Origin of the sequence: Streptomyces olindensis (assembly GCF_040645895.1) — a bacterium.
In the GTDB taxonomy this organism is placed as follows: domain Bacteria; phylum Actinomycetota; class Actinomycetes; order Streptomycetales; family Streptomycetaceae; genus Streptomyces; species Streptomyces olindensis.
Map to the genome: position 1 here is coordinate 1 of NZ_JBEYZD010000032.1, position 96,413 is coordinate 96,413.

Genomic DNA, 96,413 nt, shown 5'->3' on the forward strand with positions numbered 1-96,413 from the left:
GCGTGCCGTACCTCGTGGACTCGCTCGGTCAGGTCGTCCAGCAGCCAGTCGAGCCCCTGGTTGTGCGCCATGATCCGATCTCCCCGTTTTCTCCCGGCGCGGACGTCTGGGAGTCCGAGGAGGACGTCTACTGGGGTCCCGAGACCACCTGGCTCGACGACAAGCGCTACACCGGCGACCGCGAGCTGGAGAACCCGCTCGGTGCGGTCCAGATGGGCCTCATCTACGTCAACCCCGAGGGCCCGAACGGCAACCCGGACCCGATCGCCGCGGCCCGCGACATCCGTGAAACGTTCCGCCGCATGGCGATGAACGACGAGGAGACCGTCGCCCTGATCGCCGGCGGCCACACCTTCGGCAAGACCCACGGCGCCGGCCCCGCCGACCACGTCGGCGCCGACCCCGAGGCCGCCTCCATGGAGGAGCAGGGCCTGGGCTGGAAGAGCACCTACGGCACGGGCAAGGGCGGCGACGCCATCACCTCCGGCCTGGAGGTCACCTGGACCGCCACGCCGACCCAGTGGAGCAACGGGTTCTTCAAGAACCTCTTCGAGTTCGAGTACGAGCTGGAGCAGAGCCCGGCCGGCGCCCACCAGTGGGTGGCGAAGGACGCCCCGGAGATCGTGCCGGACGCGCACGACTCCTCGAAGAAGCACCGCCCGAAGATGCTCACCACCGACCTGGCGCTGCGCTTCGACCCGATCTACGAGCCGATCTCCCGCCGGTTCTACGAGAACCCGCAGGAGTTCGCGGACGCCTTCGCCCGCGCCTGGTTCAAGCTGACCCACCGTGACATGGGCCCGAAGTCCCTGTACCTCGGCCCGGAGGTCCCGGAGGAGACGCTGATCTGGCAGGACCCGCTGCCGGAGCCCGAGGGCGAGCTCATCGACGCCGAGGACATCAAGACCCTCAAGACCAAGCTCCTGGAGTCGGGTCTGAGCGTCTCGCAGCTGGTGTCCACCGCGTGGGCCTCGGCCTCCACCTTCCGCGGCAGCGACAAGCGCGGCGGTGCCAACGGCGCCCGCATCCGCCTGGAGCCGCAGCGCGGCTGGGAGGTCAACGAGCCCGACGAGCTGGCCCAGGTCCTGCGCGTCCTGGAGGGCATCCAGCAGGACTTCAACTCCGGCGCCGGCGCCAAGAAGGTCTCCCTGGCCGACCTGATCGTCCTCGGTGGCTCCGCCGCCGTCGAGAAGGCCGCCAAGGAAGCCGGCTTCCAGGTGGAGGTCCCCTTCGCCGCGGGCCGTGTGGACGCGACGGAGGAGCACACCGACGCCGAGTCCTTCGAGGCGCTCGAGCCGACTTCCGACGGGTTCCGCAACTACCTGGGCAAGGGCAACCGCCTGCCGGCCGAGTACCTGCTGCTCGACAAGGCGAACCTGCTCACGCTGAGCGCCCCCGAGATGACCGTCCTGGTCGGCGGCCTGCGCGTGCTGGGCGCCAACTACCAGCAGTCCCAGCTCGGCGTGCTCACCACGACGCCCGGCTCGCTGACCAACGACTTCTTCGTGAACCTGCTCGACCTGGGCATCACGTGGAAGTCGACGTCCGAGGACCAGACCACGTTCGAGGGCCGCGACGCCGCCACCGGCGAGGTCAAGTGGGCCGGCTCCCGCGCCGACCTGGTCTTCGGCTCGAACTCCGAGCTGCGGGCCCTCGCCGAGGTCTACGCGAGCGACGACGCGAAGGAGAAGTTCGTCAAGGACTTCGTCGACGCGTGGGTCAAGGTCATGAACCTGGACCGGTTCGACCTGGTCTGATCACTCCCGCCTGACAGGACGCCCCGGGCCGGCCGGCCCGGGGCGTCCCGCGTCTCCTGAGGGATCGTCAAGTTCCGTTCAAGGTAAGAACATCACTTACCCAACTCTCACCATGAAACGGCAAGAACGGCGGCCGGGCCGGAAACCGGGCATACGTTCTGCTCGTGAACTCAGATTCCCCCTCCCACAGAGGCGCCGGCCGTGCACCGCACCCCTTCGCCGGTCCACGGCCGACCACCGGCGGCCCCGTCCGCCGCACCCTGCTGCGCACCGCGCTGACCGGGGCCGCAGCCCTCGGCGCGGGCGTCGGCACCGCCCGGCCGGCCACCGCCGCCCCCCACACCCCGGGCACCGCTGCTCCCCGGCCCGGCACCCCGGGCGAGGCCCTCGCGGAGCTGGCCGCGGGCAACCGCCGCTGGCGCGCCTACCGCGAACGCCACCCGCACGAAACCCCCGAGATCCGGCGGGCGTTGACGACGGCCCAGCACCCCTTCGCGGTCGTGCTCGGCTGCATCGACTCGCGCGTGCCCCCGGAGCTGGTCTTCGACCAGGGACTGGGCGACCTGATGACGGTCCGCACCGCCGGCGAGGTCCTCGACGAGGCCGTGCTCGGCAGCGTCGCCTACGGCGTCCTGGAGCTCGGCATACCCCTGGTCGTCGTCCTCGGGCACCAGTCGTGCGGCGCGGTCCGCGCCGCCGTCGAGGCCGAGGAGTCCGGCGGCCGTCTGCCCGCGCACATCCAGTACCTGGCCGACCAGATCAGCCCGGCCATCGACCACGGCAAGGAGGGGGACGCGCGGATCGACGCGACCGTGGACGCCAACGTCCGGCTCGTCCGCTCCCGGCTGGCCGCTGAGCCCGACCTCGCCGCCAAGGTCGACACCGGCCGGCTGGCGATCGTCGGTGCCCGCTACGAACTGACCAGCCAGGCCGTCCACCGCGTCGCCTGAGAACCCGCCCGGTCCGCCGCACACCACGGCGGACCGGGCCGACCCGTCACGCCTTGAGCGGGTTGTACCGCGCCACCGCCATCAGGTACCAGGCGGTCGCGCCCGTGTGCCGGTAGGGGTAGTAGCCGAAGCCGAACCCGGTGTCCAGCGGGCTGCTCGCGGACACCACGCCACAGCGCTCGGGCAGCGCCCCGCCGCCCACGGTCTGACCGGCGCCCAGCAGGTCCTGCGCCTTCTCGGCCGACGCGATCAGCCGCCGGGCGCGCGCCTCGTCCCCCGGCGCCCCGCGGTCCCGCAGGGCGAGCGCGAGGTGGGCCGTCCCCTCGAACCACACGCCGTTGCGGTCGGGCTTGGGCTGCCCCGCCGCGATCGGGGCGTCCTCGTCGGCGAGGAGGCTCGCCGAACTGAAGGTGACCCCCTCGTACGACTGCCCGGCGGGGACCGTGCTGTTCGTGCGGCCGGAGTGGTCCAGGACCGCCAGCTCGGCCGCGGCCCAGTCCAGCGAACGGGAGAAGCGGCGGGAGCCGAGCGCGAGATGGGTCCAGGTCTGGGCGTCCTCAGGAATCGGCGACTTGTTGACCGTCACACCGTCGTTGGTCCCGGTGTAGAAGAAGCCCCCGGACGGCTCCCACATGCGCCGCACGAACGCCTCGGCCCGCGCCCGCCGCTCCAGCCACACCCGGTCGCCGGTGAGCCGGGCGAGCCGGCCGAACAGGCAGACCAGGTCCGTGTTGTGCTCGGTCGAGGTGAACGGCAGCCGCTGGTTCGCCCCGTCCACCCCGAACTTGTAGCCGCCGAGCGGCTCGTCGGTCCGGCCGGTCCGCTCGATCCACTCGCCGATCCGCACGGCCCCCGTGAGGAAGCGGCGCGCTCCGGTGCGGCGGGCCAGGGCGCTCAGCGAGATACCCGCCCAGGCCATGTCGCCCACCGCCGTGCCGGTGAACCCGAACTGGGTACCGACGTTGACGGTGCCGTCCGGCCGTACGAAGCCGTCGGGCTGCGGCGAGCCGTCGTAGAAGGTGTACGGGCCGACGTTGTAGGCCTGCCGGAGCCTGCCGTCGTCGTACGCCGGGTCGTGGAGCTGGGCGTACAGCAGGGCGTCGCCCAGCGCCTCGGCCCTGGTCAGGCCGTTCGCGGTCCGGGCGGCGAGGTGCGCGAGGACGGCCAGGGCGTTGTCGTACGTGAACGCCGTGCTGAACAGTCCGGCCTGGTCGGTGTAGCTCTGGGTCAGACGGATGCCGCCCTGGTCGGGGTAGGCGTCCATGGCGGCGGCGAGGAAGGCGTGCCCCCGGTCCGGGGCCGAAGCGGGACGCGCCCCGGCCGGTCCGGCCGCCAGGGCCTGCCCCGAGCCGGCGGCGGTGAGCCCCGCGGCGCTGATGCCGAGTCCGGCCCCGATGAGCGAACGCCGGCTGAGCGCCGGGCCTTGTCTGCCAGTCATGGATCTCCCCTTGAGAGCGCTCTCAATCAGTGCGCGCTCATTGTGCTGGCGCCCCGATGCCGGGTCAACGCTCAGCTGGCAAAGGAGAGTTGCAGGGACAGGCGAACAGTGCGTGGCCTACTCGCACACGATCTCGTCACGCGGCGTGTAGTGCGTGCGGAACGGCTCCCGCTTCACTTCCCTGCCGTCGTTGTAGAAGACCCGCTCCACGGTGACGTCGAACCCTTCGAGCGGCGTCTGCGGCACGCACTCCTTGTCGTCGCTCACCTTCTTCTCGGGCTTCTTCACCTCGGTGCGGGGGCCCTTGACCGACTTGATCTCGTCGTACTTCCGGGTGCCGAGGAAGGAGACCGTCACGGAGGTGTCCGTGGACTCGGCCTGGATGTAGATCGCCTTGCCGGAGTCGTTGGTGAACCTCAGGTCCAGGCTGCCCCAGGCGACCGTCGCCTCGCGGCCCTCGGGGTACCGCTCGATGTAGAAGGAGTGCGCGCCGTGCTCCACGGGCTTGACCCCCGCGAAGAACAGCGCGTTGTACACCGTCGTCGCCACGGCCGAGACACCGCCGCCGGACGCCTTCTGGAACTTGTCGTCGAGGATGATGATGCCCTCGACGAAGCCGTTCTCCTCGGTGCGCTCCCCGACGGTCCGGTTGAAGCTCCACGTCTCGTCCGGCCTGACGAGGGAGCCGTTGATGAGTTCCACCGCCCGGCCGATGTTCCTGGTGCGGTACTCGGCGGGTTCGAAGTGGACGGTGAAGGAGGACATCTTCTCCGTCAGGCCCAGCTCCGCGGCGTTCTCGCGGGTCACCTCGGGCTGGATCGTGCGCACCTCCACCTCGCCGCGGCGGTCGGCACCCGACCGGGTGAGCAGCGGAAGCACCGCCTTGCCCAGCGCCTTGTCGGTGACCTCCCGGCCGGGTACGGCGTCCTCGGTGACCACGGCCCTGTCGCCGTCCGGCCGCAGCCTGGCGTTCTCGGCCGTGGTGGTCACCCCGTCCAGGGGGCCGGCGACGGCGGGGGCGGCGCGCAGCCCCTTCGCGTCGAGCTCCGGTCTCAGTGCGCCGTTGCCGTCCGGCCGCATGGCCAGGTGCTCGCCCAGCACCTTGGGGCCGACCGTGAACCGCTTGCCGGCCGCGGTGAGCGTGACGGGCGCCGACACGGCCGGCTCCGCGAACGTCCGCACCGCCCGCCGGACCTCGTCGGCCGTGACCTTCGGCCGCGTCTCGCGCGCGGGCAGGGGAGTGACCGCGTCGGCGTCACCGCGCAGGAAGGAGGCGCGCAGGGGAGCCACCGCGGCGTCCGCGTCGAGCGCGTGACCCGTGCGCGGCGCGACCTGCGTCACCCGCCCGTCCTCGAAGCCGACGGCGCCGTCCCGGACCTTCTGGTCGAGGTCCTTCGCCAGCCGCCCGAGAGCGGCCCGGGCCTTGCCCTCGTCGACGCGTACGACCGGCTCGACGGCGCCGCCCGAGCGGAAGAACCCCTCGAACACGCTGAGCGGGTCGTTGCCGGTGCGCGCCGCCCGGTCGACGGTCTCCCGGACGTCGTAGGAGAGCCCGGCGCGCCGCGGATCGACCGTGCCCGTCCGGTCGCCGACCTTCACCGTGAGCTCCCGGGAGGCGGCCGCGTCCAGCCGCCGCTCCAGCTTCCGCACCGCCTCCGCGCGGCTCAGCCCCCCGATCTCCACGCCGCGCACGGTCGTACCGGAGTCGATCTCCCCGCCCGTGAGCAGCAGCCCGGCCAGATACAGACCGCCGACCCCGACGGCGAGCGCGCCACCGGCCAGGGCGAGGGGCGGGAGGGACGTGATGCGCGGGACGGAGGCTATTCGGGGGCGCATGGGTCTCCTGGAGATCGAATACGAGGGTGCACCCGATGACGCGACGCTGCTGCGGGCAAACACATCAAGCTATGCACATCCGGGCGGCAAACCGGTATGTCCCAGACCACTTATGTCCGAGATCACGCCCGGACCGGCCGGACGGCCCGCCCTTCGTGGCACGGCCACAGAGTGGTAACGGCGAACAACTGTCCGGTGGTTGGCGCCGTCTAGGCCACCATGAAGATCTCTTTCCTGATCCACAACGCCTACGGAATCGGAGGCACCATCACCACCACGTTCAACCTGGCGGGAGCCCTCGCCGAACGGCACGACGTGGAGATCGTCTCCGCGTTGCGCCACCGGGAACACCCGACCCTGACCCCGGACCCCCGGGTGCGACTACGGGCCCTGGTGGACCTGCGCAAGGAGGCCGACCACCCGCTGCACGGCAGACCGGCGAAGATCTTCCCGCCCGCCGAGTACCGCCACCGCCAGTACAGCGAGCTGACCGACCAGCGCATCGGCGCGTGCCTGGAGGCGCTCGACGCCGACGTCGTCATCGGCACCCGCCCCGGGCTCAACGTGCACATCGCCCGCCAGGCCCCGCGTCACGTCCTGCGCGTCGGCCAGGAGCACCTCACGCTCGACAACCACCCGCCGCGGCTGCGCACCGCACTGCGCCGCGCTTACCGCGACCTCGACGTCGTCACCACCGTGACGGAGGCGGACGCCGCCGCCTACCGGCGCAAGATGTGGCTGCCCGGCGTCCACGTGGAGGCCCTCCCGAACAGCGTCCCCGACCCCGCCCTGCCCCCCGCGGACGGCGACGCCAGGATCGTCGTCGCCGCCGGCCGGCTGGTCCCCGTGAAGCGCTACGACCTGCTCATCGAGGCGTTCGCCCAGGTCGCCGCCGCGTTCCCGGACTGGCAGCTGCGCATCTACGGCAAGGGCGACGAGGAGCCCAGGCTGCGGCAGCTCGTCGAACGGCTCGGCCTGTGGAACAACGTCTTCCTCATGGGGGCCGCCACCCCCATGGAGGCGGAGTGGGCCAAGGCCTCGATCGGCGCGGCCGCGTCCGACTTCGAGCCGTTCGGCATGACGATCGTCGAGGCGATGCGCTGCGGACTGCCCGTCGTGAGCACCGACTGCCCGTACGGCCCCGGCGAGATCATCCAGGACGGAACCGACGGCCGGCTGGTGCCGGTCGGCGACCGCGACGCCCTCGCCTCGGCCCTGCTGGAGCTCGTCGGCGACGACGAACGCCGCCGCCGCATGGGCCGCGCGGCCCTGGAGAACGCGCGCCGCTACGCCCCCGGCCCCGTCGTCGCCCACGCCGAACGCATCCTCGACGAGGCCGCGACGGCCAGGACCACAGGCCGACGGCCCGCCCCTGCGCGGGAGAACCGGACCGGCGGCCCGCTGACCGGCCGAGGCCACGCCGCCCGCGACGCGGCCCACGCCCTGGCGAGCGGCGTACTGCGCCGGATCCGCGAGGCACGGCGATGAGCGCGCCGGAACGGACGACCATGACGACGACGAGCACGCCGGAAGGCACCACGATGGGCACGCCGCACGACACCCAGCCGCGCACCGACTGCGCGATCGACCCGGACGGCCGGATCACCTTCCGCCTCCCGCCGGTCCCCACCGCCCGCCCCCGGCTGCTCCTGCGGCTGCGCCCCAAGAAGGGCCGCCCCGAGACGCACCGCCACCTCCTCGACCTGGCGCCGGACCCCACCGGGACCCACCTGCACGCCGTACTGGAGCCGGACCCGGCCCTCGCCGAAGGCCGCTGGGACGTCTACCTCCTGCCGGAACCGGAAGCCGAACGCCGGCGGCTGCGCCCGGGCCTGCGGGACCTGCGCGCCCTCGTCGACGGGCACCTGCGCGACCGGTCCGCGCCGGTCGCCGTCCGGATCCCGTACGCCACGAAGGACGGCTTCCTCGCCCTGCGGGCCTGGCTGCGCACCGCCCACGCCGAGGCCCGCGCCATCGACGTCACGGACCGGGCGATGACGGTCACCGCCCGCCTGCACGGCGCCGGACTCCGCGAGGACGCCACCGTGCGCCTGCGCCTGCGCGGCACCGACACCGTACGGTGCCTCCGCCCGCGGATCGACGACGACGCCAAGGGCTTCTCCTTCACCGCCGGACCCGAGGACCTGGCGGCCGACGGCGAGGGTGCGGACCGGATCTGGGACGCCTTCGTCCGGCCCACCGCCGACGCCGCGCCGGTCAGGATCGGCCGCCTGCTCGACGACGTCGCGGACCGCAAGCACGTGTACGTCTACCCGGCGGTCACCCGGAACGGATCCTCCCTGCGCCCCTACTACACCGTCGACAACGACCTCGCGATCGAAGAGAAGAAGCCGCATTCCCCGAAATGCCCGAAATGAAAATCCATGGGGCTTCGGATGGTTATTTCGGTGGCGGGAAGCGACAGCCATGTGTGGATTCTGTGCAAAGCGGCGGCAAAAAGGTCAGGCGCTCGACTTCAACGGCCGCAAACCGGAAGGGGACTTGCGGCAATAACCAAACTCAAGTACTAGATGAATCATGAACCTGTTCAGCCGCGTCGTGCCGTCCCGCCGGCAGGCGCCGACCGTCCCCCCACAGCGCCCCGGCGGCGCACCGGCTTCCTCCACCGCCGTGCTGACGGACCCCAGCCTGGCGAATCTCACCGGTGAATGGGTCGTCGACCCCGCGCACAGCAGGATCGGCTTCTCCGTCCGGCACGCCATGGTGACCACCGTGCGCGGTTGTTTCCTGGAGTACGAAAGCCGGCTCTACTTCGACGCGTACGATCCCACCCGGTCGCGGGCCGACATCACCCTGTTCACCTCCAGCGTCGACACCGGAGTGGAACAGCGTGACGCCCATCTGGTCGGCCGCGACTTCCTCGACGCGGCCACCTATCCGCGGATGCGCTTCACCAGCACGGCGGTGGAACACACGGGCACCGACCTCTACCGCATGTCGGGGGAGCTCACCATCAAAGGAATATCCCGCCCCGTCGTACTGGACATGACCTACATCGGACACGTCACCGACCCCTTCGGCTACGACCGGGTCGGTTTCGACGGCACCACCACCATCAACCGCTCCGACTGGGGCCTGACCTACAACAGCAGGCTGGCCGAGGGAGGCGCGATGGTGAGCGAGAAGGTGCGCCTGCAGCTCGACATCGCCGCCATCCGCACGACACCGTCCTCCGGCTGACGGAGGCGCCTCAGGACACGGACCCGGCCCCGGCCACGACACGGAACGTCGCCGGGCCGACCGTGAGCACCCCGTCGCTCAGGGGCGTGCACCGCACACCGCCCCGGCCGCGCAGGGCCCGGTGGGCGCCCGGGCCGATGGTCACGTCCATCCAGGCGCAGGGCCGGGCGGGGCGGTTCACCGCGAACACCACGGGCCCGGTGCCGCAGTCGAGGGCGATCGTCGCGCCGACGTACGCGTCGATGTCGACACCCCTGAGCAGGACGTTCCGGCGGGTGTGCCGGAGGTCGGCGCCCGGGGGCAGGCCCTCCGAGGCCATCATGGTGACCGCCGCGTTCCGGTGGGCGGGCCGGGCGTAGTAGCGGTCGCCGACGAGTCCCAGGTCCCGGCGTACCTCCACCCGGGGGACACGCTCGTCGGACGGGCCGGGGGAGGGGCCGTCCGACGGCCGTCCGGCCAGCCGGTGCGCGGGCGACACCAGCAGTTCCAGCACCTCCACCTCGGTCATGGCGCCACCCTACGGCGCGGCGACCGCGCCGGGCCGTGCGCCCGTCGGCCCGGCCGGCGCGAGATGCCCCGGCCCGTCACTCGTCCCGCCTGCGCCCGACCCTCTCGTCCGCCGGCGGGGTCCGGCCGTCCGCCGCCTCGCCCGCGGTCAGGTGCTCCAGCACCTCCACCAGTTCCTGGCACGCCCGTTCCACGGAGCGCCGCGTGTTGATCTGCTCGGTGATCACGGCCGACAGGATCAGGGCGGTCAGGGCCATCGCCCCGTTGAAGGCCTGCAGCTTGATCATCACCTCCACCCTGGTCAGCCGTTCGAACGGCCCGGACCGGTCGGTCGCCGCCACCGTCGCCATGACCGAGGCGAACAGGGCGCACAGCATGCTGCCCGCCAGTTGGAAACGCAGCGCCGCCCAGATCAGCAGGGGATAGACGAGGAACAGCAGGCTGACCGAGCTGTGCGCGGCCAGCGGAACGACACAGCACGCGATCAGCGCCAGGCCCGACGCCTCCTTCCAGCGCGACAGCCGCAGCGGCAGGCGCACCCGGTACAGCAGGAGCATGACCGGCGTGACGATCAGGACGCCCATCGCGTCCCCCACCCACCAGGCCAGCCACACCGCCCAGAAGCTCGGCCAGTCGAGCCGGCCCGTGCCGATCAGGAGGCCGGCGCCCACGGTCGCGCTGATCAGCATGGCGGTGAACGCGCCGAGGAACACCAGGGCCAGACCGTCCCGCAGTCGCGCCAGGTCGGTGCGGAAACCGGCCCGGCGCAGCAGCAGGTACCCGACGATCGGCGCGGCCGTGTTGCCGGCCAGGACGCCGAACGCCGAGGGCCGCAGGGAGGTGAGGGACAGGATGACGAGGAAGGCGCCCAGGGCGATCCCCGGCCAGCAGCGCAGCCCGAAGATCAGCAGGAAGGCGACCGAGACGCCGGTGGGGGGCCAGACGGGCGTGACGACCGCGCCCTCGACGACCAGTTCCCGCAACAGGCCCAACTGCCCCGACACGTAATAGCAGGCCGCGACGGCCAGCGTCTGCAGAGCGAGGACGACCGGCGTGCGCAGATCCTGGCTACCCACCACAGCAGCCATGAGACACCGGGGCCGCCGCGTCGGCGAGGCGGGAGCGCGGCCCTGCGGCCCTATGGCTGAGCTTCGGGGCCGTCGAGTCCGACCACCAGGACGGCGGCGTCGTCCTCGTGCCCGACCCGCTCGGCGCCCTTGATGACGGCGGCCGCGAGCGCGTCCACGTCCATGCCCGCCACCGCCGCGATGCCCGCGAGCCGGGTCACCTGGTCCAGGCCCTCCTCGAGCCGCATCGACGGCCCCTCCACGACACCGTCCGTGAGCAGGACGAACACGCCGCCCGTGGTGAGCTCGTAACGGGTCACCGGGTACGGCGTCCCGGCCTGGATCCCCAGGGGCGGGCCGCCCTCGTCCTCGGTGACGCCGGACTTCCCGTCGGCGGTGGCCCAGACGCAGGGCAGATGCCCGGCCCGCGCGCTCTCCAGCACGCCGGCGCACGGGTCGAGCCGCATGTAGGTGCAGGTGGCGAACAGGTCGGAGCCCAGCGACAGCAGCAGGTCGTTGGTCCGGGCCAGGACCTCGCCCGGCTCGCTGGTGACGGAGGCCAGGGCCCGCAGCCCCGCCCGCACCTGCCCCATGAAGGCGGCCGCCTCGATGTTGTGGCCCTGGACGTCACCGATGGACAGCCCGATCCGGCCGTCGCCGAGCGTGAAGGCGTCGTACCAGTCGCCGCCCACGTTGAGGCCCTGGCACGCGGGCGTGTACCGCACGGCCAGATGCAGCCGCCGGGCGACGGGCAGGTCCCTCGGGAGCATGCCGCGCTGCAGCGCGATGGCCAGCTCGAGGCGGGACCGCTGCATCTCGGCCTGCGCGCGCGCCTGCGCCGTCAGGGCTCCGAGCCTGGTCAGCAGTTCGTCGCCGTCGTCCGTGGTGCCGGTGCGGAACATGGATCACTCCGGCGAGGATGGCCACGGTCGGTGACGATCCTCGAAGGCAAATCATCCAATTTACGTCCATAGGATGATACTCAGCGGAAGGGGTCGGCGACGACTCACGCGGTCCGGTCACACCGGACCTCCCGGGCCGCCACCCGCGTGCCCCCGCCCCGGGCGTCCGCCACGGCCTGCCGCAGCAGCCGGGTGAGCCGCTGATCGGCGTCGGGCGCGGCGCACAGCACCCGGAGCGCGTGCTCGAGGCAGCGCCGCCCGGGCCCGCGCCACCACAGCACATCGGCGACGCGTCCCGGCAGCCCGCCCGCCGGGGCCTGGGCGAGCCGCTCGGCCCGACGGCGGCACGCGCGGCTCTCCCGCGCCAGACGCCGGGAGGCGGGCCGCGTCGGACGGGCCGCGTCGACGACCGCGCCGACGAGCAGCGGCGCGTACGCCCGGCCCTCGGGGCGGGCATCGGCCAGGTCGGCGGCCAGCGGCCACAGGGCGAGCCGGGCGGCGTCCGACACGCTGTCGTTGACCGCCCGCGCCAGCGCCGCGAGCGCCGGGTGCGTACCGGCCGGGCTGTCGGTGAACCGGCCGGTGGCCAGCAGGGCGGCGGCCTCCATCAGACAGGCACCGTCGTCGGGGTGCAGATGGGCGAAGCGCCCGGGCATCGGAAGCCCGTCCGGAGCGACGGCACGGGACCGCTCGGGCGACGGGCGCGGAGGGAAGGCGATCATCGACGGCCTCCGGCTGGGTTCACAGGCCGGTGACGGCGTGCAGGAGCAGGTACATCGCGGCGGCGGGGATCCCCGCGCCGGGGAACGTGAGGATCCAGGCGGTCACGATGGAACGGGCCACCTGCCAGCGTACGGCCGAGGCGCGCTTCGTGGCACCGGCACCCAGGATGGCCGCGGTGATCGTCTGCGTGGTGGAGATGGGCGCCTTCACGAGGAACGCCGTGGTGTACAGGACGGCCGCGGCGGCGGTCTCCGCGGCGAACCCGCGCGGCGGGTCGAGGTGCACGATGCGCCGTCCGAGGGTGGTGATGATGCGGCGGCCTCCGCTGTAGGTCCCGGCGGCCATCGCGGCCGCCACCGCGACGATCACCCACACCGGGACGGAGAAGTCGTCCTGCCACCCCGCCGTGACCAGGGCGAGCACGATGACGCCCATGGTCTTCTGCGCGTCCTGCAGCCCGTGGCCCAGCCCCATGCCGGCGGCGGAGACCGTCTGCGCCATGCGGAACCGGCGCGTGGTGGCCCGGGGCGAGGCGCGGCGGAAGGTCCACAGGATGAGCGTGTGCAGCGTGTATCCGAGAGCCACGCCGACCAGCGGGGACAACAGCATCGGCAGCAGGACCTTGTCCACGATGCCGGACCAGTGCACCGTGGCGGAGGCGGCGAGCGCGGCGCCGACCAGCCCGCCGATCAGGGCGTGCGAGGACGAGGTCGGCAGCCCCCGCCACCAGGTGAAGACGTTCCACCCGATGGCGCCGATGAGCGCGCACAGGACCAGCAGCAGGCCCGACACCTCCTCGGGCGCGCCGATGATGCCGCTGCCCACGGTCTGGGCGACACCGGTCCCGAGGAAGGCGCCGCAGAAGTTCATCACCGCGGCCATCGCCAGAGCCACCCGCGGCGTCAGCGCCCGGGTGGAGATCGAGGTGGCGATCGCGTTCGCGGCGTCGTGGAAGCCGTTGGTGAAGTCGAACGTCAGCCCCACGATGATGATGAGCACCACCAGAGTGAGCTCCATGACCGGTCACCTTTCGCCGCGCGCCCGCACGGTTCCATCGTGCGCCCGGCAGCCGGACGGGGGCTGGGCGACTACGCCACGCGGGGCCAACCCGCGCCGGGAACCCGGCGACCGGCCCGCCCGCACGACCAGGAGCGAATGACCCGCTTTACGGTGTCCTGGTGCGATCTGTTCCCACCTGGGCCCTGGTGTCGTCGGGGTGTGCGCCTGTCGTCCTGATCATGGGCTGGCTGGTGGCCGCGTCCTTACAGGGCCCGGCCTACGACCCGGCCGCCCAGACGATCAGCGTCCTGGCGGCGCCCGGAGGCTCGGGCTACTGGGTGATGACAGCCGCGTTCATCGCCCTGGGCGTCTGCCACCTGCTCACCGCCTGGGGGCTGCGCCCGGCCGCGACCGCCGGACGGGTGGCCCTCGCGGCCGGCGGCGGCTCGGCACTGGCAGTGGCCCTGGTCCCGGCCCCGAGCAGCGGCGGCTCCCTCAGCCACGGCTCGGTGGCCGCCGTCGGCTTCGTCCTCCTGGCCGCCTGGCCCGTCCTGGCCGCCCGGACCAGCGGCACCGTGCCCTGGGCCCTGCGGCCCCTGCCCTCCCTCGGCGCGACCGCGGTGATGGCCCTCGGCGCGGCGTGGTTCCTGATCGAGCTGCACCAGCGGGGCGCCCCGGGGGCCGCCGAGCGCGCCGTGACGACGATCCAGTCGGTCTGGCCGTTCGTGGTCGTCCTCTCCTGCTTCCAGAGATCGGCCCCCGAGGGGAATCCGGCGTGATCGGTGCGGTGTAGGTGCGGTGTAGGGGCGTGTTTCGTACGCGATACGTGCGCTTCGCGATACGGTGCCGGGCAGGAGGTACTGCATGTCCGAGCTGTTCGACGCGGTCGACGCGCTGGTCGCTTCCCGTTCCCCCCTGCCGCCGCCGGCGGAGCGCAAGCGCCTGCGGCAGGCGCACGGGCTGACGCTCGACGAGGTGGCCACGGCCCTGCGGGTGCGGCGCGCGACACTCAGCGGCTGGGAAGCCGGCAAGACCGAACCGCGCCCGCCGGAGCGTGACGCGTACGCCCGCCTGCTGGAACAGCTGGGCCGGCTCTACCCCGCCGGCCCCGACACGGCCGCTCCCGGACCGGACGCGGCTGCTCCCGTACCGGACGCGGCTGCTCCCGCACCCGAGGCGGCCGCTCCCGCACCGGACACGGCCGCTCCTGCACCGGACACGGCCGGCACGCCCTCCGACGCGCAGGACGCCCCACCGGCACGGGAGCAGGCGGTGGTCCCCGGGGCACGCCCGTCCGTCCCGCCACCGGCGACGCGGCGCCGAGACGCCGAGCGGACGGCGCGGCCGAGCCCCCCGCAGCCCGGCACCGACCGGTTCGCGAACGGGCCGCTGCTGGTCCTGGACGCGGACTCCGAACGCCGGGTGACCGGCTACGGCGTCGGCGGCCTGATGCTGGACGTCCCCGCCAAGTCGCTGCCCGCCCTGGTGGAATGGACACTGACCGAAGCGCGCCTGGGTGCCCCGCGGCTGCACGGCAGCGGCAAGGACGCCGACCCGCTGCTGGTGCTTACCGAGTCCGCGTTGCGGCGCTACGGCCTGCCGGTGCGCCTGTCGGAGCAGGAGCGGCTCGCCGGGCGGCTCCCGGACGGCCACAAGGCCGTCAAGCAGCTCCACAAGGCCGACTGGCAGCTGACCCAGCGCGGCTTCGGCCCCTGGGCCCGGGTCTACCGCCCCGCGGAGGGCCGCCTGCGGCAGTGCGTGCAGGTGTGCGTCCCCTCCTGGAACGCGCTCGACCCCCGCACCTGGGGCGGGGCCGCACAGCTCGAACCGGCGGAACTGGCCCGCGTGCTGGGCGCCTACGCGGTGCGGGTGATGACCCCGCGGGGCTCGGCGGCCGTCACGGGCCTGGAGCTGATGACGGCGATGAACCCGCCGACACGCGCCGGCGAGCCGGACGAGTCCGGCCGGCGGCACAAGGAGCACCGCCCCGGCTCGCTGGGGGAGCGGCCGATCGACTGCGCCCCCTGCGAAGCCCCCGACGGCCATCCGCTGCTCGCGCACCTGCCCCGCTTCCACCAGCGCGGTCCGCGGGAGATGCTGCTGGAGGAGGCCTACGACTGGGCGCGGCAGCTGACCGACGACGAGTGCATGCGGCGCCACCTCGTCGGCATCGACGTCAACCTCGCGTTCGGGGCCGCCGCCAACGGCGCGGTGGTCGGCCTGGCCACCCCGCCCGTGCACGTCACCCGCCCCGCCTTCGACCCGACGCTGCCGGGCTCCTGGCTCGTCGACCTCTCCCACGTCGACCTCTCGCGGGTACAGGTGGGCAAGCGGTGGCAGCAGGTGCGCGGCGAGCTGCTGCCCAACCCGTTCACCCCGACGGGCGAACAGCCCTCGGGACCGGCCTGGTACGCGACGCCGACGGTCGCCTACGCGGTGGAACTGGGCTACGACGTCCAACCCGTCGAGGCCTGGGTCCGCGAGGAGAAGGGCAGGTTCCTCGACGGCTGGTACAAGCGGCTGCGCGACGCCTACGTCGAGACGATGAGCGACCTGGGCGTGGGCGAGAAACTGCCGCCCGCGGAGTTCCTGGAGGCCATGGACGGCCACCGGCAGCGCGATCCGGAGATGGCCATGGTCCTGGACGCGGTCAAGTCGACCGTGAAGGGCGGTATCGGCAAACTCCGGGAGAGGGCGCGCGGCGGCGGCTGGAAGCCGGGGCAGCCCTGGCCGGCCCTGTCCCGGCCGACGTGGCGCCCCGACATCCGCGCCACCGTCATCTCCCGGGCCCGCGTCAACATGCACCGCAAGATGCTCAACCTGGCCGCCGCCACCGGCCGTTACCCCGTGGCGGTACTCTCCGACTGCGCCGTCTACGCCGCCGACGGCCCGTCCCCGCTGGACGTGCTGCCCTACGGCGCCGACGGCAGGACGGTTCCCGGCTCCTTCCGGATCGGGGTGTCGCCCGGCATGGTCAAGCACGAGGGCACGCAGACCACGCTGTGGGCGGAGGAAGTGCGCGAGAAGTACGGCGAGGACCTCAACCTCGCGCGCTACATCAAGACGGGCGAGGTCGCCGCCGGGGACGACGGAGAGTAGAGGGGGAGGACCGGTGGACAGGGTCGGCGACGGTCTGGACGCCGCGCTGCGGAAGGCGTTCACACGCCCCGTCCCGCGCAGCGCGGGAGCGCGGATGCGGTTCCTGGTGCGGCAGTTGAAGGGCACCGGGCCCGTGGCGGAGCTGCTCGGCGTCACCCGGCGTACGGTCGAGCGGTACGTCCGGGACCAGATCAGACACCCCCGCCCCGAGCTGGCGCAGCGCCTGGAACGCGAGGTCGTCGCGCGGTGGCAGCCCAGGGTCAGGGCCCAGGCCAGACGGGCCGCCGCGACCACGGCCGGCATCGTCCTCGACACCCGGGCCCGCTTCGGCTACACCGCCGCCCCCGGCAGCACCGACGACGCCCGCCTGCGCCACCTCACCGTGGCCCTGCCCCCCGAGTACGCCGCCCGCCTGTTCGACACGCAGGAATCCGGCGGTACGGAACAGCAACTGCGGGACATCGCGGCGGAGGGCCTCCAGGAGATCTACTTCAAGGACCGCGGCCGCCGCGCCCAGGGCCTGCTGGTGGAGTTCACCGACGTGGAGCACCTCGAGTTCGACCTGTGAGTGCGTGTTTTCTGAACTCGGCAGTGCACCGCGACCTAGTGCGGGCGAAGAACCGCAGGCCACACTTGGGTGTCCCGTCCTCGGCATCGACCCGCGCATCGGCAGCGGCGCCGACCAGGCCGCCACCCTCCTGCGCGCCGCCGAGAAGATCAACGAGACCCGCACCGACGTCGCCCTGAACCTCATCACCCGCTCCCTGGGCGATCGCCCCATTCAGGGCGCCCGGGTCACCGTGGGGCGTCGTACGCCGCATCGAAGAACTGCGCCTAGCTGACGCGGGTAGTCGCTCACCTGTCGGCCCGGGCTATACCGCAATATCCTGTCGAGCAGGTCGTGCGCCGGCACAAGACCCTGGGCGTGTTCGTGCCCCTGTGGCGTCCCAGCCCGTGCAAGAACTCCGAGTGCCAGGCGTACGAGGCGGAAGAGGCCGAGTCGGAGCCTGTCCTCACGACGGAGAGCGGACCGGCGGTCGACAGGGCCAAGCAGCGGGACGCCTGACGATCTTCCCGCGAGCGTGAAAAATTTCCGCGAGCGTGTAGAGAAGCGCGGGCCGGCTCCGACGTCCCCTGTGAGAGCCGCCCACCACGGGCGGCCCGAGCCGAAGGAGCGGACTCATGAAGTACCTGGTGATGGTGCAGGGCACGCAGGCGGACTACGAGGCCCAGGCCGGCAAGCCCGCCGCCGGTCTCCCGGCCTGGAGCGACAAGGACATGGAGGCGATGTTCCAGCACATGGGGGCGATCAACGACGACCTCGCCGAGACAGGCGAGTTCATCGATGCCCAGGGGCTGGCCGAGCCTGCCAGGACCCGCCTCGTCAGCGCCGACGCGGACGGCAAGCCCGTGATCACCGACGGGCCGTACGGTGAGACCAAGGAAGTGATCGCCGGTTACTGGCTCCTGGAGTGCGAGAGCCTGGAGCGGGTCACGGAGATCGCCGCGCGGGTCACCCAGTGCCCCGTTCCCGAGGGAGCGAACACGTACCCCGTCGTCATCCGGCCGCTCGGCGAAGTGTGAGCAGGGGAGACGTTTGAGACGTACGAGCGAGGTCGAGGACCTGCTGCGCCTGCACGCGCCGCAGGTCCTCGGCGCGCTTGTACGCCGGTACGGGCACTTCGACGCCGCCGAGGACGCCGTACAGGAGGCGCTGCTGGCAGCGGCCGGGCAGTGGCCCGAGTCGGGGGTCCCGGACAATCCGCGGGGCTGGCTGATCAGGGTCGCCTCGCGGCGGCTCACGGACGCGCTGCGCAGTGATCAGGCGCGGCGGCTGCGTGAGGAGAAGGCGGCGGCGCTCACACCGCGCGACGCCTTCACCGCGCCGCCGCCCGGGCCCGATCGCGCGCCCTCCGAGGACGACACGCTGACCCTGCTCTTCCTCTGCTGCCACCCGGATCTGCCCCCGCCCGCCCAGATCGCGCTGACGCTGCGGGCCGTCGGCGGTCTGACGGCGGCCGAGATCGCCCGCGCGTATCTGGTGCCGGAGGCGACGATGGCTCAGCGGATCAGCCGGGCCAAGCAGCGGGTGAAGGGCACGCGTTTCAGCCGCCCCGATCACTGGGAGGAGCGGCTGCCCGCCGTCCTCCATACGCTCTACCTGATCTTCAACGAGGGCTACACGGCCACCTCCGGAGCCTTCCTGCAGCGGGCCGAACTCGCGGGCGAAGCCATCCGGCTGGCCCGTATGGTGCACCGCCTGCTGCCCGGCGACTGTGAGGTCACCGGCCTGCTCGCCCTGATGCTCCTCACCGACGCCCGCCGCGCCGCGCGGACCGGGGCGGGCGGCGAACTGATCCCCCTCGGCGAGCAGAACCGCGGGCTGTGGGACAAGGCGGCGATCGAGGAGGGCGTGGCCCTGGTGACCTGGGCTCTGTCCCAACGCCGCCCCGGCCCGTACCAGTTGAGGGCCGCGATCGCCGCCGTCCACGACGAGGCGGACTCGCCCGACAGCACCGACTGGCCCGAGATCCTCGGCCTCTACGACGTCCTCGTCCACCTTGTCCCCGGCCCTGTCGAACGCCTCAACCGTGCCGTGGCCATCGCCATGGTCCACGGGCCGAAGGCTGGCTTGGCCGAACTGGACGCGCTCGCACCGGAGTTGACCACAGGCCACCGCCTGGACTCGGTCCGCGCCCACCTCCTGGAACGCGCCGGCGACCCCGAGGCTGCCCGAGCCGCCTACGAGTCAGCCGCCGCCAAGACCCTGAGCCTCCCCGAACAGCGCTACCTCCGGGCCCGTGCGGCCCGCCTCGGCACCATCACTTGACGTGCCGCTCATGCCCGAGCTGACGCACATCACCGAACGCTCCCTCCGGGACGCGGCCCACGGGCACGGACGAGATGCCGACGCGTGGCCGCACTCTCCAGGAGGAGGGCTTCATCCATTGCTCCACCCGCGCCCGGCTCCCGCGCGTGGCGGCCTTCCTGGACGGCTCGTAAGAGAGCCCGGATGACCTCAGGGGCCTGGTCATCGCCCCGGAACGGCTCGGCGTGCCGGTGAGGTACGAGGCCCGGAGCCGGGCGGCGAGGAGTTGTATCTACGGGCCGATACCTAGGGCCCGGGCGGCGGCGTCCTGGATGTCGAGCGCGTCGAGCAGGGGCTGGACGTTCACTGTTCATCCAGCGCCCACAGCCCCCGCACGCGCCGTCGGGAACGACGCACGCCCGCCGACGCCCCGACCGCGATGCATCGCCGGTCCACACGGTCGCGTGCCGGCGACCGTCCCTGCTTCCCGCGCCCCTGGCGCGCGCCCCCGCGTTCCGCCGACTGTCGGTCCTGCCGTTCGGGCGCCGTGTGCGGGGACCGGCTCGGGCGAGCAGGACGCTGGGAGATCGCTGGAGGAACCGGCATGGGAACTGCCACCGCCGACCTTCGCCTGACCGAGCGGCTGGTCGACGAGTTGCGGACCTTGCCCGCCCTGGCCGGTGAGGCGCCGCGGATCGCCGAGGCCGCCGGGCACGCGCTGCTCCCGGCCGGGAAACTGCTGCGGCCACTGCTGCTGGTGCACAGCGCCGCCGTGGTGGGCGGCGACATCGCGCAGATCATGCCCGCCGCCGCGGGTCTCGAGTGCGCGCACGTGGGCAGCCTCGTGCACGACGACCTCGTCGACGGCGACGACCTCCGCCGCGGCCGTGCGGCCGTGCACGGCAAGTTCGGCTTCCCCACGGCGCTCGTGACCGGCAACGCCTTGTTCTTCGCCTGGTTCGAGGCGCTGGGCAGGTGCGTGGAGCGTGGCGTGCCGCACCGACGGGTCGTGACGGCGATGCGGATCCAGGCCGAGACGGGCCGGCAGGTCTGTGAGGGAGCCGCCCTGGAGGTCGCGATGGCCGGGAGCCTCGTCACGCCGGTGTCCGAGTACCTGGAGATGGTGCGGTTGAAGACGGCGGTCGTCACCGCGGCCGCCTGCCGAATCGGTGCCGTGCTCGCCGGCGCGACCCGGCCCCGGGCGGCGACGCTCGGCGCCTTCGGGGAGGCCGTCGGCCTGGCCTTCCAGATACGGGACGACCTCCTGCCCTACGCCGACGAGCGGGCGGCGGCCGGGAAACCGGCCGACAGCGATCTGCGCAACCTGCGGCCCACCCTGCCGGTCCTGCTGGCCCGCGACCGGGCGACGGCCGTCCAACGGGCCGCCCTGGCCGAGGCGTTCGCCGCGCTGCCGGACGCCGGCGCACGCCGGCGTGTCAGGACCCTGGTCGAGCGGACGGGCGCGCTCGCGGACGCCGACCGACATGCCCGCGAGTGGACGGCACAGGCCCTCGGCCACCTGCACCGGCTCCCCGCGACCCCGCACCGCCAGGCCCTGCGACAGCTCACCGAGGATGCCCTCAGGCCACCGGCCCGGCGCCGTCCCGCCGCCGGACGCACGGCCGCCCGGACATCTGCGCTCTCACCTCCACCACCGACTCAGGGAAGACCCATGCCGCACGCCCGGACCCCCGCCCCCGAACAGCACACCGCGACCAGCGCCCCCGAGCAGCACACCGCGACCAGCGCCCTGCCGACGGACGACCTCGCCCTGTTCTGCCCCGTACCGCTCGTCCGGCACGAGGCCCCCGGCGAGACCATCGACCGGGCCGGAGCGGAGTGGGCCGTCGGCCATGGCCTGTGCGCCGCCGACGCCACGGTGGTGCGCTCGGGCATCGGCGGGCTGCTGGCAGCGGGCATGCCCTTCGTGACGACACGAGCGGCAGGCGTGATGTCCCGCTACACCTACTGGGCGCTCCTTCTCGACGACCACCTCGACACCCTCACAGCCCACCCGGCGCAGGCGATCGCCCTCGTCGGCGAGGCCAACCGCGTCATGTACGAACCGGCCGCCGCCCCCGTGCCCGCCGACAACCCGTGGCTCACCTCACTGCGCGACCTGCGCGGCATGCTGGACGACTGCCTGGGACCCGAGGGCATGAACACCTTCCGCTCGGAGCACAGCCACTGGCTCGGCGGCCAGCTGTGGAAGCTGGCGGCGTGGCACCGCGCCGAACCGCCCGGCGTCGGCGAGTACCTGAGGCTGAGGTGGCAGAAGTCCGGCGCCGCGACGCTCGCCGCCTGCACCCCGCCGGGCTCCGGCTACTCCCTGTCCGCCGCCGACTTCTACGACCCCAAGGTGCGTGCCTTCACTTCCGCGCTCTTCCAGGCGTGCACGATCGTCAACGACCTGGTCGGCATGGCGAAGGAAGCCGCGACCGGCGAGCGCGGCATCAACATCTTCTCCACCCTCGCCGCCGAACACGGCCTCGATCCCCTCGCGGCCCTGCTGAAGGCCGGTGAGCTGTACGAGCGTGTCGTCCTGGTGATGCTCCGCCTCCAGCAGGAGCTGCTCGCCGACCCCCGCCCCTCCGTCGCCCGGTACGCCGCCGAACTCCCGCAGTGGCTGCCGGCCACCATCGACTTCACCGCCACCAGCGCCCGCTACCTCAGCGAGCACAAGCCCGGCCTCGCGGCGGTCCCGAAGGTGACCACCACCCCGAAGCCGGTCCTCTGGGACCCCGCGGACCTCACACCGCCTCCGTACCCGGACATCGCCTGGTGGTGGCGACTGCTCGACTGACGGAGTCGCACCGGCCGGTGGCCGGGAGGAACCCGGTGGTGGGGCGGCTCAGGCGAGGGGACCGAGGACGAGGTAGCCGTCCAGGCGGGACACCAGGCCGGTGTCCGGGTCGGGCGGGAGGGCGTGCCCGAGGCCGTTCGCGCGGACTGCGCCGATCCACTGGTCGTGCTGGTGCTCGTGGTTGAACAGGGCGACGAGCAGGTGGCGGGCGACGACGGTGAGCTGGTCCGGCGCGGCGACGCGGCCGCCGGCGATGTCGTCCGCACGCCCATCTACGAGGAGTTCTTCCCCAAGGCGGACATGGACTCCGCGCTCGACGGCTTCAACTCCTTCCACCCCCTCGGCCGGACGGGCACCCCCGACGACGTCGCCGCGACCGCGGCCCTCCTGCTGTCGGACCAGACGGACTGCGTCACCCGCGCCGTCTGGGACGCGACGTCGGCGTCATGGCCGGACGCGACTGACCGCCCACTCCCTCAAGGCACGGGCCGGCATGTCCGAGGAAGGGGACGACCGGCCGGGGCGCAGCGCGGTTCCGTGCCGGTTCGGCCGGCGGCGGTCGGCCGCATCCCGCAGTCGTCAGGTGCCTCGCAGGCCGTCGATCTCGGCGATCAGCGCCTCGACGCGGGCCTTGATCTCGTCGCGGATCGGACGGACGGCCTCCACGCCCTTGCCCGCCGGGTCCTCCAGGGCCCAGTCGAGGTACTTCCTGCCGGGGAAGACCGGGCAGGCGTCGCCGCAGCCCATGGTGATGACGTAGTCGGACGCCCGGACCGCCTCCGGGGTCAGGACCTTCGGCCTGGCCTCGGAGATGTCGATGCCGACCTCCTTCATGGCCTCCACGGCGGAAGGGTTGACCCGGTCACCCGGGACGGAACCGGCGGAGCGGACCTCGACCCGGTCGCCCGCGAGACGGTCGAGGAATCCGGCGGCCATCTGGGAGCGTCCGGCGTTGTGGACGCACACGAACAGCACCGAGGCGAGCGGGCTGGAGGAGGACATCGGTTCATCCTTCGTGACGGCGGTGCGAACAGGTCGACGATCAGATCAGCCCCGGCTGTTATCAGCCCTGGGTGATGTGAAACTATCAGCCCATGATGACGTCAGTCGACGCTGACCTGATCCGGGTACTGGCCGACCCGCTCAGGCTCCGGATCGTGACCCTGCTCGCCCAAGAGACGCTGTGCACCACCCACCTGGTGGAGGAGACCGGCTCGAAGCAGACCAACCTCTCCAACCACCTGAGAGTGCTGCGCGAGGCCGGGGTCGTCGAGACCGAGCCCTGCGGCCGCTACACGTACTACAAGCTGCGCCCGGACGTCATCGCCCGACTTGCCGGACAGCTCGGCGATTTGGCCGAGTCCGCCCGTGCCGCCGCCGACGCCAAGAGGGCCTGCCCGTGACCCGCGCCGAAGCCGCCGCGACCACGGACGAGCCCTCGATCGTCGCCAAGCTGTCGACCCTCGACCGCTTCCTCGCCGTCTGGATCCTCCTCGCCATGGTCCTGGGCCTGGGCCTCGGGCGTGCCGTGCCCGGCCTGGACGACGCCCTGGCCGCGGTCGAGGTCGGCGGCATCTCCCTCCCGATCGCCGTCGGCCTGCTGATCATGATGTACCCGGTCCTCGCCAAGGTCCGCTACGACAGACTCGACGCGGTCACCGGCGACCGGAAGCTGATGGTCTCGTCGCTGGTCGTCAACTGGCTGATCGGCCCGGCGGTGATGTTCGCGCTGGCGTGGATCTTCCTGCCGGACCTGCCCGAGTACCGCACCGGCCTGATCATCGTCGGCCTGGCCCGCTGCATCGCCATGGTCATCATCTGGAACAACCTGGCCTGCGGCGACCGAGAGGCCGCCGCCGTCCTGGTGGCGCTGAACTCGCTCTTCCAGGTCCTCGCGTTCGGCCTGCTCGGCTGGTTCTACCTGGACCTGCTGCCCGGCTGGCTGAACCTGGGCGGCGGCGAGCACCTCGACATCTCCACGGGGAAGATCGCCCTGAACGTCGCCGTCTTCCTCGGCGTCCCGCTGCTCGCCGGGTTCCTCACCCGCCGCGTCGGCGAGCGGAAGCTGGGCCGCGAGACGTACGAGACGCGCTTCCTGCCGACGATCGGCCCGTGGGCCCTGTACGGACTGCTGTTCACGATCGTCCTCCTCTTCGCCCTGCAAGGGCGGACGATCACCTCGCAGCCGCTGGACGTGGCCCGCATCGCCCTGCCCCTCCTGGTCTACTTCGCGCTGATGTGGTTCGGCACGTTCGCCCTCGGCAAGACCATCGGCCTGGCCTACGACCGCACCGCCACGCTCGCCTTCACGGCCGCGGGCAACAACTTCGAGCTGGCCATCGCGGTCGCCATCGCCACCTTCGGCGTCACCTCCGGCCAGGCACTCTCCGGAGTCGTCGGCCCGCTGATCGAGGTGCCGGTACTGGTGGCGCTGGTGTACGTGTCCCTGGCCTGGCGCCGGAAGTTCGCCCCCGTCTAGCCCGGGACGCGAGGACGTGCCCGTCCTCCGGACGCCCCGGCCGGGCTAGGATCGGTTCCCGATATCGGTTGCGTCACTGTCCGGCGGGCGCGGAGGTGGGTCGGGGTGCGGGAGTTCCAGCGGGGGGCGGTGCGGCTGCACATCCTCCACCACGCGGCCGAGGGGGAGATCCACGGAGCGTGGATGTCCGAGGAGTTGGCGTCGCACGGCTACCGGATCAGCCCGGGCACCCTCTACCCGACGCTGCACCGGCTGGAGGCGGACGGGCTGCTGGTCTCCGAGCAGCGGGTGGTCGACGGCCGTACCCGCCGCGTCTACAAGGCGACCGAAGCCGGGAGGCAGGCCCTGGCCGAGGATCGCCGGGCGCTCAGGGAACTCGCCCGCGAGGTCCTCGGCGAGGAAGCCCCGTAGCGGGCGGCGCCGAGGGAGAGGGCACCGCCCGCACGTGCCGGCGAAGCCGTGATCGATACGCCTAGGAGCTTCGGGCGGCCACCGTACGACGCACTCCGTACACGGCGGCGCCCAGCGCCAGCACCGCCGCCCCCGAGATCACCGAGGCCGACGGCAGGGCGAACGCCAGGACGAGGCAGCCGGCCAGGCCCACGACGGGAATGACCCGGGCCGGACGGCCCTCGTCCGGGGTCAGGGTCCAGGCGGAGGCGTTGGCGACGGCGTAGTAGGCCAGCACGCCGAAGGAGGAGAAGCCGATCGCCCCGCGCAGGTCCCCGGTGGCGGCGAGCACCGCCACCACCGCCCCGACCGCGAGTTCGGCGCGGTGCGGCACCTTGAACGTCGGGTGGACCGCCGCCAGGGCGTGCGGCAGGTGCCGGTCGCGGGCCATGGCGAGCGTGGTGCGGGAGACGCCCAGGATCAGCGCGAGCAGCGAACCGAGCGCCGCCACGGCCGCGCCGACGCGCACGACCGGCACGAGCCAGTCGGCCCCCGCCGCCCGGGCCGCGTCCGACAGGGGCGCCGTGGCCTTCGCCAGTCCGTCCGCGCCGAGGACCGTCAGCACGGCGACGGCGACGACGGCGTAGACGACCAGGGTGATGCCCAGCGCGACCGGGATCGCCCGGGGGATGGTGCGCGCCGGGTCACGGACCTCCTCGCCGAGCGTGGCGATCCGCGCGTATCCGGCGAAGGCGAAGAACAGCAGGCCCGCGGCCTGCAGCACTCCGCCCGCGGTCGCGTCGTCGCCGATGTCCAGCCGCGCCGCGTCCGAGGCGCCGGACGTCAGGGCGGCGACCACCACGGCGGCGAGCACCGCCACCACCACGGCCACGATCACCCGTGTCAGCACGGCGGACTTCTGCACCCCGGCATAGTTCACCGCGGTCAGCGCCACCACCGCCGCGACCGCCACCGCGTGGGCCTGGCCCGGCCACACGTACGAACCGACCGTGAGCGCCATCGCCGCGCAGGAGGCGGTCTTGCCGACGACGAACGCCCATCCGGCCAGGTAGCCCCAGAACTCCCCGAGCCGCTCCCGCCCGTAGACATAGGTGCCACCGGAGGCCGGGTAACGGGCGGCGAGCCGGGCGGAGGAGGTGGCGTTGCAGTACGCGACCACCGCCGCCAGCGCCAGACCGATCAGCAGACCCGAACCGGCCGCGTGCGCCGCCGGGGCGAGCGCGGCGAAGATGCCCGCCCCGATCATCGACCCCAGCCCGATCACGACCGCGTCCGGGACGCCCAGTCGCCGGCGCAACTCGTCCGGCAGTCCGGCGGCGGTGGACGGCTTGCCCATGACCTACTCCCTCAGCGGCCCGGCCGCACGTGACGGCTTCCGATATCGGCAGACGATACGTGACTCCGCCACGGCACAGGAGAGGCGAGGTGACCGGCAGATCGACAGCGGGTGAAGGGCCTGTGGTGGCGGGTGCCGCGCTGTGGGCGTCAGACGGCCGGTGAGGCGGCCAGCAGCCTGCCCATGGCGGCGAGAACCGAGGGCTCGACCCGGTAGTAGACCCAGGTCCCGCGGCGTTCGGAGGTCAGCAGGCCGGCCTCCTTGAGCTTCTTCAGGTGGTGGGAGACGGTCGGCTGGGAGACGCCCACGTCGGAGATGTCGCACACGCACGCCTCGCCGCCCTCGTGCGAGGCGATCGCCGAGAACAGCCGCAGCCGCACCGGATCGCCCAGCGCCTTGAACATCCGCGCGGCCGTCTCCGCCTCCTCGGCGTTCATCGGACGTTCCGTGAGCGGCGGGCAGCACGGCGCCGCACCTTGACCGTCCTGTCCGTCGGAGTCGAGCAGCGGCAGCGCCTTCGTATTCGACATCTGTCTATGTTGACGCATGTCGAAGCAGATGTCATCCTGGCCGCAGGATGCATCGACAGATGTCGAAACAAGCGAGGAGCCGTCGTGAACGCGCCCGCCACCACCGAGCTGCCCGTCGTCGTGATCGGAGCCGGACCCACCGGTCTGGCCGCCGCCGCGCACCTCGCCGAGCGGGGCATCGAACCCCTGGTCGTGGAGGCCGGGCCGGCCGCCGGCACCGCGGTGCGCGAGTGGGCGCACGTCCGGCTCTTCTCGACGTGGGGCAAACTGACCGACCCGGCCGCCGAGAAACTCCTCGCGGCCACCGGCTGGACGCGGCCCGACCCGTCGGCCTACCCCTCCGGCGGCGACTGGGCCGAGCAGTACCTCCAGCCCCTGGCGGACGCCCTCGGCGAGCGCGTCCGCACCGGCGCCCGCGTCACCGGTGTCTCCCGCGCGGGACGGGACCGGATCGTCGACGCCGACCGCGACACACAACCCTTCGTCGTCCACGTCACCCACACCGACGGAGCCGAGGAGCGGATCCTCGCCCGCGCCGTCATCGACGCCTCCGGCACCTGGACCACCCCCGGCCCGGCCGGCGGCAGCGGCCTGCCCGCCCTCGGCGAGCACGCGGCCGCCGACCGCGTCGCCTACCGCGTCCCGGACCTCGACGACCCGGCGGTCCGCGCCCGCTACGCGGGCCGGCGCACCGCCGTGATCGGCTCGGGCGCCTCCGCCTTCACCGCCCTGGCCGGCCTCGCTGCCCTGGCCGAGGCCGACGACGGGGCCGGGACGAAGGCCGTGTGGATCCTGCGCCGCGGCATCTCCGGCGCCACCTTCGGCGGCGGCACCGCCGACCGGCTCCCCGCGCGCGGCGCCCTCGGCCTCGCGGCCAAGGCCGCCGTCGACAAGGGACACGCGGACGCGGTCACCGGCTTCCGGACCGGCGCCATCGAGCGCGACGGCGACGGGCGCCTGGTCCTGGCGGGCGAGGACGGCCGCCGCCTGGAGCCGGTGGACGAGGTGCTCGTGCTGACCGGCTTCCGTCCCGACCTGTCCTTCCTCTCCGAGATCCGCCTCGGCCTGGACGAGCGCCTCCAGGCGCCGCTGCGACTCGCCCCGCTGATCGACCCCAACCAGCACTCCTGCGGCACCGTCCGCCCCCACGGCCACCGCGAGCTCTCCCACCCCGAACAGGGCGTCTACCTGGTCGGCATGAAGTCCTACGGCCGCGCGCCCACGTTTCTGGCCCTGACCGGCTACGAGCAGGTCCGCTCCGTCGCCGCGGCGATCGCCGGCGACCTGGAGGCCGCCGACCGCGCCGAACTCACCCTCCCCGAAACGGGCGTGTGCGGCGGCACCGGCCTCTTCGACGCCCCGGAAGCCGGCCGGGCCGACGGTGGCGGCTGCTGCGCCCCGACGCCCCGGCTCGTGCCGCTCGGCGCACCGGCCGCCACGACGGCGCCTGCCGGGCAGGCACCGGCGGACGGCTGCTGCGGCTCCTGACAGTCCCTGAATCTCATGACAGCTGAGCTGCGGCAGGCACCCGTACCGTGACCGTCAGGAGCCCGGCGGGACCACCAGACCGGACTCGTAGGCGAACACCACGAGTTGGGCCCGGTCACGGGCGTGGAGTTTGACCATGGCCCGGTTGACGTGGGTCTTCGCCGTCATCGGGCTGATCACCATACGGGCCGCGATCTCGTCGTTGGACAGGCCCCGCGCCACCAGGGCGACGGCCTCGCGCTCACGGCCGGTCAGCTCGTCCAGTCCCTTCCCCCTCGTCGCGGGGAGCGGCTGGGCGACGTAGCGGTTGATGAGCTTGCGCGTGATGGACGGTGCCAGCAGGGCGTCGCCGCGCGCCGCGACGCGTACGGCGTGCAGGAAGTCCTCCGGCAGGATGTCCTTGACGAGGAACCCGGCGGCGCCGGCGCGCAGCGCGTCGAAGACGTACTCGTCCAGGCCGTAGTTGGTGAGGATCACGACGTGCACCCCGGCCAGGGCCGGGTCGGCGGCGATGCGCCGGGTCGTCTCGATGCCGTCGACGGCCGGCATGTGGATGTCGACGAGAGCCACGTCGGGCAGGTGCTTCCCCGCCAGCTCCAGACCTGCCTGCCCGTCGGCGGCCTCGGCCACCACCTCGATGTCGTCCTCGAGGTCGAGGAGCGCGCGGAATCCGCTGCGGATGAGCGGCTGGTCGTCGACCAGCAGGACCCGGATCATGACGTGTGCTCCACGGGGAGTTCGGCCTGGACGGTGAAGCCGCCTCCGCCGCGTGGTTCGGCGCGCAGCCGGCCGCCGAGGGCGGTGACGCGTTCGCGCATGCCGAGCAGCCCGAGACCGGGCGGCGGGGCGGTGTCCGGGGTCGCCCTGCCGTCGTCGTCGACGCGGAGGGCGAGCCAGTCCGGACGGCAGTCGATGCGCACCGACGCCGTGCTCGCGTCCGCGTGCCGGGCGATGTTGGTGAGCGACTCCTGGACGATCCGGTAGACGGTCCGGCCCACCGCGGCCGGCACGTCCTGCCCCGGCCCCTCGATCGTCAGCGTCGCGTCCAGGCCGACGGCGCGGGCGCGTGCCACCAGTTCCGGGACGTCGTCGAGGCCGCGCGGCGGGGCCGTGTCGTCGTCGCGCAGGGCCTGGAGCGTCGCACGCAGCTCACGGGCCGCCTCACGCCCGGCCTCCTGGATCGCCAGCAGGGCGTCCGGCACCTCCTCGCCGCGTCGGCGCGCCACGTGCACGGCGACCTCCGCCTGCACCTTGATGACGGAGATCTGGTGGGTGAGCGAGTCGTGCAACTCCCGGGCGATGCGCAGCCGTTCGTCGTCGGCGCGGCGGCGGGCGGTCTCCTCCCGGGTGCGCTCGGCCTCGTCCGCCCGCCGCTCGGCCTGCCGCAGCGCCTCACCCGCGGCTCCGGCCGCGATCAGCCAGGCGATCTCCAGGGCGCCCCGGGCCCGCGCGAACGCCTCGCCCGTGTCGTGCAGACCCGAGACCAGGGCCGCGACGGGAAGCAGCCCCAGCACGGCCACACTCGCCGCCACCGTGACGATCCGGTGCCCCGCCCGCACGGCCGCGTACACCGCGAACAGGTACGCGACGGCGGGCACGTCGAAACCGGCCGCCTGGTACCCCACCGCGCACAGCCCGGTGACGGCCAGGACGGCGACCGGAGCCCGGCGCCGCACGGCCAGCGCCAGCCCGCCCGCGGCCAGCAGCGCGTAGCCGAGCACATCGAGGCTCGCGGCGGAACGCTGCCCCGGCCCGGTCACCAGCAGCGCCGCCGCAACGCCGCCGGCGATGCCCCAGTCCGTGACACGGGCCCGGATCCCGCTCCCCCCAGCACTCATGACGCGCACCCTAACCGGCCGCCGCCACGGGCGAGTCCGTCTCGCGGGCGACGGCCGGCTACCGCGCACGCGGTACCCGCGGGCCTCCTGCGGCGCTCGCGGCAGCCGGATGCGGCACCGGCGGCAGTGCGAAGTGTCCGCGTCCGCCGGACGACCGGGCGCGGGTCCGCCGGACATGCTCGGACCGCACCCACTCGCAGGGAGAGCGGACCCACTCGCAGGAAGAGAAGGAGCACCAGGATGTCTGTTCGTCGCTTGCTCACCGCCACGGCCACCGCCACCGTCGCCGCCCTGTTCGCCGCCATCGCGCTCGCCGCGCCGGCGACCGCGCAGTCCTCGGACCGGCCTGTCGCGGCCGACGTCTACGACTTCGGCGTCGGGCGCCTGGGGGCAAGTACGGGCGCCCTGCTGGGGCTGGCCGGTGTGGCCCTCGCCTGGCTGGCACTGGCACGCCCGGCCGGTCGTCTCGGCACGGCCCGGGGACCCCTCGGCGCCAGGCTCGCCCTGGTGGCGGGGCTGACCAGCACGCTCCTCGGAGGCCTGGTCGCGGCCACCGCCGACGGCGGCCTCGGCACCGGCAACGGACTCGGCGGGGCGTACGTGGCCCTCCTGGTGGGGCTGATCGCCATGGCCCTCGGCGGACTGGCCCTGACACGCTCCCGCCGCCCGGCCGACCACGCCGGGCCGGGGCGCTGACCGACGGCCCCGCCGGCCCGGCCCCGGGCCGGCGACGAGTCCTACAGGTCGGCCACGAGCAGCCGGTAGCCGACGTCGAGGGCCTCGCGGTCGAGCAGGTCGGCATGGCGGTGGTGCCACCGGCCGGACGACAGGTCGTCGGACAGCCGGGCCAGGCCCGGCCGGACGAGGTCGTCGTCGGCCTGGGCGAACAGCGAGATACCCGCCCGGACTTGAGCATCGAGGTACGCCTCGGGGCGGCGCCAGAAGGCGGCCAGGAATCCGTCCGTGCAGTCGTGCGGAACGGGCACGGTCTCGAGGCGTGCGCCTCCCAGCAGCGTGACCAGGCGGTCGACCGCGACCGCTCGCGTGTCGTCGAACGCTGCCGCCTCGGGCAGGTACTCGTCCAGCAACCAGAACCTGCGGCAGATGTCGGGGTCGAAGGTGAAGAGGACGATCCGCTGCCGGGCGATGCGGCGGAGTTCCGCGATACCGGCTTCCAGGTCGCTCCAGTGGTGCACGGTCAGGAGGGCCATCACCGCATCGGCCGAGTCGTCGGCGAGGGGGATCGCCTCCGCGGAGGCTTCCAGGGCCGGTGCGGATCCGGCCGGGCGCTGGGCGATCATCACCGCGCTGGGGTCGACGGCCAGTACCGTGTGCGGCGGTTCGTAGGAGCCGGTGCCGGCCCCCACGTTGATCACGCTGGCGGCATCGCCGAGGGCCTCATGAATCCTGGCGGCGATGCGGGCGTCGGGCCGCCGGGTGCGGGCGTAGGTCGCGCCGATGCTGTTGTAGGTCGCCACGACAGTCAGTATGCCCAGCCCGCCGACGCCGGCGTCGGCCCGAAGCCGTCGACCGACGTCGGAACACCTTCGCGGAGCGACGCGTCAGCGCACCCCTGCCGCGTCCAGCAGTGTGGCGACCGTGGGTGCGATGAGCCCGGTCAGGTGGTCGGCCTGGATCCCCGCGCGGGCGCTGGCGCCGTCGAAGACCAGGCTGAGCTGCCGGGCCAGCAGCTCGGGATCGCCCGCCCCGCCCCGCTCGCCCTCGGTGCGGAAGAAGCCCGTCAGGTTCGCCTTGATCTGGTGGGCGACCCGGCTCGCGGGGTGACTCTGATCCTTGAGTTCGATCTGCACGGCCAGGTACCGGCAGCCCCGGAACTCGGGCGCCCCCGCCTGCGCTTCCACCTGCTCGAAGACGTGCAGGATCCGCTCGCGGGGCGACCGGCCGTCGTCCGCCGCGGGCAGGAGGGTGGCCACGTAGGCGGCGGCACGCTCCCTCAGACTCGCCGCCAGGAGTTCGTCCTTGCTCTCGAACAGCTGGTACATGGAACGCTTCGACACCCCCGCCGCCTTGCACAGCGCCTCGACGCCGATGCCGACGCCGTCGCGGTACGTGAGCGTCGCCGCCGCCTCCAGCAGTCGCTCCCTCGGGCCTGGCTTCACTTCGGTGGTCATACCGCGAGGTTAACCCGGAGCGGACGAAATGAAAACCGATCGGTTTCCAGGGGGTCGTCGCGCATGACCTGCCCTTACGCCGGCGCGGCGGTCTCCTAGGGCGAGTCGGTGGACGCGGAGCGCTTCGCCGGAGGGTGCCAGCCGCCGGTGACCTCCTTGACGGGCTTGTGGGGGAAGCGTCGCCGGGCGTACTCCTGCGCGTGGGAGCCCGGCAGGACGTACAGGGTCTCCTTCTTGTCCCGGAGCGGGCGCAGCACGGTGTCCATGAACGTCTTGCGGTCGTCCAGGTACGGCCCCAGCACGTCCTCACCGGCGGGGCAGACGGCCAGGCAGTAACCGGACTTGTAGCCGGGCGGCGAGCTCAGGCTCTGCCACAGGGAGGCGCTCTCGGAGTCGGTGACGCGGGAGCGGTAGTCGGCCGCGTCCTCGCTGTCGGCCACGGTCTGCGCCCAGTCGGTGAACCCGCTCATGAACTCGCGGTAGTTGTGCGTGGTGCAGGCCAGCGCGTCGAAGGCGCCGTCCTTGGCGATGGCGCCGACCGGGCAGGCGGCGACGCACAGCTTGCAGTCGATGCAGGGGTTGTAGTCCAGCGGCTGCCCGTACTCGCTCACCTCGGCGTCCACCAGCACGGTCACGAGCAGGACGAAGCTGCCGAACCTCGGGTGGATGACGTTGCGGTGCAGGCCCATGACGCCGAGCCCCGCGGCCACCGCGACCGTCTTGTGCGCCACCACCCAGATCCGCTCGCCGGGGAAGCGGTCCATCTCCTGGGGGAAGCCGACGGAGGGATTGAGCGCACGGTAACCGGCGTCCTGGAGGGCCTGGGTGACGGTGCGTGCGGCGTGGTTGGCCTGCTCGTCGGTCTGGTGGAACTCCTGGTTCGCCACGCTGCGGGCGGGGGAGCGGCAGTTGTCGCGGTTCATCCTGACCGCCATCGCGATCAGGGTGCGGGTGCCGGGCAGTGCGGACTGCGCGTACTCGCGCTCGCCGGCCAGGTCGGGATGGTCCAGGCTGACCGCGGCCGCGTCGTCCGCGCCCGCCGCCAGGCACAGTTCGCGCAGCCAGGCCGCGTCGATCACCGGCGGAGGGCTGGTGACGTCACCCGCCGCGCGCCGGGCGAGCACGGCCCGCACGGACGGGTGTGCGGCCAGCTTCGCCGGAAGCCTGGGAGGCCTGGGAGTGGCCGACTGCCCCTCGGCGTCGCGCGCGGTCGTCATCCGGTGCTCCTCGTGAGTCTGGTTCTGGTGGCAGGACTCGCCCCACGGCGAGAAACCGATCGGTTTCCTGGCAGCGTAAACCGATCGGTTTCCACGTGCAAGGCCGGTGCCCCGGCGAGAGCTTGCGCATGGAAACCGATCGGTTTACCGTGGTGAAAACCGATCGGTTTCTCACGCTCCCCGGGAGAGTTCATGACCGCTTTGAAGGGCGCCAACGTCTTCGTCACCGGCGGCAGCCGCGGCATAGGAAAGGCCCTGGTGGAGGAGCTGTACGCGCGCGGCGCCGGCAAGGTCTACGCCACGGCCCGCGACCCGCGCGGCGTGACGCATCCGGACGCGGTCCCGGTGGCCCTGGAAGTCACCGACCCGGCGTCCGTGGCGGCGGCCGCCGCGCAGGCGCAAGACGTCACCGTGCTGATCAACAACGCCGGTGCCTCGGTCGGCGCGACCTTCCTCGACTCCCCGGTCGACGACGTCCGCCGGGAGTTCGAGACCAACTTCTACGGCCCGCTCCTGGTCACCCGGGCCTTCGTGCCGGTCATCGAGCGCAACGGCGGCGGCCACCTCCTCAACGTGCACTCCGTGCTCTCCTGGCTCGCCCTCGGCGGCTCCTACAGCGCCTCCAAGGCCGCCCTGTGGTCGCAGACCAACTCCCTGCGCCTGGAACTCCAGCCGCGCGGCATCGCCGTCACCGGACTGCACGTCGGCTACGTCGACACGGACCTGGCGGCGGACGTCGACGCGCCCAAGTCCGACCCCCGTGACGTCGCCGCCCTCGCCCTCGACGGCATCGAGACGGGTGCGTACGAGGTGCTCGCCGACGACGTCTCACGGCAGGTCAAGGCGGGCCTGGCCGGCGACCTGGCCGACCTCTACGCCGCGCTGGCCAAGTAACCCCCTTCACACACAAGGAGTCGGCGAGATGCCCGACCGCGCCTCACGTCCCACGATCCACATTCCGGGGACCAGCAGCCACACCCTCGGTCCGCGCACGGGACTCGAAGGCCGCGAGGGGACCCTGCGGTACCTCAAGGCGGGCACCGGCGCCCCCCTGGTCCTGCTGCACACCGTGCGCACCCAGGCCGAGCACTTCCGCCACCTCATCCCCCTGATCGCGGACCACTGCACCGTGTACGCCCTCGACCTGCCGGGGATGGGCTACTCCGAGATCGTGCCCGGGGCGTCGTACGACGAGCCGGCCATGCGCGCGGGCGTCGAGCGGCTCCTGACCGCACTCGATCTCCACGACGTGACGTTGGCGGGGGAGTCCATGGGGGCGGTGCTCGCCCTGACCGCCGCCGCGGATCTCCCGGAGCGTGTCCGGCGCGTCGTGGCGGTCAACGCCTACGACTTCCGCGGCGGGATCGCCCGGTCCTCTCTCCTCGCCCGCGTGGTGGTCGGCGGTGTCCTCGCCCCGGGGGTGGGCCCGGTGATCGCCGGGGTGGAGCCCAGGCCCGCCCTCCGCAGGATCCTCCAGGGTGGCCTCGGCGACAGGAGCGCGCTGCGGGAGGACTACGTGGACGAGCTCCTCCGGGTGGGCCGCCACCCCGGCTACCCGACCGTCGCCCGCGCCGTGTACCGGAACCTGCCCGGCCTCATCGCCGCCCGCTCGCGCTACCCCGAGGTCAAGGCCCCCGTCCACCTCGTCTACGGCGAGAGGGACTGGTCCCGCCCCTCGGACCGGCGAGCCAACAGGGAACTGCTGCCGGCCGCCGACGTCACGCAGATCCCCGAGGCCGGTCACTTCATCGCCCTGGAACGGCCCGACGTGCTGGCCGACCTGCTGAACGCGGCGGCATGACCATCGGGACGGCGGGGTGGTGGCTCGTGCCCCACCGCTGACCGGCCGACGCACCGCCGTCCGCGGCGTCGTCGCCGTCGTCCGCACCGCCGCCCGCACCGCCGTCGTCCGCATCGCCGTCCGCGCGGGGGTGCGAATCGATTACCTGTCAGTAGCTCGTCGTCTCCGACGTCTTGACTCGTCAAGCGGCACGGGTGATCCTCGTCGCACCTTGGGCGAGGTCATGACAACCGGCAACTCCGGCTGCGGACCGCGCCTCCCGCTGACCGAGGGACGTGGGCCGTGACGAGTGCCGAACGCCGCAACCACAGGCGCAAGAACGTCACGGTGGTGTCGCTCCTGCTGCTCGTGCTGGCCGTCGTACTGGGCCCCACACCGAGTTCGGCGGCCGGCACGGACTGGTGGAACCCCACCGCGCGGCCCGCGCCCGACTCGCGGATCAACGTCACCGGCGAGCCCTTCACCGGCACGGACGCCGGGGGAGAGGTGCGCGGCTTCGTCGACGCGCACGACCACATCTTCTCCAACGAGGCCTTCGGCGGACGCCTGATCTGCGGGAAGCCGTTCTCCGAGCAGGGCGTCGCCGACGCGCTCAAGGACTGCCCCGAGCACTACCCGGACGGCTCGCTCGCGATCTTCGACTTCATCACCAACGGCGGGGACGGCAAGCACGACCCGGTCGGCTGGCCCACCTTCAAGGACTGGCCCGCCCACGACTCGCTGACCCACCAGCAGAACTACTACGCATGGGTGGAGCGGGCCTGGCGCGGCGGCCAGCGGGTGCTGGTCAACGACCTCGTCACCAACGGCGTGATCTGCTCGGTGTACTTCTTCAAGGACCGCGGCTGCGACGAGATGACGTCCATCCGCCTCCAGGCCAAGCTGACCTACGACATGCAGGCCTACATCGACAAGATCTACGGCGGGCCCGGCAAGGGTTTCTTCAGGATCGTCACCGACAGCGCACAGGCCCGTGAGGTCATCGAGCAGGGCAAGCTGGCGGTCGTCCTGGGCGTCGAGACCTCCGAGCCGTTCGGCTGCAAGCAGATCCTCGACATCGCGCAGTGCAGCAGGGCCGACATCGACAAGGGCCTGGACGAGCTGCACGCGCTGGGCGTGCGCAGCATGTTCCTGTGCCACAAGTTCGACAACGCGCTGTGCGGCGTCCGCTTCGACTCCGGCACGCTCGGAACGGCCATCAACGTCGGCCAGTTCCTGTCGACTGGCACCTTCTGGAAGACGGAGAAGTGCACCGGCCCCCAGGCCGACAACCCCATCGGCGACGCGACGGCGACCGAGGCCGAGGCGAAGCTCCCGGCGGGCGTCGAAGTCCCCTCCTACGGCGCGGACGCCCGGTGCAACGTCCGCGGGCTGACCGAACTCGGCGAGTACGCCGTGCGCGGCATGATGCAGCGCGGCATGATGCTGGAGATCGACCACATGAGCGTCAAGGCCACCGGCCGGGTGCTCGACCTCTTCGAGAGCGCCTCCTACCCCGGTGTGCTCTCCTCGCACAGCTGGATGGACGCCGAGTGGACCGAACGGGTCTACGGCCTGGGCGGTTTCATCGCCCAGTACATGCACGGCTCCGAGGACTTCGTCGCGGAGGCCAGGCGCACCAAAGCCCTGCGCGACAAGTACGGCGTGGGCTACGGCTACGGCACCGACATGAACGGCGTCGGCGGCTGGCCCGCCCCGCGCGGAGCCGACGCCCCGAACAAGGTCGTCTACCCCTTCAAGAGCGCCGACGGCGGCTCAATCATCGACCGGCAGACCACCGGCGAGCGCACCTGGGACCTGAACACCGACGGCGCCGCCCACTACGGCCTCGTCCCCGACTGGATCGAGGACATCCGCCGCGTCGGCGGCCAGGACGTGGTGAACGACCTCCTGCGCGGCGCCGAGTCCTACCTCGACACCTGGAAGGCCTCCGAGACCCACCAGGCCCGGACCGACCTCGCCGCGGGTTCCACCCCGTCGGCCAGCTCCTCCGAGTGGAGCCTGTTCACCGACCACTCACCGCGCAGGGCCGTCGACGGCGACAGCCGGACCCGGTGGGCGAGCGACTGGAGCGACGACCAGTGGTACCGGCTCGACCTCGGATCCACGCGGTCCGTCGGGCGGGTCACCCTCGACTGGGAGCGCGCGTACGCGAAGTCGTACCGGATCGAACTGTCCACCGACGGCGACAACTGGCGCACCGTCTGGTCCACTTCAGCGGGCGACGGCGGCCTGGACACCGCGCGCTTCACCGCCACACCGGCCCGATACGTACGCGTCCAGGGCCTCGAACGCGCCACCGACTGGGGCTACTCCCTCCGCGAGGTCGGCGTCCACGGCGGCTGACACCCTGACCGCCGAGTACCGCACCGCCCCCCAACCCCGTCACATAACCTCGTCAGGGAACATCGGACGCCACGGGCGTCCACCTCGAGGAGGCGACGGTGCTCAGAAGCGGTATGCGGTTGCTCGCGGGTGTCATGACCGTGATCTGCGTGATGCTCGTCGGCCCCAGTGCGCCGAGCGGCGCGGTCTCCGCCGGCTCCGTGCCCGTCGAGCCCGTCCGGGACGTCGTGCCGAACCGGGTCATGACGTGGAACATCTGCAACCCCTGCGAGACGAGCAACGTCGACCGGGCGGCGAAGATCGCCGCGTACGCTCCCCAGGTCATCGGCCTGCAGGAGGCGTGTGTCCGGGATGTCGAGCTGATCCGGGACTACTTGGAGAACCTCCACGGGCTCGTGTACCACGTCGAGTACGGGACGGTGCTGCGGAACTGGGGCCGCTGCGGGGGAGCGCCGTGGAGCCCGGGGGCCTTCGGCCAGGCGGTCCTCTCGGCGGCACCGATGACGGACGTCGTCCGAGTGGAGTATCCCGACGGCGGATCCGAGGACCGCGGGTACGTGGCGGTCACCACCACCGTGGGCGGCCGGTCGGTCCGCGTCTTCAACACCCACCTCGCGCAACGACGTCAGGAGGCGGTCCGGGCAGGCCAGATCCGCGTACTCGCGGCAGAGGCAGCCCGGCACGACCGCGCGATCCTCCTCGGCGACTTCAACGCCGTGCCGGACGCCCCCGAACTCGCCCCGATGTGGGCCCTGGCCACGGATACGGACCCCCAGTGCGGTCCTTCGCCCACCGGCACCTGCCAGCCGACCACCGACTGGCAGAGCAAGTTCGACTACGTCTTCCTGCGTGGCATCACCCCACTCGGTCACCGCGTGCTCCCGACCCCGGCCTCGGACCACCACGTGCTGCACACCGACCTCGACCTCGGCTGAGCACCGGTACCGGACCGGCGCCGTCTCCGCGTCCGCCGCACGAGACCGGTGACATTGCCGGTCCCTGCGAGGTGTCCGCTCCCTGACAGTGGCACGGCCAGCCCAACGGCGGTGCCCACCGCGGGCACGCGGCAGGACGCCCCAGGTCCCCCCGTGCCCGCGGAACGGCCGCCCGCCACGACAGAGAGGACGACTCGTCGTGCAACTCCACCCCCACACCGGCGCACACACCCGCGCCCGCCGCTCCCTCGAAGAGCGGACCGGACGCCGGAACGGACGCCGGACCGGGCGACTGGCCGGCGCCGCCGCGGCCCTCGCCGTGCTCGTCGGCCTGGGCCCGCTGTCCGGCCCGGGAGCCCACGCCGCCGACAACCCCTACGAGCGCGGCCCCGCCCCCACCACCTCCAGCATCGAGGCGAGCCGCGGCCCGTACGCCGTCTCGCAGACGTCCGTGTCCTCGCTCGCCGTCACCGGATTCGGCGGCGGCACCATCTACTACCCGACGAGCACCAGCGACGGCACCTTCGGCGCGGTGGCCGTCTCGCCCGGTTACACCGCCTACGAGTCGTCCATCGCCTGGCTCGGGCCGCGTCTGGCCTCCCAGGGCTTCGTGGTCTTCACCATCGACACGCTCACCACCCTCGACCAGCCCGACTCGCGCGGTCGCCAGCTGCTGGCCGCCCTGGACTACCTCACCGAGCGCAGCTCCGTCCGCGGCCGCGTCGACGCCTCCCGCCTCGGTGTCATGGGCCACTCGATGGGCGGCGGCGGCAGCCTGGAGGCCGCCAAGGCGCGCCCCGCCCTCCAGGCGGCGATCCCGCTGACGCCGTGGAACCTCGACAAGACCTGGCCCGAGCTCACCACGCCGACCCTGATCGTCGGAGCCGACGGCGACACCATCGCCCCGGTCTCCTCCCACGCCGAGCCCTTCTACTCCAGCCTGTCCTCCTCGCTCGACCGGGCCTACCTGGAGCTGAACTCGGCGACCCACTTCACGCCCAACTCGTCGAACACGACGATCGCGAAGTACAGCATTTCCTGGCTCAAGCGGTTCATCGACAACGACACCCGCTACGAGCAGTTCCTGTGCCCGCTGCCCCGGCCGGGCCTGACCATCGAGGAGTACCGGGGCAACTGCCCCCACGGCTCCTGACGTTCCGCACCCCCGCACCCTCGCGCCGCGGAGCCGCGGCGGCGAGGGGAACCGGCGGCGGACGCGTGCGACCCGCGCCCGCCGCCGGTGCCGTGCCGGGCAGTGCGGTGCAGTGCGGTGTCTGTGCCGTGCCGGGGCACAGCGGACACGGCCGACCGCTGGGCCCCGGCACACGACGTCCACCGGCCCCGCTCCTCCAACGCGCAGGTGGCGCCACGGGTCCGCGCACCGGCACCTGCGGACGCCGGCCTTCCGGACTTCCTTACGCGCAAGTAACCTCCCTCGGGTGACCGGAGACAGAAGCAGGGCGCGGACGGCTCCCCACGCACAGAGCCGGACCGGACGGAACACCGCCCGGTCGGCCACCGAGAACCGCGGCCACGGGGAACTCGCGCGGGGCATACGGCAGTTGTACGACGGGCCGGTGGGCGACGCGCACGAGACCCTGCTGCTCGCGGCGTCCCTGCTGGCCCCCGACGCCCCGGACTCGGCCGAGACCGCACACCTCCGCGCGGTGGACGCGGCCTGGGCGACGGGCGACGTCACGGCGTGTCTCACCACCCTCGACGGCGGCGACACGGACCCCACGGTGTGGACAGCCGGCCCGGCCTCCACCCCAGCCAAGTCCGTCGCCGGCGAGGACAGCGCCCCGACGACGGTACGAGCGGCCGACAGCCCGCCACTGCCCGACACACCTGCCCCCGCCCCGACCGAGGTCTGCGCCGACGCCCCGACCGAGGTCTTCGCCGACGAGGCCAACGTCCCGGAGGTGACACGTGCCGCCGGCAGTCCGCCACCGCCCGGCGTCACCGGTGCCGTCACGGCGAGCGGGCCGGGGACCGAGTGGGCCCGCGACCCATTCGTCCGCGACTACCGCGACGGCATGCGGGCCCTGCTCGCCCGGCGGCCCGAGCACGCCGCCGGGCCCCTGCGGCGTGTGCTGGACCGGGCGCGCTCCGACGGCCGGCCGGAGCGGCTGCTGCGCGCCGCGGCGGCGGCCCTGCTGCTCGGAGACGTCCACGCGGCCCGCGCCGCCGGGGCCCGCGCCCTCGCGGCCGCACGTCCCACGGAGTGCGCCGCTTCCGAGGCCCGGGCCCTGGAGTACCTGGCCTACGCCGAACTGCGGGCCGGCCGCCACGCGCAGGCACGCGCCCACGCGGAGGAGGGCGTTCGGGTGGCGCTGGCGGCCGGCCACCGCAACACCGCGGCGAGCCACCACGCCATGCTCGCCCTGGCCGCCTCGATCGAGGGGGACACCGCCGCCGTCGCCGGTCATGCCCAGGCCGCCCTGCGCACCGCCCGCCGCCACGGCCTGGCCCAGGCCGCGACCCTGGCCGAGTGGGCCACCGCCCGCGCCGACCTGGCCCGCGGCCGCCCCCTGGACGCCGCCGACCGGCTCGCCCCCCTCGTCGGCCCCGGCCCCCGGCGCGGTCACTTCGCCGTGTGGATGCTCGCCGTGCCCTGCTTCGTGGAGGCCGCCGTACTCGCCGGCCGGCCGGAGGACGCCCGGGGCGTCGTCGGCGACCTCGCCCGGTGGGCGGCGTTCGGCGCCGACCCGCACGCGCCCGCCCAGCTCGCCCGCTGCCGTGCCCTGCTGGCCGCGGAGGACGGCGAAGCCGACGGCCTCTACCTGCGGGCCCTGGCCCTGCACGACGAGTCGGGCGGCGACTTCGAGCGCGCCCGCACGGAGCTCCTGTACGGCAGGTGGCTGCGGCGCCGCCGCCGGCTCCGCGAGGCCCGCGCCCGGCTCGGCGCCGCCCTGGTCGCCTTCGAACGCTGTGGCGCCGGCGCCTGGGCCGACCAGACACGCGGCGAGCTGCGTGCCAACGGGGCCGCGTCCGGGAAGGAGCCCACCGCCGGACTGTCGCGTCTGACACCGCAGCAACTGCGGATCGCCCGCCACGTCGCCGAGGGCGCCACCAACAGGGAGGTGGCCCAGCGGCTCGCCGTCAGCACCCGCACGGTCGACTACCACCTGCGCAACGTCTTCGCCGCTCTCGGCGTGCGCTCCCGCGTCGAACTGGCCCGCCTGGTCGACCAGGAAAGCCGCTGAATCACCGCCCGCGCCCAGAAGACCGCCGCACGACTCTGGGGACCGACCGGACGGTATGCCATTCTGCGAGGCAGGACTATCGGGTGAGGACGGCCGCACGGGCAGCGCACCCGCCGGACGCCGCCGAGCCCGGCCGGGCGCCGGGCGCCGCCGGGAGGCCGAGGTTGGGGGAGGACCGCGATGCATCCTGCCGCACGCACACGCACGACACGCACGACATACTCGACGTTCCGCACCGGGCCGACGCCCGTTCCGCAGCCGCGGACAGGGCGGGTCCGGTCACTGATCGACGCCGACGCCCTGCGCGTCCTGCACCGGGCCGCCCGCGTCCTGCTCGACGACCTGCCCGAGCTGACCGACCGCCTGGTGGCGGTGCTGCGTGAGCAGGAACCGGCCTACCGGACCGCGCTGGAGAACGACCGTGCCGCCACCTGGCAGGAGGCCTACCGCTCCCTGCGGCACAGCGTGACCTCGCTGCTCGACCCGCGCGGCACCCGCGAGGCCGCCCATCGCTGCACCTGGCGGATCGGTGTCACCCGGGCCGGGCAGGGGCTGCCGCTGGACGCCCTGCTGCACGCGTTCCGGCTGGGCGGGTCCCTGGTGTGGCAGCGGCTGGTCGAGGAGACCGCCCGCTCGGAACCCGAGGACATCCGACTCCTGGTGCACGTGGCCACCGACGTGTGGAACTTCGTCGACGAGCACTGCACCCTCCTGGCGGACGCCTACCGGCAGGCCGAGCGGCAGCTCGCCTGGCGGCGCGAGAACCGGGTGCGCCTGCTGGCTGCGGCCCTCCTGGACGGCACGAGCCGGATCGCCGATCTGCCCGAGGCCGCCGAGGGGCTGGGCCTGCCGGAGCACGGCCGGTACGTCGTCGTCGCGGCCACCGGCGGCCGGCCGCAGGACCCCACGGGCGTCCGGGCCGCCCCCCTGTCGTCCGCGCACTGGCACGCGGGAGCGGACGTGGACTACGGCATCGTCCTGGTCGGCGCAGCGGGGGAGGGGGAGGACGACCGGGATCCTGTGGCGGCGCTGGCTCTGTCCGCCGACGGCCCGGCCGGCCGCCGGATCGGCATCGGCAGTGCCGTCACGGGACTCGCCGCGGTCGGCGACGCCCGGCGCCTCGCCGACCTGGCCCTGAGCATCTGCCCGCCCGAGGGCGGCACGGTCCGGCTCACCGAGCACCTGCCCGAGGCCCTGGTCGTCTCCTCCCCGGAGCTCGGCGCGACCCTCACCGAGCGCGTCCTGGGCCCCCTGCTGCGGCTGGAACCGGCCGACCGGGACGTACTGCTCGACACTCTGGCCGCCTGGTTCGCCTCCGAGGGGTCCGCCCAGCGCGCCGGTGAACGGCTGTACTGCCACCGCAACACCGTCCTGAACCGGCTGCGCCGCTGCGAGCAGCTCATCGGCCGCTCCCTGGCACGCCCGCTCGACGTGGTGGAGATCAGCCTCGCGCTGATGGCGCGCCGCCTGCTGCCCGGCTGACCGCGACGCCCGGGGCCCGACGCCGCAGCGGGCCCTGCAGCCGGACCCGGGCCGCGGCTGGGCAGCCGCACAGTCCCCGTCGGCCCGGGTTGGGCGCGCGCAGCCACCCGGCCGAACCTTCTGTACCGCGTCCCCGCGGCCGTGCTGTCGTGAGCTGCCCCTTCCCCCGAAGCACCCGTGCCCGACGACGGCACGGATCGAGGAGCCGCGATGCCCGAAGCACCACCGGACGACCAGCCCGCCCTGCGCGTCGAGGCCCTCGACGTGACCTACGGCCGCGCGTTGTCCGCGCTTCGTTCCGTGACGCTGACCGTCCCCCACGGCACGGTCGTCGCCCTGCTCGGCGCCAACGGCGCGGGCAAGACGACCCTGCTGCGGGCCGTGTCGGGCACCCTGCGCCTGCACCGCGGCGCGATCACGGCCGGCCGCATCCGCTACGGCGCCACGGAACTCGACGGGCGCGACCCGGTCGCCGCCGTGCGCGCCGGAGTCGTCCAGGTCCCGGAGGGGCGCCGGGTCTTCGCCGGGCTCACCGTCGACGAGAACCTGCGCAGCGGCGGTCTCGGCCTCGCCCGGCGCCGCGCGGACCAGGTGGCCGAGGCCCGCGAGCGGGTCTTCACGCTCTTCCCGCGCCTCGCCGAACGCACCCGGCAGGCCGCGGGACTGCTCTCCGGAGGCGAGCAGCAGATGCTCGCCATCGGGCGCGCCCTCATGGCCGCACCACGCCTGCTCCTGCTCGACGAGCCGTCCCTGGGCCTCGCCCCGCAGATGGTCCACCGGATCGCCGAGGTCATCCGCGAGATCAACGCCCAGGGCACCGCCGTCCTGCTCGTCGAGCAGAACGCGGGCATGGCGCTGTCCCTCGCCGACACCGCCCACGTCCTGGAGGTCGGCGAGGTCCGGCTCTCCGGGCCCGCCGACGAACTCGCCCGCACGGACGCCGTGAAGCGGCTCTACCTGGGCGAGACCACAGACACCCCGGAGCGCACCGTGAGCAGACCCGAGGGGCGGGGAGCCGCGTGACCGTCCGCACCACCGCACCACCCGAACTCACCGTGACGGACGTGACCGTCCGGTTCGCCGGACTCACCGCCCTGGACACGGTGTCCTTCACCGTCGCCCCGGGCTCCGTCCACGCGCTCATCGGACCCAACGGAGCGGGCAAGTCCACCTGCTTCAACGTGCTGTCGGGGCTGTGCCGCCCGGCCACGGGCACCGTACGCCTCGGCGACGCCGACCTCACCCGGCTCGCCCCGCACCGCATCGCCGCCCTGGGCGTGGCCCGCACCTTCCAGAACATCGTCACCACCCAGGGCACGGTCGCCGACAATTTGATGCTCGGCCGCCACGCCCTGTCCCGGGCCGGGTTCGCCGCCAGCGCGCTGCGCCTTCCGCGCGCCCGGCGCGAACAACGCGCACACCTGGAGCGAGCCCGCGCCATCGCCGAACTCACAGGCCTCGCCGCGCACTTCGACAGCCCCGTCGCCCTGCTCTCCTACGGCGACCGCAAGCGCGTGGAGTTCGCCCGCGCTCTGTGCCTGGAGCCCAGCGTCCTGCTGCTGGACGAGCCGGTCGCCGGGATGAACGCCGCCGAACGGGCCCGCACGGTGGAGGTCGTGCACGCCGTACGCGCCGAACTCGGCCTCTCGGTCGTGCTGGTGGAGCACGACATGGGCCTGGTGATGCGGCTCGCCGACGAGGTGACCGTCCTCGACTTCGGCCGCGCCATCGCCCACGGCACCCCGGACGAGGTGCGCCGCGACCCCGAGGTGCTGCGCGCCTACCTCGGCACCGGCGCCGAGGGGGAGGAGGACGCGGCATGACGACCTTCCTGGACAACGTCTTCAACGGCCTCGCCCTGGGCGCGGTCTACGCCCTCGTCGCCCTCGGCTTCGTCATCATCTTCAAGGCCTCCGGCGTCATGAACTTCGCCCACGGCTCCCTGCTCCTCCTCGGCGGCTACCTCACCGCCGTGCTCCACGACGACCTCGGCTTCGCCGGCGCCCTCGCCGTGGCCGTCCTGGTGACCGCGGCCGTGGCCGGCGCCCTGGACCGCTTCCTGCTCCAGGCAGGCGGCGGAGCGGACCCGCACGCCGCCCACGTGCAGACCATCGTCACCATCGGCGTCGACATCCTCATCCTCACCGACCTGTCCCGGCGCATCGGCGGCGACCTGCTCTCGCTGGGCGACCCCTGGGGCGACTCGGTGAGCGGGCTGGGGCCGGTGACCGTCGCGGACAGCCGCATCGCCGCGATCGTCGTGTCCACCCTGGTCATCGCCGGCGTCTTCGCCCTGTTCCGGTACACCTCCTGGGGCCTGTCGCTGCGCGCCTCGGCCGAGGACGTCGAGGCGGCCGCGCTGATGGGCGTACGGCTGGTCCGGATCCGCATGCTCGCCTGGTGCCTCGCCGGAGCGCTCGCCGCCCTGGCGGCGGTGTTCCTCGCGGCGTTCCCCGCCCCCGGCCTGGAGCGCACCACCGGCCAGATCGCCCTCAAGGCGTTCCCGGCGGCGATCCTCGGCGGGATGGCCTCGCCGCCCGGCGCCCTCGCCGGCAGCCTGCTCATCGGCATGACCGAGGCGCTCGTCGCGGGCTACCAGTCCGATCTGCACGTCCTCGGCGAGGGCTTCGGCGACGTCGCTCCCTACGCGGTGATGGTGCTGGTCCTGCTGGTGCGGCCCACCGGGCTGTTCGGCGGAAAGGCGGCGGTCCGTGTCTGACCGGCTCTCCCGCGCCCTGACCACCCGCCCGGCCCGGACCGTCGCCGCCGTCACCGTCCTGTGCGCCCTGCCCTTCTACCTCGACGCGTTCTGGCTGCGCATCGGCCTGTTCTCGATGGCGGCGGCCATCGGCGCGGTGGGCCTGGGCCTGCTGTCCGGCACCGCCGGCCAACTCTCCCTCGGCCACGCCTTCTTCCTGGCCGTGGGCGCCTACGGCTACGTCTGGCTGGCCGGTGAACCCGGCCCGGGCCTGCCGACCGCCGTGGCCGCCGTACTCGCCGTCCTGCTCGCCGGAGCGGCCGGCGGTCTCTTCAGCCCCGTCGCCGGCCGGGTACGCGGCATCTACCTCGGCGTCGCCACCCTGGCCCTGGTCTTCCTCGGCCACCACGTCCTGCTCACCGCGGACTCCGTCACCGGCGGATTCAACGGCCGCTCCGTACCGCCCCTCGAACTCGGCGGCTTCTCCTTCTCCGCGGACTCCGAACTCATTCTGCTCGGCGTCCCCTTCGGCGCGGAGGAACGACTGTGGTACCTGGGGCTCGCCCTCTTCGCGCTCACCTGGTTCACCGCCCGCGGACTGCTCCGGGGCCGTCCCGGGCGCGCCCTCGCGGCCCTGCGCGACAGCGAGACCGCGGCCGCTGTGATGGGCGTGGACGTCTCCCGCCACCGCTCGGCGGCCTTCGTCGTCTCGTCGATGTACGCCGGCCTGGCGGGAGTGATGCTCGCCCTCTCCTTCCGCCGCGTCGTGCCCGACTACTTCGGCCTCGTCCTGTCGGTCGACTACCTCGCCATGATCGTCATCGGCGGACTCGGATCGGTCGCCGGAGCCACCGCCGGCGCCGTCTTCGTGACCGCGCTGCCCCTGCTGATGACCCGCTACGCCGACCAACTGCCCCTCGTGGCCGCCCCCGGCACCACCGACGGCACGGTCGGCCCCACCGAGGCCGCCCGCTACCTCTACGGAGCGGCGATCGTCCTCATCCTGCTCTTCGCCCCCGACGGCCTGCACGGCCTGGTCCGCCGCCTGCGCACCCGCCTGCGCCGCCGGCCACCCGCCCCGCCGCCCCCGGCCACCACCCCCGCCACACCCTCACCCGAGCCGTCCGCACGAGCCAAGGAGCCGACCCAGTGAAGTCCACGCACCACTCGCACCGCGTACGCCCCAGGACGCTCCTGGCCACCGCCCTCGCGGCCCTGCTGCTCACCGCCACCGGATGCAGCTCCAAGGCGAACTCCTCCGGGAGCACCGACGACGGCGCCGACGGCGTCAAGACCGGCCCCGGGGTGACCGGGAAGACCATCAGACTCGGCGCGTTGACGGATCTCACCGGCCCCTACGCCACCCTCGGCAAGAGCATCGTGCAGGCCCAGCAGATGTGGGCGGACGAGGTCAACGCCCGCGGCGGCATCTGCGACCGGCGCATCGAGATCGTCGTCAAGGACCACGGCTACGACGTCCAGAAGGCCGTCACCGCCTACGCCGACCTCTCCACGGACGTCCTGGCTCTTCCCCAGGTCATAGGCTCGCCCGTGATGGCCGCGCTGCTCGACGACATCGAACGGGACAAGGTGCTCACCTTCCCGCAGGCCTGGGCCGCCTCCCTGCTGGACCGGGACTCCGTCCAGGTCCTGGGCACCACCTACGACATCGACATGATCGCCGCGGTCGACTTCCTCACCCGCGACAAGGGCCTGGCGAAGGGCGACACGATCGGACACGTCCACTTCGAGGGCGACTACGGCGCCAACGCCCTCGAAGGCTCGCGGTGGGCCGCGAAGAAGGCCGGCCTGAAGGTCGTCGGCCAGAAGATCAAGGCGACCGACACCGACCTGTCCGCGCAGGTCTCCGCCCTGCGCAAGGAGGGAGTGAAGGCCATCCTGATCAGCGCGGGACCGGCCCAGACCGCGTCGCTGGTCGGTGTCGCGGCCTCCCGTGGCCTGAAGGTGCCCGTCGTCAGCAGCGCCCCCGGCTACGCCCCGCAGCTGATGAAGACCCCGGCCGCCCCCGCGCTCACCGCCCTGCTCAACGTGGTCAGCGCCGCGCCCGCGGTCAGCTCCGACCTGCCCGGGGTGCGCAAGATGGTCGCCTCCTACAAGAAGAAGTACCCGGGCTCCCTCATCGACTCGGGCGTGCTCTCCGGCTACAACGCCGCCCAGCTGATGGGCAACGACCTGAAGAAGGCCTGCGACAAGGGCGGCCTCACCCGCGAGGACCTGGTCGAGGCCCACCGCTCCCAGTCCGGCGTCGACGTCGGCCTCGGCACCGCGCAGGACTTCTCCGACAAGGCGCGGCCCGCGAGCACCTCGACCTACGTGCACAAGCCGGACGCCGAGGCGGTCGGAGCCGCGGTGAACGTCGAGGACGCGCACACGGCACCCGGCGTCGAGGAGTACCTCGCCTCCCGGAGCTCGTGACCCCGCCCGGGCGACGAACGGGCCACTGGGCCCCGGCCTGCGGAATCACGGTCCTTCGGGGCCCGGAGCTGACCTCAGGGCGACCAGACATACGGTGTCGTCGTGGTGACCGCGTGCAGGCCGAGGCGGGTGAGGACCGGCGCGCTGTCGGCCGAGGCGTCGACGTGGACGTAGGGGACGTCCCGCTCGGCAGCGAGCCGGGCCCGGTGGGCGACCATGGCCCGGTAGATGCCCTGTCCACGCCAAGCCTCTGGCGTGGAGCCGCCCCAGAGGCCGCCGAAGTCGACGCCGTCCTGGAACACCACCCAGGCGGCGCTGACGACTTCGGTGCCTGCCTCGGCGACGAGGACGACGGTGTTCTCCGGACCGTTCTCGATCCGAGCGGCCAGCTCGCCGGCCAGCCAGCCCCAGTCCTCACCCCAGACGGTGCTCTCCATGGCGGCGATGCGCTGGAGATCCGCACTGGCGGTGACACGGCGGAGGGTCACGCCGGCGGGCAGGACGGGGCCGGCGGCGAGGTCCGCGGACCGCCCGATGAGCACGGTCTCCGTGTCCTCGGCGACGAATCCGGCCGCGCTGAGCCGGTCGGTGACGTCGGCGGGGAGGTCGTGGGCGCGGGTCTTCCATTCGACCGCCTCACCACGGGCAGCGTAGAAGTCACGCTGCCGCGCTATGAGCGCGTCGGGTTCCTCCCCGCACACACCGAGGTCGCGTGGGCCCGTCACGAAACCCCGGTGCCATCCGACGACACGGGTCACCGGGCCGTCCTTCTCGACGCGGGCGCTGCCGCCCGGCGGGGTGACATCACGGAGCTGGGCGTCGTACGCGGCGCGGAGATCGCTGATCAGTGTGTCCGTCACCGGAACACCGTACGGACCGGGGCGAGCGGGAGGGCACGGCCGGAACCGGCCGGAACCGGAACCGGTCGCCGCCACCGCCCGGGCCCACCGCCGGCCGTCAGTCGGACCGCCGCTCCCCGTGGTAGCGCTGGGCGAGCCGGGCGAGGGCGACCGCACCGAGCAGCAGTCCGAAGTCGCGCAGCGCGATGTCGTAGTGGCCCGGGATGGTCAGCAGGTTGACGATGATGCCGGCCAGCCACCCGGCGACCAGCCAGCCCCCGAAACGGGGCGCGAGGGCGACGACGAGACCCGCGACGATCTCGATGACACCGACGGCGTACATGGCTGCCTGGGCGTTGCCGGGCACGACGTCGTTGATCCACGGCGCGAGGTAGACGGGCCAGTCCACGAGCAGGTTGGTGAACTTGTCCAGCCCGAACAGGATCGGCGCCACGGTGAACCCCGCGCGCAGGACGACGAACGCCTGGTAGCCGGGATCGCCGAGCGCGACACGCCTAGGGGTGGTGGACGGTGTGGTGGTGGTTGCGGACGACATGACGCCCGTCCCTTCTGTCGAGGCCTTCTATCAACAACTCTCATTAACGATAGAAGTACGCGACGCCTCTTTAGTCAAGGCCTGTGGGTTTTACACTGGTGTTCGTGGACCACCCGAATGAGGCACCCCAGGCACCCCAGGCACCCCAGGCCCCCAAGGGACCCCAGTCCGATGTCTCCGCCGTCGCCGCTCTGGACGAGCCGACCCGCAGGAGGCTGTACGACCACGTCGTGCGCCAGTCGGGACCGGTCAGCCGCGACGAAGCCGCCGCCGCCCTCGGCCTGGCGCGCCAGACCGCCGCCTTCCACCTGGACCGCCTGGCGGACGAAGCGCTCCTGGACGTCGTCTACGAGCGGCGCAGCGGCCGCACCGGGCCGGGGGCCGGCCGGCCCGCCAAGCTGTACAAGCGCTCGGCGAAGCAGGTCACGGTCAGCCTGCCCGAACGGCACTACGAGCTGGCCGGAAAGCTCCTCGCCCAGGCCATGGAGGAAGCCGAGACCACCGGCGAACCGGTCCGCGCCGTCCTGCACCGAAAGGCCCGGACCCACGGCGCCCGGCTCGCCGTGCAGGGCGCCCCGAGCGTGTTCGACCTGCTGGAGCGCTACGGCTTCGAGCCGCGCTTCGACGGCGAGGCGATCGTGCTGGGCAACTGCCCCTTCCACGAACTCGCCCGCGAGCACACCCAGACCGTGTGCGGCATGAACCTCCACCTGCTCGGCGGTGTCCTCGAAGGGCTCGACGAAGGCACCCTCCAGGCATGCCTCGCCCCGAGCCCCGGCCACTGCTGCGTCCGCCTGGAACCGACCGCCGCAGCGTGACAGGCCGTACCGTCGAACCGGCAACCGAGGAGGAACCCCGATGCGCAGAGTGACCTACTCGATGGGCGTCTCGCTCGACGGTTACATCGTCGGGCCGGACGGCGGCTTCGACTGGACGGCGCCCGTCGAGGACGTCTTCCGCTTCTGGATCGACGAGATCCGGGAGGTCGGCGTCCACCTGCTGGGCCGTCGGCTGTACGAGACGATGCTGTACTGGGAGACCGCGGACCAGGAGCAATCGCTCGACGACGCGGAGCTCGAGTGGGCCGCCCTCTGGAACCCGCTCCCGAAGGTGGTGTTCTCCACCACGCTGTCGACGGTCCAGGGCCACGCCCGTCTGGCCTCCGGCGGCGTGGCGGAGGAGATCGAGCGGTTGCGAGCCGAGCCAGGGGAGGGCGATATCGCGATCGGCGGCGCGACCCTCGCCGCGGAGGCGGCCGCGGCGGGGCTGATCGACGAGTACCGGACCATGGTCTACCCGGTGCTGGTCGGCGGTGGCATTCCGTTCTTCCCCCGGCACGAGCGCCGGGTGGACCTCGAACTCGTCGAGACCCGCACCTTCAGCTCGAAGGTCGTCTACCTCCGCTACCGCGTGACGCGCTAGTGCGGCGACGCTGCCGGCCACCACCCGCCCACCGAACTCGTAGAACCGCCCACCGAGCTCGCAAGACCCGCCCACCGAACTCGCAAGACCCGCAGACCGCGCTCGCAAAGCCCTTCCGCCGTAATTCATTTGACCGGGCCGCGGCCCCACGCTGCACTGTGGCCCGGCACCACCCGTCGTGGTGCCGGCAACCCGAGGAGGCAGCGGCAGCATGGAGATTCGCCCCACCACCGACGAGGATCTCGACGTCTTCGTCGACACGGTCCATGCAGCGTTCGGGCGCTTCCCGGAAACCCCGGTCGACGGCGGCGGGCTGTGGTGGTCGGCGCTCGAGACGGACCGCTGCCTCCTCGCCCGGACGGCGGACGGGCGGCCCGTCGGCACCGCCGCCACGCACTCGTTCGAGCTCACGCTGCCCGGTGAAACCCTCGTCCCGGCCCCCGGGGTGACCGCCGTCGGCGTCCTCCCCTCGCACCGGCGCCAGGGCGTGCTCAGCGCGATGATGCGGCATCAGCTCGCCGAGCTGCGGGCCGGCGGAGAGGTCCTCTCCGTGCTGCTGGCCTCCGAGGCGCCGATCTACGGCCGGTTCGGCTACGGACCGGCGACCTACACGCAGCGGCTGACGGTGCCGCGCCACCGGGCCGCCCTCGCCCCGAGCCGGGCGCGTGGAACGGCCGACGCACCTGCGGCCGACCCGGACAACGGCTCGGTGGAGGTACTGCGCCGCACCGAATGCGGCGACATCCTGGAGGAGGTCTACGACCGCTACCGCCGCGCCCAGCCGGGCGCGCTGTCCCGGCCGCACCGCTGGTGGGCCTTGCGCGCGGGGCAGCCCCCGATCTCTCCGGCGCCGCGCTACGTCGCCGTCCACCGTGACGCCGACGGCGTCCCGGACGGGTATGCCAGCTACTCGATCGACGCGGACACCTTGACGGTCGACGAGACGATCGCCGCCGACGACGCCGTCTTCACGGCCCTGGCCCGGTTCGCGCTCGCCCACGACCTGGTCTCCAAGGTCGTGTTCAACCAGGTCCCGCCCCAGCACCCGCTGAGCTGGCAGCTCGCGGACTTCCGCGCCGGCGAGGTGAGCGGCGTCATGGACTGGCTCTGGGTGCGGCTGCTGGACGTCCCACGCGCGCTGACGGCGCGCGGCTGGTTCGCGGACGGCGACATCGTCCTCGACGTCGAGGACCCGTTCCTCGACGAGCACGGCCGCTACCTGCTGACCGTCCGGGACGGCAAAGCCGACTGCGTCCTGACGGACCGGGAGCCCGACCTGTCCCTGGACGTACGGGACCTGGGCTCGGTCTACCTCGGCGGCACAGCCCCGAGCACGCTCGTGCGTGCCGGACACATCCGGGCCCACCACCCGGACGCGGCCCCCCTCGCCGACGCCCTCTTCCGCGCCGACCGCTCCCCGCACTGCCTGCACTGGTTCTGACCGCCTGTACTCCGACCACCCCATCGACGTGGGGCACACCGTCGAACTGGTCCTGCTGCACGACCTGGTGGAGATCTACGCCGGCGACACCCCGCTCTACGACGCGGCAGCCGGGACGGACCAGCAGGAGCGGGAAGCCGTCGCGGCCGACGAACTCTTCGCTCTGCTCCCGGCCGAGCAGGCACGGCGCATGCGGGCCCTCTGGGACGAATTCGAGGAACGCCACACCCCGGAAGCCAGATGCGCCAAGGAGGAGCCTGACCGGTCAGTGACGCAGGCGGGCGTTGAGCCGGGCGGCCTGGTGTGTCAGGTGCCGGCGTTCGCCGAGGCTGGGGGCCTTGTGGGCCGCCTCGGCATACAGCCGTGCCGCCGTCTCCAGGTCGCCGTCGCGCTCGTGGAGGTACGCGGCCACCGCGGTGTGGCGGGGCAGTGCGGCATCGAGAGCCGCGAGCGCCGCCAGCCCGGCGCGCGGTCCGTCGGCCTCGCCGACGGCGACCGCGCGATTGAGCCGGACGACGGGGCTGTCGGTCAGCCGCACCAACTCGTCGTACCACTCGACGATCTGCACCCAGTCGGTCTCCTCGGCTCGGGGCGCGTCGGCGTGCAGGGCGGCGATGGCGGCCTGGGCCTGGTACTCGCCCAGCCGGTCCCGGGCGAGGGCCGTCTGCAGGATCGCGACGCCTTCGGCGATCAACCCGGTGTCCCACCGGCCGCGGTCCTGCTCGGCGAGCGGCACCAGACTGCCGTCGGGCGCCGTCCGGGCGGCGCGCCGGGCGTGGTGCAGCAGCATGAGGGCGAGCAGCCCCGCCACCTCCGGGTGGTCGACGGCGGCCGCGAGCTGCCGGGTGAGCCGTATGGCTTCCGCGGCGAGGTCGACGTCACCGGAGTAGCCCTCGTTGAAGACCAGGTAGAGGACGCGCAGCACCGTGGCGACGTCGCCGGGCTGATCGAACCGCACACCGGCCAGCGTGCGCTTGGCCCGGCTGATCCGCTGGGCCATGGTTGCCTCGGGCACCAGGTAGGCCCGGGCGATCTGGCGGGTGGTGAGCCCGCCGACCGCGCGCAGTGTGAGCGCGATGGCGGAGGACGGCGTCAGGGACGGATGGGCGCACAGGAAGTAGAGCCGGAGCGTGTCGTCCGCCGCGGGCCCCGGCCCGGGCACCGGCTCCTCCCTGACGAGGTCCTCACGCCGACGGCGGGCGGCGTCCGCCCGGGCCTGGTCGAGGAACTTGCGCCACGCCACGGTGACCAGCCAGCCCTTCGCGTCCCGCGGCGGGTCGGACGGCCAGACCCGCAGTGCCTCGACCAGCGCCTCCTGCACGGCGTCCTCGGCCGCCGCGAAGTCGGCTCCGCGGCGGACGAGGAGGGCCAGCACGCTCGGGGTGAGGCTGCGGAGCAGGGCCTCGTCCATCGGTGGGGTCACTCCGTGATGGTGGCCGTGGTGCCGTAGAAGGGGCGCACCTCGAGCCACTCGTGGATCGGCTTCCCGCCGGCCCCGGGGGCGGCCGACAGCTCCCCGGCCAGCTCGACCGCGCGCTCGTAGCTGTCGACGTCGATCACCATCCAGCCGGCGATGAGGTCCTTGGTCTCGGCGAACGGGCCGTCGGTCACCGGCGGACGCCCCTCACCGTCGTAGCGGACCCAGGCGCCCTCGGGGGCGAGCGCCTGGCTGTCGACGTACTCGCCGGTCTTCTCCAGCCGGGCCGCGAAGTCGTTCATGTACTGCACGTGCGCCGAGATCTCCTCGGGCGTCCACTGGTCCATGGGGACGTCGTTCACGGCCGCCGGAGCTCCGCGGTAGTGCTTGAGCAGCAGGTACTTGGCCATTTTGTCTTCTCCTGGGTGCTGGTGCGGCCCATTGTGGTCGCGTTCACCCCGGGGACGAAGCAGGCCACGGGTTCTCGACATCGCCGCCCAAGATTTTTTCCGGGCTCTCGTGGACGAGCCGAGTGAGCCGTTCTCATGCCCGGCCGACGAGCGACTCGGGCGAGGATGACGCAGCCGATGAGTTCACGGCCCTCGAACGGTCTGCCCAGCGACACGACCGTTCTCGACAGGAGTGCCATGTCCACCATCCAGCCCGTGATCCTGACGGCCGACCAGGACGTCCTCCTCGGCTTCTACACGAACCTGTTCGGCGCCGAGGAGATCTTCCGCGTTCCGGAGGAGGGCCCCGCCTTCTACGTCGGCCTGCGCATCGGCGACACCGACCTCGGGCTGGTGACCAAGGCGAACGCGGAGACGGGGGCGGCGCCGCGGATCCTGCTCAGCATCGGCGTCGACGACGTCGACGAGACGCTCGCCCGGGTGACGGCCCTCGGCGGCTCGGTCCGCAGCGGCCCCGACGACATGCCGTGGGGACAGCGCGTCGCCCACATCTCCGACCCCGACGGCAACCCGGTGAACCTCACGCAGCCGATCCCGGCCCCCTGACACCGATGACGGTCACCACTCCCCGCTGCCCACCAGGTAGGTGATGCCGGCGAGGACGGCCAGGACCAGTGCCGGGATGGCCACACCCTTGGCGATGGAGGTGAGGGTGCGCGTCCTCCCGGCAGCCTGTCCGGTGTAGTGATCGCGACGTGCCGCCAGATCGTGCCGGGCGATCGCGCCGGTGATCAACGCTGCCGCGCCGGTGATCAGACACACGGTGAGGGGCGTGAGCGCTCCGTGTTCGCGGATGTTGTCCTCGATGTTGCCGTAGACCCCCGCGTCACTCCGGTCCATGATCGCGGCCACTGCGCTCTGGATGGCCAGCACGAGGGTGATCAGAGCGGTGACGGCGAGGGCGAGTGCGGCGACGGCCAGGGCGAGAGCCGGTCCGGGTGGGGGTGGTGGCGCCTTTCCTGAAGGGACTGTGGGGGTCACCGGCGGTGTCGCGGGAGGAGGCGGGATTTTCGACTGGCCGATGACCGCCGTATCCCCCGCGCCGCCCGATCCGTGCGTCGCCTTCGTGGCGCCGTTCGAGGGGCCGGTACCCGATCCGCCGGAGTCGCGCTGGTGCGCGAGCGTGATCACCGCCTCGACGTGGATGACCGACTCGTCGGCCACGCCCTTGAGCACGATGTCGCCGGCCAGGTGTCCTTCGGCGGTCGTGTCGATGTGGACGTCCAGGCCTCCCGGGGTCGGGTCGACGCGCAGCCACGCCTGTTGCGGCTGGGCCACGCAGTGGCGGGCCAGTGGCGGGCCGTGCATGGTCACGGACTGCTTCGGCGGGGCCGAGCCCTGCGGCACCCGGCCGAAGTCCAGGTGGTCCGGGGCCGGCTGCAGACGGATGTCGCTCAGGCACTTGGATGCCAGATCGGCGATCTGCTCGACATCGTTGCGCGCGACTTCCTCCAGGTGCTGACGTGCTCCTTCGGCCCGGGGCAGCTCGGGGTGCCGCAGCCGTTTGTCCAGTTCCAGCACGGCGCCCTGCCGCTCGAGGAACGCGTCGCTGCTCAGAGCGGCCTTCAGCGCAGGGGGTGAGGGTATGGCGGCGATCTTGATGCGGCCGCGCCGGCTGTGCGCCAGATGCAGCTCCCCGTGGAGTTCGGCTGCCTTCTTGGGCCTCTGGTTGGGGTTCTGCTCTCGTACGTGCCGGTAGACGTATTCGTACAGGTCGTCCAGGGAGACCTTGCCGTCCGCGTCGATGTCGGCTTCGCCGGTTTCGAGGCCTTGGACCACGGCGTGGGTGAACACCGACGGCCGGGCAGCGGAGTTCTCGGTGAGCCGGTTGTCCTCGAAGGCGTACTCCATGGAGTCGGAGGCGGTGATGACGGCCCAGCCCCGTCCGCTGTCGGGTTCGTCCTTCGCGAAGGACTCCAGGACGTTGACGTCTCCTGAAGCGCGCACGGAGGCCGAGCCCTTGGAGAAGGCGCCGCCGTAGCAGCAGTCGAGGAAGAGGACCGTGCGGCCCGCCCGGGTGGTGGCCATGCAGCTGCGGACGAACTGGGAGGGGACGGCCGTGGCGGCCAGCAGCGGGGGTTCGGTGTCGCTCGCGGCGAAGTACAGTTCGCCGGATTCGCTCTTGAGGCCGTGGCAGGAGAAGTGCAGCAGGAGCGTGTCGGCGCGGTTGCGCTCGTGGAAGAAGCGCTGGATGCGCCGGCGCATGAGGTCGGCCGACGCGTTGTGCACGACCTCCACCTCGAAGTCGCCTATGTGCGGGTCGTGCAGCACTTTCTCGAGCGCCGCGGCGTCCTGGGCCGGGGCGTTGAGCTTCTTGAGGCCTTGGTCCGTGTAGCGGTCGTTGGCGATGATCAGCGCGTGTCGGGAAGCGGTCATGGCTCGGCTCCGGCGGGGGAGTGGCGCTGGGTGAAGATCCTGATGGCTTCCGCGACCTGTTCGTCCGTCGCCTCGGACAGTTCCAGGACGTCGTCTCCCATCTGCAGGTGCAGGGACGGGCGCGTGTCATGGTGGCGGCCCAGCCAGGACCGGATGACGGTCACCACCTGGTTCAGTGCCGTCGCCGAACTGCCCAGGGTCACCAGCAGGGCGCCGATCTGGGTGACGTCCACGGCTCGGGCGCCGGGCGGGGCCTCGCCGCCCGGGAGGGTCCTGACGTCGGCGATGTCGAGATCCAGCAGTTCCTCGCGCAGGTAGCCGGTCAGCTCGGCGACGCGTTCGGCTTCCGCGTCCGGTTCGGTGAGGAGGATGCGCAGCGTGTTCTCCACCGGTCAGCCCCTTTTGCTTGCTCGTCGGGGCGCAGAGTCGCTGTGCGGTGGGCTCTACGTCTGTAACTACAGTTTCTGCTGCTCACAGCGGGGTGGCAAGTCGCCCCGGGCGGCATCAATATGACGGTTCAACGTTAAGGTTTCCCATTCAACTTGGGGTGGCTCAACGCCACGAGAGGCGTCCGCCGGGCACGTACGACCGGTCCGACATGGCCACGATGACGGCCGGCCGTGGTCGTGTCGGCGGCACGCCCCCCATAGCCTCTTCCCCATGCCGTCCTCGCGCCTCCACCGCGTCGCCGTCCTCGTACTCGAGGGAGCGAAGCCACTCGACGTCGGCATCCCCGCGCAGGTCTTCACGACCCGCGCGAGCATGCCCTACGAGGTACGGGTCTGCGGGGCGGCACCCGGTCTCGTCACCGGCGGCGACGGCCTGTCCTACTCCGTCGCCCACGGCCTGGACGCGCTGGCCTGGGCCGACATCGTCTTCGTCCCCGGCTACCGGCACCCGGACCGCGACGACCCGCCGCAGCCCGTCGCCGACGCACTGCTGGCCGCCCACGCCCGGGGCGCACGGCTCGCCGCCATCTCCACCGGCGCCTTCGCCCTCGCCGCCACCGGCCTGCTCGACGGCAGACGCGCCACCACGCACTGGCACTACACCCGCGCGCTGAAAGCCAAGCACCCGCTCATCCAGGTCGACGAGAACGTCCTGTTCGTCGACGAGGGCAGCGTCCTCACCTCGGCCGGCGCCGCCTCCGGCATCGACCTGTGCCTGCACATCCTGCGCGGCGACCTCGGAGTGGCCGCCTCGAATCACGCCGCCCGCCGCCTGGTCGCGGCCCCCTACCGCAGCGGAGGCCAGGCCCAGTACGTGCCGCGCAGCGTCCCCGAACCGCTCGGCGAGCGCTTCGGCGCCACCCGCGAGTGGGCCCTGCACCGGCTCGGCGAGCCCCTCACCCTCGATCTGCTGGCACAGCAGGCCGGAGTGTCGGCGCGCACGTTCTCCCGCCGCTTCGTGGAGGAGACCGGCTACACGCCGATGCAGTGGGTGATGCGCGCCCGCGTCGACCTCGCCCGCGAACTGCTGGAGCGCTCCGAGCGCAGCGTCGAACAGATCGCCGCCGACGTCGGCCTCGGCACCGGCGCGAACCTGCGTCTGCACTTCCAGCGCATCCTGGGCACCACCCCCAGCGAGTACCGACGCACCTTCACCCGCGGCGCATAGCCCTGGCCGGATCCTTTTGAACCATGGCGATACCGCCACTGTCGGCGGCGCGGGCCGCACGCGAGCCTGAGGGCGAAGGGAAGGGACATCACCTATGACTCGCATCGCCATCAACGGATTCGGCCGCATCGGACGCAACGTGCTGCGCGCCCTGCTGGAACGCGACAGCACCCTCGAGATCGTCGCCGTCAACGACCTCACCGAGCCCACCACGCTCGCCCGGCTGCTCGCCTACGACAGCACGGCCGGCCGGCTCGGACGTCCCGTCACCGTCGAGGGGAACACCCTCGTCGTCGACGGCCGCCGGATCACGGTGCTGGCCGAGCGCGAACCGGCGCAGCTGCCCTGGGCCGAACTCGGCGTCGACATCGTCGTGGAAGCCACCGGCCGCTTCACCTCCGCCAAGGCCGCCCGCGCCCACCTCGACGCCGGCGCCCGCAAGGTCCTCGTCAGCGCACCGTCCGACGGCGCCGACATCACCCTCGCCTTCGGCGTGAACAGCGACACCTACGACCCCGGCCTGCACACGATCGTCTCCAACGCCTCCTGCACCACCAACGCGCTCGCCCCGCTCGCCAAGGTCCTCGACGACCTCGCCGGCATCGAGCACGGCTTCATGACGACGGTGCACGCCTACACCCAGGAGCAGAACCTCCAGGACGGCCCGCACCGCGACGCCCGCCGCGCCCGCGCCGCCGGCGTCAACATCGTGCCGACCACGACCGGTGCCGCGAAGGCGATCGGCCTGGTACTGCCGGGCCTGGACGGCAAGCTCTCGGGCGACTCGATCCGCGTCCCCGTGCCGGTGGGCTCGATCGTCGAACTCAACACGACCGTGGCCCGCGACGTCACCCGCGACGACGTGCTCGCCGCCTACCGGGCCGCGGCCGCGGGGCCGCTCGCCGGCATCCTGGAGTACTCCGACGACCCGCTCGTCTCCTCCGACATCGTGGGCAACCCCGCCTCGTCCATCTTCGACTCGGCCCTCACCCGCGTCGACGGCCGCCACGTCAAGGTCGTCGCCTGGTACGACAACGAGTGGGGCTTCTCCAACCGCGTGATCGACACGCTGCAGCTCCTCGCCGGCTGACCGGCCGCCACGGACACGGCCAGGCACGCCCTCGGAGCGCCGCGGCGCCCGAGAACGCCGCTGCCTGGCCGGACCGGCACGCGCCCTCGCCCCTACGCCCTCCCGCGAGGCCCGTCCTCGGCGAGCTCGGCCGGTGCCTCGCCGTCGGCGGCCGGTTCACGGGAGGGTCGTCCGGCTGGTGGGCCGATCTCGACCGGCCGCCGGTACATCCACGTGAGGAGAGGACCACTCATGGCGGTGGTGACCAGGGCCATGAGGACCATCATCGAGTACAACGGGCCGTCCAGCAGACCGAGTTGCAGACCAACCCCGAGGATGATCAGCTCGGTCAGGCCCCGGGTGTTCATGAGCGCGGCGAGCACCAGGGTCGGCCGGGGCTCCAGCCCCTGGGTCCGGGCACCGAGGTAGGTGCCGCCGAACTTCCCCGCGACGGCGACCAGCAGGACGGCCGCGAACTCCAGGAGCCGGGAGCCGTCCACTCCCGTCAGGTCCACCTGGAAGCCGGCGACCACGAAGTAGACCGGCAGCAGCACCGAGGTCACCTGTGCGGTCCGTTCGGAGATGTCCGCCCGGACGCGTGGCGCCACCTCCCGCGGCACCACCAGACCGAAGAGGAACGCCCCGAAGATGTAGTGCAGTCCCATGAGTTCGGTGGCGGCGCCGCTCAACAGGGCGCCGACGAGCACCACCGACAGCCGGCCGGAGGTGAGATCGACCGGCCCGCCGGCAACGGCCAGAACGCGGCGCAGCAGTGGCCGCACGACAAGAGCCAGCACGGCGACGAACGGTACGACGAGGGCCAGTTGCCACGGGGTGCCCCCGCCGCAGACCGCCTGGATCGCGGCCAGCCCGGACCACGCCACGACGTCCACCACCGCGGCGGTGGCCAGCGCGATACCGCCGACCTGGGTGCGTGACAGACCCCGGTCGCTGAGGATCCGGGCGAGCACCGGGAAGGCCGTGACCGACACGGACAGGCCGATGAACACCAAGAAGGCCACCGGTCGGCCGACGGTCCTGTCCTGCAGGAGGAAGAGGCCCAGCGGGATGCCGAGCGCGAAGGGGACGAGGGTGGAGCCGAGTGCGGCCCCGGCGGTGAGCCGGCCCCTGCCCCGCAGGAACCGGTGCTCGATCTCCAGACCGACGCAGAACATGAACAGCGCGACGCCGACGCTGGACATCGACGACAGCACCGAGCGCACACCGGACGGGAACAGCGCCTGAGTGATCGCGCCGTGGAAGAGCGTGGGCCCGAAGAGGATGCCCGCGAGGATCTCTCCCACGACGGGCGGCTGCCTCAGCTTCACGGCGACGGCCCCGAGAGCACGGGCCACCACAAGGATCAAGGACAGGTCGATCAGGAACAACGCGGCTGGATGGCTGGTCACTTGTGTGCCCTCCGCTTGAAACGCCATAGGTGAACAGAACGGAAGAGGGGGCCGTCAGCCGCCGGGCGGGTCTTCGCCGGGCGTCACCCGCACCGAGTCGAACAGCTTGACCATGAAGTCCTCGAGTACGGCGGTCGGGGCGGGGCCGAGGGTTCCCGCGAGTGCCACCCGGCCGGGGGAGTAGGTCAGTTGGCGGCTGAGCGGTGCGTCGGCCTGTTGCCGATGCCACCGCAGCACCATCGGGTCGTCGCGGAACGCCTCCTCCCCGGTGATGCGGCAGTACCCGGAGCCGAGGGCGTGGCCGGGGAAGAGGAAGGCGCCGTAGAGCCGGTCGGGGCTCGGGTCCCGGGGTCCGGGGAGGCCGGCCGGGCCTTCGACGGCCAGGCGGACCGCCAGGCCCGGAAGACGGATGCCGGTGGCCAGTTCGAAGGTGTCCATGATGAAGCGCCCCCCGGAGCGGGCCCCCACCTCCAGGAACACCGGGCCTTCGGGCGTCTCGATCGCCTCCAGGTGGAACGGGCCGTTCTCGATGCCGACCGCCCGCAGACAGCGCGACGTCCAAGCGGTGAGGTCCGCACTGGTGTCGATCTGCACCGTTCCCACAGGACTGCCTGCGGCGTAGGCGAGACATGTGCCCACGTACCGGCCGGCGAGGACGACGGCGGGTCGGCCGGCCACCAGCAGTCCGTCCACGTGCATGATGCGACCGCTGACGAACTGCTCGACCTCGAACCCGTCGACGTCGATCGACAGGGTTCCGCCGCGCACCGCGGCCAGGGCCGCGGCGACCGACGGGAAGACATGCGTCCCGTCGCTGCCCTGACCCGCGAGCGGCTTCAGGACGGTCCGTCCCTGCCAGGGGACCGCCCCCTCTCCTCCCGCGAGCGCCGCGGGCAGCGGCATGAACCGCGGCACACGTACTCCGGCGGCCTCCACCGCCGTCTTCATGACCACCTTGTCCCGGACCGGCAGGACATCGCGCACGGTGGCGCCGGGGACGCCCAGGGCCTCGCGCACCTGCGCCGCGGGAATCACATCCAGTTCGGACGTGGAGATGACGAGGTCCGGCGCGGGCAGGCCCTCGACGGCCGCGAGGACCTCCGCCGCCGTGTCGCCGGTCCCGGAGCGCTCGACCACGCGCAGGGGAACACCGACCGGCAGCGTGCGCACCTTCTGGGCGGTGGTGACGTAGGTGACCTGATGAGCATGGTGGTCGATGTTCTCGGCGTAGTGGACGGACGATTCGGGGATGCCGTGCATGACCAGAACGCGCATGTACATCCGTTCCCTTCGCCGCGGAAGGCTGCTGTGATCGATTCGGGGGCTTCGCGTACTGTGTGGCGCAGTGATCAAGGAGAGGAGCTCGTGTGTCAGCTCGCCTTGTCGTGGTGGATCCGGACTTCGAGGCCCAGTTCGAGCGGGTGAGGGACCGGCTGCTCGTGCCCATGGCCGAGGCGGCGCACAGCGGCCGGGGACCCGATGTGCTGGTGGAAGCGCCGGCGGCGTTCCGGACCGTCGGCGCGTGCCTGGCGGCGGCCGTCGCGGACGGACCGCGAGTCTGGACGCCGAACGGGCGCTGGGAACACGAAGGTCTGAGAATCGTCGACCTGCCCACCTCCCCTCTCGATCTGCTCTACTCGGCGTTGCGCGCGTTGTCCGGCGCCCTTGTGGAGCCCTCGGATTCCGCACACCCGGCCGGCACGGCCGGGGCGCTCCGCGCGCTCGACGCCACCGGCGAGGGCACCGCGGTGCGTCTGGTCGGCACGATGGCGCGGGTGCTGTCCCTCATGGACCTGGCGCCCGACGCCGACACCGCCGTCCTCACCGCCGCACTCGAAGCCGCCGACGGCCGGGACGTGCGGCTGACGTACGCGCAGGAAGACGCATGGCAGCGCCTCGCGCACCGGCTGACCATGCTGCTGACCGAGGACGCACCGCTACACCGATTCCTCTACCGCTCGGACTGAACCGTGATGGGGCTCGACCCGCACCGACGCGAACAGCGAAGCCATGAACCCCTCAAGAGCGGAGGTGGATGACGGGCCGAGCATGGCCGCGATCGGTACGTTCGAGCTCGCGTAGGAGAACTTGACCGGCTCGTCGGGTGTGCGCTGCGACCAGCGGTGCACCAGCGGATCGTCGCGGAAGGCCTGCTCGCCGCTGATGCGGCAGTACGGGGAGCCAAGGGTGTGCCCCGGTACGAGGAACCAGCCGTACCGCTCGTCGGGGCCGGGGATCCGGGCGGTGGGGAGGCTCGCCGTGGCCCCCTCGACATGCACGCGGACGGCCACTCCGGGCATGCGGATGCCCGTCGCCAGTTCGAAGGAGTCGATGACGCCGCCTCCGCCGCACCGGGCGCCCACCTCCAGGAACACCGGCCCCGTCGGCGTGGCGATGGCCTCGAGGTGGAACAGACCGTTCTCGATTCCCACCGCTTTCAGGCAGCGAAGGGACCAGTCGACCAGCTCGGGTCCCGTGTCGATCTGTACCGAACCGAGGGGGCTGCCCTCCGCGTAGGAGAGGCACGTCCCCACGTACCGGCTGGCGAGGATCGCGATCGGCCTGCCCTGCGCCAGCACTCCGTCGATGTGCATGATGCGGCCGCTGACGAACTCCTCGATCTCGAAGTCCTCGACGGGAACCGGGACGTCCCCGTGACGCACCGCGTCCAGCGCCGCGGTGACCGTCGGGAAGATCCGGATCTGCTGGGCCAGCACGCCCGACTGCGGCTTCAGGACCGTACGCCCCTGCCAGGGAACCGACTCGGCTCCCTGCGCGAGCGCCTGGGGGAGGGGAGCGAATCCCGGCACCCGCAGGCCCGCCTTCGCGACCGACGACTTCATCACGACCTTGTTCCTGACCGGCAGGACCTCCCGCACGGTGGGACCGGGAACCCCGAGAGCCTCCCGGACCTGAGCCGCGGCGATCACGTCGAATTCCGACAGGCTGATGATCACGTCCGGTGTGGGCAGGCCTTTCACCGCGGCGACGACTTCGTCCGCCACGTCCCCGGTCCCCGCGCGCTCGACCACCCGCGCGGGCACGTCCTTTGGCAGCGTCCCCAGCTTCGCCGACGTGCTGACGTAGGTGACGTCGTGCTTGTCGTGATCGATGTTCTGCGCGTAGCGGACGGAACTGTCGGCGAGGCTGTGCATCACCAGAACGCGCAGTTTCGGCTCAAGCGACATAAGCCCTCCCGTCGTGCCGGCACCCGGCGAGGAATTCGTCCAGAGAGATGTGGTGAACGGCTTCGACGCCCGGTCCCACCGCGCGATAGTCCTCCCGAGGAGGGCGCTCGTCGTCGTGGAAATACACCGCGTGCAACGTCCCTTCGTCGGTCACCCTCAGCAGGGGATTGGCGACGAGGAAGTCGCGTACGGCCGGAGTGTCCCGGCGGACCTGCAACCACAGGCGTTTGCGGCCGAAATGGTTCGGCGGCAGGATCACCCGGGTGCCGAACCGGCGTTTCATCTGGTAGGTGCCCTTGCTGAGGAATGCTTCCGTGCCCTGGAAGTCGAGCCGGCGGACGCCGTTTTCGGCGGCCCATTCCATGAGGAGGAAGTACATGACCTTGAGGACCCCGGCCTCGTAGTACTCCTCGGCGCCGTCGAGCACACCCAGCAGCCGGGAGGTGAGGACTCCGGATCCCGGGTCCCAATGGCACAGATGGCCGCCGACGCGTTCGCCGTCCATGGACAGGTGGAACAACGCACCGGAGCGGAACAGGCACTCGTAGGCGGAGTCCCTGCTCTCGGTACGCGCGTGGTCCCCATAGCGCTGGATCATGGTCGCCCGGTAGATGCGGTCGTAGAAGAAGTCGAACCAGGAAGGATCGCGTTCGACCCCGAACTCCCACGCGTGTTTGCGGTAGTTCTGCCGGAAATCCCGCTTGGCGCCCTTGGACGCGTTCGCCAGGACCGATCGGTACCCCTGGTCGACGTCCAGGACGAAGTGCACGCGGATGGGCATGACGAACGACCTGGCGGAGGGCAGCCGGCCGATGCGGTCGGCACTGGTGCCGACCACGACGATGTCGGCGTCCGGCAGCATCTCGGGGGAGACGAGGTGGCGCCCCCTGAGGGAGGTCGAGACCCGCACCGGGGTATCACCGGCGGTGGCCTCCCGGCGCTCCTCGGTGAATTCCAGCGTGTACGCCAGTCCTTCAGGCACACCGGAATAGGAAAGGGACACTCCGCCCACGTCCGACCGCACGGCGGGGAAATTTCTCCAGCCCCCGGTGTCCCACGCCGTCCGCAGGCCGACGAGCAGCGGACTTCCGCTGTTGCGCCACTGGTATCCCGCATGCAGACGCAGCCGGTTCCTCAGTGAGACACGGGACGGCAACGGGGCTCGATGCTCCAGCGGTGAACTCATGCCGTTCCCCCCATCACGCCGCGGACCGGCTGAAGTCCGCGGTGCGGAGGACCACGTCCCGCAACGCGTCGACCGTGTCCGCTTTCTGGAGTTCCGAGAGCCCTACGCCTTCGAAATCAGCGCGTCCATAGAGACCGGAGCCGTGGATCAGAATGTCGTCCTCGGGTACGAGCCCTCGGTCGATGGCGTTGAAGACGCCGGTCATCGCCATGTTGAGCGACCATTCGAGAACCGAGACCGGATTGGCGGGTACCACGACTCCCGCCTCCGCCAGGTACGAACGCACCTGACCGTAGCGCTCCAGACATTCCCCGAGCGACACGACGATGCCGCCCCCGCCCTGCCCGTGGATCAGGGCGTTCATCTCCGGAGAGGTGACGGGGTTCCTGGAGTAGAAGGTCGTGTCGAGCACTTCCTCCGGATCGAAGGTGACGCGCGGGAAGCGCGGGTTCTCCCCCTGGGCGAATCCGCCCCATTCCCGCTGGTAGACGTAGGTCGGCACCGTGCCGGCCGCACAGTCCTCGTAGAGGCTGACCACCATGTCGGGGGCGCCGAGGTGCTGGACCAGGAAGTAGTGGGGCGGGGCGCCGGCCTCCTGACCGGTGACCAGCTCGCGGCCACGGGCGTGCCCGAGGAGGCCGTAGGCGCTGGACACGGCGTGGGCGTGGAGGCGCGGTCGCTCGGCGTCGGCCGGGAAGAACTCGGCTTCGCTCAGCGCCCGCACCACGTCGCCCGCCAGGTAGTTCTCCAACTGGAGCGTGTACCACAGGTTCGTGTCAAGGTCCTTCTCCAGCACCTCCCGGTGCCTGTCGACCATGCCCCTCGCTATCGCCTTCACGGTCTCGGCGCCGGGCCCGCCGTACACCGCGATGGGGTTCCTGCGGCGCAGCTCCGGATCGGTGAGGAGCCCGGACGCGCGCAGCTTGTGGACCGAGCCGGCCGGGACCAGCACGATCACATTGAGCTGGTCCGCGGTGACCAGCCCGCAGGTGATGGCCCGCAGCACCGCGTCCCGCAGCGCGACGGCCTTGTTGGCCGACGACGGCGTGACGATGGTGACCCGTTGCCCGGTGTCCTGGATGAACCGCACGGCACGGGCGACCATCACGAGCGACGGAAAGGTCTTCGTCGTGCTCGTACCGGGATTCCGCGTGAGGTCCAGCAACGACAGCTTCTTGTCGCCGTATTCGGGCATGGGCAGGTACGCCATGTCCGACGCGGCCAGATAATCCCGCACCGCCGGGGTGAGTTCGGGGAGTTCGCGGCCCGGGGAGAAGCCCTTGCCCTCTCCCTCACCCCGTTCCGGGAACAGCGCGTACAGCGCCTCTTGGATCTGCGTGTAGTAGCGCGCGACGGCGTTCTCGATGATCACTGGAGGATCTCCTGCTCGTTGATCGGGTCGGACGTGAGGTGATCGGTGCCTCAACTCGGCGCGCCGAGGAGTACGCCGGGCCAGGCGCCGTAGGGACGGGTGATCGGGCCGATGCCCTCGGAGGGGCTGAAGCGCATCGAGCAGCCGGTGGCCACTCCGCCGACACAGAAGGGGGAGATCCTCGGATTGGCCACCACCGTTTCGACGGTGCCGTCCTGGTCGAGGAGGGCCTGAAGGGGACGGCGCACCGGAACGACGACCTCCTGCGCCACGTAGTACTCCGACTCCATCGCGGAGGCCACGAGGCTCCTCCATTCGGAGTCCGGTGTACTGAGACCGAAGAAGACCTCCTGCGAGGAATATCCCGAGGCCCCTTTGAGGACGAAGTTGTCCCGCTCCTCCAGAAGGACCCGGGACATCTCGTGGGTGTGCCCGCGCCACCGGACCTTGCGGTCCCTGACGATGCGCGTCCAGGGGACGAAGCGCCGGACGAGGTCGTGGTCCTTCCGGGACATCCAGGGAAGCCCTTCGGAGAGCAGGGCCAGCACCTTCTTCGAATCGACCAGCCGCGCGGTCTGCGACGGCAGGGCGAAGAGGCCGTCCCGGGTGGCGGACACCAGCGACGACGTGTCCCAACCGCAGTTGTTGGCCTCCCTCTCCGCGAACTGCACGATGCCGAGCATCTTCTTCATGTCCGGATCCGAGGCGATCTCCTCGCGCAGCGACCGCAGATCGGCGAACCGGGCCCGCACCCCGTATTCCGCAAGGAACCCGATCTGGGTACGGAAATAGCGCGTCGTCTTCGCGGGGTCCTGCAACGACCCGATGAGCAGCACGGACGGGTCGATGCCGATCTCGGCGCACGTCTTCTTCACGAGTGCGGCGATCTGCTCGTAGAGTCCGGGAGCGGTCAGCTCGGCAGCACCGCTCTCCTGCCGGATCCGCTGCCAGATCCTGCGTTCCAGTTCGAACTCGAGCACCGCCCCGACTCCGGCGCCCACGTTGAACTCGACGAACTTCGGCCCGTCCGCGGCGACGACCGCGTCGGCACGGGAGAAGTCGATGGCGTGCGCCAACTCGTACGCCTCATCGCCGCTGAGCCTGGGAAGGTCCGCCGGATCCGCCTTCAGAGCGGCCACCCGGCCCAGCGAATCCGCGGCGATCTCCGCCACCGCCCGCCGTTGGAGTTCGAGTACACGCCGGGTGGCCGAGAGCAGCTCGCGGTACGACGCGACGGGCACCACCATCGGTTCGTGAGCCCGGGGAAAGCGACTCCTCGCGATGTCCGTCAGTTCGTTCTCGAATATCTCCGCCAGGAGTTGCGGAGGCGGCCCTCCGGTGCGCGGTGTGTAGGTTCCGAACCATGAATCATCGAAGTGACCGGGCATTCTCCGACTCTCCTTCTCGCATGGCGTGGGTTTCGGCGATGAGCAGGGGAAGTGCCAGGAGCAGCGCGGCGCCTCGCACACCGCCCGCGATCAGGAACGGTGCCCGCAGGCCGAGATACCGGGCCACGAAGCCGCCGGCCACGGCACCGAGGGGCATCAGGCCCCAACCGACCATGCGGAACACGCTGTTGACCCGGCCGAGGAGCGCCCCGGGAGTGACCTCCTGGCGGAGGCTGACCGTGACGACGCTCGACACGGTGATCACGAAGCCGCACAGGGCCAGCATCACGCCGAGGAACGCGCCGTCGGGGACGAGCCCCATGCCGGCATAGATCGCGGAATTGGCGGCGAGAGCCACGGCCAGCGCGCGGAGCGGGCCGAGTCTCCGGGCGATGCGGACATTGACGAGTCCGCCGAGGAGGCTCCCCGCCCCCTCGCCGACGAGCATCAAACCGTAGGCACGCTCGCTGAGGTGGAGCGTCTGCGTGGCGTACAGGACCAGGGTGGCCACACCGAGCCGATTGCAGAAGGTGTTGACGCCGAGCAGGACGGCGAGGGTTCTGAGGAGTTTGTGGTTCCCCAGCCAGCGAAGTCCTTCCGCCACCTCGGCCCGCACGGACGACCGTCGGGCCGCGTGGTCGGCGATGCTCTTCGGAATGGTGGCGAGCAGCGCCGCGGACAGGACGAACGAGGCGGCGTCCACGCCGAACGGAAGCGCTGCCGCCACCGTGAACAGGACACTGCCCAGGGGCGGGCCGAGCGAGGACTCTCCCACGGTCTGCACGACGTACTGGTTGCTGTTGGCGCGTTGCAGCAGGCCCGCCGGGACGAGCTGGGGCAGGACCGATTGCGCCGCGTTGGTGATGACCACCTGGAGACAGCCGAGGAGGAACCCGGCCACGGCCAGGACCGGGACCGACACGGCGCCCGCGACGGTGACCACCGCGACGGCGGCGACGATCACCGCCTGAACGGCTTGGCACCGCCACATCAGGGTGGTGCGGTCGTAGCGGTCGACGATCGCACCCGCCGGCAGGGACACCAGCAGCCAGGGCAGGTAGCCGGCGGCGGAGATGAACGCGACCTGCTGCGGGGCCTCGGTGACGGTGACGGCGAGGAGCGGCATGGCGGCGTTGAAAGCCCCGTCGCCGACGCTGTTGATGGCGTTGGCCCACCACAGCCGCCAGAAACCGCCTCCCAGCCGCGCGGGCTGTTTCCGGGCCGCCGTCCCTCGGGCGGTTCGGTCCCGTCCGGATACCTCACCCAATTGGTCTCATCCTCCGGTCGTCCGGCGACCACTCGAATACGGGGTCAGAAGGCACCGGCCGGGGACTGCCGGGCCTGCGCGTAGTGGGTGTGCAGGAATTCCGAGACGATGTCGACCTGGGTGAGGATCTGGTCGACCTGGGCCATGGTGGGCTTCGTTCCGTGGCCCTCCAGCGCGCTGTTCCCGGTCTTCAGGTACACGGGCGCGGCGACCCGGACGAACTCCGGCGCGTCGTAGGTGCGGACGAAACCGCCGGAGAGCCGGGGATTGTCGACGTGGATGTCGATGGGAATGGATATGGCCGAGCGGATCGCGCCGATCATCGGGAGCGTCAGGTCACGCACGGGGTTGAAGCTGTTCGCGCCCAGCGTCTCCAGGAGCCGGGCGGTGGCCGCGTTTCCGTGGCCGCAGTGTGCCGAGGTCTTCAGGTGCACGTCGGCCGGAAGGTGTCCGGCCGTACGCAGCCGGCCGAGCACCCAGAGCAGTCCTTCGTCGTAGACGACGAACCCGCGGACTCCTAAGGCGATCCCGCGCCTGACGTCCTCGACCGCGCGCACCAGCTGCTCCTGCCCCCGCAGCCGGTAGCCGATCCGTGCGCCCTCGGGTGTCTGCACCCCTCCGCCGATGTCGTAGACGGCGCGGGGGCCGACCGACATCAGGATCTGGGCGCCGTATTCCCGGCCGAGTTCCACGTACTGTCGTATCTCGTCGGCCGTGTGCCGGAACATTCCGAAGGTCTCGGTGATCCGGTTGATCGTCAGGCCGCGCCGCTTGCTCTCCGTCAGGAGCCGGTCCGCCGCCTCGACCGAATTGACGGTCGGCACCTCTATACGGAAGTTGCCCCCGTCGGGAAAGGTGTGTGCGGAATCCGCGGAATCGTGGTCGTCCCCGGGGATGCCCAGCTCTCGGAGCTGTTCCCGAGTCATGCCGTACAACGTCCCTGCCATGGCCCCTCCGGCGCCGTCAGTGGATGGTTTTTCTCAGCACGGACCGCCCGATGAGGTCCCGCATCACTTCACTGGGGCCGGCGGCGATGGTCGCGGCCCGGGCGTCCCGGTAGGTTCTGGCCGCGTCGGCGGTCGCCACGTAGCCGTGTGCCCCTTGCAGTTGCAGGCTCAGGTCGGCGAGTCGGCACGCCAGCTCGGTGGTGTGGAGCTTGGCCATCGAGCATTCCTCGGCCGGGAGTTCACCCTGCTCGTACAGCCAGGCGCAGTGGTGGACGAGCTGGCGGGCGGCCGCGAGCTCGGTCGCCAGGTCGGCGATGCTGTGGACGAGGGCCTGCTTCTCCGTGAGCGGTCCTCCGGAGACCCGACGCTCACGGAGGAAGGCGCGCAGGTCGTCCAGGCAGCGGTCCATGCCGCCCAGCGCCAGGGTGGCCGCCACCAGGCGTTCCAGCTGGAGCCCGCGCAGGAGGTAGTAGAAGCCGTGGTCGAGGCGCCCGATCAGCCGGTCCGCGGGGACGCGTACGTCGTCCCAGGTCACGGTGGCCGTCCCGGCCGAACGCCAGCCGAGCGTCGGCACGGGTGCGCGGCTGACCCCGGGCAGGTCCGCGTCGACCAGCAGCAGGGACAGTCCGGTCGTGCCACGCGGCACGGAGCCGGCGTCCGCGCCGGTGCGTACGGCCACGACGAAGAAGTCCGCCACCATGCCGTTGCTGACCATGGACTTGGTGCCACGGACCACGAAGTGGTCGGCGTTCGGTGTCGCCGTGGTGGCCAGCGCGGTGAGATCGGAGCCGGCTCCCGGCTCGCTGATCGCCAGCGCGGCCACCTTCTCACCCCGCACCGCGGGGGCCAGATGGCTCCGGTGCACCGCGGGACGGCCCAGGGCGGCGAGGTAGTGGGTGGCCATGTAGGCGTGGACGGAGACCGCCGCCCGCAGGCCGCCGAACCCCAGACGGCCGAGTTCCTCCAGGAAGACGACGGAGGTGAACAGGTCCCGTCCGCCACCACCGGCACCGCGCGGGTGCGGCAGCCCGAGCAGACCGCGCTCCCCGAACAGCTTCCATGCCTCGCGGGGCAGTCCGCCCAGCTCCTCCCAGTCCGCGGCCCGCGGCAGGATCTCCCCGACCAGGAACTCCCGGACCTGGGCCCGGAACTGGCGGTGGTCGTCGGTGAAATACGGTGACCTCACGCCGCGTCCCTCCCGTCCGGCAGAGCGCGCGAGAGCTCGCCGCGCAGCAGACCGAGGAACTCCGGGGCGTGCTCTCGGAAGAAGAAATGCCCTCCGCGCACGGCATGACCGGTGAACCCCCGTGCCGCCAGGGCTCGCCACGCCGTCACCGCCTGCGGCGGCGCCACCTCGTCGTCCGTTCCCCAGAAGACGGTCAGCGGTACCGGGACCGGAGACGGCCGGCGACGGGACCACGTCTCGGCGAGCCGGATGTCCGCACGGAGCACGGGTTCGAAGGCGGCCATCAGTCGCGGAGCCCCGAGAACCTCCGGAGGCGTACCGGCCAGCCTCCCCAGCTCCGCGACGAAGCGATCGCTCGGCAGGTCGTGGATCGCGGGCAGCGCACGCGGCACGTCGGGTGCCCTGCAGCCGGAGAGGATGACGCGCTCGGGAGACCGGCCGACGCCGCGGACGAGCGTCTCGTACACCAGCATCGCGCCCATGCTGTGCCCGAAGAGCACATACGGGGAGGGAACGCGGTCCTCCAGCGCCTCGGCGAACTCCTCGGCGAGCGGCGCCCAGGCGGAGAGGGGGCGTTCGCGCATGCGGGTCTCCCGGCCCGGCAGCCGGACGGCGACGACTTCCACCTCATCGGGGAGGCCGGCGGCCCACCGGTCGAACGTGGCGGCTCCCGCTCCGGCGTGCGGGACGCAGACCAACCGGACGCGGGCCGACGGGCGGGGGGCCGGGCGGTGGAACCACCGTGCGGTCCCGGCGGACACCTCCTTGATGACGTTCACGCGTGCTCCTCCGGACCCGAGGGCGCGCTCGCCTCGATCGCGGCGGCCAGCGCTCCGAGCGTGCCGTCGGTGAAGATCAGGTCCGGGGTGAGCGCGTCCTCGCCGAGCCGCTCCTCGACCCGGGCCAGCAGCCGTACGGCTGTGAGGGAGTCCCCGCCCAGGTCGAAGAAGTCCGCGTCCGGCCGGACGGCCTCGGCACCGAACAGATCCCGCCAGATCCCGGCGAGCACCGCGGTGCGCGATGTGGCCACCGAGCCGGGCGACGCCGACGGACCGGGACGGTCCACGGCTTCCTGTCCGAGGTCGGGCACCACCTCGAACCGGCCGGGTGCCGCCGCCGTCGGCAGGCGCCGGGCCAGGAGCTCGCGCAACTCCCGTTCGAGCACCCGCAGCGTCGGCCCGTCGTCGAACCGCGGCACGCCGGCCGGGCGGCTCGGGCCGGCTGCCTCCGGCCTTCGTGCGTAGACGTTGTGACAGGACGTCAGGGCCATCCGGGGATCCTGGTCGTGCTCGACGTCGAACCCCTCGGCGCGAAGCCGACCGAGTACCGCGTCGAGTCGGCCGTCGATGTCGTGGACCTCCATGACGAGCCGGTCGATCCGGGGCCAGAGTGCGTCACCGATCCCCTTCAGCACTTCCTCCTCGGCCCTCTCCACATCGATCTTCAGCAGATCGATCCGGGTGAGCCCGTACTCCTCGGCCACCCGGTCGAGCGTGGTCACCGGAACGCTCCTGTGCTCCGCGGCCATCCGGTCGACGACGAGCCGGTCCAAAGGCGCGCTCCGCTCGGAGCCGTCTCCGGTGAGCAGATAGCCCTTGAGCACCTCGAAATCCTCGTGGGGGTCGGCGAATTTCCCCGACATCACGCTGTTGTGCGGATAGAAGGTGAACTCCGTCTTGCCCTCCTCGCCGCCGATCGCGGTCCGCAGCACGGTCACGTCCACCCCGTGGAGTTCGGCGTTGACTTCGATCGCGTCGGCGAGTTCGGTGAGCGGCTCGACGGCGATGATGCGAGCACCGGGGCTTTCCAGGGCGGCCCGTAAAGTGAACATCCCGATGTTGGCGCCGGCATCCACCACGATCGCGCCGGGCGGAAGGCCGATGCCGTGGCGGAAATAGGCGTTGCCCGTGAAGATCTCGCGGTAGAGGAAATCGGTCTCGCCGCGGTTCAGCCCGGCCACCCGCAGCCCGTCCGCGGGCTCGTGCCAGCGGAGACGGCCGAGCCGCCCGGTGGCCTGCAGCACGGCCGATCGGTGCAGCAGCGCGGCGGTTCCCGGATCCGGGACGACACGGGCGACGACCCTCTCGCCGTCCGGACCGGCGTGGACATCCGCGTCGGCCACGGCCGGATGTTCCCGCAGCACCTCCCGCAGCACATCCCGCAGGGACGGACGCCGAGCGCTGTCCGTGTACTCGTTCATGTGTCCCTCCGGTCCGGAGCGGTCACGCCGCGCAGGAAGTCCCGAGCCAGAGCGACGAGCGCGGGACCGGCGTCGAAGGCGGTCAGATGGTCGCCGTCCGGCATCGTGCGCAACTCGGCCCGCGGCAGACGCGCCGCGACGAACTTCGAACCCGCGGGGTGCGCCGTCGTGTCCGTCTCACTGGTGACGACAAGAGCCGGCTGTTCGGCGACGAGGAACCGATGGCAGTCGGCGGACATGATCGCCCCGTTCAACAGGCCGTAGCGATACAGCAGTTCCGGCGTCGCGTACGGATGGATCAGGTAGTGGGCGAGGTCCGGGCGCAGGCCGTCCAGCGTCGCGGGCCGGCGCATGAGCCGGTACATCTCGGTGGCTTGCCGCCGTCCCCGCGCGACCATGGCCAGCAGGGCCGCGACGTCCTGCTGATGCGCCGTCTTCGGTGCCTCGCCGTGCAGTTCGTAGTCGCCGTGCCACAGGCTCAGGGACGTGATCCGGTCGGAGCCGGCGGCCGCGGCCAGGGCGACAGCGGCTCCGCCGCACAGCCCCAGGGCATGCGCCCGGCGGATGCCGAAGCCGTCGAGCACCGCCAGGAGGTCGGAGGCCTGGACGTCCAGACTCCAGCCGCCGAGCTCACCGGGCCCCGTGCCGTCGTCCACCGCGAACAGCCCACGGCTCTCCCAGGTCACGACCCGGTAGGAGGAGGAGAGGGCCGCCACCCAGGCGGCGGTCATGCCCGCCGGCATGCCGCAGGCGTTGACGATCGCGACGGCCGGGCGGTTCACGGGCCCCCTCGACCAGCAGCGCAGCGGGACCCCGTCGTACGAAGGCACCACGACGGCGGGTCCGGGGAAACCCGCCCGGGCCGGCTCCACGGCGTCCTCGAGCCGGCCCGCACAGCCGTCCAGGCTGTGCCGGTCCAGGCCCAGCCGCCGGCTGACGCAGAGTTCGACGGCCGACAGCCCGCCGGTGTCCGGGACCACGTCGAGGCCGGGCAGGCGCAGGGCGTCGGTGACACGGGCCAGAGCCCCGTGCAGCGCCCGCAGGTCGCCAGGGGGCAGGGGCTCGACGGGGGCGACCCTCATGCGGTCCGGAACGACCCGGGTGAGGGAAGCGGTGTCCAGGAGCGCCCGCGCCAGGGAGAGCAGCGCGGCGGCGGGCGCCCGGTCGTCCTGGAGGTGTGTCGTCATCAGGCTCCGCCCCGGGAGGCGTTCCTGAACGGATGGTCGCGCGTGGTGCGGTCGACCAGGCGGTTGTGGCCGTACGTGTCCGCACCGCTGACCAGCACGGAGCCGTAGCGCTCCAGGCTGACCCGGCCGCCGTACTCCTCGATCTCCGTGGTGTCGGGGTAGACGACCACCGACGTGGGCACGTAGCGGGCGGCGAAGCCCATCCGCATGTCCTTGGACCTGCCGGCGTGCGGGTGCGAGGCATGCATCAACGTGGACCAGAAGACGATGAACTGCCCCGCCCGCATCTCCATGGAGACGGCCTGCGACTCGTCCGGCTTCCAGGCCGGATCGATCTGGAGTTCGCGGTAGTCGTAGCCGAAGAACCCCCGCGGCACCCCCGTCTTCTCCACGGCGGTGTTGCGCTCCGGCTGGTAGGTCATGCGCTTGGTCTCGTCGTAGTTCATGGTGCCGTGCGTGCCGGGGATGAACTGGAGGCAGCCCATGTCGACGGTCGCCTCGGTGAACGCGCACCACACGGTGATGGTGCCGCCGAAGTCGGAGCCTCCCGGCCACTGGATCTGCGGTGTGCCCGAGGCGTTGGCGAAGGTGTCCGCCTGATGCCAGTCGGTGCCCTCGTCGCCCGGGTACTTGGGGAAGAACTCGGTGCGCCAGCACAGCACGTCCGGGCCCAGGACGCTGGAGACCCGGTCCACGATCTCCGGCCGGGTGATGTGATCCGCCAGGAAGGCGTGGTCCAGATGGCGGTCGTAGTTGGCGATGTTCGTCACGCCGGACTTCGCGGCTTCGTCCTGGTAGACGGCGGCGCTGCGGTCGAACAGTTCCAGACGCGTCCGCCCCCAGGCCTTCTTGATCTCGTCCGGTTCGTAGAGCGTGAAGGGTCCCGCGTAGCCGTTCCGGTGGAAGGCGGCCAGTTCCGCGTCGGTCAGTGCGAAGCTCGTCTGTGCGGTCATGCGTCTCTCCAGAGAGGTGTGCCACCGGCCGATCGGGATTCAGGCGGTACGGCGGTCGTGCAGCGCGGTGTCGAGGTGCCGGGCGAGGACGGCGACCGTCGCTCCGTCGATCAGCACGGTGATGTCGAGGTCGGTGCCGAACGCCTCGTTGACGTGGTTGAACATGCGCAGGACGGACAGTGACGTGCCGCCGAGGTCGAAGAAGTCCGCGTCGTGTTCCACGCGCGGGAGACCCAGGACCGTCTGCCAGATCTCGGCGACCCGCCGCTCGGTGCCGGTGGACGCCGTGCTGTCTCCCGCCCCCACACGGACCGGAGCGGACACCGCTTCGGCCGTCGGGGCGGGCAACCGCTCCTTGTCCACCTTGCCGTTGAGGGTGAGCGGCAGCTCCGGGAGCACGACGTACGCGGAGGGCCGCATGTGGGACGGCAGGGCCGTCGCGGTCAACTTGCCCAACTCGGCGGCGAGTTCCTCGCCCCGGGCCGTGGACGCGACGTAGGCGATCAGCCGGAGGTCGTCGCCGCCGTAGTCGTGGGAGACGACGACGGACGACGACACCTCCGGGTGACGGGCCAGGACCGCCTCGATCTCGCCGGGCTCGACCCGGTAGCCGCGGATCTTCAACTGGTCGTCCACGCGGCCGAGGTAGCCGTAGCCGCCGCTCGCAAGCGCCTGGACCCGGTCTCCGGTGCGGTAGAGGCGACGCATCGTGCCGTCCGGACCGGGGACCTCGACGAACCGTTCCCCGGTGAGTTCCGGGCGCCCCAGATACCCCCGCGCGAGTCCGGCGCCCTCGATGTACAGCTCACCGGGCCGGCCCTCTTCGACGGGCTGCCCGTTGTCGTCCATGACGTGGAAGACCAGGTCGGACAGGGGCTCCCCGATCGGGCTCACCCCGGGCCTGCCCACGTCCGCCGCGGTGAGGAGACGGTAGGAGGCGTGCACGGTCGCCTCGGTGACGCCGTACATGTTGACCAGGCGGGGGGAGTCGTCGCCGTACCGGTCCGTCCAGACCCGCAAGGTGGCCGGCTCCAGCTTCTCACCGCCGAGGACGACCGCCCTCAGCGCGGAGAGCCGGCGCGGGGAGAGCGAGTCGAACGCCAGGAGCCTGCGGAAGGCGGACGGTGTCTGGCTGAGAACCGTGACGTGCTGCGTACGGAGCAGCTCGTGGAACGCCTCCGGCGAGCGGGCGGTCGCCGACGGGACGAGCACGAGCCGCCCGCCGAACGACAGGGCGCCCCAGATCTCCCACACGGAGAAGTCGAAGGCCGCCGAGTGGAAGACCGTCCACACGTCCTGCTCGTCGAAGCCGAACCGCTCCCGTGTGGCGTCGAACAGGCGGATGACGCTGCGGTGCTCGACCTGCACCCCCTTGGGCACGCCCGTGGAGCCGGAGGTGTAGATGACGTAGGCGAGACGGTCGCCGCGGCCCTCGGCGACGACTGCGGGGGGAGTCCGCTCCCCGGGTTCGTCGGCAAGGCGGTCCAGCAGGACGACGTCGGTGTCCCGGCCGGCGACCGTCTCCGCCGAGGCGGAGGTCGATAAGACCAGAGACGCGTCGCTGTCCTTTACTGTCCAGGCCACCCTCTCGGACGGATACGCGGGGTCGATGGGAAGATAGGCGGCGCCCGCCTCGAGGATTCCCAGCATGCCGACCAGCAGATCGGTGGTGCGAGGCATCAGCAAGGCCACGACCTGTCCCGGCCGCACACCTCTGGCCTGCAATGCTGAAGCGACTTCGCTGGAACGCTCACTCAGCTCTCGGTAGGTGAGTTCGCCGTCCTCCGCGGTGATGGCGATTCTGTCCGGAAACTTCTCGACCGTATCTCTGAAGGAATCGACGAGTGTGCGATCGGGTGAGTCCATGCGCTTTCCTGTCCGTCCGCGTTCGACCGGCCGTATTGCGCGCAAAAGGCTGCGATGAATAGCCACGTGAAGGCAGATCCAGTATCCGAAGCAAACGTCTCCCCGGACAATGCCCGCGCCTCTCTCCTGGCCAGATGTTTGACCTCTTGGGCAAGGGTTGGTGCCTGTGTGAGGGAACCGAGGGCCGGCCCTGACTCGAAGGCCGTTTTTCGGGAAACGCCGTGACCGTGGCGTTGCCATGGGACGGATACGAGGTCATGCGGCGGAATGTCGCACATGCCGAATGTAAAAATGTAGCTACCGTGAAGATTTCAATGGGACTCGATGTGATGCGGGCGTTCACCACGGCCGCATGGGCTTTCCACGGATCTGGCCTGCGCCGAGTACCTGGACACTTCGCCATGAAGGTCGGCCTGGAGGAAGGGACGGCAGTGCTGCGGCCCCTCCCGACGCGGCCAGAGGACCTATGACCAGGGCAGAATCAGAGCGCTCCAGGCGACGACCGGGCCGAGGGCGACGATCCCGCCGGTGTAGCCGATGATCTGGCGGTAGAAGCGGCGGGTGTCCACTCCACGGGCGTTGCTGAGGACCAGCGCCCCGTTGGTCGAGAAGGGAGAGGTGTCGACGATCGTCGTGGAGACGGCGAGCGCGGCGATCAGCCCGGCGGCGCTGAGATGGCTGGAGAGCAGCAGAGGCACGGCGATGGGGATGATCGCCGTGAGGATCGCGGTGGAGGAGGCGAACGCGGAGGTGATGGCCACGGTGAAGCACAGCAGCAGCGCGACGACGTGCGGTGCGCCGAGACCCGCGGCGTGCTCGGAGATGTCCTCGATGACGCCGGCCTTCTCCAGCATGGCGATGTACGTCATCATGCCCGCGACCAGAAGCAGGGTGGACCAGCTGACACCGTCCACGGCCTTCTCCTGCCGCTTCATGTCCACCAGGGCCAGCAGCGCACCGGCCGCCAGCGCCAGGAAGCCGATCTCCAGGTGGAAGCCGAGCGCGCCGACGACGAGGGCCACCAGGCAGGCGAGGGTGAGCCACTGCCGCCAGTCGGGCCTGCCCGGGACGGCGGGATCCTCGTCTCCGGCCGCCTCTTCGACGCCCTCGACCAGCGGGGCGGGACGCTTGGCGAGCAGGGCGTACGTGAGGATCGACAGCACCAGGTTGATCACGAAGCTGGCGCTGAACAGCGCCACGGCGGAGACCTGCAGATCGGTCTTGTCGACGAGGCCGAGCACCAGCGCACCGGAGACGGCCAACGGGGAGAACGCGCCCGCGTGCCCGCCACTGATCACCATCATGCCGACGAGCAGTGGATTGAGCTTGTAGCGGTAGGCGAAGTTCATGCCGATCGGCGCGAGGATCGCGACCGCGGCCGGGGTGAACGTACCGAACGCCGTCAGCAGGGCGGCCACCAGGAACAGCACCCAGGGGATGAGCTCGACCTTGCCGCGGACCAGCCGCACCCCCGCCGCGACGAGCCAGTCGATGGTGCCGTTGCGGCGGGCGACGGAGAACAGGTAGGTGACCCCGACGATGGTGACGAAGAGCTTCGCCGGGAACCCCTCGAAGATCTCGTCCTCGGTGAGGCCGAGCGAGGCGGTGCCGACCGCGAACGTCGCGACGAACGCGAGGATGCCCAGATTGATCGGCAGCACGGTGCCGACCACGAACATCACCGACAAGGCGCCTATGGAGATCACTTCAGCAGACATCTTTGTCCTTGGTGCGGTGGGGACGGGGTGGCGCGCCCCGAGGGCGCGAGGGTGTCCCGGTGCGGACGGCGGGGAGCCGGCCCGACCGGGGAGAGGTTCGCCGCGGCTCAGGCGGCCCGCGGACTGCCCGCTTCCGGTACGTAGATCCGGGCGTCGGCGAGCAGACGGGCCGCGCGCTGCACGGTGACCCGGTGCGGCAGACCGTCCCGTACGTCGGTGCAGCGGACCGCGACGACGCCGGCGGGCGTCCCGAGGCGCAGCCACTCGTCGGTCGGCCCGCCCGTGGCCCGGGAGACCACGGACCCCTCCACCAGCCCGGTCGCCGCGACGGCGACGGCAGAGGTCAGACCGATCGCGGGATGCGGGGCGTTCATGGTGAGCATGCGCACCGACACGTCGTAGTCCTCGGCCGCGACCGGTTCACCGAGGGTGGTGGTGTACGGCACCGGCGGCCCGACCAGGCCCACCTTCGGCACCGCGTCACCCGGCTCCCCGCCCGGCGGGAGCAGCCCCATCAGGGGGGCGGCGGTGTGACGGACGCCGCGCAGCCACGGGACGTCCGCGCTCATCCGCTCCAGTGACTCGGCACCGGTACGCCCCGCGCTGGCGGCGTCGACGAGGACGACCGGAGCTCCGGCGGTCACCATGCTCACGCGCACCGGCTCGCCGGCGCCGACCCGCAGGTCCTGGGCGGCCCGGCCGGTGGGGAGCAGTAAGGCAGTGGTACCGGCGGGGTCGCGGAAGGTGAGGCCGACCGCGACCCCTCCGGCCCGGGTGCCGGGTACCGTCTGGCGGCCGAAGTGGTGCACCACGCCCCCGGTGGTGTCGACGATCCCTTCGAGGACCGCGCCGGTATTGGTGTTGCGCATCACCACACGCGTCCGGTCACCGGTGACCGGCACCATTCCCTTGCTCACCGCGTAGAGGGCGACACCGGTGGCGCAGTTGCCGCAGTTGCTCGTCCACTCCACCGAGCCCGTCCCGATGCCGACTTGAGCGAACAGGTAGTCCACGTCGACACCAGGCCGGGCTGAGGCACCGACCACGGCCGCTTTCGAGGTGGTGGGGGTCGCACCGCCCACCCCGTCCAGCTCCACGGGGTCGGTGGCGCCGTACGCGGCGACCAGCAGCTTCTCGAGCTCGCCACGGTCGGCAGGGACGTCGACCTGGTTGAACAGCCAGCACTTGCTTGTGCCGCCACGCACCAGGGTCGCGGGAATGTGCACGTCGGAGACTCTTCCTGGATCAACGGAGGCAGGGACAGGGCCGAGGCGGGGATGACGGGCGCATTGCGGGCCGGTGAACCGCTCGGCGATTGCGGAGACCTTCGCAGAGGCATGACTTCGGAACAATCGCAGTTCGCTTCACCTGGGTTTAGCTCAACTAAAGTCGGCGGCATGCTCAACGTGCGCCGTCTGCTGCTGCTCACCGAGGCCACCGAACGCGGCTCGCTCACCGCCGCGGCGGAGGCCCTCGGCATGACCACCTCCGCCGCCTCCCAGCAGATGTCCCTGCTGGAACGGGAAGCGGGACAGCCCCTCATCGAACGGCTGCCACGCGGTATCCGCCCCACCCCGGCGGGTGCCGCGCTGGCCGAACGCGGTCAGGCCATCCGCCGCGAACTCCGTGCCGCCCAGGCCGACCTGGACTCCTACGCCGCCCTCGACCAGGGCACCTTGCGGCTCGGTTCCTTCCCCACGGCGAGCGCGTCCCTGCTGCCGCTGGCCCTCACCCGTTTCCGGCGTGGCCACGCCGGCATCCGCATCGAGGTACGCGCCGGAGTCCTCGCGGAACTCAGGGAGATGCTGCACACCGGCGAGGTGGAGCAAGGCCTGCTCTGGGACTACGAATGGAACCGCCTCGACGATCCCGCGCTCGCCCTGACCCACCTGCTGGACGACCCCACGGTGCTGGTCGTCCCCGCCGACTCACCGCTGCGCACCCATCCCTCCGTGCGCCTCGGCGACCTCGCCGACCAGGAGTGGATCATCCGCGCCGACAACCATCCCGTCGCCGACGTGCTGCGCCGGAGCTGCCGCCAGGCGGGATTCGAGCCGCGCATCGCCTACTCCTCGCACGACTACCAGGAGGCGCAGGCCATGGTCGCCGCCGGACTCGGCATCGCACTCGCACCCCGCCTGGCCCTCACCAGCCGCCGCAGCGACGTACGCCTCCTGCCGTTCGCCTCCGACGTCCCGGCCCCCACCCGCCGCATCCTCCTCGCACGCGCCGCGGCACGCCCCGCCACCCCACCCGCCCAGGCGATGTCCCGCGTCCTGCGCACGGTGGCGCGGCGATTCACCGCCCCCGACCTGCACAGGGCCCAGCTGGGGGCGGTCCGGCGGGGCTGAGGGCACGGCCACACAGCCCGGAGGGCCGTTGACTCAACTCTTCACGGCCTCCGCGATCTGCTGGGCGGCCTGGGCGGGTGTGAGGTGCGTGGTGTCGACGACCTCGGCCTCGGCGTGCAGCCACGTGCGGGCCGCCTCGGCATAGGGCTCGAGGTACTGGAGCCGGAAGGGTGAGTCGGGGCCGAGAACGGTGTCGCCCGCGATGCGCGCCCGGAGGGTGTCCTGGTCGGCGTGGAGGACGAAGTGCCGGACCGGAATGGCGTGCTGGGCAAGGCCCGAGCTGATCTCGCGCCAGTACTGCTCGACCAGGACGGTCATGGGCATCACCAGGGTGCCGCCGGTGTAGTCGAGGATGCGTCGGGCGGTCTCGACCACGAGCGGCCGCCACGGCGGCCAGTGCTGGAAGTTGTCCGTCGCGGGCAGCCCCGGGGTGATGTCCATGAGTGTCTCGCCGACTTTCTCGGCATCGAACACCCTTGAGTCCGGGATCAGTTGCTGCACGAGCGCACTGGTCGTCGTCTTACCGGCGCCGTGGGTGCCGTTGAGCCATACGATCATGGACCTGACGCTAGCGTCGTGCGGGTCGCGGGGTGCTGCCGAACGAGCGCTTGTGACAAACCGAAGACTCTCGAACTCCGGCTCACCTGGGTGACGGAGCGTGCCGGTCGGCGCTGTGCGGCGTCACGGCAGGAGCCGCGCGAGCTCGGCCATTTCCGCCTCAGGGTCCACCACGGGCTGGATCACGAGCTCGTCGACCCCTGACACCTCCAACGCGTTGAGCTGCTGTCGGACCTCCTCCCTGGTACCGACCAGACCGAACTTGTCCACCAGCGAGGGCACGACGAGATCGCGCTCCTCGGGGGACAGTCGGCCGAGATAGTTCTGGTAGAGCGCATGGTGACGGTCGGGATCGGCGGCGGTGGTACCGCGAAGCCGGAGCAGGCGATCGACGGCCGCGGACTCCTCCCGGGGCAGGGCCGCGCGGAAGGCCGGGTTCTCCACGGCGAGGATCAGCGCGCTCACCGCGATGTGCCCCATCGCGTCCTTGACGGCATCGCCGTACCGGTCCTCGCCGTCGGCGAGAAGGTACAGCGAGGAGATGAGGTACGCATGCGTCTTCTCACTGTTGCCCACGGCCTGCGCCGCGGCCCGGCGGGCCTGGCCGAGCGCGGACCAGGCCGCGGGAGCGTGCAGCGCGAAGGAGATCAGCCCTGTCCCCAGGCGGCCGGCGATGGCGGCGACTTTCGGACCGAACGCAGCCACGACGAACTCCACCGGGTCCTCGGTGTTGACGTAACCGCCGACGTGCAGGAAGCGCACCCTGCTGGCCCGGGCCCCCTCACGGTAGTCCGTATCGCGGCCGGCGGTGAGATCCTGCAGGGCGCCCGTGAACGACTCCAGCTCTGCCATCCTCACTGGCCGCATGCCCAGCGTGCGGCGCGCGGTGTTGCCCGTGCCGACCCCGCAGACGATGCGGCCGGGAGCGAGGGCATTGAGACTGCCGAGCGCCGCCGCCGCGGCGGGCGCGGAGCGCAGCGCCGGTGAGGTGACCCCGACACCGAGTCTGATCCGGCTGGTGGCCTTGGCACAGAGCGCGAGGCTGACGAACGGATCACCATGGACCATCGGCGTGTCGTACACCCAGAAACTACTGAAACCGAGTTCCTCAGCGCGGACGGCCAGGTCCTCCAGACCGGGGCGCGCGGTCATGACGATGCCGGTTCGCATACTGGTCCCCTCGCCGTCGGGTTCCGTGCCTGAACGACTCACATCGCAGTCTTCCCCGCTGGTGGCTGCGATACTGCCCCGCCGAACGACGGCTACACGCCGCCCCGGCCCCATCGGCCCGCCGACGGCCGGGCGCCTGAACAGAAGGCCGACAAACGAGGGCGGGGACGGCGCCCGCCCCCGGCCACCCGCGGCAGGTTGCGGTACGCGCATACGACGCGCCCCGTCCTGACGACTACGGAGGCCGCCCGTGGCCCCGGACCGTGCGCTGGGCATCGGGCCGCCCTCCGACGGGGGACCGCTCGATCGCCTGCCGGGCAGGGCGGGCCCCTGACGCGATCGCCACCCGGCCGTCGACGCCGACCACGTGGGGTGCTGCGATGGCGGGGCCGGAAGCGAGGCGATCAACCTCAGCAGGGTGTTCCGGCTGACCGGAACTTTGAAGGTGTCCGCCACCCGGGCGCCGGCCCGGCCCGCGAGCGTAAGACCGACCGACACAGCGTCGACCGCAGCCGCTCGCTTCGGCAGCACTTCGTTCACGGCGAAGGACTGTCGACCACACGACCATCCAGCCGGGCGATTTCCGGGCGAGCTCGCCCGCCATCACACGAAGATCAACAGTCACCCTGCGTACGCGCCCCCGAGAAGGGCGGCGTCGAAAGAATGATCGGCCAGTTCCGCCACAACCACCCCACCCCGGTCCCGGAAGCCGACTCCCTCGCAGGGGTGTGACCGCGCTCGGCCCCTGTATTTCAGAGGGACACGTGCACCGTTCTGCCAGCGGCAGAACACCGGCCGGACCGGGCTCGACGATCACTACGGTCCAGTCTCATGACGACGATTACGACGCGTACGGTCGAGTACCCGGCCGACGGTCTGACGATGATCGGGCACCTCGCGCTGCCGGCCGGTGTCGAACGCCGGCCCGCAGTGCTGCTCGGACCAGAGGGCATGGGGCTCAGCGACGTCGAGCGCCGCCGGGCCGATGCTCTCGCCGAGCTGGGATATGTAGCGCTGGCCTTCGACCTTCACGGCGGGCGCTATTTGGGTGGCCCCGAGGAGATGCTGGCCCGTTGCATGCCACTGCTGGCTGATCCCGACCGGATGCGGGGCATCGGCCACGCGGCGCTCGACGCGTTGCGCACCGAGCCCCGGACCGACCCCGACCGGATCGCCGCCATCGGCTACGGCACCGGAGGCGCCATCGCGCTGGAACTCGGGCGAGCCGGCGTCAACCTGCGCGCGATCGGGACAGTCAACGCAACTACCACGGGCCGACCGGGCGAGGCAGCGCGCATCCGCTGCCCGGTGTGGGCCGGCGTCGGATCGGAAGACCCGATCATGCCGCCCGCACAACGGAACGCGTTCACCGCCGAGATGCAGGCCGCAGGCGTCGACTGGCGCCTCGCTGTCTACGGCGGCGCCTTGCACGCCTTCCACCACCCGCCCGTCGACCACCCCACAGTCCCCGGCGTCGGCTACCACCCACAGCACGCGCAGCGAGCCTGGCGCGACGTCGTCGACCTGCTCGCCGAGTGCCTGCCCGTACCGGAAGATCTGCGGGCATGACCCAGGCAAACAGCCTGGCGCCAGGCTTGGTCCGCGTCGGGCACGCCCAGTCCCCTCCCCTCAAGTCCCCAGAGCAGAACGACATTCGGGCGGATGCTCGACCGCGGAGACGCGTTCGCAACTGCAGCAGTTGATACAGGTCTACGCATCTACTGCGGCCTCAGAGCTTGTTTCCGAACCGCGGATGCATGACGATCGTCAGCCCTGCGGTTCGTGGCAGTCCTTTTGCGCCTGAAGGGTTGGGAGATGGCGACTCATCGCTGGCTCAAGGTCTTGGCCTACTTTCTGGTCATCGTCGGCTCGGCCATGTTTTTCATCAACGCCGAGGCGGTCGTGAACGGCAACGCCGTCGAGTGCGACGGTAGCCCGATGAGACCAGGTCAGTGGTGCACAAGGATCGGCGGCGAAAGCACCAGCTACGACGAGGAGAAGAAGAACGAATCCCAAGGCGAACTCGTCGGTTACGCCGGCGTGGGCCTCGGCAGCCTTGGCATCGCTCTCTTCGTCGGCCACGGGATCACCACGCGAAGAAGCCGATGACGTCCCCTGTCAGCCACTCGCGCATCGGTCACGGTGACGGCTTCACGCGCGGCTTCAATTCGCTCAGGGTGTCGATCCGGTAGCTTGCCTGGGAAAAGTCGTCGTTGTCCTTCGTGAACTCGCGATGAACAACGGCGCAGTCGATACGGGCCGTCACAGCCGAGGCCGGTCCTCTGGCCGAACCCTCCACGACCAGGATCTCTTCCCTGGCAGCGCCGAAGCGTTTCAGCCCGGCCAGGTACGGGTCCGTCAGCGCCAGTCACGGCCTGCACCACCGGCCAGGGACTGCGAGCCCGTTGCCTATACCTTGCTCGCCACCACCATGTAGTTCTCGGCCTCGGGGTTGAACGTGCTCATTTCCGTCCGGAGTCCGACCCGCTTCAACTCGACTTCGAGTTCGTCGTATCGGCACGGCCAGCACGACAGCAGTTCCGAGCGGACAAGAACCGGCCCAGCCGCATCAACTTGCGCGATCGCAATCTCGATGTGGTGCTCGTCCTCCCAATGCGGCGCAATCTCCCAGCGGTAGACCACGAGGGCATCGCGACCGTTCCGGCGGACGAGTCGGTCACTGATGTCCAGCCGGGAACCTCTGGCCCTCACGAGTTCCCAAGTACGGGAGGTGAGTACCAAGCGCCCGCCAGGGCGCAGAAGCCGTGACATCGACTCCAGAGCAGCAACCCTGCCTCTCGCGCCCACGGCATGGTGCAGCGAGTTGCCAACGCAGAACACCATGTCGAAGGTGGCGTCATCGAAGTGGTCGGGCAGCTCTTGCCAGTCCGTCCGCACTGTCCGGACAGATGCCTTGAACTCCTCAGACAACTCCGCAGTCCGGCGAACCATCGCTTCGCTGGCGTCAGTTGCGACAACCTGCATGCCAAGACCGGCGAGGCCGACCGCCAACTGTCCCGTTCCGCACGAACAATCGAGGACGTGAGCGTTCGGCGGCAGGAGACTGAGGACGTCATCGAACGACGCAGCGAAGTCGGCCGGAGCCAGCTTCGCATCCGAGATGAGCCACTCGTACACCTCGGCAAGCGCGTTATAACCCGTCACAACTACTACCTCCGTCACGCGGCAGACTCACGGTGGGACGTCAGTACATCGGCGGAGCAAGTCGGTTCACAAATGGTTTCGCAAGAGCAGCCCTCCGCTCATAGCGGCATTCCGCGCGCTTCGTGTCACCCCTCATACGCCTGAAGTCGCCGTCTGATCATGAGGGGGAAGTTCAAAACATGCTGAGTGGACAGCTCCGTACGCTCACCGGTGCGCCCGGATGAACTGCAGCGTCTTGCCGAGGTCTTGACCGCCGGCTGCCTGTACGGCCGGTGCCAGGCCGGAGGCGACCGGGGAACACCGCGCGCATCCTGTCCGCTCGGGCGAGCACCGACGGATAACTGGACGGCGGACTGGACGGACTGGCCGCCGGCGGCGTCCTTGCCGAGGCGTCCAGCAGATGCTGCGCCCACACCCGCAGCTCGACTCCTGGCGGCTGGCCCTCGTGCTCCGCGCGCCTACCCGGACGGCAGCCCAAAAGCCCAAGCCCTCGTATGGGACCTGCTGGACGCGATCGCCGTCAGCGACTTCCAGCTGCTGCCGCCCCGCGCTCTGCGCTGCATCGAGGCACCCGCCCGCTACGAGGGTGAGGCCGCCTCACTCTTCCTGGGCGGCGGCATCACCGGATGCCCGAACTGGCAGCGCCGCGCGGTGCTCCAGCTGGACACGATCGGCTCGCCGGCCGTCGTCCTCACCCCGCGCCGCGAGAGCTTCCCCGTCGGGCAGGTGGAGGCGAAAAGGCAACAGGTCGCGTGGGAGTACGAGCACCTGCGGATCGCTGACGTGATCCTCTTCTGGTTCTGCGCGGAAGCCGTCCAGCCCATCGCCCTGCACGAGCTCGGAGCGCACGCCGCCCGCGGCTCTCCTGCCCGCCGCACCCACCCGCTCCTGACCGGCCTCGCAGGGGAGTGGCGCAGACCGGTGCCCCGCCGAGAGGGTGAGCCGGACCAGCAGGCGACAGGAGGGGCATGGAGAACTTCTTCGAACGGGCGGCCCGCCATCCGTTCCATCGTGCCCACACCGGTCAGACGGGGCGGATCCCGCGTTCCTCGAAGACCTCGCGCAGGACACCGACGGCATTGAGCGCGCGGGGGAAGCCCGTGTACGGGACGGCCTGGATGACCGTCTCGATCACCTGCCGGGGTGAGAGTCCCACTCTGAGCGCGGCATTGAAGTGGACCTTCTGCTGGGGTGCCGTGTCACCGAAGGCGATCAGTCCGCCCAGGGTGACAAGCTGCCGTTGCCGCAGGTCGAGTCCCCCTCGCGTGTAGATGTCTCCGAAGGGGAATTCGACGATGTACCGGCCGAGATCCGGCGCCACGTCGTTCAGGGACTCGATCACCTCGATGCCGTGCTCGCCGTCGACCTCGCGCAGTTTGTCCTCGCCCCGTGCATAACGGTCCCCGCCGGGCTCCACCTCGATCGGCTCGATGTGCACCCCTCGCTCTTCGAACACGGCGCGTGCGGCGGCCAACGCGTTGAGCGTCCGCGGGAACCCCGCGAAGGGAACCAGGTGGATCAGCGCCTCCACCACCTGCGCCGCGTCCAGACCGACATGCAGCGCCGCGCCGATGTGGAACCGTAACTGAGGGGCGGTGTCCCCGACGGCGGTCAGTGCGCCGATGGTCACCAACTGCCGCTGCCTCACGTCGAGTCCGGGCCGTGCGTGCACATCCCCGTACGCGAACTCGACCACGAAGCGCCCCAGATCCGGGGCGATGTCCTCCAGCGCCTCCACCGTGGCGAGGGCATCCTCGCCGGCGATCTCCTTCATACGGGCAGCGCCCCGCGCGTACCGCTCGGACGGCCCACGGTCCGCACTGTCGGCCACCGCCGCGCCCGCCCCCGTCAGGGGTGCCGCCATCGCGCCGACCCCTCCAACAGCTCCGTACCGCAGGAGGGCCCGCCTGCCCCTGCCCGCCTCGTCCCTCCGCCGTGCGTCAGGCCTGTCGTCCGCTGTCCCCATCCCGTTCCTCCACCAGTCGCTCGTAGTGCGCGATCTTGTCGTCGATGGCGTCGAGGCTGCGCATGACGGCCTCATACCTCCTGCTGACCTGTGCCTGGTGTCTTCGCAGCAGCTCCAGCCGCTCCCGCACGGTGGTGTTTCCGCCCCGGCGCAGCTCCGCGAACGCCAACATCCCCTGGATGGGCATCCCGGTCGTCCGCAGCCGCAGCAGAAACGCCATCCAGGCCAGATCCGCCGCCTGATAACGGCGCCGTCCGTCCGGCCCGCGTTCCACGCCGTCGATCAGCCCGATGCGTTCGTAGTAGCGGAGAGTGGAAGGGGTGAGCCCGGTCAGCTCGGACGTCTCCGCAATGGTCAGAGTCCCGTCGATCTGTTCGATCCGCTCGGTCGCCACACGACGACCGTACGAGTTGAAGCGCGCTTCAACGCAAGGCAGCCGTCGCAGCCACGGGCGCGACGATCTCCGGGTGCCGCCCCCCGCTCAGGGGGCGCACTTCCTCCCGGCAGTCGGCTTCCCACGGAGGCCGAGCTCCAGGAGCTGTACTCGATCGGTCGCGCGACCGCGCAACGAGTGCTGAGTGAGCTGGCGCAGGCCGGGCTGGTGGAGCGCCACCGGCGGCGGGGCACCTTCGTCACCGAGGGTGCTCGGCAGGAGAACCTGCTGCGTTTTGTCAACACGTCCCTGCCGGGGCCGAAGATTCCCGGGCGGCATGCGGTGGAGTCTGCGACGGTAATCCAGGCCCGCGATGCCGGTCTGGAGATGCCGGGGGTGGCCGGCGACACGCCCGTGCATCAACTGCGACGGCTGAAGTTCGACGTCGACGACAACGTGATCGCCGTCGAGCTCTCCGTCATCCCGTTCTCGTTGGCACCGCGACTGCAAGAGGAGGATCTCGGCCACCTGACGGTGCACGACTACTTTGCCCGCATAGGCATCCCCGCAGCCAAATCCCGCATCTACATCGATCCCCTCGCGCTCGACGCCGCAACCGCGGCGCAGTTGCGCGTACCCGAGGGCCAGGCAGTGATCCGGCTGCGCCGGCTGACCTGGCTGACCGACGGAAAGCTCGCCGAAGCGAGGTGGGACATCACCCGCCCCGACCTCGTCGAGTTCTTTCTCGAACAGACTATTGAGCCCGCACCGGGCTCCTAGTTCCCTGAAGTCCGCCGGTTGATCCGACCGGTGCCCGCTCACCGAGGCCGCGCAGCACACCGTCTGCTGGGGTCCTGTCGAGCCGTTCACCCAACGCGCGGTGTTGTCCGCACGGGGCCATGGCCTTCCCGTGCCGGACGGGCCCGAGATCGAGATCGTGCAGCGCCACTTCGGCCGGCGCTTCTCCAGAGGCAAGCCTCCACGGTGTGCCCGCACGGCCTCGGCCGATCATGCCCATCTGCTTGGGCTCCCACAGCAGGTCAGATGGGTGCCTTCACCAAGCAGCTCTCCCCGATGAACCTGCCCGGCCGTCGCGCCGCGCGGCCCGATGAGCGCCCAGTCGCGTCCACACTCCCCTGACGCGGTTTCACACGGCAGATCTCCGCCCCAATCGCCCAGGCGATTCGTCGTCGCCCTCGCCGCACGGATGCACGTGCAGCCGTCCGACGCGCGAGTCAAACAGACCGTCCCCATTCGCCCTCACCGTTCCAGCGCTATCGACTCGAAAGGCCTCTGAGATGACGCAAACTGCGAGCAGCAGACCGGTCGCCGACGACTCCGATAAACGACTGTTCCGGGTGCTCAGCGCCATCGAGCGAGCAGGCAACAAGCTGCCCCATCCGTTCTGGTTGTTCTGTTTCTGGGACTTCCTCGCCAGTGCCTACGGCGTCACCGAGGGCACGCTCGTCGAACGGATCGTGCAGGGATACGGTCGGCAGTCCTTCCCCGAACCGGACTCGGTCAACCACCGCTACTTCACCGAGGACATTCCGTTCGGGCTGGTCATCTGGAGCTCGCTGGCCGCCCAGATCGGCCTCTCCATGCCCCTGACCGACTCGTTCATCGCCCTGAGCAACACCTTGTGCGGACGTGACTTCGTCGCCGAGGGCAGGACCGCGGAGTCCCTGGGACTGCTCGGCTCGCACGTCGGCTCGATCCGAGCGGCCTTCATCGACGGTTCGGTCTGCTGACCCATTGAAGGGGGAGCGCACCGGTATCGCGGCCCGGGTGCCGAGGCCACCGATCACCGGTTCGCTCCCACACCCCACATGCCTTGTCACACGAGCCGCACCCGTGGGCCAAGACCGGGGCCCGGCAAGGTTCTCGCGCGCTGTTGCCGCAGCCTGACAACGAGCATGGTGGGGCCATCATCAAGGTGGGGCCCACCAGGCGTTCAGAAGGGGACAATGGACAACACCAAGCCCTGTCCATAACTTCGGCTCCGCCGCCCACCCGGGCCGCAGACGGGGATCGGGCACGGGGGAGGACAGCATCGGCGCCGACAGGGTGTGCGGCCCCGGTGCCGGGGTCAGGCGGCGTTCTTCTGTCGGCGGCGATCGGCCCGGGCGAGGGCTTCGACGAGTTCCTCCCGGCTCATCTTCGAGCGGCCGGGCAGGTCCTGCGCGGTGGCCCGCTCGTACAGCTCCGCCTTTGTTCAGCTGCCGCAGCTCGCCCTTGCCCGAGCCGCGCCGGCTGCCGGATGCGGCGCGGGCCGTCTTCGACGTCTCCCGCCCGCTCGCGGACATGGCCCCGGCCGGCTTCCGGCCCCCCGGCCCCATGAGCGCCCAGTACCGCCCTGCTTGAGTGCCTGTTGCCGCTCGCTGGACGCGAGTAGCCTGCCGTTCAGCGCTGCGCTTTCGTCCGAGAGGACCGCCGGTGACAGGTGGGTGGGTGCCTGACCTGCTGTTGGGCGGGATCGTGCTGCTGGGTGCCTGCGTGCAGTGGCTCACCGGGATGGGTTTCGCGCTCGTGGCCGTTCCAGCGCTTGTGCTGCTCCTCGGGCCCACCCAAGGAGTGGTACTTGCCAACTGCGCCGCCGGGGCCATCAGTGTCGTCGGGCTCGCCGTCGGGTGGCGGAGGGTTCGGCTGAAGGCCATGGTTCCGTTGTGCGTCGCAGCCGTGTGCACCGTGCCGGCCGGGACATGGGTGGCGCGGTGGCTGCCCGAGCCTGTTCTGATGGTCTGCATGGGGGCGCTCGTGACCCTTGCGGTCGTGCTCGTGATGCGCGGCACGCGCGTTGCGGTCCTTCGCGGCGGTGCGGGGGCGGTCACTGCTGGTGCCGTGGGTGGGTTCATGAACTCCGCGGCGGGTGTGGGAGGACCGCCGATGTCCCTCTATGCCGTCAATGCGGAGTGGCCTGTACGGGAGTTCGTGCCCAGCGCGCAGTTCTACGGTGTCGTGGTCAATGCCGTCTCGGTGGCGTCCAACGGGGCGCCACGGCTCAGCACACCCGTCTGGAGCCTGGCCATCGGTGCGATGGCAGCGGGTGCCCTGATCGGCAGGCAGCTCGCCGGACGCGTACCCGAACAGCGGGCACGTCTACTCGTACTCCTGCTTGCCTTGGCGGGTGGTGTGAGCACGCTCGGAAAGGGGCTGTGGGGGCTGTGAGCATCAGGATGCCTCCAGCCGAGTAACGGCCCCATTACCCACCCGCGGGTCAGCAGAGGCCATCGAGGATGCGGAGCTCGATGTCGGGCTGGCTGTGAGGGCAGGCGGGCAGCCCCGAGGCCAGGAGCCGGCGGGCTTCGTCACGGTCGATGGGGCGGCGGCGGTCGCCGACGGCGTAGCAGTCGCCGACGTGGACCTGGGCGGGCGGGCGGCCGGTGCCGATGCCGAGCTGGACGATCCACTCCGGCCGGGGCGGGCCGGACCCGCCGGCCGTGCTCGCGCTCGGCTTCCCGCCGCTGGCGTTCGGCGACGCCGTCTGTGACTGAGCGCTGCAGTTGGCCGTTCTGAGTGTCACAGTTGGCCACATCCACATCCCGTGCCCTCAGCCAGAAGGAGTGTGCCGCGTGAACTCGAACGTGCAATCGGAAGGAGTCGCAGGCGAGTGGCCGGATCGAGTGGCCGCCGCACGCCGCGAGCTCGCCGAGCACGGGCCACCGTGGAGTCCCGATGGCGGTCCGGACTTCGCCACCGTCACGCTGCCGGAGCGCGACTGTGATCAGGTACGTGACGTCTTGGTGGAGGAACGGGTCGGCACGGTCGTCGAGATCGGGCTCGCCTATGCCAGCTCGGCGCTGGCGATCAGCGAGGCGCTGCTGCGCACCGGTTCACGGAACCCGCGGCATGTGGTGATCGACCCGTTCCAGTACACGGCGTACGACGGTGTCGGGTGGGAGCTGCTGCGCAGCGTCGGTCTGGACGACATCGCCGAGCTGGTGACCGAACCATCGCAGCGGTTCCTTGCCCGGTTGGCCGACGCGGGTTTCGCCGCGGACGCGGCGTTCGTCGACGGCAGCCACCACTTCCACAACGTGTTCGTGGACCTCCACTTCCTGGGCGAGATCGTCCGACCTGGCGGCATCGTGCTGCTCGACGATGTCTGGTGGCCATCGGTCGGCGCTGCCGTGTCGTACTTCGAGACCAATCTGGGGTGGCGTCCGGTGCCGGCCGCCCTGGCGGATGGGACCGCCGACCCGGCCAGCGGTCGGCCGCGGATCGGCGCCTACCGGCTGCCCGACCCGCGCCCGACGCCGGACTTCAAGGAGTTCCGACCGTTCTGCTGATGTCGGGCTCGCGAGGCCCACCTGAATCGGGCGACCGCGCCCGTCAGCCACAGCGATGGCAGCGCGTTGAGCTTGGAAGGTCCAACTCGCGTGCTCACTGGCCAACTGAAGCGCTCAGTCACACCGTCCCAGGTGTGACTGCGCGTCGTAGTTGGCCAGCCTGCCAACCGGTTACTCGGCCGCGAGTCAGTGGAACCAGACGACGAGGCGCACGTTCTCGGGTCCATGGATTTCGGCGAGGATGCGCATGACCTTCCAGACTCGGCCCCATTCGGTGTCGATCCCCGCAGCTGAGGCGCGGGTTCGGCTGCCTGAGGCGTCGGTCTCCTGCCAGTCCGTAGTCTCCAACTCGGACCAGGCCAGCCAGGTGGTCCCGTGCACATCGTGGGGGCCGCCGTAGCCAGCGAACTCACCTCGCAGCTCCTCCGAGGCGTCATCCGGAAAGCCACGATCTTCCGCGAGGGGTTCGAAGCCGAAGGAGTTTCGGATTCCGAAGAGGCAGGCCAGACCGTCGTAGGCGTTGCCCCTGTTGAGGAGGAAAAGATCGATGCCAGCCTCCCATACGGAGTCCTCGTCGTGAGGGCCCCACAGGCGGGCCCCCGGCCGGCACTCGATCATTCCGCTGACATCCGTCGACATGGAGAGATCCTGCCTGCGTAGGCAGGAGCGAGCACCTCCATTTCCCGGACTCGCGCATCACCGGTCGAGCCTCCGGCTCGGCCAGCTTCGCATCCGGCCAACCAGGGTCCATCTTCAAACGGATCTTGCCCAGAGCAGGAACGATGCGAGGGTGACCGCCGCTTCGTAGGAAGTGCTGTAAGCCTTGTCCGCGATGACCCGGTCCGGGCCTGCAGCGCGGCCGGCCCGGGCCGGTGCGGGGAACACGGATCCGTTCCAGCAGCGGGCGTGCGCAGACACTGTCGTGGCGTTGGCCGGGCGTCACCAGGATCGCGAGCGGGCGGCCCTTGCCGTCGCAGGCGAGGTGGATTTTGATGGTCAGCCCGCCCCGGGATCGACCGAGGGCGTGATCGTCCGGTTCGTCCCGCTGGGACGGCCCCCCTTTTTTCGGCCGGTGGCTGCAGCGTACTGGTGGGCGCGGACGATGGCGGAGTCGATCTGGACCAGCCAGTCGATGTCGTCGGCCGCGTCGGCACGGGCCTGGATCTGTTGGAGGGCTTGGGTGAACACCCCGTCGAGGGCGTAACGGCGGAAGCGCGTGTACACGGTCTTCCACGGCCCGTAGCGTTCCGGCAGGTCACGCCAGGAGATCCCGGTGCGGAACTTGTAGACCATCCCGTTGACGACCTGCCGGTTATCCACGCGGGGGGCCCCGTCGCGGCCCTGGGTATCAGCGGAGCGAGTAACTCCCATTCCAGGTCGGTGACTTCATGACTCCGTACCACGCCACCACGATCCACCACCCGGGTGATCTTTGAAAAGGGACCCTAGGTGCCCCGGCCGGGAGCCGGAGTCAGTCCGCAGTCTTCGTGAAGTCCAGGTCGGCATGGCGGACGGCGTGGGAGGCGGTGGAGACCGTGGCGCCGAGCATGCTGATGCAACCGAAGAGGAGGAATGTGGGGCCGGCGCCCCACCCTTCCACCAGGAGGCCGAAGAGCGGGAACATCACTGGGGTGATGCCGACCGCGCTGAGCGCCTGGACGGAGGCGACCCGGCCCTGGAAGGCGAGGGCGGTGTTGGCCTGCATGAGGGCCAGGGCCAGACCGCCGCAGAGGCCGGAGACCAGGCCGGAGACGAGCGCCACGGCGATCGCGAGGGCGAGGTTCGGCATGACGCCGATCAGGCCGATGCCGGCGGAGGCGACGAGCAGTGCGATGTTGTGCCAGTGGCCGGCCCGAGGGAAGCGGCCGCGCACGACGAGCAGGAGCGAGGTCGTGCAGACGCCGGCGCTGAGGGCGGCGTTCACCCAGGCACCGCCAGAGGGGCCCCAGCCGCGTTCCTCGGCGAGCACGATGACGCCGATCGCCATCGGCGGGATGCAGCCGATCATGGAGAGCAGTCCTGAGAGGACGAGCGGGCCGACGACGGGCTCGTGGCGCAGGTAGACGATGCCGTCGACCAGGTCGCGGCGGGCGGTGGAGTCCGCGGCGGGCTGTTCCTCGGGCGGCAGCGGGGCGAGCCGGACCGCGGCCAGGAGGAGCAGCGAGAGGGTGAAGAGGACGCCGGTCACGGCAAACGCGGCGGCGGGGCCGCCGAGCCCCATCGAGAACCCGGCGAGCGGCGGACCGGCGATGTGGCCGGACCGCTGCACCAGATTGCGCAGGCTCTGCACCCGCATCAACTGGTCGCGGCCGGTGAGCCGGGGCGGCATGGCGCCGACCGCCGGCATGAACAGGGCGTCCACGACGCCGAAGACGAGGGCGAGCGCGACAAGCAACCAGAGGCCGGGCGTGCTGAACGCGAGCGCCGCGGCGGCCGCGAGGATCACCACAGCGCGGACCGCGTCGGAGGAGATGACCACGAGGCGCGGGCCGAACCGATCGGCGATTACACCGCCGCCGAGCATGAGGATCGCCCGGGGTATCGCGCCGACCGCCATCACCAGGCCGACCTGGGCCGGCCCGGCGACCTTCTGCGCGGCCCAGCCGAGCGCCACGAAGTAGGCGGCGTCGCCGACCACAGAGAACGTGTAGGCGATGATCCAGCGCAGGACGTTGCCGTCCCGGTGCACCGGGGTGGAGGGGGTCACGGCTACGGCGGGGGCGGGCGGGGCCGCTTCGTCAACGGGTTCATCGGCTCGCGAGGTCACAAACGCGCATAATCTCCCACAACGTCGGCCCCTACAACGGAATTACCGGCCGGATGCCATGACCCTCCGGCGGCGGACCGGAGCCGCCGCCAGCCGCTACCAGGGGACCGGGATACTCAGACTCTCTTATGTCGGGGGGTATATGTTCGTTGGTGAGTTGTTGAGGCGTAGTGGCGTTAGTGCTGTGCGTCTTCGGTGTTACGAGCAGCATGGGTTGCTGTGACCGCAGTGGCGGGGCAGTGGCTACCGCGAGTTCGACGAATCCGATGTGGTC

The 96,413-nt window shown here is 71.6% G+C and carries 93 protein-coding genes and 3 pseudogenes; 47 read left to right on the forward strand and 49 right to left on the reverse strand.

Annotation, left to right across the window (positions count from 1 at the left end; all coding sequences use genetic code 11):
- On the forward strand, positions 1 to 1,757 hold a 1,757-nt coding region (katG, locus tag ABZ948_RS21235), incomplete at its 5' end, for a catalase/peroxidase HPI (RefSeq protein WP_359761728.1).
- A 164-nt stretch (positions 1,758 to 1,921) separates the two neighbouring features.
- Positions 1,922 to 2,707, forward strand: coding sequence for a carbonic anhydrase (locus tag ABZ948_RS21240; protein ID WP_435857548.1), 786 nt, complete (start codon positions 1,922 to 1,924; stop codon positions 2,705 to 2,707).
- 46 nt (positions 2,708 to 2,753) lie between these two features.
- Here the strand turns inward: ABZ948_RS21240 and ABZ948_RS21245 are convergent, their stop codons facing one another.
- Positions 2,754 to 4,145, reverse strand: a complete 1,392-nt coding sequence (locus ABZ948_RS21245; RefSeq protein WP_359761730.1) for a Tat pathway signal sequence domain protein — start codon at positions 4,143 to 4,145, stop codon at positions 2,754 to 2,756.
- Positions 4,146 to 4,262: 117 nt separating this feature from the next.
- Positions 4,263 to 5,981, reverse strand: a complete 1,719-nt coding sequence (locus ABZ948_RS21250; protein WP_359761732.1) for a VanW family protein — start codon at positions 5,979 to 5,981, stop codon at positions 4,263 to 4,265.
- Positions 5,982 to 6,200: 219 nt separating this feature from the next.
- Here ABZ948_RS21250 and ABZ948_RS21255 point away from each other — a divergent pair, with 219 nt between their 5' ends.
- The 3 genes from ABZ948_RS21255 (at position 6,201) to ABZ948_RS21265 (ending at position 9,182) form a co-directional block, all read left to right on the forward strand.
- On the forward strand, positions 6,201 to 7,469 hold the full coding sequence (locus ABZ948_RS21255) for a glycosyltransferase family 4 protein (protein WP_359761734.1): 1,269 nt from the start codon (positions 6,201 to 6,203) through the stop codon (positions 7,467 to 7,469).
- A 53-nt stretch (positions 7,470 to 7,522) separates the two neighbouring features.
- The gene (locus ABZ948_RS21260; RefSeq protein ID WP_435857557.1) at positions 7,523 to 8,359 is read left to right on the forward strand and encodes a transferase; all 837 of its coding nucleotides are present in this window, start codon (positions 7,523 to 7,525) and stop codon (positions 8,357 to 8,359) included.
- Positions 8,360 to 8,519: 160 nt separating this feature from the next.
- Positions 8,520 to 9,182: a YceI family protein gene (locus ABZ948_RS21265; RefSeq protein ID WP_359761738.1), complete on the forward strand. Its 663-nt coding sequence runs from the start codon at positions 8,520 to 8,522 to the stop codon at positions 9,180 to 9,182.
- 10 nt (positions 9,183 to 9,192) lie between these two features.
- Here ABZ948_RS21265 and ABZ948_RS21270 read toward each other — a convergent pair whose 3' ends face one another.
- From ABZ948_RS21270 to ABZ948_RS21290, 5 genes are all read right to left on the reverse strand, one after another.
- Positions 9,193 to 9,690 (reverse strand): molybdenum cofactor biosysynthesis protein, encoded by a 498-nt coding sequence (locus tag ABZ948_RS21270; protein ID WP_359761740.1) that lies wholly within the window; start codon positions 9,688 to 9,690, stop codon positions 9,193 to 9,195.
- A gap of 76 nt (positions 9,691 to 9,766) precedes the next feature.
- Positions 9,767 to 10,777 carry an MASE1 domain-containing protein gene (locus tag ABZ948_RS21275; protein WP_359761742.1) on the reverse strand — a complete coding sequence of 337 codons (1,011 nt, stop codon included), beginning with the start codon at positions 10,775 to 10,777 and terminating at the stop codon, positions 9,767 to 9,769.
- Positions 10,778 to 10,827: 50 nt separating this feature from the next.
- A complete protein-coding gene (locus tag ABZ948_RS21280; protein WP_359761744.1) occupies positions 10,828 to 11,658 on the reverse strand; it encodes a PP2C family protein-serine/threonine phosphatase in 831 nt (276 codons plus the stop codon).
- Between the two features lie 104 nt (positions 11,659 to 11,762).
- Positions 11,763 to 12,380 carry a hypothetical protein gene (locus ABZ948_RS21285; RefSeq protein ID WP_359761745.1) on the reverse strand — a complete coding sequence of 206 codons (618 nt, stop codon included), beginning with the start codon at positions 12,378 to 12,380 and terminating at the stop codon, positions 11,763 to 11,765.
- Positions 12,381 to 12,399: 19 nt separating this feature from the next.
- Positions 12,400 to 13,398 carry an inorganic phosphate transporter gene (locus tag ABZ948_RS21290; RefSeq protein WP_359761747.1) on the reverse strand — a complete coding sequence of 333 codons (999 nt, stop codon included), beginning with the start codon at positions 13,396 to 13,398 and terminating at the stop codon, positions 12,400 to 12,402.
- Positions 13,399 to 13,559: 161 nt separating this feature from the next.
- On the opposite strand from ABZ948_RS21290, the gene ABZ948_RS21295 reads away from it, so the two are divergent.
- The 9 genes from ABZ948_RS21295 (at position 13,560) to ABZ948_RS21335 (ending at position 22,091) form a co-directional block, all read left to right on the forward strand.
- Positions 13,560 to 14,159: a DUF998 domain-containing protein gene (locus tag ABZ948_RS21295; protein WP_359761749.1), complete on the forward strand. Its 600-nt coding sequence runs from the start codon at positions 13,560 to 13,562 to the stop codon at positions 14,157 to 14,159.
- Between the two features lie 85 nt (positions 14,160 to 14,244).
- The gene (gene tap / locus ABZ948_RS21300; protein WP_359761751.1) at positions 14,245 to 16,479 is read left to right on the forward strand and encodes a telomere-associated protein Tap; all 2,235 of its coding nucleotides are present in this window, start codon (positions 14,245 to 14,247) and stop codon (positions 16,477 to 16,479) included.
- Positions 16,480 to 16,492: 13 nt separating this feature from the next.
- The gene (tpg, locus tag ABZ948_RS21305; RefSeq protein ID WP_359761753.1) at positions 16,493 to 17,047 is read left to right on the forward strand and encodes a telomere-protecting terminal protein Tpg; all 555 of its coding nucleotides are present in this window, start codon (positions 16,493 to 16,495) and stop codon (positions 17,045 to 17,047) included.
- Between the two features lie 4 nt (positions 17,048 to 17,051).
- Complete coding sequence (locus ABZ948_RS21310; RefSeq protein WP_359761754.1) at positions 17,052 to 17,321, forward strand: hypothetical protein; 270 nt, start codon at positions 17,052 to 17,054, stop codon at positions 17,319 to 17,321.
- Positions 17,322 to 17,380: 59 nt separating this feature from the next.
- Entirely contained in the window at positions 17,381 to 17,545 is a 165-nt protein-coding gene (locus tag ABZ948_RS21315; protein ID WP_359761756.1) for a hypothetical protein, read from the forward strand.
- A gap of 116 nt (positions 17,546 to 17,661) precedes the next feature.
- Positions 17,662 to 18,063, forward strand: coding sequence for a YciI family protein (locus tag ABZ948_RS21320; RefSeq protein WP_031111561.1), 402 nt, complete (start codon positions 17,662 to 17,664; stop codon positions 18,061 to 18,063).
- Between the two features lie 13 nt (positions 18,064 to 18,076).
- Positions 18,077 to 19,309 carry an RNA polymerase sigma factor gene (locus tag ABZ948_RS21325; RefSeq protein WP_359761758.1) on the forward strand — a complete coding sequence of 411 codons (1,233 nt, stop codon included), beginning with the start codon at positions 18,077 to 18,079 and terminating at the stop codon, positions 19,307 to 19,309.
- A gap of 74 nt (positions 19,310 to 19,383) precedes the next feature.
- A complete protein-coding gene (locus tag ABZ948_RS21330) occupies positions 19,384 to 19,482 on the forward strand; it encodes a DUF952 domain-containing protein (RefSeq protein WP_359761760.1) in 99 nt (32 codons plus the stop codon).
- A gap of 410 nt (positions 19,483 to 19,892) precedes the next feature.
- A complete protein-coding gene (locus ABZ948_RS21335) occupies positions 19,893 to 22,091 on the forward strand; it encodes a polyprenyl synthetase family protein (RefSeq protein WP_359761761.1) in 2,199 nt (732 codons plus the stop codon).
- 48 nt (positions 22,092 to 22,139) lie between these two features.
- Here ABZ948_RS21335 and ABZ948_RS21340 read toward each other — a convergent pair whose 3' ends face one another.
- Positions 22,140 to 22,427, reverse strand: a complete 288-nt coding sequence (locus ABZ948_RS21340) for a hypothetical protein (RefSeq protein ID WP_359761762.1) — start codon at positions 22,425 to 22,427, stop codon at positions 22,140 to 22,142.
- Between the two features lie 243 nt (positions 22,428 to 22,670).
- On the reverse strand, positions 22,671 to 23,093 hold the full coding sequence (locus ABZ948_RS21345) for an arsenate reductase ArsC (protein ID WP_359761764.1): 423 nt from the start codon (positions 23,091 to 23,093) through the stop codon (positions 22,671 to 22,673).
- Positions 23,094 to 23,185: 92 nt separating this feature from the next.
- On the opposite strand from ABZ948_RS21345, the gene ABZ948_RS21350 reads away from it, so the two are divergent.
- The 3 genes from ABZ948_RS21350 (at position 23,186) to ABZ948_RS21360 (ending at position 24,981) form a co-directional block, all read left to right on the forward strand.
- A complete protein-coding gene (locus ABZ948_RS21350; protein ID WP_359761766.1) occupies positions 23,186 to 23,494 on the forward strand; it encodes an ArsR/SmtB family transcription factor in 309 nt (102 codons plus the stop codon).
- Positions 23,491 to 24,570, forward strand: coding sequence for an ACR3 family arsenite efflux transporter (gene arsB / locus ABZ948_RS21355; RefSeq protein ID WP_359761768.1), 1,080 nt, complete (start codon positions 23,491 to 23,493; stop codon positions 24,568 to 24,570). Before ABZ948_RS21350 ends, arsB begins: the two co-directional genes overlap by 4 nt.
- A 105-nt stretch (positions 24,571 to 24,675) precedes the next feature.
- On the forward strand, positions 24,676 to 24,981 hold the full coding sequence (locus ABZ948_RS21360) for an Rv3488 family transcriptional regulator (RefSeq protein ID WP_359761770.1): 306 nt from the start codon (positions 24,676 to 24,678) through the stop codon (positions 24,979 to 24,981).
- 61 nt (positions 24,982 to 25,042) lie between these two features.
- Here ABZ948_RS21360 and ABZ948_RS21365 read toward each other — a convergent pair whose 3' ends face one another.
- Positions 25,043 to 26,317, reverse strand: coding sequence for an APC family permease (locus ABZ948_RS21365; protein WP_359761772.1), 1,275 nt, complete (start codon positions 26,315 to 26,317; stop codon positions 25,043 to 25,045).
- A gap of 149 nt (positions 26,318 to 26,466) precedes the next feature.
- The gene (locus tag ABZ948_RS21370; RefSeq protein ID WP_359761773.1) at positions 26,467 to 26,847 is read right to left on the reverse strand and encodes an ArsR/SmtB family transcription factor; all 381 of its coding nucleotides are present in this window, start codon (positions 26,845 to 26,847) and stop codon (positions 26,467 to 26,469) included.
- A gap of 84 nt (positions 26,848 to 26,931) precedes the next feature.
- On the opposite strand from ABZ948_RS21370, the gene ABZ948_RS21375 reads away from it, so the two are divergent.
- A complete protein-coding gene (locus tag ABZ948_RS21375; RefSeq protein WP_359761775.1) occupies positions 26,932 to 28,335 on the forward strand; it encodes an FAD-dependent oxidoreductase in 1,404 nt (467 codons plus the stop codon).
- Between the two features lie 54 nt (positions 28,336 to 28,389).
- On the opposite strand, the gene ABZ948_RS21380 is transcribed toward ABZ948_RS21375, so the two are convergent.
- Both ABZ948_RS21380 and ABZ948_RS21385 read right to left on the reverse strand, forming a co-directional pair.
- Positions 28,390 to 29,052 (reverse strand): response regulator, encoded by a 663-nt coding sequence (locus ABZ948_RS21380; RefSeq protein WP_359761777.1) that lies wholly within the window; start codon positions 29,050 to 29,052, stop codon positions 28,390 to 28,392.
- Positions 29,049 to 30,173 (reverse strand): sensor histidine kinase, encoded by a 1,125-nt coding sequence (locus ABZ948_RS21385; RefSeq protein ID WP_359761779.1) that lies wholly within the window; start codon positions 30,171 to 30,173, stop codon positions 29,049 to 29,051. Before ABZ948_RS21385 ends, ABZ948_RS21380 begins: the two co-directional genes overlap by 4 nt.
- Before the next feature lie 240 nt (positions 30,174 to 30,413).
- Here ABZ948_RS21385 and ABZ948_RS21390 point away from each other — a divergent pair, with 240 nt between their 5' ends.
- Positions 30,414 to 30,869, forward strand: a complete 456-nt coding sequence (locus ABZ948_RS21390) for a DUF6223 family protein (RefSeq protein ID WP_359761781.1) — start codon at positions 30,414 to 30,416, stop codon at positions 30,867 to 30,869.
- A gap of 41 nt (positions 30,870 to 30,910) precedes the next feature.
- On the opposite strand, the gene ABZ948_RS21395 is transcribed toward ABZ948_RS21390, so the two are convergent.
- The 3 genes from ABZ948_RS21395 to ABZ948_RS21405 all read right to left on the reverse strand — a co-directional run bounded on the left by ABZ948_RS21395 (position 30,911) and on the right by ABZ948_RS21405 (position 33,522).
- Entirely contained in the window at positions 30,911 to 31,651 is a 741-nt protein-coding gene (locus ABZ948_RS21395; protein WP_359761783.1) for a class I SAM-dependent methyltransferase, read from the reverse strand.
- An 84-nt stretch (positions 31,652 to 31,735) separates the two neighbouring features.
- Positions 31,736 to 32,305, reverse strand: a complete 570-nt coding sequence (locus ABZ948_RS21400) for a TetR/AcrR family transcriptional regulator (protein ID WP_359761785.1) — start codon at positions 32,303 to 32,305, stop codon at positions 31,736 to 31,738.
- Positions 32,306 to 32,400: 95 nt separating this feature from the next.
- A complete protein-coding gene (locus ABZ948_RS21405; RefSeq protein ID WP_359761787.1) occupies positions 32,401 to 33,522 on the reverse strand; it encodes a 4Fe-4S binding protein in 1,122 nt (373 codons plus the stop codon).
- Between the two features lie 192 nt (positions 33,523 to 33,714).
- On the opposite strand from ABZ948_RS21405, the gene ABZ948_RS21410 reads away from it, so the two are divergent.
- The 12 genes and pseudogenes from ABZ948_RS21410 to ABZ948_RS21465 all read left to right on the forward strand — a co-directional run bounded on the left by ABZ948_RS21410 (position 33,715) and on the right by ABZ948_RS21465 (position 48,426).
- Entirely contained in the window at positions 33,715 to 34,416 is a 702-nt protein-coding gene (locus ABZ948_RS21410; protein WP_359761789.1) for an SDR family oxidoreductase, read from the forward strand.
- A gap of 28 nt (positions 34,417 to 34,444) precedes the next feature.
- Positions 34,445 to 35,323 carry an alpha/beta fold hydrolase gene (locus ABZ948_RS21415; RefSeq protein ID WP_359761791.1) on the forward strand — a complete coding sequence of 293 codons (879 nt, stop codon included), beginning with the start codon at positions 34,445 to 34,447 and terminating at the stop codon, positions 35,321 to 35,323.
- Between the two features lie 282 nt (positions 35,324 to 35,605).
- Positions 35,606 to 37,669 carry a discoidin domain-containing protein gene (locus ABZ948_RS21420; protein WP_359761793.1) on the forward strand — a complete coding sequence of 688 codons (2,064 nt, stop codon included), beginning with the start codon at positions 35,606 to 35,608 and terminating at the stop codon, positions 37,667 to 37,669.
- A gap of 113 nt (positions 37,670 to 37,782) precedes the next feature.
- Positions 37,783 to 38,604, forward strand: coding sequence for an endonuclease/exonuclease/phosphatase family protein (locus tag ABZ948_RS21425; RefSeq protein ID WP_359761874.1), 822 nt, complete (start codon positions 37,783 to 37,785; stop codon positions 38,602 to 38,604).
- Positions 38,605 to 38,803: 199 nt separating this feature from the next.
- Positions 38,804 to 39,757, forward strand: a complete 954-nt coding sequence (gene bdeA, locus ABZ948_RS21430) for a bis(hydroxyethyl) terephthalate hydrolase (RefSeq protein WP_435857550.1) — start codon at positions 38,804 to 38,806, stop codon at positions 39,755 to 39,757.
- Positions 39,758 to 40,484: 727 nt separating this feature from the next.
- Positions 40,485 to 41,810, forward strand: a pseudogene (locus ABZ948_RS21435) (LuxR C-terminal-related transcriptional regulator); the annotation flags it as partial.
- Between the two features lie 180 nt (positions 41,811 to 41,990).
- Positions 41,991 to 43,292, forward strand: a complete 1,302-nt coding sequence (locus ABZ948_RS21440; RefSeq protein WP_359761795.1) for a PucR family transcriptional regulator — start codon at positions 41,991 to 41,993, stop codon at positions 43,290 to 43,292.
- A 210-nt stretch (positions 43,293 to 43,502) separates the two neighbouring features.
- Positions 43,503 to 44,315, forward strand: coding sequence for an ABC transporter ATP-binding protein (locus tag ABZ948_RS21445; RefSeq protein WP_359761797.1), 813 nt, complete (start codon positions 43,503 to 43,505; stop codon positions 44,313 to 44,315).
- Complete coding sequence (locus tag ABZ948_RS21450; RefSeq protein WP_359761799.1) at positions 44,312 to 45,115, forward strand: ABC transporter ATP-binding protein; 804 nt, start codon at positions 44,312 to 44,314, stop codon at positions 45,113 to 45,115. The genes ABZ948_RS21445 and ABZ948_RS21450 overlap by 4 nt, the downstream gene beginning before the upstream one ends.
- The gene (locus ABZ948_RS21455) at positions 45,112 to 46,011 is read left to right on the forward strand and encodes a branched-chain amino acid ABC transporter permease (RefSeq protein ID WP_359761800.1); all 900 of its coding nucleotides are present in this window, start codon (positions 45,112 to 45,114) and stop codon (positions 46,009 to 46,011) included. The genes ABZ948_RS21450 and ABZ948_RS21455 overlap by 4 nt, the downstream gene beginning before the upstream one ends.
- Positions 46,004 to 47,143 (forward strand): branched-chain amino acid ABC transporter permease, encoded by a 1,140-nt coding sequence (locus ABZ948_RS21460; RefSeq protein WP_435857552.1) that lies wholly within the window; start codon positions 46,004 to 46,006, stop codon positions 47,141 to 47,143. Before ABZ948_RS21455 ends, ABZ948_RS21460 begins: the two co-directional genes overlap by 8 nt.
- Positions 47,140 to 48,426 (forward strand): ABC transporter substrate-binding protein, encoded by a 1,287-nt coding sequence (locus ABZ948_RS21465; RefSeq protein ID WP_359761802.1) that lies wholly within the window; start codon positions 47,140 to 47,142, stop codon positions 48,424 to 48,426. The genes ABZ948_RS21460 and ABZ948_RS21465 overlap by 4 nt, the downstream gene beginning before the upstream one ends.
- 74 nt (positions 48,427 to 48,500) lie before the next feature.
- Here the strand turns inward: ABZ948_RS21465 and ABZ948_RS21470 are convergent, their stop codons facing one another.
- Together ABZ948_RS21470 and ABZ948_RS21475 are read right to left on the reverse strand one after the other, a co-directional pair.
- Positions 48,501 to 49,286, reverse strand: a complete 786-nt coding sequence (locus ABZ948_RS21470; protein ID WP_359761804.1) for a GNAT family N-acetyltransferase — start codon at positions 49,284 to 49,286, stop codon at positions 48,501 to 48,503.
- Between the two features lie 97 nt (positions 49,287 to 49,383).
- Complete coding sequence (locus tag ABZ948_RS21475; RefSeq protein ID WP_359761805.1) at positions 49,384 to 49,821, reverse strand: hypothetical protein; 438 nt, start codon at positions 49,819 to 49,821, stop codon at positions 49,384 to 49,386.
- A 98-nt stretch (positions 49,822 to 49,919) separates the two neighbouring features.
- Between ABZ948_RS21475 and ABZ948_RS21480 the strand changes: the two genes are divergently transcribed.
- The 4 genes and pseudogenes from ABZ948_RS21480 to ABZ948_RS21495 form a co-directional block, all read left to right on the forward strand.
- The gene (locus ABZ948_RS21480) at positions 49,920 to 50,639 is read left to right on the forward strand and encodes a helix-turn-helix transcriptional regulator (protein ID WP_435857558.1); all 720 of its coding nucleotides are present in this window, start codon (positions 49,920 to 49,922) and stop codon (positions 50,637 to 50,639) included.
- Positions 50,640 to 50,679: 40 nt separating this feature from the next.
- Positions 50,680 to 51,243 carry a dihydrofolate reductase family protein gene (locus ABZ948_RS21485; RefSeq protein ID WP_359761806.1) on the forward strand — a complete coding sequence of 188 codons (564 nt, stop codon included), beginning with the start codon at positions 50,680 to 50,682 and terminating at the stop codon, positions 51,241 to 51,243.
- A 211-nt stretch (positions 51,244 to 51,454) separates the two neighbouring features.
- A complete protein-coding gene (locus tag ABZ948_RS21490; RefSeq protein WP_359761807.1) occupies positions 51,455 to 52,684 on the forward strand; it encodes a GNAT family N-acetyltransferase in 1,230 nt (409 codons plus the stop codon).
- Positions 52,587 to 52,925 (forward strand): annotated as a pseudogene (locus ABZ948_RS21495) (HD domain-containing protein); the annotation flags it as partial. The gene ABZ948_RS21490 and the pseudogene ABZ948_RS21495, both read left to right, overlap by 98 nt.
- Positions 52,926 to 52,949: 24 nt before the next feature.
- Here the strand turns inward: ABZ948_RS21495 and ABZ948_RS21500 are convergent.
- Positions 52,950 to 54,095, reverse strand: coding sequence for an RNA polymerase sigma factor (locus ABZ948_RS21500; protein ID WP_359761881.1), 1,146 nt, complete (start codon positions 54,093 to 54,095; stop codon positions 52,950 to 52,952).
- An 8-nt stretch (positions 54,096 to 54,103) separates the two neighbouring features.
- Positions 54,104 to 54,511 carry a YciI family protein gene (locus ABZ948_RS21505; protein WP_359761809.1) on the reverse strand — a complete coding sequence of 136 codons (408 nt, stop codon included), beginning with the start codon at positions 54,509 to 54,511 and terminating at the stop codon, positions 54,104 to 54,106.
- 237 nt (positions 54,512 to 54,748) lie between these two features.
- On the opposite strand from ABZ948_RS21505, the gene ABZ948_RS21510 reads away from it, so the two are divergent.
- The gene (locus ABZ948_RS21510; protein ID WP_359761811.1) at positions 54,749 to 55,117 is read left to right on the forward strand and encodes a VOC family protein; all 369 of its coding nucleotides are present in this window, start codon (positions 54,749 to 54,751) and stop codon (positions 55,115 to 55,117) included.
- Between the two features lie 12 nt (positions 55,118 to 55,129).
- Here ABZ948_RS21510 and ABZ948_RS21515 read toward each other — a convergent pair whose 3' ends face one another.
- A complete protein-coding gene (locus ABZ948_RS21515; RefSeq protein WP_359761813.1) occupies positions 55,130 to 56,947 on the reverse strand; it encodes a caspase family protein in 1,818 nt (605 codons plus the stop codon).
- A complete protein-coding gene (locus tag ABZ948_RS21520; protein ID WP_359761815.1) occupies positions 56,944 to 57,336 on the reverse strand; it encodes a hypothetical protein in 393 nt (130 codons plus the stop codon). Before ABZ948_RS21520 ends, ABZ948_RS21515 begins: the two co-directional genes overlap by 4 nt.
- A gap of 271 nt (positions 57,337 to 57,607) precedes the next feature.
- Here ABZ948_RS21520 and ABZ948_RS21525 point away from each other — a divergent pair, with 271 nt between their 5' ends.
- Complete coding sequence (locus ABZ948_RS21525; RefSeq protein WP_359761816.1) at positions 57,608 to 58,564, forward strand: GlxA family transcriptional regulator; 957 nt, start codon at positions 57,608 to 57,610, stop codon at positions 58,562 to 58,564.
- Between the two features lie 94 nt (positions 58,565 to 58,658).
- On the forward strand, positions 58,659 to 59,654 hold the full coding sequence (gene gap, locus ABZ948_RS21530; RefSeq protein ID WP_359761817.1) for a type I glyceraldehyde-3-phosphate dehydrogenase: 996 nt from the start codon (positions 58,659 to 58,661) through the stop codon (positions 59,652 to 59,654).
- 92 nt (positions 59,655 to 59,746) lie between these two features.
- On the opposite strand, the gene ABZ948_RS21535 is transcribed toward gap, so the two are convergent.
- Positions 59,747 to 61,042, reverse strand: a complete 1,296-nt coding sequence (locus ABZ948_RS21535; RefSeq protein ID WP_359761819.1) for a cation:proton antiporter — start codon at positions 61,040 to 61,042, stop codon at positions 59,747 to 59,749.
- Between the two features lie 54 nt (positions 61,043 to 61,096).
- The gene (locus ABZ948_RS21540) at positions 61,097 to 62,317 is read right to left on the reverse strand and encodes an ATP-grasp domain-containing protein (protein WP_359761820.1); all 1,221 of its coding nucleotides are present in this window, start codon (positions 62,315 to 62,317) and stop codon (positions 61,097 to 61,099) included.
- A gap of 92 nt (positions 62,318 to 62,409) precedes the next feature.
- Here ABZ948_RS21540 and ABZ948_RS21545 point away from each other — a divergent pair, with 92 nt between their 5' ends.
- Complete coding sequence (locus ABZ948_RS21545) at positions 62,410 to 63,009, forward strand: hypothetical protein (protein ID WP_359761822.1); 600 nt, start codon at positions 62,410 to 62,412, stop codon at positions 63,007 to 63,009.
- On the opposite strand, the gene ABZ948_RS21550 is transcribed toward ABZ948_RS21545, so the two are convergent.
- From ABZ948_RS21550 to ABZ948_RS21615, 14 genes are all read right to left on the reverse strand, one after another.
- The gene (locus ABZ948_RS21550) at positions 62,980 to 64,230 is read right to left on the reverse strand and encodes an ATP-grasp domain-containing protein (protein ID WP_359761823.1); all 1,251 of its coding nucleotides are present in this window, start codon (positions 64,228 to 64,230) and stop codon (positions 62,980 to 62,982) included. The genes ABZ948_RS21545 and ABZ948_RS21550 overlap by 30 nt on opposite strands.
- On the reverse strand, positions 64,220 to 65,212 hold the full coding sequence (locus tag ABZ948_RS21555) for a GNAT family N-acetyltransferase (RefSeq protein WP_359761825.1): 993 nt from the start codon (positions 65,210 to 65,212) through the stop codon (positions 64,220 to 64,222). Before ABZ948_RS21555 ends, ABZ948_RS21550 begins: the two co-directional genes overlap by 11 nt.
- A 217-nt stretch (positions 65,213 to 65,429) precedes the next feature.
- Positions 65,430 to 66,788, reverse strand: coding sequence for a DUF6002 family protein (locus ABZ948_RS21560; protein WP_359761827.1), 1,359 nt, complete (start codon positions 66,786 to 66,788; stop codon positions 65,430 to 65,432).
- Between the two features lie 50 nt (positions 66,789 to 66,838).
- Positions 66,839 to 68,035 (reverse strand): hypothetical protein, encoded by a 1,197-nt coding sequence (locus ABZ948_RS21565; RefSeq protein ID WP_359761829.1) that lies wholly within the window; start codon positions 68,033 to 68,035, stop codon positions 66,839 to 66,841.
- 121 nt (positions 68,036 to 68,156) lie between these two features.
- The gene (locus tag ABZ948_RS21570) at positions 68,157 to 69,443 is read right to left on the reverse strand and encodes an MFS transporter (protein WP_359761831.1); all 1,287 of its coding nucleotides are present in this window, start codon (positions 69,441 to 69,443) and stop codon (positions 68,157 to 68,159) included.
- A 44-nt stretch (positions 69,444 to 69,487) separates the two neighbouring features.
- Positions 69,488 to 70,390, reverse strand: a complete 903-nt coding sequence (locus ABZ948_RS21575) for a peptidase (RefSeq protein ID WP_359761833.1) — start codon at positions 70,388 to 70,390, stop codon at positions 69,488 to 69,490.
- Between the two features lie 16 nt (positions 70,391 to 70,406).
- On the reverse strand, positions 70,407 to 71,576 hold the full coding sequence (locus tag ABZ948_RS21580) for an acyl-CoA dehydrogenase family protein (protein WP_359761835.1): 1,170 nt from the start codon (positions 71,574 to 71,576) through the stop codon (positions 70,407 to 70,409).
- Entirely contained in the window at positions 71,573 to 72,355 is a 783-nt protein-coding gene (locus ABZ948_RS21585) for a thioesterase II family protein (RefSeq protein WP_359761837.1), read from the reverse strand. The genes ABZ948_RS21580 and ABZ948_RS21585 overlap by 4 nt, the downstream gene beginning before the upstream one ends.
- Positions 72,352 to 73,776 (reverse strand): FkbM family methyltransferase, encoded by a 1,425-nt coding sequence (locus tag ABZ948_RS21590; protein ID WP_359761839.1) that lies wholly within the window; start codon positions 73,774 to 73,776, stop codon positions 72,352 to 72,354. Before ABZ948_RS21590 ends, ABZ948_RS21585 begins: the two co-directional genes overlap by 4 nt.
- Positions 73,773 to 74,963 carry an alpha/beta fold hydrolase gene (locus ABZ948_RS21595; RefSeq protein ID WP_359761841.1) on the reverse strand — a complete coding sequence of 397 codons (1,191 nt, stop codon included), beginning with the start codon at positions 74,961 to 74,963 and terminating at the stop codon, positions 73,773 to 73,775. The genes ABZ948_RS21590 and ABZ948_RS21595 overlap by 4 nt, the downstream gene beginning before the upstream one ends.
- Entirely contained in the window at positions 74,963 to 75,916 is a 954-nt protein-coding gene (locus tag ABZ948_RS21600) for a chlorinating enzyme (RefSeq protein WP_359761843.1), read from the reverse strand. The genes ABZ948_RS21595 and ABZ948_RS21600 overlap by 1 nt, the downstream gene beginning before the upstream one ends.
- Before the next feature lie 39 nt (positions 75,917 to 75,955).
- Positions 75,956 to 77,782 (reverse strand): amino acid adenylation domain-containing protein, encoded by a 1,827-nt coding sequence (locus tag ABZ948_RS21605; protein ID WP_359761845.1) that lies wholly within the window; start codon positions 77,780 to 77,782, stop codon positions 75,956 to 75,958.
- A 464-nt stretch (positions 77,783 to 78,246) separates the two neighbouring features.
- On the reverse strand, positions 78,247 to 79,488 hold the full coding sequence (locus tag ABZ948_RS21610; RefSeq protein WP_435857559.1) for an SLC13 family permease: 1,242 nt from the start codon (positions 79,486 to 79,488) through the stop codon (positions 78,247 to 78,249).
- A gap of 119 nt (positions 79,489 to 79,607) precedes the next feature.
- A complete protein-coding gene (locus ABZ948_RS21615) occupies positions 79,608 to 80,726 on the reverse strand; it encodes a PrpF domain-containing protein (RefSeq protein WP_359761848.1) in 1,119 nt (372 codons plus the stop codon).
- Between the two features lie 171 nt (positions 80,727 to 80,897).
- On the opposite strand from ABZ948_RS21615, the gene ABZ948_RS21620 reads away from it, so the two are divergent.
- Positions 80,898 to 81,851: a LysR family transcriptional regulator gene (locus ABZ948_RS21620; RefSeq protein WP_359761850.1), complete on the forward strand. Its 954-nt coding sequence runs from the start codon at positions 80,898 to 80,900 to the stop codon at positions 81,849 to 81,851.
- A 33-nt stretch (positions 81,852 to 81,884) separates the two neighbouring features.
- Here the strand turns inward: ABZ948_RS21620 and ABZ948_RS21625 are convergent, their stop codons facing one another.
- Both ABZ948_RS21625 and ABZ948_RS21630 read right to left on the reverse strand, forming a co-directional pair.
- Positions 81,885 to 82,409 (reverse strand): AAA family ATPase, encoded by a 525-nt coding sequence (locus ABZ948_RS21625; RefSeq protein WP_359761852.1) that lies wholly within the window; start codon positions 82,407 to 82,409, stop codon positions 81,885 to 81,887.
- A 123-nt stretch (positions 82,410 to 82,532) separates the two neighbouring features.
- The gene (locus ABZ948_RS21630) at positions 82,533 to 83,579 is read right to left on the reverse strand and encodes an LLM class flavin-dependent oxidoreductase (protein WP_359761854.1); all 1,047 of its coding nucleotides are present in this window, start codon (positions 83,577 to 83,579) and stop codon (positions 82,533 to 82,535) included.
- 831 nt (positions 83,580 to 84,410) lie between these two features.
- On the opposite strand from ABZ948_RS21630, the gene ABZ948_RS21635 reads away from it, so the two are divergent.
- Both ABZ948_RS21635 and ABZ948_RS21640 read left to right on the forward strand, forming a co-directional pair.
- Positions 84,411 to 85,148, forward strand: coding sequence for a dienelactone hydrolase family protein (locus ABZ948_RS21635; RefSeq protein ID WP_359761855.1), 738 nt, complete (start codon positions 84,411 to 84,413; stop codon positions 85,146 to 85,148).
- A 246-nt stretch (positions 85,149 to 85,394) separates the two neighbouring features.
- Complete coding sequence (locus ABZ948_RS21640; RefSeq protein WP_359761857.1) at positions 85,395 to 85,688, forward strand: hypothetical protein; 294 nt, start codon at positions 85,395 to 85,397, stop codon at positions 85,686 to 85,688.
- A 28-nt stretch (positions 85,689 to 85,716) separates the two neighbouring features.
- Here ABZ948_RS21640 and ABZ948_RS21645 read toward each other — a convergent pair whose 3' ends face one another.
- The gene (locus tag ABZ948_RS21645; protein WP_359761859.1) at positions 85,717 to 85,845 is read right to left on the reverse strand and encodes a hypothetical protein; all 129 of its coding nucleotides are present in this window, start codon (positions 85,843 to 85,845) and stop codon (positions 85,717 to 85,719) included.
- 143 nt (positions 85,846 to 85,988) lie between these two features.
- Complete coding sequence (locus ABZ948_RS21650; protein ID WP_359761883.1) at positions 85,989 to 86,744, reverse strand: class I SAM-dependent methyltransferase; 756 nt, start codon at positions 86,742 to 86,744, stop codon at positions 85,989 to 85,991.
- Between the two features lie 651 nt (positions 86,745 to 87,395).
- On the opposite strand from ABZ948_RS21650, the gene ABZ948_RS21655 reads away from it, so the two are divergent.
- Positions 87,396 to 87,827, forward strand: coding sequence for a nucleoside 2-deoxyribosyltransferase domain-containing protein (locus ABZ948_RS21655; protein WP_359761885.1), 432 nt, complete (start codon positions 87,396 to 87,398; stop codon positions 87,825 to 87,827).
- Here ABZ948_RS21655 and ABZ948_RS21660 read toward each other — a convergent pair.
- Positions 87,769 to 88,608, reverse strand: a complete 840-nt coding sequence (locus tag ABZ948_RS21660; protein WP_359761861.1) for a carboxymuconolactone decarboxylase family protein — start codon at positions 88,606 to 88,608, stop codon at positions 87,769 to 87,771. The two genes, ABZ948_RS21655 and ABZ948_RS21660, sit on opposite strands and share 59 nt — an antisense overlap.
- Before the next feature lie 76 nt (positions 88,609 to 88,684).
- Positions 88,685 to 89,104, reverse strand: a complete 420-nt coding sequence (locus ABZ948_RS21665; protein WP_359761887.1) for a MerR family transcriptional regulator — start codon at positions 89,102 to 89,104, stop codon at positions 88,685 to 88,687.
- Between ABZ948_RS21665 and ABZ948_RS21670 the strand changes: the two genes are divergently transcribed.
- From ABZ948_RS21670 to ABZ948_RS21680, 3 genes are all read left to right on the forward strand, one after another.
- Positions 89,081 to 89,863, forward strand: a complete 783-nt coding sequence (locus tag ABZ948_RS21670) for a GntR family transcriptional regulator (protein ID WP_359761889.1) — start codon at positions 89,081 to 89,083, stop codon at positions 89,861 to 89,863. The two genes, ABZ948_RS21665 and ABZ948_RS21670, sit on opposite strands and share 24 nt — an antisense overlap.
- A gap of 518 nt (positions 89,864 to 90,381) precedes the next feature.
- Complete coding sequence (locus tag ABZ948_RS21675) at positions 90,382 to 90,834, forward strand: NAD/NADP octopine/nopaline dehydrogenase family protein (protein ID WP_359761863.1); 453 nt, start codon at positions 90,382 to 90,384, stop codon at positions 90,832 to 90,834.
- Between the two features lie 700 nt (positions 90,835 to 91,534).
- On the forward strand, positions 91,535 to 92,251 hold the full coding sequence (locus ABZ948_RS21680) for a TSUP family transporter (protein WP_435857555.1): 717 nt from the start codon (positions 91,535 to 91,537) through the stop codon (positions 92,249 to 92,251).
- Between the two features lie 49 nt (positions 92,252 to 92,300).
- On the opposite strand, the gene ABZ948_RS21685 is transcribed toward ABZ948_RS21680, so the two are convergent.
- Positions 92,301 to 92,606, reverse strand: coding sequence for a DUF6233 domain-containing protein (locus ABZ948_RS21685; RefSeq protein WP_359761865.1), 306 nt, complete (start codon positions 92,604 to 92,606; stop codon positions 92,301 to 92,303).
- A gap of 49 nt (positions 92,607 to 92,655) precedes the next feature.
- Here ABZ948_RS21685 and ABZ948_RS21690 point away from each other — a divergent pair, with 49 nt between their 5' ends.
- Complete coding sequence (locus ABZ948_RS21690; RefSeq protein ID WP_359761867.1) at positions 92,656 to 93,372, forward strand: class I SAM-dependent methyltransferase; 717 nt, start codon at positions 92,656 to 92,658, stop codon at positions 93,370 to 93,372.
- 186 nt (positions 93,373 to 93,558) lie between these two features.
- Here the strand turns inward: ABZ948_RS21690 and ABZ948_RS21695 are convergent, their stop codons facing one another.
- The 4 genes and pseudogenes from ABZ948_RS21695 to ABZ948_RS21710 all read right to left on the reverse strand — a co-directional run bounded on the left by ABZ948_RS21695 (position 93,559) and on the right by ABZ948_RS21710 (position 96,079).
- A complete protein-coding gene (locus ABZ948_RS21695; protein WP_435857556.1) occupies positions 93,559 to 94,011 on the reverse strand; it encodes a hypothetical protein in 453 nt (150 codons plus the stop codon).
- A 301-nt stretch (positions 94,012 to 94,312) separates the two neighbouring features.
- A pseudogene (locus ABZ948_RS40940) lies at positions 94,313 to 94,372 on the reverse strand (hypothetical protein); the annotation flags it as partial.
- Positions 94,369 to 94,743, reverse strand: a complete 375-nt coding sequence (locus ABZ948_RS21705) for a transposase (protein WP_359761869.1) — start codon at positions 94,741 to 94,743, stop codon at positions 94,369 to 94,371. The gene ABZ948_RS21705 and the pseudogene ABZ948_RS40940, both read right to left, overlap by 4 nt.
- A 100-nt stretch (positions 94,744 to 94,843) precedes the next feature.
- On the reverse strand, positions 94,844 to 96,079 hold the full coding sequence (locus ABZ948_RS21710) for an MFS transporter (protein WP_359761870.1): 1,236 nt from the start codon (positions 96,077 to 96,079) through the stop codon (positions 94,844 to 94,846).
- Positions 96,080 to 96,413 lie beyond the last annotated feature (334 nt).

Bases quoted from the DNA above. Each gene is read 5' to 3' on its own strand.
- ABZ948_RS21245 (WP_359761730.1), bottom strand. From the start codon at position 4,145: ATGACTGGCAGACAAGGCCCGGCGCTCAGCCGGCGTTCGCTCATCGGG.
- ABZ948_RS21250 (WP_359761732.1), bottom strand. From the start codon at position 5,981: ATGCGCCCCCGAATAGCCTCCGTCCCGCGCATCACGTCCCTCCCGCCC.
- ABZ948_RS21255 (WP_359761734.1), top strand. From the start codon at position 6,201: ATGAAGATCTCTTTCCTGATCCACAACGCCTACGGAATCGGAGGCACC.
- ABZ948_RS21260 (WP_435857557.1), top strand. From the start codon at position 7,523: ATGGGCACGCCGCACGACACCCAGCCGCGCACCGACTGCGCGATCGAC.
- ABZ948_RS21265 (WP_359761738.1), top strand. From the start codon at position 8,520: ATGAACCTGTTCAGCCGCGTCGTGCCGTCCCGCCGGCAGGCGCCGACC.
- ABZ948_RS21270 (WP_359761740.1), bottom strand. From the start codon at position 9,690: ATGACCGAGGTGGAGGTGCTGGAACTGCTGGTGTCGCCCGCGCACCGG.
- ABZ948_RS21275 (WP_359761742.1), bottom strand. From the start codon at position 10,777: ATGGCTGCTGTGGTGGGTAGCCAGGATCTGCGCACGCCGGTCGTCCTC.
- ABZ948_RS21280 (WP_359761744.1), bottom strand. From the start codon at position 11,658: ATGTTCCGCACCGGCACCACGGACGACGGCGACGAACTGCTGACCAGG.
- ABZ948_RS21285 (WP_359761745.1), bottom strand. From the start codon at position 12,380: ATGATCGCCTTCCCTCCGCGCCCGTCGCCCGAGCGGTCCCGTGCCGTC.
- ABZ948_RS21290 (WP_359761747.1), bottom strand. From the start codon at position 13,398: ATGGAGCTCACTCTGGTGGTGCTCATCATCATCGTGGGGCTGACGTTC.
- tap (WP_359761751.1), top strand. From the start codon at position 14,245: ATGTCCGAGCTGTTCGACGCGGTCGACGCGCTGGTCGCTTCCCGTTCC.
- ABZ948_RS21320 (WP_031111561.1), top strand. From the start codon at position 17,662: ATGAAGTACCTGGTGATGGTGCAGGGCACGCAGGCGGACTACGAGGCC.
- ABZ948_RS21330 (WP_359761760.1), top strand. From the start codon at position 19,384: ATGCCGACGCGTGGCCGCACTCTCCAGGAGGAGGGCTTCATCCATTGC.
- ABZ948_RS21335 (WP_359761761.1), top strand. From the start codon at position 19,893: ATGGGAACTGCCACCGCCGACCTTCGCCTGACCGAGCGGCTGGTCGAC.
- ABZ948_RS21345 (WP_359761764.1), bottom strand. From the start codon at position 23,093: ATGTCCTCCTCCAGCCCGCTCGCCTCGGTGCTGTTCGTGTGCGTCCAC.
- ABZ948_RS21350 (WP_359761766.1), top strand. From the start codon at position 23,186: ATGATGACGTCAGTCGACGCTGACCTGATCCGGGTACTGGCCGACCCG.
- ABZ948_RS21365 (WP_359761772.1), bottom strand. From the start codon at position 26,317: ATGGGCAAGCCGTCCACCGCCGCCGGACTGCCGGACGAGTTGCGCCGG.
- ABZ948_RS21370 (WP_359761773.1), bottom strand. From the start codon at position 26,847: ATGTCGAATACGAAGGCGCTGCCGCTGCTCGACTCCGACGGACAGGAC.
- ABZ948_RS21380 (WP_359761777.1), bottom strand. From the start codon at position 29,052: ATGATCCGGGTCCTGCTGGTCGACGACCAGCCGCTCATCCGCAGCGGA.
- ABZ948_RS21385 (WP_359761779.1), bottom strand. From the start codon at position 30,173: ATGAGTGCTGGGGGGAGCGGGATCCGGGCCCGTGTCACGGACTGGGGC.
- ABZ948_RS21390 (WP_359761781.1), top strand. From the start codon at position 30,414: ATGTCTGTTCGTCGCTTGCTCACCGCCACGGCCACCGCCACCGTCGCC.
- ABZ948_RS21400 (WP_359761785.1), bottom strand. From the start codon at position 32,305: ATGACCACCGAAGTGAAGCCAGGCCCGAGGGAGCGACTGCTGGAGGCG.
- ABZ948_RS21405 (WP_359761787.1), bottom strand. From the start codon at position 33,522: ATGACGACCGCGCGCGACGCCGAGGGGCAGTCGGCCACTCCCAGGCCT.
- ABZ948_RS21410 (WP_359761789.1), top strand. From the start codon at position 33,715: ATGACCGCTTTGAAGGGCGCCAACGTCTTCGTCACCGGCGGCAGCCGC.
- ABZ948_RS21415 (WP_359761791.1), top strand. From the start codon at position 34,445: ATGCCCGACCGCGCCTCACGTCCCACGATCCACATTCCGGGGACCAGC.
- ABZ948_RS21425 (WP_359761874.1), top strand. From the start codon at position 37,783: ATGCGGTTGCTCGCGGGTGTCATGACCGTGATCTGCGTGATGCTCGTC.
- ABZ948_RS21440 (WP_359761795.1), top strand. From the start codon at position 41,991: ATGCATCCTGCCGCACGCACACGCACGACACGCACGACATACTCGACG.
- ABZ948_RS21445 (WP_359761797.1), top strand. From the start codon at position 43,503: ATGCCCGAAGCACCACCGGACGACCAGCCCGCCCTGCGCGTCGAGGCC.
- ABZ948_RS21455 (WP_359761800.1), top strand. From the start codon at position 45,112: ATGACGACCTTCCTGGACAACGTCTTCAACGGCCTCGCCCTGGGCGCG.
- ABZ948_RS21475 (WP_359761805.1), bottom strand. From the start codon at position 49,821: ATGTCGTCCGCAACCACCACCACACCGTCCACCACCCCTAGGCGTGTC.
- ABZ948_RS21485 (WP_359761806.1), top strand. From the start codon at position 50,680: ATGCGCAGAGTGACCTACTCGATGGGCGTCTCGCTCGACGGTTACATC.
- ABZ948_RS21490 (WP_359761807.1), top strand. From the start codon at position 51,455: ATGGAGATTCGCCCCACCACCGACGAGGATCTCGACGTCTTCGTCGAC.
- ABZ948_RS21500 (WP_359761881.1), bottom strand. From the start codon at position 54,095: ATGGACGAGGCCCTGCTCCGCAGCCTCACCCCGAGCGTGCTGGCCCTC.
- ABZ948_RS21505 (WP_359761809.1), bottom strand. From the start codon at position 54,511: ATGGCCAAGTACCTGCTGCTCAAGCACTACCGCGGAGCTCCGGCGGCC.
- ABZ948_RS21510 (WP_359761811.1), top strand. From the start codon at position 54,749: ATGTCCACCATCCAGCCCGTGATCCTGACGGCCGACCAGGACGTCCTC.
- ABZ948_RS21515 (WP_359761813.1), bottom strand. From the start codon at position 56,947: ATGACCGCTTCCCGACACGCGCTGATCATCGCCAACGACCGCTACACG.
- ABZ948_RS21525 (WP_359761816.1), top strand. From the start codon at position 57,608: ATGCCGTCCTCGCGCCTCCACCGCGTCGCCGTCCTCGTACTCGAGGGA.
- gap (WP_359761817.1), top strand. From the start codon at position 58,659: ATGACTCGCATCGCCATCAACGGATTCGGCCGCATCGGACGCAACGTG.
- ABZ948_RS21540 (WP_359761820.1), bottom strand. From the start codon at position 62,317: ATGCGCGTTCTGGTCATGCACGGCATCCCCGAATCGTCCGTCCACTAC.
- ABZ948_RS21550 (WP_359761823.1), bottom strand. From the start codon at position 64,230: ATGTCGCTTGAGCCGAAACTGCGCGTTCTGGTGATGCACAGCCTCGCC.
- ABZ948_RS21565 (WP_359761829.1), bottom strand. From the start codon at position 68,035: ATGGTGGTGCCCGTCGCGTCGTACCGCGAGCTGCTCTCGGCCACCCGG.
- ABZ948_RS21575 (WP_359761833.1), bottom strand. From the start codon at position 70,390: ATGGCAGGGACGTTGTACGGCATGACTCGGGAACAGCTCCGAGAGCTG.
- ABZ948_RS21590 (WP_359761839.1), bottom strand. From the start codon at position 73,776: ATGAACGAGTACACGGACAGCGCTCGGCGTCCGTCCCTGCGGGATGTG.
- ABZ948_RS21595 (WP_359761841.1), bottom strand. From the start codon at position 74,963: ATGACGACACACCTCCAGGACGACCGGGCGCCCGCCGCCGCGCTGCTC.
- ABZ948_RS21600 (WP_359761843.1), bottom strand. From the start codon at position 75,916: ATGACCGCACAGACGAGCTTCGCACTGACCGACGCGGAACTGGCCGCC.
- ABZ948_RS21605 (WP_359761845.1), bottom strand. From the start codon at position 77,782: ATGGACTCACCCGATCGCACACTCGTCGATTCCTTCAGAGATACGGTC.
- ABZ948_RS21620 (WP_359761850.1), top strand. From the start codon at position 80,898: ATGCTCAACGTGCGCCGTCTGCTGCTGCTCACCGAGGCCACCGAACGC.
- ABZ948_RS21625 (WP_359761852.1), bottom strand. From the start codon at position 82,409: ATGATCGTATGGCTCAACGGCACCCACGGCGCCGGTAAGACGACGACC.
- ABZ948_RS21630 (WP_359761854.1), bottom strand. From the start codon at position 83,579: ATGCGAACCGGCATCGTCATGACCGCGCGCCCCGGTCTGGAGGACCTG.
- ABZ948_RS21635 (WP_359761855.1), top strand. From the start codon at position 84,411: ATGACGACGATTACGACGCGTACGGTCGAGTACCCGGCCGACGGTCTG.
- ABZ948_RS21640 (WP_359761857.1), top strand. From the start codon at position 85,395: ATGGCGACTCATCGCTGGCTCAAGGTCTTGGCCTACTTTCTGGTCATC.
- ABZ948_RS21660 (WP_359761861.1), bottom strand. From the start codon at position 88,608: ATGGCGGCACCCCTGACGGGGGCGGGCGCGGCGGTGGCCGACAGTGCG.
- ABZ948_RS21675 (WP_359761863.1), top strand. From the start codon at position 90,382: ATGACGCAAACTGCGAGCAGCAGACCGGTCGCCGACGACTCCGATAAA.
- ABZ948_RS21695 (WP_435857556.1), bottom strand. From the start codon at position 94,011: ATGTCGACGGATGTCAGCGGAATGATCGAGTGCCGGCCGGGGGCCCGC.
- ABZ948_RS21705 (WP_359761869.1), bottom strand. From the start codon at position 94,743: ATGGGAGTTACTCGCTCCGCTGATACCCAGGGCCGCGACGGGGCCCCC.